This window comes from uncultured Sphingomonas sp., assembly GCF_913777625.1.
Classification (GTDB): Bacteria; Pseudomonadota; Alphaproteobacteria; order Sphingomonadales; family Sphingomonadaceae; genus Sphingomonas.
Genome location: NZ_CAJYTI010000020.1, coordinates 396,313 through 491,586, shown reverse-complemented (window position 1 = coordinate 491,586; position 95,274 = coordinate 396,313). Strand labels below are relative to the sequence as shown.

The 95,274-nt window shown below is 67.4% G+C and carries 88 protein-coding genes, 1 tRNA gene and 1 riboswitch (1 of these 90 only partly in view); of the genes, 53 read left to right on the top strand and 36 right to left on the bottom strand.

From position 1 onward, the window contains the following. Positions 1 to 209 precede the first annotated feature (209 nt). Positions 210 to 1,922: a 30S ribosomal protein S1 gene (gene rpsA, locus QZ814_RS12270; RefSeq protein ID WP_294332574.1), complete on the bottom strand. Its 1,713-nt coding sequence runs from the start codon at positions 1,920 to 1,922 to the stop codon at positions 210 to 212. A 391-nt stretch (positions 1,923 to 2,313) separates the two neighbouring features. On the opposite strand from rpsA, the gene QZ814_RS12265 reads away from it, so the two are divergent. Continuing rightward, entirely contained in the window at positions 2,314 to 2,625 is a 312-nt protein-coding gene (locus tag QZ814_RS12265) for a hypothetical protein (protein WP_294332572.1), read from the top strand. 202 nt (positions 2,626 to 2,827) lie between these two features. Here the strand turns inward: QZ814_RS12265 and QZ814_RS12260 are convergent, their stop codons facing one another. The 4 genes from QZ814_RS12260 to aroA form a co-directional block, all read right to left on the bottom strand. Then, complete coding sequence (locus QZ814_RS12260) at positions 2,828 to 3,454, bottom strand: FMN-binding negative transcriptional regulator (RefSeq protein ID WP_294332571.1); 627 nt, start codon at positions 3,452 to 3,454, stop codon at positions 2,828 to 2,830. 73 nt (positions 3,455 to 3,527) lie between these two features. Further along, entirely contained in the window at positions 3,528 to 4,142 is a 615-nt protein-coding gene (cmk, locus tag QZ814_RS12255; protein WP_294332568.1) for a (d)CMP kinase, read from the bottom strand. Positions 4,143 to 4,202: 60 nt separating this feature from the next. After that, on the bottom strand, positions 4,203 to 5,192 hold the full coding sequence (locus tag QZ814_RS12250; protein ID WP_294332564.1) for a proline iminopeptidase-family hydrolase: 990 nt from the start codon (positions 5,190 to 5,192) through the stop codon (positions 4,203 to 4,205). Then, positions 5,189 to 6,517, bottom strand: a complete 1,329-nt coding sequence (gene aroA, locus QZ814_RS12245; RefSeq protein ID WP_294332561.1) for a 3-phosphoshikimate 1-carboxyvinyltransferase — start codon at positions 6,515 to 6,517, stop codon at positions 5,189 to 5,191. The genes QZ814_RS12250 and aroA overlap by 4 nt, the downstream gene beginning before the upstream one ends. 104 nt (positions 6,518 to 6,621) lie before the next feature. Between aroA and QZ814_RS12240 the strand changes: the two genes are divergently transcribed. Next, the gene (locus tag QZ814_RS12240; RefSeq protein WP_121074901.1) at positions 6,622 to 6,948 is read left to right on the top strand and encodes a TIGR02300 family protein; all 327 of its coding nucleotides are present in this window, start codon (positions 6,622 to 6,624) and stop codon (positions 6,946 to 6,948) included. Between the two features lie 82 nt (positions 6,949 to 7,030). Continuing rightward, a tRNA-Ala gene (locus QZ814_RS12235) sits at positions 7,031 to 7,106 on the top strand. A gap of 404 nt (positions 7,107 to 7,510) precedes the next feature. Here the strand turns inward: QZ814_RS12235 and QZ814_RS12230 are convergent. Continuing rightward, positions 7,511 to 8,416 (bottom strand): LysR family transcriptional regulator, encoded by a 906-nt coding sequence (locus QZ814_RS12230; RefSeq protein WP_294332555.1) that lies wholly within the window; start codon positions 8,414 to 8,416, stop codon positions 7,511 to 7,513. Between the two features lie 116 nt (positions 8,417 to 8,532). Here QZ814_RS12230 and QZ814_RS12225 point away from each other — a divergent pair, with 116 nt between their 5' ends. Beyond that, positions 8,533 to 9,258, top strand: a complete 726-nt coding sequence (locus tag QZ814_RS12225; protein ID WP_294332553.1) for a DsbA family protein — start codon at positions 8,533 to 8,535, stop codon at positions 9,256 to 9,258. 1 nt (position 9,259) lies between these two features. Further along, complete coding sequence (locus QZ814_RS12220; RefSeq protein WP_294332551.1) at positions 9,260 to 9,649, top strand: nuclear transport factor 2 family protein; 390 nt, start codon at positions 9,260 to 9,262, stop codon at positions 9,647 to 9,649. 214 nt (positions 9,650 to 9,863) lie between these two features. On the opposite strand, the gene rlmJ is transcribed toward QZ814_RS12220, so the two are convergent. Together rlmJ and QZ814_RS12210 are read right to left on the bottom strand one after the other, a co-directional pair. Next, complete coding sequence (gene rlmJ, locus QZ814_RS12215; protein ID WP_294332549.1) at positions 9,864 to 10,694, bottom strand: 23S rRNA (adenine(2030)-N(6))-methyltransferase RlmJ; 831 nt, start codon at positions 10,692 to 10,694, stop codon at positions 9,864 to 9,866. A 230-nt stretch (positions 10,695 to 10,924) separates the two neighbouring features. Continuing rightward, positions 10,925 to 11,506 carry a pseudouridine synthase gene (locus QZ814_RS12210; protein ID WP_294332603.1) on the bottom strand — a complete coding sequence of 194 codons (582 nt, stop codon included), beginning with the start codon at positions 11,504 to 11,506 and terminating at the stop codon, positions 10,925 to 10,927. 408 nt (positions 11,507 to 11,914) lie between these two features. Between QZ814_RS12210 and QZ814_RS12205 the strand changes: the two genes are divergently transcribed. From QZ814_RS12205 to QZ814_RS12180, 6 genes are all read left to right on the top strand, one after another. Next, positions 11,915 to 12,745, top strand: coding sequence for an alpha/beta hydrolase (locus QZ814_RS12205; RefSeq protein ID WP_294332601.1), 831 nt, complete (start codon positions 11,915 to 11,917; stop codon positions 12,743 to 12,745). Between the two features lie 193 nt (positions 12,746 to 12,938). Continuing rightward, complete coding sequence (locus QZ814_RS12200; RefSeq protein WP_294332547.1) at positions 12,939 to 15,686, top strand: TonB-dependent receptor; 2,748 nt, start codon at positions 12,939 to 12,941, stop codon at positions 15,684 to 15,686. A 261-nt stretch (positions 15,687 to 15,947) separates the two neighbouring features. Next, a complete protein-coding gene (locus QZ814_RS12195; RefSeq protein WP_294332544.1) occupies positions 15,948 to 18,731 on the top strand; it encodes a TonB-dependent receptor in 2,784 nt (927 codons plus the stop codon). Between the two features lie 27 nt (positions 18,732 to 18,758). Continuing rightward, positions 18,759 to 19,325, top strand: a complete 567-nt coding sequence (locus QZ814_RS12190; RefSeq protein WP_294332542.1) for a sigma-70 family RNA polymerase sigma factor — start codon at positions 18,759 to 18,761, stop codon at positions 19,323 to 19,325. Continuing rightward, entirely contained in the window at positions 19,322 to 20,335 is a 1,014-nt protein-coding gene (locus tag QZ814_RS12185; protein ID WP_294332540.1) for a FecR domain-containing protein, read from the top strand. Before QZ814_RS12190 ends, QZ814_RS12185 begins: the two co-directional genes overlap by 4 nt. Positions 20,336 to 20,406: 71 nt before the next feature. Next, positions 20,407 to 20,823, top strand: coding sequence for a flagellar biosynthesis protein FlgC (locus QZ814_RS12180; protein ID WP_294332537.1), 417 nt, complete (start codon positions 20,407 to 20,409; stop codon positions 20,821 to 20,823). Positions 20,824 to 20,859: 36 nt separating this feature from the next. On the opposite strand, the gene QZ814_RS12175 is transcribed toward QZ814_RS12180, so the two are convergent. After that, entirely contained in the window at positions 20,860 to 21,285 is a 426-nt protein-coding gene (locus QZ814_RS12175; RefSeq protein ID WP_294332535.1) for an organic hydroperoxide resistance protein, read from the bottom strand. Positions 21,286 to 21,425: 140 nt separating this feature from the next. On the opposite strand from QZ814_RS12175, the gene QZ814_RS12170 reads away from it, so the two are divergent. After that, the gene (locus QZ814_RS12170) at positions 21,426 to 21,857 is read left to right on the top strand and encodes a MarR family transcriptional regulator (RefSeq protein WP_294332533.1); all 432 of its coding nucleotides are present in this window, start codon (positions 21,426 to 21,428) and stop codon (positions 21,855 to 21,857) included. An 87-nt stretch (positions 21,858 to 21,944) separates the two neighbouring features. After that, on the top strand, positions 21,945 to 23,558 hold the full coding sequence (locus QZ814_RS12165; protein WP_294332531.1) for an NAD(P)/FAD-dependent oxidoreductase: 1,614 nt from the start codon (positions 21,945 to 21,947) through the stop codon (positions 23,556 to 23,558). On the opposite strand, the gene QZ814_RS12160 is transcribed toward QZ814_RS12165, so the two are convergent. After that, the gene (locus QZ814_RS12160) at positions 23,559 to 25,337 is read right to left on the bottom strand and encodes an ABC transporter transmembrane domain-containing protein (RefSeq protein WP_294332529.1); all 1,779 of its coding nucleotides are present in this window, start codon (positions 25,335 to 25,337) and stop codon (positions 23,559 to 23,561) included. It abuts the gene before it with no gap. Positions 25,338 to 25,490: 153 nt separating this feature from the next. Between QZ814_RS12160 and phaZ the strand changes: the two genes are divergently transcribed. Further along, positions 25,491 to 26,723, top strand: a complete 1,233-nt coding sequence (gene phaZ, locus QZ814_RS12155; RefSeq protein ID WP_294332527.1) for a polyhydroxyalkanoate depolymerase — start codon at positions 25,491 to 25,493, stop codon at positions 26,721 to 26,723. A 213-nt stretch (positions 26,724 to 26,936) separates the two neighbouring features. Here the strand turns inward: phaZ and QZ814_RS12150 are convergent, their stop codons facing one another. After that, positions 26,937 to 29,870, bottom strand: a complete 2,934-nt coding sequence (locus QZ814_RS12150) for an L-glutamate gamma-semialdehyde dehydrogenase (RefSeq protein ID WP_294332526.1) — start codon at positions 29,868 to 29,870, stop codon at positions 26,937 to 26,939. A 157-nt stretch (positions 29,871 to 30,027) separates the two neighbouring features. Between QZ814_RS12150 and QZ814_RS12145 the strand changes: the two genes are divergently transcribed. The 6 genes from QZ814_RS12145 to QZ814_RS12120 all read left to right on the top strand — a co-directional run bounded on the left by QZ814_RS12145 (position 30,028) and on the right by QZ814_RS12120 (position 34,263). Further along, entirely contained in the window at positions 30,028 to 30,459 is a 432-nt protein-coding gene (locus tag QZ814_RS12145) for a MaoC family dehydratase (protein WP_294332600.1), read from the top strand. 98 nt (positions 30,460 to 30,557) lie between these two features. Continuing rightward, the gene (locus QZ814_RS12140; protein ID WP_294332523.1) at positions 30,558 to 31,733 is read left to right on the top strand and encodes an acetyl-CoA C-acyltransferase; all 1,176 of its coding nucleotides are present in this window, start codon (positions 30,558 to 30,560) and stop codon (positions 31,731 to 31,733) included. A 41-nt stretch (positions 31,734 to 31,774) separates the two neighbouring features. After that, a complete protein-coding gene (locus tag QZ814_RS12135) occupies positions 31,775 to 32,266 on the top strand; it encodes a DUF805 domain-containing protein (protein WP_294332520.1) in 492 nt (163 codons plus the stop codon). Between the two features lie 123 nt (positions 32,267 to 32,389). After that, positions 32,390 to 33,328 (top strand): glucokinase, encoded by a 939-nt coding sequence (locus QZ814_RS12130; RefSeq protein WP_294332517.1) that lies wholly within the window; start codon positions 32,390 to 32,392, stop codon positions 33,326 to 33,328. Between the two features lie 45 nt (positions 33,329 to 33,373). Beyond that, positions 33,374 to 33,853 carry a pyridoxamine 5'-phosphate oxidase family protein gene (locus QZ814_RS12125; RefSeq protein WP_294332514.1) on the top strand — a complete coding sequence of 160 codons (480 nt, stop codon included), beginning with the start codon at positions 33,374 to 33,376 and terminating at the stop codon, positions 33,851 to 33,853. A 41-nt stretch (positions 33,854 to 33,894) separates the two neighbouring features. Continuing rightward, entirely contained in the window at positions 33,895 to 34,263 is a 369-nt protein-coding gene (locus QZ814_RS12120) for a YkvA family protein (protein WP_294332511.1), read from the top strand. Between the two features lie 151 nt (positions 34,264 to 34,414). Here QZ814_RS12120 and QZ814_RS12115 read toward each other — a convergent pair whose 3' ends face one another. Continuing rightward, on the bottom strand, positions 34,415 to 35,581 hold the full coding sequence (locus QZ814_RS12115) for a mechanosensitive ion channel family protein (RefSeq protein WP_294332508.1): 1,167 nt from the start codon (positions 35,579 to 35,581) through the stop codon (positions 34,415 to 34,417). Positions 35,582 to 35,590: 9 nt separating this feature from the next. Continuing rightward, positions 35,591 to 36,607 (bottom strand): DNA topoisomerase IB, encoded by a 1,017-nt coding sequence (locus tag QZ814_RS12110; RefSeq protein ID WP_294332505.1) that lies wholly within the window; start codon positions 36,605 to 36,607, stop codon positions 35,591 to 35,593. A gap of 117 nt (positions 36,608 to 36,724) precedes the next feature. Between QZ814_RS12110 and QZ814_RS12105 the strand changes: the two genes are divergently transcribed. Continuing rightward, positions 36,725 to 37,276, top strand: coding sequence for a type 1 glutamine amidotransferase domain-containing protein (locus tag QZ814_RS12105; protein ID WP_294332502.1), 552 nt, complete (start codon positions 36,725 to 36,727; stop codon positions 37,274 to 37,276). Here QZ814_RS12105 and QZ814_RS12100 read toward each other — a convergent pair. Genes QZ814_RS12100 through QZ814_RS12090 form a run of 3 tightly spaced genes read right to left on the bottom strand, consistent with a single transcriptional unit; the run spans position 37,227 to position 39,800 of the window. Next, entirely contained in the window at positions 37,227 to 38,312 is a 1,086-nt protein-coding gene (locus QZ814_RS12100) for an acyltransferase (protein ID WP_294332501.1), read from the bottom strand. The genes QZ814_RS12105 and QZ814_RS12100 overlap by 50 nt on opposite strands. Continuing rightward, on the bottom strand, positions 38,309 to 39,658 hold the full coding sequence (locus QZ814_RS12095; protein ID WP_294332499.1) for a putative O-glycosylation ligase, exosortase A system-associated: 1,350 nt from the start codon (positions 39,656 to 39,658) through the stop codon (positions 38,309 to 38,311). The genes QZ814_RS12100 and QZ814_RS12095 overlap by 4 nt, the downstream gene beginning before the upstream one ends. Further along, entirely contained in the window at positions 39,651 to 39,800 is a 150-nt protein-coding gene (locus tag QZ814_RS12090; RefSeq protein WP_294332497.1) for a hypothetical protein, read from the bottom strand. Before QZ814_RS12090 ends, QZ814_RS12095 begins: the two co-directional genes overlap by 8 nt. A 271-nt stretch (positions 39,801 to 40,071) precedes the next feature. Here QZ814_RS12090 and QZ814_RS12085 point away from each other — a divergent pair, with 271 nt between their 5' ends. The 14 genes from QZ814_RS12085 (at position 40,072) to QZ814_RS12020 (ending at position 52,392) form a co-directional block, all read left to right on the top strand. Next, positions 40,072 to 40,476 (top strand): hypothetical protein, encoded by a 405-nt coding sequence (locus QZ814_RS12085; RefSeq protein ID WP_294332495.1) that lies wholly within the window; start codon positions 40,072 to 40,074, stop codon positions 40,474 to 40,476. Between the two features lie 600 nt (positions 40,477 to 41,076). Further along, a complete protein-coding gene (locus QZ814_RS12080; RefSeq protein ID WP_294332492.1) occupies positions 41,077 to 41,301 on the top strand; it encodes a helix-turn-helix domain-containing protein in 225 nt (74 codons plus the stop codon). Positions 41,302 to 41,337: 36 nt separating this feature from the next. Continuing rightward, positions 41,338 to 43,233 carry a head maturation protease, ClpP-related gene (locus QZ814_RS12075; protein ID WP_294332490.1) on the top strand — a complete coding sequence of 632 codons (1,896 nt, stop codon included), beginning with the start codon at positions 41,338 to 41,340 and terminating at the stop codon, positions 43,231 to 43,233. A 2-nt stretch (positions 43,234 to 43,235) separates the two neighbouring features. Continuing rightward, positions 43,236 to 43,568, top strand: a complete 333-nt coding sequence (locus QZ814_RS12070; protein ID WP_294332488.1) for a DUF2190 family protein — start codon at positions 43,236 to 43,238, stop codon at positions 43,566 to 43,568. A 396-nt stretch (positions 43,569 to 43,964) separates the two neighbouring features. Further along, positions 43,965 to 44,693 (top strand): hypothetical protein, encoded by a 729-nt coding sequence (locus QZ814_RS12065; protein WP_294332486.1) that lies wholly within the window; start codon positions 43,965 to 43,967, stop codon positions 44,691 to 44,693. Beyond that, positions 44,660 to 45,466: a Shedu immune nuclease family protein gene (locus tag QZ814_RS12060; RefSeq protein WP_365898615.1), complete on the top strand. Its 807-nt coding sequence runs from the start codon at positions 44,660 to 44,662 to the stop codon at positions 45,464 to 45,466. Before QZ814_RS12065 ends, QZ814_RS12060 begins: the two co-directional genes overlap by 34 nt. Before the next feature lie 40 nt (positions 45,467 to 45,506). Beyond that, complete coding sequence (locus QZ814_RS12055) at positions 45,507 to 45,962, top strand: hypothetical protein (RefSeq protein ID WP_294332484.1); 456 nt, start codon at positions 45,507 to 45,509, stop codon at positions 45,960 to 45,962. Then, on the top strand, positions 45,937 to 46,983 hold the full coding sequence (locus QZ814_RS12050) for a serine/threonine-protein kinase (protein WP_294332482.1): 1,047 nt from the start codon (positions 45,937 to 45,939) through the stop codon (positions 46,981 to 46,983). Before QZ814_RS12055 ends, QZ814_RS12050 begins: the two co-directional genes overlap by 26 nt. A gap of 807 nt (positions 46,984 to 47,790) precedes the next feature. Next, on the top strand, positions 47,791 to 48,462 hold the full coding sequence (locus tag QZ814_RS12045; protein WP_294332480.1) for a hypothetical protein: 672 nt from the start codon (positions 47,791 to 47,793) through the stop codon (positions 48,460 to 48,462). 90 nt (positions 48,463 to 48,552) lie between these two features. After that, complete coding sequence (locus QZ814_RS12040) at positions 48,553 to 49,086, top strand: hypothetical protein (RefSeq protein WP_294332477.1); 534 nt, start codon at positions 48,553 to 48,555, stop codon at positions 49,084 to 49,086. Beyond that, positions 49,086 to 49,328 (top strand): hypothetical protein, encoded by a 243-nt coding sequence (locus QZ814_RS12035; protein WP_294332474.1) that lies wholly within the window; start codon positions 49,086 to 49,088, stop codon positions 49,326 to 49,328. Before QZ814_RS12040 ends, QZ814_RS12035 begins: the two co-directional genes overlap by 1 nt. Further along, positions 49,315 to 50,331 (top strand): tyrosine-type recombinase/integrase, encoded by a 1,017-nt coding sequence (locus QZ814_RS12030; protein ID WP_294332473.1) that lies wholly within the window; start codon positions 49,315 to 49,317, stop codon positions 50,329 to 50,331. Before QZ814_RS12035 ends, QZ814_RS12030 begins: the two co-directional genes overlap by 14 nt. Before the next feature lie 95 nt (positions 50,332 to 50,426). Continuing rightward, on the top strand, positions 50,427 to 51,629 hold the full coding sequence (locus tag QZ814_RS12025) for a TIGR04063 family PEP-CTERM/XrtA system glycosyltransferase (RefSeq protein ID WP_294332471.1): 1,203 nt from the start codon (positions 50,427 to 50,429) through the stop codon (positions 51,627 to 51,629). Between the two features lie 34 nt (positions 51,630 to 51,663). Further along, positions 51,664 to 52,392 (top strand): hypothetical protein, encoded by a 729-nt coding sequence (locus QZ814_RS12020; RefSeq protein ID WP_294332469.1) that lies wholly within the window; start codon positions 51,664 to 51,666, stop codon positions 52,390 to 52,392. A 7-nt stretch (positions 52,393 to 52,399) separates the two neighbouring features. Here the strand turns inward: QZ814_RS12020 and QZ814_RS12015 are convergent, their stop codons facing one another. Together QZ814_RS12015 and QZ814_RS12010 are read right to left on the bottom strand one after the other, a co-directional pair. Continuing rightward, the gene (locus QZ814_RS12015) at positions 52,400 to 52,633 is read right to left on the bottom strand and encodes a hypothetical protein (RefSeq protein ID WP_294332467.1); all 234 of its coding nucleotides are present in this window, start codon (positions 52,631 to 52,633) and stop codon (positions 52,400 to 52,402) included. A gap of 35 nt (positions 52,634 to 52,668) precedes the next feature. Beyond that, entirely contained in the window at positions 52,669 to 52,899 is a 231-nt protein-coding gene (locus QZ814_RS12010) for a hypothetical protein (protein ID WP_294332464.1), read from the bottom strand. Between the two features lie 89 nt (positions 52,900 to 52,988). Here QZ814_RS12010 and QZ814_RS12005 point away from each other — a divergent pair, with 89 nt between their 5' ends. Both QZ814_RS12005 and QZ814_RS12000 read left to right on the top strand, forming a co-directional pair. Continuing rightward, the gene (locus QZ814_RS12005) at positions 52,989 to 53,606 is read left to right on the top strand and encodes a S24 family peptidase (RefSeq protein WP_294332462.1); all 618 of its coding nucleotides are present in this window, start codon (positions 52,989 to 52,991) and stop codon (positions 53,604 to 53,606) included. Further along, entirely contained in the window at positions 53,603 to 54,220 is a 618-nt protein-coding gene (locus QZ814_RS12000) for a 50S ribosomal protein L11 methyltransferase (protein ID WP_294332459.1), read from the top strand. Before QZ814_RS12005 ends, QZ814_RS12000 begins: the two co-directional genes overlap by 4 nt. Before the next feature lie 7 nt (positions 54,221 to 54,227). Here the strand turns inward: QZ814_RS12000 and QZ814_RS11995 are convergent, their stop codons facing one another. From QZ814_RS11995 to QZ814_RS11980, 4 genes are all read right to left on the bottom strand, one after another. Then, positions 54,228 to 56,255: a M13 family metallopeptidase gene (locus tag QZ814_RS11995; protein ID WP_294332457.1), complete on the bottom strand. Its 2,028-nt coding sequence runs from the start codon at positions 56,253 to 56,255 to the stop codon at positions 54,228 to 54,230. 147 nt (positions 56,256 to 56,402) lie between these two features. After that, on the bottom strand, positions 56,403 to 57,815 hold the full coding sequence (gene glnA, locus QZ814_RS11990; RefSeq protein ID WP_294332454.1) for a type I glutamate--ammonia ligase: 1,413 nt from the start codon (positions 57,813 to 57,815) through the stop codon (positions 56,403 to 56,405). Positions 57,816 to 57,908: 93 nt separating this feature from the next. After that, positions 57,909 to 58,247: a P-II family nitrogen regulator gene (locus QZ814_RS11985; protein WP_294332453.1), complete on the bottom strand. Its 339-nt coding sequence runs from the start codon at positions 58,245 to 58,247 to the stop codon at positions 57,909 to 57,911. A gap of 183 nt (positions 58,248 to 58,430) precedes the next feature. Further along, positions 58,431 to 59,738: a methyl-accepting chemotaxis protein gene (locus QZ814_RS11980; protein ID WP_294332450.1), complete on the bottom strand. Its 1,308-nt coding sequence runs from the start codon at positions 59,736 to 59,738 to the stop codon at positions 58,431 to 58,433. Between the two features lie 159 nt (positions 59,739 to 59,897). Here QZ814_RS11980 and QZ814_RS11975 point away from each other — a divergent pair, with 159 nt between their 5' ends. After that, positions 59,898 to 60,152 carry a hypothetical protein gene (locus QZ814_RS11975; protein ID WP_294332444.1) on the top strand — a complete coding sequence of 85 codons (255 nt, stop codon included), beginning with the start codon at positions 59,898 to 59,900 and terminating at the stop codon, positions 60,150 to 60,152. Positions 60,153 to 60,282: 130 nt separating this feature from the next. After that, a complete protein-coding gene (locus QZ814_RS11970) occupies positions 60,283 to 61,098 on the top strand; it encodes a ferredoxin--NADP reductase (protein WP_294332439.1) in 816 nt (271 codons plus the stop codon). Positions 61,099 to 61,140: 42 nt separating this feature from the next. Here QZ814_RS11970 and QZ814_RS11965 read toward each other — a convergent pair whose 3' ends face one another. Both QZ814_RS11965 and map read right to left on the bottom strand, forming a co-directional pair. Next, a complete protein-coding gene (locus QZ814_RS11965; RefSeq protein WP_294332437.1) occupies positions 61,141 to 62,193 on the bottom strand; it encodes a low specificity L-threonine aldolase in 1,053 nt (350 codons plus the stop codon). Positions 62,194 to 62,247: 54 nt separating this feature from the next. Next, a riboswitch (SAM-I-IV-variant riboswitch) is annotated at positions 62,248 to 62,358 on the bottom strand. 206 nt (positions 62,359 to 62,564) lie between these two features. After that, complete coding sequence (map, locus tag QZ814_RS11960) at positions 62,565 to 63,389, bottom strand: type I methionyl aminopeptidase (RefSeq protein WP_294332433.1); 825 nt, start codon at positions 63,387 to 63,389, stop codon at positions 62,565 to 62,567. A 53-nt stretch (positions 63,390 to 63,442) separates the two neighbouring features. Between map and QZ814_RS11955 the strand changes: the two genes are divergently transcribed. Next, positions 63,443 to 64,198, top strand: coding sequence for a molybdopterin-binding protein (locus QZ814_RS11955; RefSeq protein WP_294332432.1), 756 nt, complete (start codon positions 63,443 to 63,445; stop codon positions 64,196 to 64,198). Positions 64,199 to 64,365: 167 nt separating this feature from the next. Here QZ814_RS11955 and QZ814_RS11950 read toward each other — a convergent pair whose 3' ends face one another. The 5 genes from QZ814_RS11950 to QZ814_RS11930 form a co-directional block, all read right to left on the bottom strand. Next, positions 64,366 to 65,292: a bifunctional riboflavin kinase/FAD synthetase gene (locus QZ814_RS11950; RefSeq protein ID WP_294332431.1), complete on the bottom strand. Its 927-nt coding sequence runs from the start codon at positions 65,290 to 65,292 to the stop codon at positions 64,366 to 64,368. Between the two features lie 52 nt (positions 65,293 to 65,344). Further along, positions 65,345 to 65,830 (bottom strand): hypothetical protein, encoded by a 486-nt coding sequence (locus tag QZ814_RS11945; RefSeq protein ID WP_294332428.1) that lies wholly within the window; start codon positions 65,828 to 65,830, stop codon positions 65,345 to 65,347. A gap of 74 nt (positions 65,831 to 65,904) precedes the next feature. Next, complete coding sequence (locus QZ814_RS11940) at positions 65,905 to 67,110, bottom strand: dipeptidase (protein WP_294332425.1); 1,206 nt, start codon at positions 67,108 to 67,110, stop codon at positions 65,905 to 65,907. Further along, positions 67,107 to 67,583: a dihydrofolate reductase gene (locus tag QZ814_RS11935; protein ID WP_294332422.1), complete on the bottom strand. Its 477-nt coding sequence runs from the start codon at positions 67,581 to 67,583 to the stop codon at positions 67,107 to 67,109. The genes QZ814_RS11940 and QZ814_RS11935 overlap by 4 nt, the downstream gene beginning before the upstream one ends. Beyond that, complete coding sequence (locus QZ814_RS11930) at positions 67,580 to 68,374, bottom strand: thymidylate synthase (RefSeq protein WP_294332420.1); 795 nt, start codon at positions 68,372 to 68,374, stop codon at positions 67,580 to 67,582. Before QZ814_RS11930 ends, QZ814_RS11935 begins: the two co-directional genes overlap by 4 nt. Positions 68,375 to 68,490: 116 nt before the next feature. Here QZ814_RS11930 and QZ814_RS11925 point away from each other — a divergent pair, with 116 nt between their 5' ends. Continuing rightward, entirely contained in the window at positions 68,491 to 68,883 is a 393-nt protein-coding gene (locus tag QZ814_RS11925) for a JAB domain-containing protein (protein WP_294332415.1), read from the top strand. On the opposite strand, the gene QZ814_RS11920 is transcribed toward QZ814_RS11925, so the two are convergent. The 5 genes from QZ814_RS11920 to QZ814_RS11900 form a co-directional block, all read right to left on the bottom strand. Further along, entirely contained in the window at positions 68,880 to 70,280 is a 1,401-nt protein-coding gene (locus QZ814_RS11920; RefSeq protein WP_294332413.1) for a M20/M25/M40 family metallo-hydrolase, read from the bottom strand. The genes QZ814_RS11925 and QZ814_RS11920 overlap by 4 nt on opposite strands. A gap of 73 nt (positions 70,281 to 70,353) precedes the next feature. After that, positions 70,354 to 71,154: a phosphonoacetaldehyde hydrolase gene (gene phnX / locus QZ814_RS11915; RefSeq protein ID WP_294332410.1), complete on the bottom strand. Its 801-nt coding sequence runs from the start codon at positions 71,152 to 71,154 to the stop codon at positions 70,354 to 70,356. Continuing rightward, positions 71,151 to 72,272, bottom strand: a complete 1,122-nt coding sequence (locus tag QZ814_RS11910; RefSeq protein ID WP_294332408.1) for a TIGR03364 family FAD-dependent oxidoreductase — start codon at positions 72,270 to 72,272, stop codon at positions 71,151 to 71,153. The genes phnX and QZ814_RS11910 overlap by 4 nt, the downstream gene beginning before the upstream one ends. Next, positions 72,259 to 73,551, bottom strand: coding sequence for a DUF5690 family protein (locus tag QZ814_RS11905; RefSeq protein WP_294332405.1), 1,293 nt, complete (start codon positions 73,549 to 73,551; stop codon positions 72,259 to 72,261). The genes QZ814_RS11910 and QZ814_RS11905 overlap by 14 nt, the downstream gene beginning before the upstream one ends. A 64-nt stretch (positions 73,552 to 73,615) precedes the next feature. Beyond that, complete coding sequence (locus QZ814_RS11900) at positions 73,616 to 75,742, bottom strand: phosphocholine-specific phospholipase C (RefSeq protein WP_294332403.1); 2,127 nt, start codon at positions 75,740 to 75,742, stop codon at positions 73,616 to 73,618. Positions 75,743 to 75,844: 102 nt separating this feature from the next. On the opposite strand from QZ814_RS11900, the gene QZ814_RS11895 reads away from it, so the two are divergent. The 3 genes from QZ814_RS11895 to QZ814_RS11885 all read left to right on the top strand — a co-directional run bounded on the left by QZ814_RS11895 (position 75,845) and on the right by QZ814_RS11885 (position 80,378). Continuing rightward, entirely contained in the window at positions 75,845 to 76,423 is a 579-nt protein-coding gene (locus QZ814_RS11895) for an HD domain-containing protein (protein WP_294332400.1), read from the top strand. Positions 76,424 to 76,689: 266 nt separating this feature from the next. Then, positions 76,690 to 79,503 (top strand): TonB-dependent receptor, encoded by a 2,814-nt coding sequence (locus tag QZ814_RS11890; protein WP_294332398.1) that lies wholly within the window; start codon positions 76,690 to 76,692, stop codon positions 79,501 to 79,503. A 119-nt stretch (positions 79,504 to 79,622) separates the two neighbouring features. Continuing rightward, positions 79,623 to 80,378 carry a UTRA domain-containing protein gene (locus tag QZ814_RS11885; protein WP_294332395.1) on the top strand — a complete coding sequence of 252 codons (756 nt, stop codon included), beginning with the start codon at positions 79,623 to 79,625 and terminating at the stop codon, positions 80,376 to 80,378. Between the two features lie 8 nt (positions 80,379 to 80,386). On the opposite strand, the gene QZ814_RS11880 is transcribed toward QZ814_RS11885, so the two are convergent. After that, the gene (locus QZ814_RS11880) at positions 80,387 to 81,004 is read right to left on the bottom strand and encodes a ParB-like protein (RefSeq protein WP_294332392.1); all 618 of its coding nucleotides are present in this window, start codon (positions 81,002 to 81,004) and stop codon (positions 80,387 to 80,389) included. After that, entirely contained in the window at positions 81,001 to 82,638 is a 1,638-nt protein-coding gene (locus QZ814_RS11875; protein WP_294332389.1) for a SulP family inorganic anion transporter, read from the bottom strand. The genes QZ814_RS11880 and QZ814_RS11875 overlap by 4 nt, the downstream gene beginning before the upstream one ends. 152 nt (positions 82,639 to 82,790) lie before the next feature. Between QZ814_RS11875 and QZ814_RS11870 the strand changes: the two genes are divergently transcribed. From QZ814_RS11870 to cobA, 9 genes are all read left to right on the top strand, one after another. Next, positions 82,791 to 84,056 carry a divalent metal cation transporter gene (locus tag QZ814_RS11870; RefSeq protein ID WP_294332386.1) on the top strand — a complete coding sequence of 422 codons (1,266 nt, stop codon included), beginning with the start codon at positions 82,791 to 82,793 and terminating at the stop codon, positions 84,054 to 84,056. 101 nt (positions 84,057 to 84,157) lie between these two features. Beyond that, a complete protein-coding gene (locus tag QZ814_RS11865; RefSeq protein ID WP_294332384.1) occupies positions 84,158 to 84,742 on the top strand; it encodes an ANTAR domain-containing protein in 585 nt (194 codons plus the stop codon). Next, entirely contained in the window at positions 84,739 to 85,953 is a 1,215-nt protein-coding gene (locus QZ814_RS11860) for a CmpA/NrtA family ABC transporter substrate-binding protein (RefSeq protein WP_294332382.1), read from the top strand. Before QZ814_RS11865 ends, QZ814_RS11860 begins: the two co-directional genes overlap by 4 nt. Before the next feature lie 257 nt (positions 85,954 to 86,210). Continuing rightward, positions 86,211 to 87,458: a nitrate/nitrite transporter gene (locus tag QZ814_RS11855; protein ID WP_294332380.1), complete on the top strand. Its 1,248-nt coding sequence runs from the start codon at positions 86,211 to 86,213 to the stop codon at positions 87,456 to 87,458. Between the two features lie 66 nt (positions 87,459 to 87,524). Beyond that, entirely contained in the window at positions 87,525 to 88,730 is a 1,206-nt protein-coding gene (locus QZ814_RS11850; protein ID WP_294332378.1) for a hypothetical protein, read from the top strand. A 353-nt stretch (positions 88,731 to 89,083) separates the two neighbouring features. Continuing rightward, entirely contained in the window at positions 89,084 to 91,585 is a 2,502-nt protein-coding gene (gene nirB, locus QZ814_RS11845) for a nitrite reductase large subunit NirB (RefSeq protein ID WP_294332376.1), read from the top strand. 5 nt (positions 91,586 to 91,590) lie between these two features. Then, the gene (nirD, locus tag QZ814_RS11840) at positions 91,591 to 91,917 is read left to right on the top strand and encodes a nitrite reductase small subunit NirD (protein ID WP_294332374.1); all 327 of its coding nucleotides are present in this window, start codon (positions 91,591 to 91,593) and stop codon (positions 91,915 to 91,917) included. Positions 91,918 to 92,065: 148 nt separating this feature from the next. Then, positions 92,066 to 94,645 carry a nitrate reductase gene (locus tag QZ814_RS11835; protein ID WP_294332371.1) on the top strand — a complete coding sequence of 860 codons (2,580 nt, stop codon included), beginning with the start codon at positions 92,066 to 92,068 and terminating at the stop codon, positions 94,643 to 94,645. Further along, positions 94,638 to 95,274: the 5' portion of a uroporphyrinogen-III C-methyltransferase gene (gene cobA, locus QZ814_RS11830; protein ID WP_294332370.1), read on the top strand. Its footprint extends 167 nt past the window's final position; only the first 637 of its 804 coding nucleotides appear in the window; its start codon is at positions 94,638 to 94,640; the stop codon falls past the right edge of the window. The genes QZ814_RS11835 and cobA overlap by 8 nt, the downstream gene beginning before the upstream one ends.

Genomic DNA, 95,274 nt, shown 5'->3' with positions numbered 1-95,274 from the left:
CTGGGCCACTTGCTGAACCAGTTCGGATCGGATCATTATTTCCCCCGCCATTTCAGAACCATATCCCGGAACGGTGCGATCGGGACAATCGTTTGCACTAACCTATGTCTATCACCCGTAACAATCCGCCTTTCGAATGAACGAAAAAACGGGGCGCTCCGTGTCTGGAGCGCCCCGTTCCTGTTTCCGCCTTGTCGGCAGGCTAAGGCTTACTTCTGTTCGCCGCGCGCCTTCAGCGCCTCGCCCAGAATGTCGCCCAGCGACGCGCCCGAGTCGGACGAACCGTACTGCGCAACCGCCTGCTTCTCTTCGGCGATCTGCATCGCCTTGATCGAGAAGGTCGGCTTCTTCGAACGATCGAAGCCGGTGACCATCGCGTCGAACTTCTGGCCGACCTGGAAACGCTCCGGACGCTGCTCGTCGCGGTCGCGGCCGAGATCGGTGCGCTTGATGAAGCCGGTCGCGCCATCGTCGCCAACCTGCACTTCGAGGCCCGCGTCGCGGACTTCGAGGACGGTGACGGTTACGACCGAGTTCTTGCCGAGGCGATCCGCACCACCGGTCGAACCGGCGGCGGCGACGCCGCCACGCTCGAGCTGCTTCATGCCGAGCGAGATGCGCTCCTTGTCGGCTTCGACGGCCAGAACGATCGCGGTGACGGTCTCGCCCTTGCGGTGCAGGGCCAGCGCGTCTTCACCCGAGATGCCCCAGGCGATGTCGGACATGTGGACCATGCCGTCGACGTCGTTGTCCAGGCCGATGAACAGGCCGAACTCGGTGGCGTTCTTGACTTCGCCCTCGACGGTCGAACCGACCGGGTGCTCTTCGGCGAACTTCTCCCACGGGTTCTGCTGGGCCTGCTTGAGGCCGAGCGAGATGCGGCGCTTTTCCTGATCGACCTCGAGCACGACGACTTCGACTTCCTGCGAGGTCGAGACGATCTTGCCCGGATGGACGTTCTTCTTGGTCCAGCTCATTTCCGACACGTGGACCAGGCCCTCGATGCCGGCTTCCAGCTCGACGAACGCACCATATTCGGTGATGTTCGTGACGCGGCCCGACAGCTTGGCGCCGACCGGGTACTTCGCGCTCGCGCCATCCCACGGATCGCTCTCGAGCTGCTTCATGCCCAGCGAGATGCGCTGCGTGTCGCGGTTGATGCGGATGATCTGAACGCGGACGGTGTCGCCGATGTTCAGCACTTCCGACGGGTGGTTGACGCGCTTGTAGCTCAGGTCGGTGACGTGCAGCAGGCCGTCGATGCCGCCCAGGTCGACGAACGCACCGTAATCGGTGATGTTCTTGACGACGCCGTCGATCACCTGGCCCTCGGCGAGGCTCTGGATCAGGCCCGAGCGCTGCTCGGCGCGGGTTTCCTCGAGCACCGCGCGACGCGACACGACGATGTTGCCGCGCTTGCGATCCATCTTGAGGATCTGGAAGGGCTGGGCGATGTCCATCAGCGGGGTGACGTCGCGCACCGGGCGGATGTCGACCTGGCTGCCCGGCAGGAAGGCCACGGCGCCATTGAGGTCGACGGTGAAGCCGCCCTTGACGCGGCCGAAGATGACGCCTTCGACGCGGGTGTTCTGGGCGAATTCCGCTTCCAGCTTGTCCCAGGCGGCTTCGCGGCGGGCGCGGTCGCGGCTGAGCATCGCTTCGCCGTTCGCGTTCTCGACGCGGTCGACATAGACTTCGACTTCGTCGCCGACCTTGAGGTCCGCCTTCTGGCCGGGGGCTGCGAATTCGCGCAGCGGCACGCGGCCTTCGGACTTGAGACCCACGTCGATGACGGCGAGGTCGTTCTCGATGCCGGTGACGGTGCCGATCACGACGCGGCCTTCAAAGCCGTCCGCCTGACCGAAGGTTTCGTCGAGCAGTGCCGCGAAATCGTCGCGGGAAGGTGTTGCCGAAGTGGCCATAAAAGAGTGTTTCCTAACGTTCGTTTTTCCGGCCAACCGGTTGGATCCGGCGGTCTTGTGGGCCAGAAATGCCGCGGCGGCCGAATGCCGGTCGCGACATCCTTCGTACGGCGACAGGTGGAGGACGGGCAGGCCGCGCCGAAACGCGAAAAGGGCGCATGGAAGCAAGCTTCCAGCACCATCCCCCACGAGCACCCGCCCGCAGGACGCGCGCGCTGTACCGCGAGCGGGTCGGAAACGCAAGGTTTTCGCGCATCGTGCCAACGGCGAACGATCGGTTCCATTTCGGAGACAAAGAAGTTTGTCGGAGTGTTCTACCTATCGTAATCTTGTATCGCTGGAGGATAAGCTGCCCGAGAATCCTCGGTGGCTTCGAACAGGGAGCGGCACGATGCCCTTTTTACTCAAGGAGTATTTCAGCGGCGCCACGTTGGCTGCTTCCAGCCATTCCCCGACGGCGACTCCGGGCGGTGAACAATTCGACCAGATCGGATGGAGCCCGCAGGTCGCGTGCCTGCCGCTCGTCGACGGGGGGGTGTATCGACTGGATGATCCGCACCGGCCCGGCCATCGGCAGCGGATCCGAGTGGAACGAGTCGGCAAGGAGCACAACGTCCTCACCTACACCGTGGAAGGAGAGGTTTGCAGCAGTTGCTGCCTGCACGCCGACGCCCACGCGCATGCGGAGCCGGTGGCGGCGTGACGGATGGCATAAATTGCAGCGATCCCCGCTGCAGAAGATGCCGCCAAAGACAGCGGCTGGACCGCCGCGTGCGGCAGTCTTCGTGTCGCGGTCGGCGCTAGGGCGCTTTCACCTTGAGCAAACACCTTGGGCGAAGACGCTCCAGCTTTTGATTGCCGCATTTTCAGAGGCGTCGATCGTAAACGGTCGACTTGAAAATGCGCTAGGCGCGCGGTCCGGTGCCGACTTCGTCGGCGAGGGCTGCATTACCGTCCGCCCGCAGCGCCCGTTCCACTCCGGCGCGATTTTCCGGCGGCTGGTTCTGACTGACCTTCCACTTGCCCGTGAGCTGGTCCACCGCGATCTCCAGGCCGACGATGCCCCGCAGCTGGCCTTCGATGAAGTCTGCCGGCGCATCCGTCAGGCGCCACGGCGCCGGACGGCCCTGCTCGTGGGTGGCGGTCAAGCCCGATAGCTGATCGCGCAGCCAGTCCCGGTCTTCGAGGATGCGAGGCGTGCCCCGGGCTTCCACCGCAATATAGTTCCAGGTCGGCACCGCTTTTCCGTGCGCGTGCTTGGTCGGATACCAGTTCGGGCTGACATAGCCTTGCGGTCCGTGGAACAGAATCAGTGCCGGCGTTCCCTCCCGCAGCTGCGCGACCTGCTCGTTGGCTTTGGCAAGATGGGCCAGCAGCCGCGTGCCGCCCTGCGCCACGGCGAGCGTGAACGGAAGCAGGTTGGCCATCAGACCCGCCGATCCACAGGTGATCAGCGTGCCAAGCGGATAGGACCGGATAAGGGCGTGGAGAATGTCGGGACGATCTTCCCGGAAGGCAGGCGGTCGATACATGGTTCGCCGCATAAACCAGCCACGCCCGCGATCCTATCGCGTCGTGAGCGCCGGGATCGGGGCCGCCGATTGTTCAGCGGCGCTCGACGATCTCGATCGCGCGCTGCACGGCGGCGTCGATCGACAGGAAGCTGGTGTCCAGCGTCGCGGCGTCGCTGGCCTGGGTGAGGGGGGCTTCGCTGCGCTTCGAGTCGCGTTCGTCGCGGGCGCGGATGTCGGCCAGCACCTTGTCGAGGCTGACATTCTGCCCGGCCTTGCGCAGCTCGAGATGGCGGCGCTGGGCGCGGATCGTCGGCGTCGCCTTGACGAACAGCTTCACCTCGGCCTGGGGCGCGATCACCGTGCCGATGTCGCGGCCGTCGAGCACGGCGCCACCGGGCTGCTGGGCGAATTTCTTCTGGCGCTGGAGGAGGGCGGCGCGCACCAGCGGGTGCGCCGAGACGATCGAGGCGACCTGGCCCACCGCATCGCTGCGCAGCGCCGGATCGTCGAGCAGCGCGTCGTCAAAGCTGCTGGCAGCCACCGCATCGGCTTCCTTCGCGGGATCCAGCCCCTCGCGCAGCACGGACGCGGCGACGGCGCGGTAGAGCAGGCCGGTATCCAGATGGGGCAGGCCATAATGGCGGGCGAGCGCACGGGCGATCGTGCCCTTGCCCGAAGCCGCGGGTCCGTCGACAGCGATGATCATGCGGCTCCCTCGCCAGTGCAGGCCGTCCCGTCAAGGGACTTTGCCGCGAAATTGCCGCAATCAGGCCGCGTCGTGGCGCGCCATCCAGCGGCGCAGCAGCGCGAGATAGGCGTCGGGCTGGTCGATGGTGAGCGCATGCGCCGCGCCGCGTATCACGCGAAAGCTCGCCCCCGGCACCCGCCGCGCATAGTCGCCGATCGTCGCCGGTCGCGCCTCGTCCCATTCGCCGCAGGCGAACAGCGTGCGTGCGCCCGGCAGCCGCGCGAGCAGCGGTTCGCCGTCATAGCTGCGCAGGGTGCCGGTGGAGACGAATTCGCTCGATCCCCACATGCGCTGGTAGAGGTCGTGGCCGGCGCGGGCGGGATGGGCAGCGCGATAGTCGGCGATGACGGCAGGCGTGCGGCTGCGGACGACGTGTGCGGCGTAATAGGCGTCGGTCGCGAGATCGCATTGCGCGATCGCAGGCGACGCCGCGGTTTCGCAGGCCGACAGGGTCGCGCGCCACTGCGCCGGCATCTCCGCGCGCAGGATCGCGGCATCGGCGAGCCAGCGCTTGGTGGCGACCAGCGGCGATTGCAGGATCAGGCTGGCGGTGCCGGGGCGCTGCCGCGCGCCATATTCGAGCGCCATCGTGCCGCCCCAGCTGCCGCCGCCGACATGCCAGCGGGCGATGCCGAGCGCGTCGCGGATGCGATCGAACTCGTCGACGAATCGCTCGACGCGCCAGTTGCGTGGATCGAGCGGGGCGTCGGAGCGGCCGCTGTCGAGCTGGTCCCACAGGATCACCGCGCGCTCGTCGGCCAGCGCGGTGAGCGGCAGCAGCCCGGCATGGCCGCCGCCCGGGCCGCCATGGGCATAGATCAGCGGCGGGCGCGGGGCCTGCAGGTCGCCGTTGATCCGCACATAGACCTGACCGCCCTCCACCGGCACCATCAGCTCGCGGTCCGGATCGATCCGGATCGGCGCCGGTTCGGCGAGGGCGAGCGCGGGCGCCGCGACCAGTCCGGCCGCGAGGCCGGTCAGGACATCGCGGCGCCCGGCCCGGATCATGCGGCGGTAAGCGCGTCTAACGTGGGGAAGAAATTGGGGTAGCTGGTCGCCACCGGCGCCACGTCGTCGATCGCGATCGGCTGTGCGGCGGCGAGCGCCGCCACCGTCATGCTCATCGCGATGCGGTGGTCGAGCTTGGTCGCGACCGATCCACCGCCGGCGAGCGGCGTGCCGCCGGAGCCCTGGATGGCGAGGCCGTCCTCATACTCCTCGGTCACCACGCCGCAGGCCTCGAGCGCGGCGCGCATCGTCGAGATGCGGTCCGATTCCTTGACGCGCAGTTCGTGCGCGCCGCGGGCGACGGTGCGGCCCTCGGCGAGCGCGGCGGCGACGAACAGCACGGGATACTCGTCGATCATGCTCGGCGCGAGATCGGCGGGCACCTCGATCGCCTTGAGCGGCGCATGGCGGACGACGAGATCGGCGACCGGCTCGCCGCCGACGGTGCGGGCGTTGGTCTCGGCGATGTCGGCGCCCATCAGCCGCAGCGCGGTGATCAGGCCGGTGCGCGTCGGGTTCATGCAGACATTGGCGATGGTGATTTCCGATCCCGGCACGATCGACGCCGCGACCATCCAGAAACCGGCGGACGAAGGATCGCCCGGCACGACGAGGTGCTGGGGCTTCAGCTCGGCCTCGCCGGTAATGCTGATGACCTTGCCCTCGGGCGAGTCCTCGACGGTCAGCTCGGCGCCGAAGCCGCGCAGCATCCGCTCGCTATGGTCGCGGGTGGGGACGGGCTCGGTCACGCGGGTGATGCCGGGCGTGTTGAGGCCCGCGAGCAGGATCGCCGACTTCACCTGCGCCGATGCGACGGGCAGGGTATATGCGATCGGCACCGCCGGGCACATGCCGCGGAGCATGAGGGGCAGGCGGCCGCCGGGGCTGGCGGTGATCTCGGCGCCCATCTGGCTCAACGGCTCGATCACGCGGCCCATCGGGCGGCTGGAGAGCGAGGCGTCGCCGGTGAAGGTGGCGGTGATGCCGTGGCTCGCCACGAGGCCCATCAGCAGGCGGGTGGAGGTGCCGCTATTGCCCATGTCGAGCGCCTGGGCCGGCTGTTGCAGCCCGCCGACGCCGACGCCGTGGACGCGCCAAATGCCGTCTTCGCCCCGTTCCACCTGGGCGCCCATCGCCCGCATCGCCGCGGCAGTGGCGAGCACGTCCTCGCCCTCCAGCAGGCCTTCGATGCGGCTTTCGCCGACCGCGAGCGCGGAAAACATGATCGCGCGGTGGCTGATCGACTTGTCGCCGGGGACGGTTACGGTGCCGCGCAGCGGACCACGGGCGGCGAGGGTGAGAGGGCGGGGTTCAGCGTTCGACATGGCCGCGGCTTTGACAGGCGGCTTGCAGCATGGCAAGGCGCGCCCCACTTTCCGGGATCACATCCCGAAATCTCCGAACACAGCGAAAGGCGAAGAGGCAACACATGGTGAAGCCGGAATGGGGCACCAAGCGCAGCTGCCCGAAGTGCGGTACGCGCTTCTATGATCTGACCAAGGACGAGCCGGTCACCTGCATCAACTGCGGTTTCGCCTGGGAGCCCGAGCCCATCCTGAAGTCGAAGCAGCCGCTGCCGTTCGAGGCAGTGAAGGCCAATACCGACAAGCCGGAAGCGGAAGATTCCGATCTGGTGGGCGATGACGATCTGGACATCGGTGCGGACGACGAGGAGCCCTCGCCGGACGACGACGTCGATCTGGGCGGCGACGATGACCTGGGCGTCGAGACCGTCAGCGACGACGACGAGCAGTAAGTTCGAAAAAATTTGGCAAGCGCGAAAAAGGCGCTTGCCAACCCGGCGAGGCCCTTATAGAGGGGCCGCCTTCCCGGGGAATGGGGCCGTAGCTCAGCTGGGAGAGCGTCGCAATGGCATTGCGAAGGTCAGGGGTTCGATCCCCCTCGGCTCCACCATTTCCCCTCCCAAGCGACTAACGTCGCTTCGGTTTTTCTCGGACGGTTCCCGTCCTCGCAGATCCTCTCACCACAGTAATCCTGACGCCGACGAAGGTCATGACCCGGCTTGCCGAGGCGCTCGCGTCGCACGTCTCCGGTCGGAGCCTTGGGGCAGGGGGCCGATTCGCCGCATGCGCCGCAGCCCGGCCTTCCCATCGGCCGCAGCTTCCGCCCCCGCACATCTCTGCGATTCAGAATTGCGGTGCGGGATGGCCGACCTCGGTAGCAGCGAAGGCGAGTCTGCTTTCGACGACGTGAACGCCTGTGCGGGGTAGGCCCCGGGCCAGCTGAGGTGCGCTGTTCAGGCCGCGCGCATGGCACGGTGCTGCAGCCGTTCGTGTGCCTGGACCTGTCCTCGACTGCTATCCTCGATCGTCGAGCGCGTCGGACCGGACGGCGGCGAGCAGCATGTCGACAAAGGCCGTCACCTTGCGCGGCCGAAATCGCGTGGCCGGCGCGACGGTATAGATGCCGCCCGACGGAAGCTCCCACTGCGGCAGGACAGGGTGCAGGCGGCCCGCGGCCAGATCCTTCGCGACGAGATAGTCGGGCAGCACTGAAAGCCCGCCGTCGCCCAGCACCGCGGCCAGCACCCCCGGCGTCGTGTCGATCGCGATGCTGGCGCGCAGGCGCACCGTCTGCTGCTCGCTGTCGCCGCGCGCGAAGGTCCAGGCGAGCGGGTCGCGCAGCGCCCGGTTGGCGATGAAGGGCAGGGCGGCGAGATCGTCCGGCCGATGCACCGCCGCGATCCGGTCCGAAAGACCCCGGCCGGCCACCAGCAACTGACGAAATGTCCCGATCCGGCGGGCCAGCAGGCTGGAATCGGGCAGCCAGCCGACGCGGATCGCCAGGTCGATCCGGCCATCGGCGAGATCCTGGGTCGCGTCGCCCAGCGTCAGTTCCACCTGGCAGGATGGATAGCGCGCGGTGAAGGCGGTCACCACCGGCACGACCGCGGTGGTGCCGTAATCGTTGGGCGCCGTGATCCGCAGCACCCCGCTGGGCTCGGCACCCGCCAGCGTCAGCTCGTCGACCGCTTCTTCGGCTTCGCGCAGGATCAGCACGCAGCGGGCGTGCAGCATCCGGCCGGCATCGGTGGGCTGTACCCGCCGTGTCGTTCGTACCAGCAGACTGGTCTGGAGGTCCTGCTCGAGCAGGGCGACCTGCTGGCTGACCACCGCCTTGGTGATGCCCAGGCGCTCGGCAGCGCGGGTGAACGAGCCCGTGTCCACCACGGCGGCGAAATAGGAGAGGCGGTTCAAGTTCATGATGCGCACCGATGGGGGAGGCCTGATTGTAAGCCAACGGCATATGGTATGTATAGTTTGTTGGTCTTCTGCGGCCAATTCGCGCGTGGCATATCCAGGGGCCGAGGAGACCCGTCATGGCCGATGTTGCGCACGCTACCTACCTGTTCGATCCGCTGTGCGGCTGGTGCTATGGCGCGGCGCCGGTTCTCGAACGACTTGCCGCCGATGCCGCGCTTGCCATCACCTATCTGCCGACCGGGCTGTTCGCAGGCTCGGGGGCGCGGGCGATGGACACCGCGTTCGCCGCCTATGCGTGGCGCAACGACGAACGGATCGCCGAGATGACCGGCCAGCCGTTCAGCGCCGCCTATCGCGATCGGGTGCTGGGCGTGCCCGGATGGTTCGACTCCGGCCCTGCGACCCTGGCGCTCACCGCCGTCGCGCAGACGGCCGCCGATCGCGAGGCGGAGGCCTTGCGGGCCATCCAGGCAGCGCGTTTCGTGGAGGGGCACGATGTTACCGATCTCGCGGTGCTGATCGAAACGCTGCGCGGGCTCGACCTTGCCGAGGCGGCCGACCGGCTGGCGCGGCCCGACGACGCCCTGCGCACCGCCTGCGCGGCGCGTGTCCAGCAGGGCCAGGCGGCAATGCGCCGGTTCGGCGCCAATGGCGTACCCGCGATGCTCGCCGGCAGCGGCGAGGTGTGCCGGCTGCTACCGGCCGACGCGCTGTTCGGCGATGCGGGCGCACTCGCCGCCGCGCTCAAGGCCGCGATGGGCGCGCGCTTTCCCGGGCTGGGCATGGGTGTCGCCCTCGATATTGGTTCCAAGGGCGCCACCGGCGAAATGCAGCGGGGTTGAGATGCGCACGAATCTGGAGGTGATCCGCGCGACCTATGAAGGCGCGTCGGAAGACAAGGGCCGGGCGCTGATGGCGGCCTTGGCTCCCGACGCCCGCTGGACCGAAGCGGCGGGCTTTCCCTATGCCGGCACCTATGTGGGGCCGGACGCCATTGCCGCCGGCGTGTTCCAGCGGCTGGGCAGCGAATGGATCGGCTATCGCGCGGAGGTGCATAGCTACCTCGCGGACGGCGACCGGGTGGCCGCGTTCGGCGTGTATTCCGGCACGTATAAAGCCACGGGCAAGGCGATGCGGGCCACCTTCGCGCACCTCTATCGGCTGAAGGACGGCAAGATCGTCAGCATGGAGCAGGTGGTCGACAGCGCGGTGGTGCGGGCCGCGATGGCGTAGCGGTTCATGTCTGCGGACGGACGACGCCGGTCCGTCAACCGCACCATGAGCATCCGGCCCGGGGCGGGCAGCCGCTTTCCGATGGGGAAGACCTACCTCTCACCTTCCGCAAAAACCGGCCCGCGTGGCGTCCGCGCTGCGTCGCGGGACAGCGCCGCGGCGTCCCAAGCCCGCGGGTGCAGCCGAGCCGCCGATCCCTCGACCAGGCGCCGTTTCACGCATTCAACCAGTCCGCGCTGATCTCGCCCCGGTGCCCTTCCGGCGCGAGCGCGGCGCGGAGTGCTTCCAGCAGCGGCGGCAGCGCCTGGGTGAAGGCATAGGGCGGGTTGACGATGAAAAGGCCCGCGCCATTGTAGAGTCCGGGTTGATCGGCATCGTACAGCCAATGCTCCACCGACAGGAACTTCGGGATGCCGAGGTTGCGCAGCTTGTTCTTCCACTGCTGGTGCGTCCCGCGGTCCTTGAGCGGGTACCAGATCACCGTCACGCCATGCGCCCATTTGCGGTGTGCGGCGGCGAGCGTCGCGGTGATGCGGGCGCGTTCGTCGGTCTGCTCGTACGGGGGATCGACGACGACCACACCGCGCGGCGTGCGCGTCGGCAGCATCGCCAGCCAAAGCTCATAGGCATCGCGCTCGTGCACGGCGGCAGGCGTGCCGCGCATCGCGCCGCGCAGGACATGGGCGTCCTCGGGATGCTTCTCGTTGAGGATCAGCATGTCCTGCGGGCGCAGCAACTGCGCGAGGAACTGCGGGGAGCCGGGGTAGAGGTGCGGCGCTGCCCCTGCATTCACCGCCTGCACCGCAGCCCGGTACGCGTCCAGCAGGGGATTCGTGTCGGCAAAGGCCCGCAGCACGCCGTGCGCAGCCTCGCCGGTGCGCTGGGCCTGCTCCCCGCCAAGATCGTAGAGCCCGCAGCCGGCATGGGTGTCGATCAGGGTCAGCGCGCCCGGCTTTTGCTGCAGGGCCCGGACGAGCGCGATCAGCAGGCTGTGCTTGACGACATCGGCGCTGTTGCCGGCATGGAACGAGTGGCGATAATTCATGGACGTCGAAAACCCTGCCGATTGGCTGTTGTACCCGCTACCGGGCGAGGAAGCCGATCGCGAGACGATGGCGGCAACCGATCCGGCACGCCCCTGTGCCGGGCGGAGGGCGTCGACGCCGCTCTGCGCGACCCCTCAAATCAGCTTTCGCGGTCGACGGCAACCGGGCAGCGCGGGCAGCGTTGCTCCGCCCTCCCGCCGGCTGTCCCCCGGGCGCCCGCCGAACGGCGTCATCGGCCCGGCGCGCCGCTGCCCGTCTTGCCGGGGCTGGCGCCCTCCGCGAACTGGCCCGGCGCGATCCCGGCGACCGACCAGTCGCCGATCGACCAGCGGACCAGCCGCAGCGTGGGCAGTCCGACCGCCGCCGTCATCCGGCGCACCTGCCGGTTGCGCCCTTCGCGGATGGTGATCTTCAGCCAGCTGTCGGGGATCGACTTGCGCTGGCGGATCGGCGGATCGCGCAGCCACAGGTCCGGCGCGTCGATCCGCGCAACTTCGGCCGGCAGCGTCATGCCGTCGTTGAGCATGACGCCGTGCCGCAGGGGTTCCAGGTCGGCGTCCCGCGGATCGCCTTCGACCTGGACGAGATAGGTCTTGGGCATCTTGAAGCGCGGATCGGCAATGCGCGCCTGCAGCCGCCCGTCATCGCACAGCAGCAGCAGGCCCTCGCTGTCCCGATCGAGCCTGCCGGCGGGATAGACGCCCTTGACCGCGATGAAATCCGACAAGGTCGACCGCAGCGTCGGCGATCCGCGATCGGTGAATTGCGAAAGGACCCCGAAGGGTTTGTTGAACAGCAGCAGCCGGGGCATGCCGCACCCATAGCGCTGGGCGGCGGCGATGTCTTCCGGCGCTTGTCGCCCTTCGTGGCAGGCGACCCCGCCGAGCAGGCGGATCGTCATCGCCGGCATCGCGTGCGGGTGCGTGCTTCCCCGATATGCCCGAAAGGCCCCCGCCGGCGACGGCCCACCCTATACGCCCGTTCAATTTCGCCCGCGTAACGCTGCTGCCATTGCTTGCCGGCAGGGGCGGTCCCGTTCGGACCGGCACCGATTCACGCATCGATACAAGGGAACGCGGCGATGAACGGATTTGGAGACAGGTTTGGCGTCACGCGCCGCGAACTGCTCGAGGGCGCGCTGGCGGTGGGTGCGGTCGCAGCACTCGCGCCGGCAGCGCAGGCAATGGCGCAGGGCCACCCACAACATGGAGACACGACCATGGCGACGATCACCGTCAAGGACGGCACGACGATCTTCTACAAGGACTGGGGCCCCAAGACCGCCCGGCCGATCGTCTTCCACCATGGCTGGCCGCTCTCGTCGGACGACTGGGATGCGCAGATGCTGTATTTCCTGGCGAACGGCTTCCGCGTCATCGCGCATGATCGCCGCGGCCATGGCCGCTCGACGCAGACCGATACCGGCAACGACATGGCGACCTATGCCGCCGACGTGATCGAACTCGCCGATGCGCTGGACCTGAAGAATGCCGTGCATATCGGCCATTCGACCGGCGGCGGCGAAGTGGCCGCCTATGTCGCGCGGGCGAAGCCCGGCCGCGTCGCCAAGGCGGTGCTGGTCGGCGCGATCCCGCCGCTGATGCTGAAGACCGCCAGCAACCCCGGCGGCCTGCCGATCGAGGTGTTCGACGGCTTCCGCGCCGCGCTCGCCGCCAACCGCGCGCAATTCTATCTCGATGTGCCGAGCGGCCCGTTCTACGGCTTCAACCGGCCGGGGGCCAAGGTCTCGCAGGGTGTGATCCAGAACTGGTGGCGCCAGGGCATGATGGGCGGCGCCAAGGCGCAATATGATTGCATCAAGGTCTTCTCGGAAACCGACCAGACCGACGATCTGAAGAAGATCCAGGTGCCGGTGCTGTTCCTGCACGGCGACGACGACCAGATCGTGCCCATCGCCGATTCCGCCCAGCTCGCGGTGAAGCTGGTCAAGAAGGGCGAACTCAAAGTCTATAAAGGCTTGCCCCACGGCATGCTCACCACCCATGCGGACGTGTTGAACCCCGATCTGCTTGCCTTCATCCGCAAGTAAACGAGGCGGGGCCGACTTCCGGGACCGAAGGTCGGCCCTTTCTCCAGAGGCCATGTAATAAAAAAGTAATAATCGTCATGAAAATTTAACAAATTTCTTCTGTCCCCATTGGCGCTCCGGCGCCCTCTACCCGGTCGAACCGCGCTTATTGCGCGGTGCAACACGACCGCATCCACGGGGGATATCGAAGATCATGGTGAACAAGCGCACCCTTTGGCTGGTGACGACGGCGCTCGGCTGCGTCGCGCAGCCCGCTTTGGCGCAGGACCAGCAGAGCGCCGCCGACGCGCCGCAGGACATCGTCGTCACCGGCTATCGCGCCAGCCTCGAGCAGGCACGCGACCTCAAGCGCAAGTCGGCGATCATCCAGGATTCGATCGCGGCCGACGACATCGCCGCCTTCCCGGACCTCAATCTCGCCGAGGCGATCCAGCGCCTGCCGGGCGTCGCGATCAACCGCGAAGCCGGCGAAGGGCGCCGCATCAGCCTGCGCGGGCTCGGCCCGGACTTCACCCGCGTCCAGCTCAACGGCATGGAAGTGCTCGGCAACGTGGACTCGCCGCAGGACAGCCGCGGCCAGAATTCGCGTGACCGCGCCTTCGACTTCAACCTGTTCGCCGCCGAGCTGTTCAACCGCGTCGACGTCGAGAAGTCCTACCAGGCGATCCAGACCGAGGGCGGCCTGGCGGGTACCGTCGGCCTGCATACCGGCCGGCCGTTCGACTATGCCGGCACCAAGGCGGTCGTCTCCGCTCAGCTCGGCACCAACACGCTGACCAAGGACGCGCAGCCGCGCTTCACCGGGCTGCTGTCGAAGAACTGGGGCAATTTCGGCGTGCTGATCTCGGGCGCCTATAGCCACCGCAACACCCGCGAAGAGGGCTTCGACACCTATCGCTGGCGCCGCAACAAGGCCAATGGCAGCGACGTCTCGGCGCTGACCGCCGACCAGCAGGCCAAGATCGCATCGGGCGACCTGCGCTTCGCGCGCGGCAACCGCCTGTCGGTGTGGGACAGCACCCAGGACCGGCTGGGCCTGACCGCCGCGATCCAGTGGAAGCCGAGCGACAAGATCAACCTCGCGCTCGATGGCCTGTACGGCGAGTTCAAGGCCGACCGCTTCGAGACGCACCTCGCCTCGCGCGGCGGCGGCGGCTCGACGTGGCTGGGCGGCGCGCAGACCTTTGCGGGCGTCACCTACAAGAATTCCAAGATCAACCAGATCCACTGGAACGACCAGAACGAGGTCGATTATCTCGACGTCGACGGCGCCAACACCGCGACCGAAACCCGCACCCAGAAGACCAAGAACATCTTCAAGCAGCTGGTGCTGAGCGGCGACGCGGCGCTGAGCGACAACCTCAAATTCTTCTTCACCGGCGGGGTCGAGCGCTCGAGCTACGACATGCCGGTCAGCGACAAATTCTACCTCGAAGCCTATGGCGGCGTGATCTCGGACTATCGCGGCGGCACCTATTCGCTGGTCAACACCTATAAGTGGGACACCGGCAACCCCGCGCTGTGGCACGCCCACAACCTGCTGATCTCGTCCAACTATCAGGACTCGGCGTTCGACACCGCCAAGGGCCGATTCGAATTCTCGGTGAGCCCCGACGACAAGCTGTCGTTCGGCGGCGAATGGCGCCGGTTTGAGAACAGCGGCTACAGCCGCGGCGGCCAGGTCAATGTCTACCAGACCGAGTTCCAGACGGGGAAGGTCAGCGCCAACATCGCCAACTATGCCCAGGTCTATACCGGCTATAGCGGCCAGAACTGGGTGGTGGTCGATTACAACAAGGCGCTGAGCCAGCTCGGCATCGATCGCAACGCCTATCTGGGGCCGAAGCTGAGCGTCTACGGCGTCGAGGAGCGCACCGGCGCGGCGTTCGCGCAATATGACTGGGACCACCATCTCGGCAGCCTGCCGTTCCGCGGCAATATCGGCGTGCGCTACTATCGCACCGATCTGACCTCGTCGGGCTTCTCCACCGGGACGGACAGCAAGGGCAACACGATCGGCAGCGGCAGTGCCAGCATCGGCAAGAGCTATGACGGCGTGCTGCCGGCGATGAACCTCACGCTGGAGCTGCAGAAGGGCCTGCAGGTCCGCTTCTCGGCCGCCAAGAACATCAACCGTCCGACGCTGAGCGCGCTGGCCGCCAATGCCTCGGTATCGCTCAACGACGACGGCACCTACAGCGTCTCGGTCGGCAACCCGGACCTCAAGCCCTACAAGTCGACCGACCTCAACCTGTCGATCGAGCATTATTTCGGCCGGGTCGGCTATGTCGCGCTGGGCGGCTTCTACAAGCATCTCGACGGCTTCATCGCCACCAAGACGCTGTCGAACGTGCCCTACAGCATCACCGGCCAGCCGACCACGCTGGCGCCGAACCTGACGCCGAACACGATCATCACCAGCTATTCGATCCCGGTGAACCTCGACGGCACCGATCTGGTCGGCATGGAGCTGGCCGGCCAGGCCGACTTCACCTTCCTGCCGGCGCCGTTCGATCACTTCGGCGCGAGCGGCAACTTCACCTACCTCGATTCGAAGTACGACTATCGCAAGATCTACGGCGCGGACGCGATCCGCACCACGCTGGAAGGGCTGAGCCACGTCAACGCCAATGCGACGCTCTATTACCAGGACGCCAGGTTCGACGCGCGCGTCTCGGTCAATTATCGCAGCGGCTATGTTTACAGCGCCTCGCCGGTCTCGACGAGCCTCGGCAAGGATCAGGATCTGACCGGCTATGCGCCGACCACCTATGTGGATGCCTCGGCGCATTACAACCTGACCAGCAAGGTCCAGCTGACCCTCGACGCGATCAACCTGACCAACCAGCGCGAGAAGCAATATTCGGACAGCACCCAGCGCCTCTATGTCGTCACCCGCGCGGGGACGACGGTGATGGGCGGCGTCCGCATCTCGTTCTGAGCCTTGCCCCGGGGCGGGACGGTCCTACCGTTCCGCCCCGGCCCCGGTTGGCCTTCGGGGTCAACAATCTGTCATCATCGACTGATAGCCGCGCCTGCGGAGGCAAAGGGTCTGCGCGGGCGTCGGCAATCGTACCGGTGGGTTTCTGGGGCGGCGCTGATCCTGGGATCGCTTTCGCCCATCGCCGCGCCGTGCCAGACGCAGGCGGCCTCGCCGCAAGCGCGCATCCGCTTCGATATCCCGCCCGGCCCCCTGGCCGAGGTGCTCCGCGCCCTGTCGCGCCAGGCCGGCATCGAGATCCTCACCACCCAGCCGGCCTCGACCCGCGTCGCGCGCCCGATCCGCGGACGCATGACCCGGGCGGCAGCGATTGCCCGCGCGCTTGCCGGTCTGCCGCTCGTCGCGCGGGCGGCAGGCGGAGGGTATGTCGTCGTGCCGGGCCCCGCTGCACCGGAACCTGACCTCGAAGCTCCGCCGCCCGAGCCGCCGCTGATCGTCGTCACCGGCTATCGCGAGGCGGTGCGCCAGTCGGTCGCGCTCAAGCGCCGCGCCACCGGCGTACGCGAGGCGACGCGAGCGCAGGACATTGCCGACTTCCCCGATCGCAACGTCGCCGATGCCCTTCAGCGGCTGCCCGGTGTGGCGATCAGCCGCGACAATGGCGAGGGGCGCCAGGTCTCGCTGCGCGGGCTGGGGCCGCTGTTCACCCGCACCACGCTGAACGGGGTCGATGCGCTCGCCACCACGGCCTCGGGCTTCGACAATCGCGGATCGGTGAGCCGCGAGCGGCGCTTCGACTATTCGGTGTTCGAAGCCAGCCTGCTCTCGCAGGTAGTGGTGGAAAAGAGCTGGGCGGCTGATGCCGATGCCGGCGGGATCGGCGGCACCGTCGCGCTGCAGACGGTGCGCCCGTTCGACCGGCCGGAGAACGAGACGCTGGTCTCGCTGCGCGCCCGCGCCGGCGGCAACGGCATGGCGACGACGCCGCAGGGCACCGTGGAGCTGGCCCGTCGGAGCGACCATTGGGGGGTGCTGGTCGCCGCCTCGTTCAGCAGCAACCATGTCGCCGAGTTCGGCTATCGCAACTGGGACTGGGCGCCGGTCACCTTCGGCGCCGCCAATCTGGGGCCGAACCTCACGGCTGACCAGCGGGCACGGCTGACCGGTACGTCTGGGCGCCCGGTCTACGGCCCGCGCGCCGCGACCTATTCGAGTTGGATCAACCGGCTCGACCGGCTCAATCTCGTCGCCGCCGTCCAGCATGCAGGCGACGACGGCACCGAACTGAGCGTCGATTGGGTGCATGCCGCGCTCGCCGACCACCGCGACGAACGCTCGCTGGCCGCGGCGGGCGACAACGGGCTGACCGGCAATGTCACCGGCACCCAGCGGCTGCTTGCCGCGACGATCGTCGGCGATACCCTGGCGGCGGCACGCTATTCGGGCGTCGACCTGCGCACCGAAGCCAAGCGATCGGAGGACCGCACCCGGTTCGACCAGGCGACCTTGTCGCTGCGCAAGCCGATCGACGCCGCGACGATCGTCCAGCTCACCCTGGGCTACAACCGATCGGTGTTTCGCGGGCCGGTGTTCGATAAGGCGTTCCTGCAGGCGAAGAACCGCGATTTCGCAACGACCTCCACCGGCGCCGATCCGCAGAACCGCTATGGCTTCGATCCGGCCGATCCGGCGGTGTGGAGCCTGATGCGGGCCGATGCGCGGGAAGATGCGATCGACAACGCCAACGCCCAGGCGCGACTGACGCTCGACCGCACGCTGGCGCCGGGGCTCACGCTGCGCGCGGGCGGCAGCTGGCACCGCTTCACCAACAGCGGCTATCAGCGCCGCACCCGGGTGGACTATCCCGATGGCGGACCGGCGGTAACTGCGGTCTTCGACGGGCCGACGATCGCCCCCTACGTCGTCGCCGATGTCGACGCGACCTATGCCGCCACCGGTCAGCGCCGCGACCTGACCGCCGCCGACAACGTCCCCGGCACCGATTACCGGCTGCGCGAGGAAAGCAGGGCGGGGTTCGCGCTGCTCGATTGGGACGGCCGTCTCGGCGCGCTGCCGCTGCGGGTCCGCGGCGGGCTGCGCTATCAGGCGATCACCACGCGCTCGACCGGTGCCGCCACCAGCGACATGTTCGCCGCCCCGGTGACGCACAGTACCGACAGCCGCGCCTGGCTGCCCTCGCTGGAAGTCCGGCTGACCCTGCGGCCCGCGCTGCTGCTGCGCGCTACCGCCAGCGAGAACGTCAACCGACCGGACCTCGCCGATCTGCGCGCGGCGGCGGTGGTGTCGGTCTCGCCCTTCGGCGGCACGATCACCACCGGCAACCCCGACCTGAAGCCGTTCCGCGCGCAATCCTTCGACCTCGCGCTGGAGCGCTACGGCGCGGACGGCGGGCTGATCGCGCTCGGGCTGTTCTACAAGCACATGAATTCGTTCATCACCTCGGCGACGACGGTGCAGCCCTATGTCGCCACCGGCTATCCGCTCGCCTTCCTGTTTCCCGGCCAGAGCGCGAACACGCTGTTCAACGTCGTCCAGCCGTTCAACGGCGGCGGCGCCTCCATTCTGGGCGCGGAGCTGGCGGTGCAGCAGGAGCTGCGCTTCCTCCCCGCGCCGTTCGACCGGACGGGCGTGCAGCTCAACGGCACCTATGCCGATGGCCGCTCGGACGTGGTCTATGCCGGCGTGCCGGTGCGGCTGACGCTGATCGACCTGTCGCGCTGGCAGGGCAATGCCACGCTCTACTATACCGGGCGGGGCTGGGATGCGCGCGTCGCGCTTGCCTATCGCGATCGCTACCGCACCGGGATCGGCAACAGCGGCAATATCGGCGAGTGGGTCGCGCCTGCCGCCACGCTCGACGCCGCCGCGCATGTCGCACTCGGGCGGCGCGCCAAGCTGGTGCTGGAGGCGCAGAACCTTACCAACGCGCCCATTCTCCAGTATACCGACCGCGACGCACGCCGGCTGCTGGCGATCACCCATAGCGGGCGCGTGCTGAGTGCGGGGATTCGGTATGTTTTTTGACGGCGGTGCAGGGCAGGGGCGGGGCGCATGTCCCCGTTTCCGCGCGCCGCGACTCTACCCATCCGTAACGGCCGGGCCGGGACGATGCGCCTGATGGACGCGGCCGACATTCTGGCTGAACATCGGACGCGCCTGACCGCCTATGTCCGCAAGCGGCTCCGCGACCCGGAGCAGGCGGACGATATCGTGCAGGAGACGTTCGTGCGGGTGGTGGAACAGGAGCGCAAGCAGCGGATCGAGCAGCCGCTCGCCTATGCCTTTCGCGTGGCGGATTCGATCCTGTTCGCCGGCGCGCGCAAGGGCGGCGGGCATACCGAGCCGCTCGATACCGAGATCGCCTGCACCCTGCCGCTGCCCGAGGAGGTGCTGGACTATCGCCGCCGGCTCGCCCGGTTCGAGACGGTACTGGCCGGCCTGCCCGCGCTGCGCCGCGACGTATTCGTGAAGCGCCATCTCGACGGCAAGTCGCGCGCCGAGATCGCCGAGGAAATGGGATTGAGCCTGGAAGCGGTGAAGAAGCATCTGGTGCGCGCGATGATCGACCTGGCCGAGTGCGGCGATCTCGACGGCGTGGCGCATGGGGCGTCGGCATGAGCGACGTGCAGACGCTGGAAATCGCGGCGGACTGGGCGGATCGGATCGACGAGCTCGATGCGATCGAGCGGCGCGTGCTGATCGCCTGGCTCAACGAATCCGAGGCCAATCTTCGCGCCTTCACCCGGATGCACGAGCTGCTGCGCGATCCGGCGCTGCTCGCGGTGCTGGAGGCGGCCAAGCCCCTGTCGGTCCTGCCGCCGCTGCCCGACGCGGTGCCGCAGCGCCGCCGCAGCGATCGCCATCCGCGCCCGGCACTCCAGCGCGCGCGGGGCATGCGGATCGCGGCAGCCGCGGCAGGGCTCGCGGCCGTGGTGGCGGTGCCGCTGCTGTGGCGCGAGGCGCTGCCGCCCGCGCCGAAGGTGGCAGCGGTTGCCGGCGTCCTCCACACCAGTCCGGTGGGGATGCGCGCGCAGGTGCGCCTGGGCGACGGATCGCAGGTGACGCTGGATGCGGCCTCGGCCGTGCGCGTCGCCTTTGCCGCGCATGCCCGGCCAGTGACGCTCGAGCGCGGCGCGGCGCGGTTCGACGTGGCGCACGATGCCAGCCGACCCTTTTCGGTCCAGTCGGGGCAGGTGCGCTTCACCGCGCTCGGTACCAATTTCAGTGTCGACCAGCTGCCGGGGGCCGTCGAACTCCACGTCTATCGCGGCCGGGTGCGGGTGGACGAGCCGGGGCGATCCCCGATCGTCGTGACCGGCGGCGAGTGGGTGAGCGTCGGCGCGCAGCCGTTGCGCGTCCAGCGCTTCGATCCCAAGACGTCGGGCGCTTTCGACAGCGTATGGCTGAGCGCGGACGGCATGCGGCTCGATGCCGCGCTCGGGCGGATCGGACGGCACAGCGCGGTGCCGATCCGGCTCGCCGATCCGGCACTGGGGGCGACCCGGTTGAGCGGCCGCTTCCGGCTCGACACACCCGAGCAGAGCACGGTGCTGATCGGCGCGCTGGTCGGGATGACGCCGCAGCGCCGGGGCGATGCGATCGTGCTTGCGCGGGCGAAAGGTCGTTGACGCGCGGTTAACCGCGTTCGGCAAGGCTTTGGTAAGATGCGAATGCGATTCTAGCGCCTTGGAGTAGCGCCATGATCGCCACCAACATCGCCCTTTCCGGAGTCCAGGCCAGCGTCGCGCGGCTGAACGTCAGCGCGCAGAACGTCGCCAACGTCAACACGACGGGCGAGACGGCCAAGGCCGTGACCGCGGCGACCGCGATCGGCAAGACGGTCAACCATGCCTATCAGCCGATCGCCATCTACCAGGCGGCGGCAGCGGCGGGGGGCGTCAACGCCAAGCCGGTGCCGCAGGTACCGGGTACCGGGCCGCGCTATGATCCGGAATCGCAGGACGCGGACAGCGACGGCAATGTCGAGGCGCCGGACGTCGACTTCGCCAGCGAGGATGTCGAGCAACGCAAGGCGCTGTTCTCGTTCCGCGCCAACCTCTCGGTGATCCGCACGCAGGACCAGATGATGGGGTCGCTGCTCGACACCAGGGTATAAGGACCCCGCGGGCGCGCCGCGGGATCCTTGTAGGCCTCAGGCCAGCGTCAGGCCGACATTCACGTTGCCGCGCGTCGCGTTCGAATACGGACACACCTGATGCGCCGCGTCGACCAGCTGCTGCGCCACGTCGCGCTCCAGGCCGGGCAGGCTGACCAGCAGGTCCGCGGTGATGCCGAAGCCGCCTTCCGAACGCGGGCCGATGCCCACCGTCGCGGTGACCGACACATCGGCCGGCACCTTGATCTTCATGCCGGCGCCCACCGCCTTCAGCGCGCCGATGAAGCAGGCCGAATAGCCCGCCGCGAACAGCTGCTCCGGATTGGTGCCGTCGCCGCCGGCGCCGCCCAGTTCCTTCGGAGTCGACAGCTTGACCTCGAGCACGCCGTCCTCGCTGCGCGCGCTGCCGTCGCGGCCGCCGGTTGCAGTGGCCTTGGTGGTGTACTTCACATCGACCGACATCGGGTGTCTCCTTGATAACTGCGATAAATGTTATCGCGATAACGATCAGATAGGCGAAGCCGTGCCCCTTGTCCAGAGGATTCGTTATCGCGATATGTGTTTTATCCCGCCGCCGTCCGGTGGGAGAGGAGTTCCTGCCCATGCCTGCCCCGCTTCCGCTCGACGGCCAGCTCTGCTTCTCGCTCTACAGTGCGAGCATGGCGATCACGCGCGTCTACAAGCCGATCCTCGATCGGCTGGGGATCACCTATCCGCAATATCTGGTGCTGCACGCGCTGTGGGAACAGGATGGCCGCACGGTCGGCGCGATCGGCGAGCGGCTGGCGCTCGAATCGAGCACGATCACGCCGCTGGTGAAGCGGCTGGAGGCGGCCGGGCTGGTGACGCGCCGCCGCAATCCGGAGGACGAGCGGCAGGTCCAGGTGTTCCTCACCGAGCAGGGCCGGGCGATCCGCGAGGAATGCGGCTGCCTGGGCGAGGCGGTATTGGAGAAGACCGACCTGTCGCTGGAGCGGCTGGCGGGCCTGAACCGCGAGGCCCAGGCGCTGCGCGACTCGCTGGCGCGGGGGTGATCTCCGCAGCAATCCCGGTTTGCCGCACGGGCCCTTGCGGCTAAGGGGGACATTCAATCCCCGAAATCTGCTGGAACCCCCGTTTCGATGCTGCGCCTGTCCGGACTTTCCCTACCCCTCGATCATCCCGTCGATGCGCTCGCGCCCGCGATCGCCGCGCGGCTGGGGGTGGCGCCAGCGGACGTGCGCGGCTTCACCGTGTTCAAGCGCGGCAACGATGCCCGGCGGCGGAGCGCGATCCTGCTGGTCTACACGGTCGATGTCGACCTGGCGGACGAGGCCGAGGTGCTGGCACGCTTCGCCGGTGACAAGGATGTGCGGCCCACCCCCGACATGACCTATCGCCCGCCGGTGCATGCGCCCGAGAGCTGGCAGGGCCTGCGCCCGGTGGTGATCGGCGCGGGGCCGTGCGGGCTGTTCGCCGGGCTGCTCCTCGCGCAGATGGGGTTCCGCCCGATCATCCTCGATCGCGGCAAGATCGTGCGCGAGCGGACCAAGGACACCTGGGGCCTGTGGCGCCGCTCCGAGCTCAACCCGGACTCCAACGTCCAGTTCGGCGAGGGCGGGGCGGGCACTTTCTCCGACGGCAAGCTCTATTGCCGGGTCAAGGATCCGCGCTTCCTCGGCCGCAAGGTGCTGGAAGAGTTCGTGAAGGCCGGCGCGCCCGACGACATCCTGTGGCAGGCGCACCCGCATATCGGCACCTTCCGCCTCGTCACCATGGTGGAGAGCATGCGCCGCACCATCGAGGAACTGGGCGGCGAATATCGCTGGCAGACCCGTGTCGACGCCATCGAGCTGGACGCCCAGCGCAGGATGCGCGGCCTGCACCTGCACGACGGCAGCTTCCTGGAGGCCGATCACGTCGTGCTGGCGGTGGGACACAGTGCGCGGCCGACCTTCGAGATGCTCCACCAGATGGGCGTGCATCTCGAGGCCAAGCCCTTCTCGATCGGCGTGCGGATCGAGCATCCGCAGAGCTGGATCGACCAGGCGCGCTTCGGCAACTGCGCCAAGCATCCCGATCTGGGGGCGGCCGCCTATGCGCTGTCGCACCACTGCGCCAATGGCCGCACCGTCTACAGCTTCTGCATGTGCCCGGGCGGGCGCGTGGTGGCGGCGACCTCGGAGGAGGGCCGCGTCGTCACCAACGGCATGAGCCAATATTCGCGCGCCGAGTTCAACGCCAATTCGGGACTGGTCGTGGCGATCGACCCGGCGCGCGACTATCCGGGCGGGCCGCTCGCCGGCATCGAGCTGCAGCGCAAATGGGAGGACGCGGCGTTCATTGCCGGCGGCTCCAACTACAACGCGCCGGGCCAGCTGGTCGGCGACCTGCTCGCCGGTCGCCCCTCGACCGCGCTGGGGCAGGTGGTGCCGAGCTACAAGCCGGGCGTCACGCCGACCGATCTTTCCGCCTGCCTGCCCGGCTTCGTGATCGAGGCGTTCCGCGAGGCGCTCCCGGTGTTCGGGCGCCAGATCGCGCGCTACGACCATCCCGAAGCGGTGATGACGGGCGTCGAGACGCGCACCTCGTCGCCCTTGCGGATCACCCGCGGGGCGGATTTCCAGAGCCTCAACACCCCGCAGCTGTTCCCGGCAGGCGAGGGCGCGGGCTATGCCGGCGGCATTCTCTCGGCCGCGATCGACGGCATCAAAGTCGCCGAGGCGGTGGCGGCGAGCATGCTCGCCGCCCGCTGATCAGGCCGCTTCGCTGAACTGCAGCGCCGCCAGTCGGGCGTAGAGCCCGCCCTGCGCAACGAGCTCGGCATGGCTTCCGGTCTCGACGATGCGGCCGCCGTCCATCACGATGATCCGCCCCGCCGCGCGCACGGTGGCGAGGCGGTGGGCGATCACCAGCGTGGTACGGCCTTCCATCAGCCGCTCCAGCGCATCCTGCACCAGCTTCTCGCTTTCGGCGTCGAGCGCGCTGGTCGCCTCGTCGAGCAGCAGGATCGGCGCGTCGCGGAGCAGCGCCCGGGCGATGGCGAGCCGCTGGCGCTGGCCGCCGGACAGGCGCGCGCCGCCTTCGCCGAGGAAGGTTTCAAGGCCGTCCGGAAGCTCGCGCAGGAACTCGGCAGCGTTGGCGGCCTCGGCGGCGGCCCAGATCGCGTCGTCGCTGGCCTCCCAGTTGCCGTAGCGGAGATTGTCGCGGGCGCTGGCGGCGAAGATCACCGTTTCCTGCGGCACCATCGCCATGCGGGCGCGGACCTCCGACGGATCGGCCTTGGGGATGGCGACGCCGTCGATGCGAATCTCGCCCGCCTCGGGATCATAGAAGCGCTGGAGCAGCTGGAACAAGGTCGACTTGCCCGCGCCCGAGGGGCCGACCACCGCCACCGTCTCGCCCGGTGCCACGAACAGCGAGAAGTCCTGCAGCGCGGAAACCTCGGGGCGGGTGGGGTAGCGGAAGGTCACCGCATCGAACGCGATCGCGCCCTCGGCGGGGCTGGGCAGGGCGATCGGGTTGGCGGGCGCGGCGATGTCCGGTTCCTGCTGGAGCAGCTCGGCCAGCCGGCTGGCGGCGCCCGAGGCGCGGAGCAGGTCGCCATAGACTTCGGTCAGCGCGCCGAACGAGCCGGTGACGAGGCCGGCGGTGATCACGAAGGCGGTGATCGCGCCGCCGGTGATCTGCCCGGCGGCGACGCCCGACACCGCGTCCCACATGATCAGCGTGATCGCGGTGAACAGCAGCCCGATGACCAATGCGGTCATCACCGCGCGGAGCGCGAACCGCTTCTGCGCGGCGGCAAAGCTGCGCACCACCGCGTCCTGGAAGCGCTTGCTCTCGCGCGGCTCCTGCCCGAAGGCCTGGACGATCCGCATCGCGCCCAGCGTCTCGGAGGCGATCGCGCCGATGTCCGCCACCCGGTCCTGGCTGTTGCGCGAATATTGGCGGACGCGCCCGCCCAGCCAGACGATCGGCAACACGGTCAGCGGCATGCCGACGATCAGATAGGCGGCGATCTTGGGCGCCAGCACGAACAGATAGATCACGCCGCCGATGCCGGTCAGCAGGTTCCGGAGCGCGATCGAGACGGTCGAGCCCACCACCTGCTCGACCAGCGCAGTATCCGAGGTGAGTCGCGAGGCGATCTCCGACGGCCGGTTTTCCTCGAACCATTTCGGCGGCAGGCGCAGCAGGTTGCGGTGCACCGCGACCCGAAGGTCCGCCACGGTCCGCTCGGCCACCCAGGAGATGAAGAAGAAGCGGATCGCCGTCGCCAGCGAAAGCACCAGAATCACCGCCAGGAGTCCCTGGAAATAGATGCCGATTTCGCTCGTGTCGGCACCGGCGGCGAAGCCGTTATCGACGATCTGCTTGAAAGTGTACGGGATCCATAGGGTCGCCAGCGACGACGTCACCAGCGAAACCATCGCGATGACGATCTGCAGCGGATAGCGGCGGGTGAACTGCCAGATGACGAGCAGGCTGCTGAGCTTGCGGCGCTGCGCCGGCGGCGGGGTCGTGTCGGCCATGGCCAGCGACTAGCGCGGTTCGCGGGGCAGGGGAACCACCTCCGGTTATCGCTGTTCCGCATAGCTACGACGTTGCGGTGCACAAGGGCGCCGTCTATATGGGTGGTAAGACAACCCCCGCTGCAGGGATCGGGGCACGGGGAAGGATTTTCGATGCTGTACGACGCTTACGAGATTCAACGTTCCATGCTGGCCGGGGCAAGTGCCCTGGCCAATTTCAGCGCGGGCCTGCTCAACAATCCTACCAACCCCTTTGCCTATTTCGGCGGCGGGCCGGTGATGGCTTCCGCGCTGGAAGTCTTCGCGCACGCCTCCGCGCCGCGCGGCAAGCCGGCCTTCGCGCTCGACTTCACCGAGATCGACGGCCGTCAGGTCGCGGTGCGGGAGGAGATCGTGCTCCGCAAGCCGTTCGGCCAGCTCAAGCGCTTCGTGCGCCAGGGCGTCGAAGGCGGGCCGAAGCTGCTGATCGTCGCCCCCATGTCGGGCCACTATGCCACGCTGCTGCGCGGCACAGTGCAGCGGATGCTGCCGGTGGCGGACGTCTACATCACCGACTGGCGCGACGCGAAGCTGGTGCCGACCAGCGAGGGCAAGTTCGACCTCGACGACTATGTCGATTACGTGATCGACTTTCTCGCCCATATCGGCGCCGAGGGCGATCCGCGGCCGCACATGCTGGCGGTGTGCCAGCCCTCGGTGCCCTGCTACGCCGCCGCGGCGCTGATGAGCGCGGACAAGCATCCCAATCGCCCGCGCACGCTCACCATGATGGGCGGCCCGATCGACACGCGCGAGGCGCCGACCGCGGTCAACACGCTGGCGACCGAGCGGCCGTTCAGCTGGTTCGAGCAGAACGTGATTGCCACCGTGCCGATGAGCTACCCCGGCGCGCGCCGAAAGGTATATCCGGGCTTCCTCCAGCTCGCCGGCTTCATGACGATGAATCTCGGCAACCACCTCATCTCGCACTGGGAGATGTTCAAGCATCTCGTCCAGGGCGACGACGAGAGCGCCGATTCGACGATGAAGTTCTACGAGGAATATCGCTCGGTCTGCGACATGACCGCCGAATTCTATCTCCAGACGATCGATGTGGTGTTCCAGACGCATGCGCTGCCCAAGGGCGAGATGCTGCACCGCGGCCGCAAGGTGGATCCGGGCGCGATCACCGATATCGGCATTCTTGCGATCGAGGGCGAGCGCGACGATATCTCTGGCATCGGCCAGACCAAGGCGGCGCTGACCATCGCGACCAACCTGCCTGAGTCGTTCAAGCAGTATCACCTGGCCGAAGGCGTCGGCCATTACGGCATCTTCAACGGCTCGAAGTGGCGCAACCGGATTGCGCCGGTCGTCGAGCAGTGGATGGCCGCGCATAGCGGGTGAGCCTGATTTCCCTCTCCCCACCGGGGAGAGGGTCTACCTACCCAGAAATACATCGTCATTCCCGCGAAGGCGGGAATCCATTGGTGCTGAAGGCGCGGTTCTTTCCCCGAACGTTCTGGCTAATGGAGTCCCGCCTTCGCGGGACTGACGGTTGGTGTGTGAAGAGGCCGGCCCCATCCTCCCTCGCAGGGAGGGAGGATAGACTCGGCGCCCTCAAATCCCCCCTTCGTCCAGGCTGAGCAGCGTCGCGTTGCCGCCGGCGCTGGTGGTGTCCACCGACACCGCCCGCTCCGCGCAGAAGCGGTGCAGATAGTGCGGCCCGCCCGCCTTGGGGCCGGTGCCCGACAGGCCCTCGCCGCCGAACGGCTGCGAGCCCACCACCGCACCGATCATCGAGCGGTTGATGTACAGATTGCCCACCCGCGCTTCCGCCTCGACCAGCTCGGCCGAGCGGGCGATGCGGCTGTGCAGGCCCATGGTGAGCCCGAAGCCTTTGGCGTTCACCCGCGCCACCGTCTCGGCGAGCTGGCCCGCCTTCCAGGTGGCGACATGGAGGATCGGCCCGAACCATTCGCGGGTCAGGTCTTCGGGCCGGTCGATGCGGATCATCGTCGGCGGCACGAAGAGGCCGGTGGCGGGGACCGGCACGGTCTTCAGCCACTGGGCCTTGGCGCTGTCGCGATAGGCCATCAGCTTGTCATAGGCCGCCTGGTCGATCACCGGGCCGATATCGGTGCGCGGATCGGCCGGGTCGCCGAGGATCAGCAGCTCCATCGCGCCGCGCAGCATCTCGATCACGCCGTCGGCGATCTCCTCCTGCAGCAGCAGCAGGCGCAGCGCCGAGCAGCGCTGGCCGGCCGAGCGGAAGGCCGAGGTGAGCACGTCGGCCACCACCTGCTCGGGCAGCGCGGTCGAATCGACGATCATCGCGTTGATGCCGCCCGTCTCCGCGATCAGCGGCACCAGCGGGCGATCCTCGCCTTCCAGCAGCGCGGCGGCGATCTTCTTGGCGGTGGGGGTGGAGCCGGTGAAGGCGACGCCGGCGATGCGATGGTCGGCGGTGAGGGCTGCGCCCACCTCCGGCCCGCCGGTCACCAGCACCAGCGCATCTTCCGGCACGCCGGCCTGATGGGCGAGGCGCACCGCGGCGCGGGCGATCTCGGGCGTCTGCGGCGCGGGCTTGGCGACCACGGCATTGCCCGCGACCAAAGCCGCGGCGGTCTGGCCGAGGAAGATCGCCAGCGGGAAGTTCCACGGCGCGATCGTCGCCCACACGCCGCGGCCTTCCATGCGCAGCTCGTTGCGCTCGCCCGTCGGCCCGGGAAGGGTGATGGGGGCGAGGCCGGTGCGGGCCTGGAGCGCATAGTAGCGGCAGAAATCGGCCGACTCGCGAACCTCGCCGAGCGCGTCGGGGATGGTCTTGAAGGCTTCCTTGACGGCGAGCGCCATCAGCTCGATGCGGTTTTCCTCGAGCAGGTCGGCAAGGCGCTCGAGGATCGCGGCGCGGGTGGCAAGCGGCGTCGCGGCCCAGCCGGGGAAGGCGGCAGTCGCGCGGTCGATGGCCGCGCGCACATCGGTGGTCGCGCTGGTGGTGGCCGCAGGCAGAGGCTTCGCGGCAATTGCCGCCGCCGTTTCGGCGAGGATCGTCCGCTCGGCAAGGTCGATGCCGCCGGAGTTCTTCCACGCGCCGAACAGTTCGACGGGCAGCGGGATGCTCGGATGCCGCGTACCACCCACCGCCGCGATCTTCTCCACCGGATCGGCGAGCAACTCGGCTTCGCTCAATTGCTCGTCGGCGAGCTGGTGGACGAAGCTGGAGTTCGCGCCATTTTCCAGCAGGCGACGGACGAGATAGGCCAGCAGGTCGCGGTGGCCGCCGACCGGCGCGTAGATGCGGCAGTGATAGCCCTGCTCGTTGACCAGCCGCTCGTACAGCCCTTCGCCCATGCCGTGGAGGCGCTGGAACTCGAAGTCGCGGCTGTTGCCGGCCCAGTCGAGAATGGTCGCGACGGTCAGCGCGTTGTGGCTGGCGAACGCCGGCACGATGTTCTTCGCCGCGAGCATGTCGCGCGCGCAGGCGAGGTAGGAGACATCGGTCGCCGCCTTGCGGGTGAACAGGGGGTAATCGGACAGGCCCTCGACCTGGGTGCGCTTGATCTCGCTGTCCCAATAGGCGCCCTTGACCAGCCGCACGTGCATCGGTCGGCCGAGATCGTCGGCCCAGCCGATCACCGCGCGGGCGCGCTTGCCATAGGCCTGCACCGCCATGCCGAAGCCGTTCCAGCCCTTGAGCTCTGGTCGACGCGCAACCGAGCCGATGATGTCGAGGCTCATCTCCAGCCGCTCGCTCTCTTCCGCGTCGACGGTGAGCGGGATACCCTGCGCCGCCGACTCCGAGGCGAGCTGCGCCAGCATGTCGGTCAGCTCGGGCACGCAGCGATCGTACTGTGCGACTTCGTAGCGCGGGTGGAGCGCGGAGAGCTTCACCGAGATCGAATGCCCCGCCTTGGGATCGCTGCCGACCGCGCGGATCGCCTCGAAATAGGCCTGGAAATAGCGTTCGGCATCCGCCTTGGTCCGCGCGGCCTCGCCCAGCATGTCGAAGCTGGCGGTGAAGCCCTTGTTCTCGGGCTTCTTCATCCGCTTCGAGGCTTCGTCGATGGTGCGGCCCATCACGAACACCTCGCCCATCCGCTTCATCGCCGCGCCCACCGCCTGGCGGACGAAGGGTTCGCCGGCGCGCGAGATCAGCCGGCGGAGCGCGCCCGTCTTCTCGTCACCGACCAGCGCGCGGCCGAGCATCAGCCCCCACGTCGCCGAATTGACCAGCACCGAGTTCGACTTGCCCGAATGCGCCTTCCAGTCGGCGTCGCCGATCTTGTCGGCGATCAGCAGGTCGGCGGTCTCGGGATCGGGCACGCGCAGGAAGGCCTCGGCGAGGCTCAGGAGCGCGACGCCTTCGGAGGAATTCAGCCGGTATTCCTGAAGGAACTGGTTCACCCAGCCGCGGTTCTGCGCGGCGCGCAGGTCCGCCAGCAGCGCCAGCGCATGGTCCATCACCCGTTCACGCGAATCAGCGGTGAGTCGCGCACGCTCCAGAAGCGGTTTTAGAACATCGGGTTCGGCCGCGCGGTGCAGTTTGGCCATCATTTCGCGGTGGTGTGACGGTACGGCAGTCGGCATTTTCCAGTTTCCGGTCGGCTAAAGCTTGCAGGGAGGCCGGTGCCCCCCTTAGATATGGCGAGCCTATGAAAGATAATTACGCGAGAGGATAGTCTTGGCAGCGACCGTCACCCCGCAGGAGATGGCCGAACGGGTCGGCACCGCGCATGTCTCGGACTGGGTGGAGGTCACCCAGGCGATGATCGACCAGTTCGCCGAAGCGACCGGCGACCACCAGTTCATCCATGTCGATCCGGTACGCGCGGCGGAAACGCCGTTCGGCGGCACCATCGCGCATGGCTTCCTCTCGCTCTCGCTGATGCCGATGCTCGCCGCGCGCACCGATGCGCCGGCGATCGAAGGCGCGCGGATGGGCGTGAACTATGGGGGGAACAAGGTCCGGTTCCTGACGCCGGTGCGCTCCGGCAAGCGGGTGCGCGGGCGGTTCACGCTGAAGAAGTTCGTCGAGCGGCAGCCCGGCGTCTGGGAACAGGTGCAGGACTATCAGCTCGAGATCGAAGGCGAGGAGAAGCCGGCGGTGATCGCCGAGTGGATCGCGCTGGTGTACGTCTAAACTCGATCGTCATGCCAGCGCACGCTGGCATCTCGTCGAGAGGAATACTGAAAGAGACCCCAGCGTTCGCTGGGGTGACGCCTTGGAGGATAGAAGAAATGCGCTCCGCAGTCATCGTTTCCACCGCCCGCACGGGCATCGGCCGGGCCTATCGCGGGGCGTTCAACGCCACCCCGGCGCCGACGCTGGGCGCGCACGCGATCCGCGCCGCGGTCGAGCGCGCGGGCATCGAGCCCGGCCAGGTCGACGACGTCGTGTTCGGTGCCGCGCTCCAGCAGGGCAGCCAGGCGCCCAACATCGCCCGCTTGGCACTTCTCCGCGCCGGGCTGCCGGTCGAAGTGGCCGGCATGTCGATCGACCGCCAGTGCGCCTCGGGCCTGATGGCGATCGCCACCGCCGCCAAGCAGATCGTCGTCGACAATATGGACATCACGCTGGGCGGCGGCGTCGAATCGATCAGCCTCGTCCAGACCCCGCAGATGCGCGTCGAGCCCGATCGCGAGCTGATCGCGATGCATAACGAAACCTACATGCCGATGCTGCAGACCGCCGAAATCGTCGCCGCGCGCTACGGCATCGGCCGCGATGCGTGCGATGCCTATGCCTTCCAGTCGCAGCAGCGCACCGCCGCGGCGCAGGCCGCGGGCAAGTTCGACGACGAGATCGTGCCCGTTACCGCGACGATGAACCTCGTCAACAAGGAGACCAAGGAAGTCTCCCAGAAGGAAATCACCCTCGCCAAGGACGAGGGCAATCGCCCCGAAACGACGCTGGAAGGCCTGCAGGCGCTCCAGCCGGTGGTACCGAACGGCACGGTGACGGCGGGCAATGCCAGCCAGCTTTCGGACGGCTCGTCGGCGGCGGTGCTGATGGAGGAGAAGCTCGCGGAGAAGCGCGGCCTCACCCCGCTCGGCCGCTATGTCGGCATGGCGGTGGCGGGCACCAAGCCCGACGAGATGGGCATCGGCCCGGTCTATGCCATCCCGAAGCTGCTCGAACGCTTCAACCTCAAGATGGACGATATCGGCCTGTGGGAGCTCAACGAGGCATTCGCGGTGCAGGTGCTCTACTGCCGCGACAAGCTGGGCATCCCCAACGAGTTGCTCAACGTCAACGGCGGCGCGATCTCGATCGGCCATCCCTATGGCATGTCGGGGGCCCGCATGACCGGCCATGCGCTGATCGAGGGCAAGCGCCGCGGCGCGAAGTATGTGGTCGTCACGATGTGCATCGGCGGCGGCATGGGCGCGGCCGGGCTTTTCGAAGTCCTCTAAGGGGTTGACCGGAGGGTGCGGCGCGCTGCACCCTCCGCCCCATGACGGAAGTTGTGTATCGTGACGGCGTTTCCCTGCGGACCGGCCTTCGGGCGATCGGCCGGAGTTTCCTGTTCCGCGGCCGCTCGACGCGGAGCGAACTCACCAGCGCGCTGATCCTGATCGCGCTGGCCGAGGCCGCGCTGTTCCTGCTCATCCACTTCTTCCACCCGCCGACGGCGCCGAGCGTGCACACCTTCCAGCTTCGCGCCGCGTTCGAGGAAGCGCTGGCGCTGCTGTTGCTGGTGCCGCTGCTCGGGCTGATCGTGCGGCGGCTGCACGATACCGGGCTGCCGGCGATCCCGGGGCTGTTGCTCGCCGCGATCGTCGTGGCATCGGACCTGAACCGAACCCAGGCGGCGATGGGCCTCTATCCAGGCGTGCCCGTGCTGCCGATGGCGGGGCCGGTGGCGCTCGCCCTGCTCGTCATCGCGCTCTACTGGTCCCCCGAAAATGGAACCAATCGGTTCGGTGCCGATCCGCGAACTGCTTGAAACTCCTCATGCAACCGTTCCCAGCCTCAAATATTTATTGTTCTCGTAACCATTGTTAGCGATACCCCGGACGCACGCGGGAAATATTCGGCGGCGTTCGGAGAGGAAGCGATGGGAGAAAGTGTGGCACTGGTGGCTGATATTGGCCGCCAATCGGTTCGGTTCGGCCTTACCGGTGGTGCAGAAGGCGCCGAGCCGCGCGATATTCAGCGTTTTTACAACAGCGACCATCCGACCTTCACAAGTGCATTGGTATCGTATCTATCCAGCGTCGGCCTGCGGGACGCGCGGATGCCGAGCGTGCTCGCCGTCGCGGGGGCGGTGCGGGGCGACCTGATCAACCTCACCGGCAGCCGCTGGTATATCTCGCTGGCAGGGGTGGAGGCGGTGCTGCGCGAGAAGCCGTTGGCGCTGAACGAATGCGCCGCCAACGCGCTGGCGCTGACGCGCCTGCCGCCGACAGCGTTTACCGCGCTCAGCGGCCCCGTCCCACGGCCGATCGCGCCGGGCGGCAATTACGCGGTGATCGGCGTCGGCACGGGCCTCGGCGTCGCCGCGCTGATCAGCGTCGAGGGGCGCCATGTGCCGGTGCAGAGCGAGGCGGGCCATATCGGGTTCGCCGCCCAGACCGGCGACGAGGAGCGCTTCGTCACCTTCTGCAAGGCGCGGGGCGGACTGGTCGAGGTCGAGACCTTGCTGAGTGCCAACGGCCTGCTGCTCGCATACGAGGCGCTGTCGGGCGGCAGGAAGCTGCCGACGCCCGAGGACGTGACCCGCAATATCGGTCGCGATCCGGTGAGCACCGCGGTGGTACGGATGTTCGTCGAGCATCTCGGCGCGTTCGTCGGCGATCTGGCGCTCACCTTCGATGCGTGGGACGGGGTGTTCCTCACGGGCGCGATCGCCCGGGCGCTGGAGCCGCAACTGAAGGAACCGGGCTTTCGTCGCCGAATGGAGGCGCGGCCTTCCTTCCGTCGCCAGCTGGCCGAGACGCCGGTCGCGCTGGTCAACCGGGCGGATCTCGAACTGATCGGCGCGGCGGCAGCGATCCGGAACGCCTGAGCCGGCCTGCACGTTACCCGGCTGAACACACACCGGGAGACGATCATGGCCGATACGGTCGAACTGAAGAAGCATTTCTGGTCCAAGCTGGCGTCGAGCCCGTTCCTGATGGTGGGCCTGCAGGACGGCCAGCACAGCGAGCCGCTGACCGCGCAGCTCGACGAGGATCAGGTCGACACGATCTTCTTCTTCATCGGCAAGGACAATCGCATGGCCAAGGGTGGCCCGGCGATGCTGCAGTTCGTGTCCAAGGGGCATGATTTCTTCGCCTGCCTCGCGGGCACGGCGCGCATCGACAACGATTTCGCGATGATCGACAAGCTGTGGAACAGCCAGGTCGAGGCCTGGTTTCCGGGCGGCAAGTCCGATCCCAACCTCGCGCTGCTCCGCATCGACATCGACGACGCGGAGATGTGGGAAACCGACATGTCGGTGACCGGCAAGCTCAAGATGCTGTTCGGCGGCAAGATCAAGTCGGACGAGACCGGCAGCCACGCCAAGGTGGAAACCACCGCCGAGCGATGAGCCGAGATTGACCCGCTGGCGCGGCTGCGCGATTCAGGGCCATGGGTCCCTCGCTCGCACACCGCGTCCGCACCGAGGCGCATGCCGTATGGCTTGCCATCCGCGATCCGCGCACGCCCCTGGCGGCGCGGATCGTCGGCGTTCTGGTGGCCGCCTATGCGCTGTCGCCGATCGACCTGATCCCCGATTTCATCCCGGTGCTCGGGCTGGTGGACGACGCGATCCTGATCCCGCTCGGCGTCTGGCTGTTCGAGCGACTGATCCCGCCCGAGCAGTTCGCCGAACACCGCGCCGCGGCCGAGGAGGCGAGCCACCGGCCGGTAAGCTGGAGCGGGATCGCGATCGTGCTGGGGGTGTGGGCGCTGCTCGCCTGGGGCGTGTGGAGCTGGCTGGTGACGACGTACGATTGAGGATTTGACCGCCTGATCCTCCAGCTCCGTCATTCCCGCGAAGGCGGGAATCCATTTGCCAGGACGCTGGGGGCTGGAACCGACGATGCAGCGCCAATGGATTCCCGCTTTCGCGGGAATGACAGCTGATAGGGCAGGCGGTGTTGGAAGCTCACCGCTCCCCATCCTCCTTGTCCACCCGCAGCACCGGCTGCACGTCCGGATAGGGCATGATGATCCGCCCGTCCGGCGCGGCGGTGTAGGTCGTCTGGGTCGGGTAGGGAATGCTGATCCCCTCTTCGGCCAGCTTGCGGACGATGCCGACCAGGATGCGATCGCGCGTCGGATGGCCGATATCCCAGCTGCCGGTGTGGAGCTCGGCGATCAGCTCATAGTCGATCGAGCTCGCCCCGAACCCCGAAAAGCCGTTGCGCACCGCCGTCGCGCCATTGGCCTCGACGATTGACTTGAAGATCTCCGGCAGCCGCTCGAGCTTCTCCGGCGGCGTCTCGTACGCCACGCCGATGGTGAACGGCAGGCGGATCTTGGTGCGATCGGTGAGGTTGTGCAGTTCCTTGTCGAGCAGCTGGCGGTTCGAGATGATGTGCATCTCGCCCTCGAAGGCGCGGATCCGCGTCGACTTGAGGCCGATGCCTTCCACCGTGCCGCTGGTCGTGCCGAACTTGATGTTGTCGCCGACGCGGAACGGGCGGTCGAACAGGATCGACAGCGCCGCAATCAGGTCGCCGACGATGCCCTGCGCGGCGAGACCGATGGCGATGCCGCCGACGCCGAGACCGGCGACCAGGCCGGTCACGTTCACGCCGACATTGCTCAAGATCATCACCAGCGCGATCGCGAACAGCGCGATCGAGATCAGCAGGCGAATGATGCCGACGGCGCTCGCCAGGCTCTCGCTGGCATTGTCGCCGCGGGTGCGGTGCTCGATCAGCCCGAAGATGATCTCGCGGATCCAGATCGCCACCTGAAAGGCGACGGCGATCGTGAAGAGGAAGGTGACGGTCTTGTCGAGCAGCGATGGCGTCTGCGCATAGTTCACCACCAGCCGGACGGCCGTCATGACGATGAAGAAATTGCCGGTCCGCGCGACGGTGCGGCCGAGGATCGTGTACCAGTTGGCGCCGCCATTGCCGTCGCTGTTCCGGCACAGTCGCATGCCCCAGGAGCGCAGCGTGTGGAGGATCAGCACGATGCCGATGGCGATACCAGTGGCGACCAAGATACTCAGCCAATGCTCGCTGATCCACTCCGGCGTATCGCCGATAAAGGCCGCAAGCTGGCGTTGGAAATGGGTGGGGGCTTTGGTGGTGATCAGCATCGGGTCTCGTCAGGCTGCCTTGGCGGGCTGTTCGGCCGGATCGGTCTCCAGGAAGACGATCAGGCCGCGTTCGTACCGATCGAGGTACTGCGTGGTGCGGGGCAGGCGCAACCCGGCGCGGAACAGCGCCTGGGCGGCCTTGTCGCGCGCGAGCTCGATCAGGCGCGGATGGACATAGGATTTGCGGGCGATGGCGGGCGTGTTGCCCAGCGCCTCAGTAACGGGTTCCAGCAGCGTCTTGAGGCCGATCGGCTCGGGCGCCTGCGCGAGCGTGCGATAGGCGATCACGCTGGCGCCCCAGGTGCGGAAATGCTTGGCGCTGAACGGCGCGTCCATCGCCTCGCGGATATAGGCGTTGACGTCGCTGGAGGTGACCGGGTGCGCTTCGCCGGCGTCGTCGATCCAGCGGAACAGGTTCTGGCCCGGCAAGTCCTGGCAGCGCTTGACGAAGCGGCTGAGCGACTTGTCCGTCACCGTCATCACCCGCAGCTTGCCGGACTTGGCGCGGAACTGGAGCCTGAGCGTGCCGCCGGTCACCTTCACGTGGCGCTTGCGCAAGGTGGTGGCGCCGAAGCTCTTGTTCGCCTGTGCGTAGGTCTCGTTGCCGACGCGGATCGAGCCAAGGTCGAGCAGTCGCACCACGGCGGCCACCGCCTTTTCCTTGCACAGCCCGCGCAGGCGCAGGTCTGCTTCCACCTCGCGGCGCAGCCGGGGCAGGCGCTCGCCGAACATGCCGCAGCGATCGTATTTCGCCGCCTCCTGCGCCTCGCGGAAGCCGGTGTGATAGCGATATTGCTTGCGGCCCTTCACGTCATAGCCGGTCGCCTGGATATGGCCGTTCGGGTCCGGGCAGAACCAGGCATTCTCGTACGCCGGCGGCAGGCCGACGGCATTGAGCCGATCGATTTCCTCGCGGTCGGTGATGCGGGTTCCTGCCGCGTCGAAATAGCCCCAGCCGTGGCGCATCTTGCGGCGGGTGATGCCGGGTCCCTGATCCTCGACATAGACAATGTCGGCGCTGTCCATTCCAACTCCTCGGCCAGAGCCAAGGCAAATGCGCCGTGACGACAAACTGTTCCGGAACCCCTGCCACGGCCGGCGGGTTGGCGCGATATCTTCAGAAAATACCGGAAGGATGCCCCCATGGCCAATCTGCAGAATGCCCGCGTGCTGATGCTCGCCACCGACGGCTTCGAGGAATCGGAGCTGTTCGAGCCCCGCCAGGCACTGCTCGATGCCGGCGCGCAGGTGACGCTCGCCTCGATCAAGACCGATGCCATCACCGGCGAGACCGCCGGCGAGAAGGGCAAGAGCATCACGCCCGACACGACGCTCGATCAGGTCGAGCCCGGCCAGTTCGACGCGCTGGTGCTGCCGGGCGGCGTCGGCAATCCGGACAAGATGCGGATGCAGCAAAAGGCGATCGAGATCGTCCGCGGCTTCATGGATTCGGACAAGCTGGTGGCGGCGATCTGCCACGCGCCCTGGCTGCTCGCCGAGGCGGACGTGGTCGCCGGGCGCCGGCTGACCAGCTGGCCGTCGATCCGCACCGACCTTGCCAATGCCGGTGCGGACGTGGTCGATCAGGAGGTGGTGACCGATCGCAACCTGATCACCAGCCGCAAGCCGGACGACATCCCCGCCTTCAACCGCGCGGTGCTCGCGGCGCTGGAAGAGGTCTCCGCGACCGCCTGAGCGGCAGGCGGTTGATCCACGCCTGTGCGGGGCGTTCCACGAAGCGGTGGAGCGCCTCGGACGCGGCGAGGACAAGCGCGATATAGAGCAGGGCGAGCGGCCAGCCGATCGTCTCGCCGTGCACAAAGGCAAGCTTGAACGCGAACCACAGCAGGAAGTGGCTGAGATAGGTCGCGTAGCTGATCTCCCCCAGTCGGTGGACCAGCGCGCCGTTGCGCGGCGTACGGATGCGGCGGGCCGCGAGCGCAAGCGCCAGCAGCAGCGCAGCGAGCATTGCCGGAACCATTGCGGTCTCGGCAACCCCGAGCATCCAGCCGGATCCCATCGCAATCGCGACACCGATTGCGGGCAGCGAGCGCCGTTCCCGCCAGCGTTCCCAGAGCGCATGGACCAGGGTCCCCGTCGCAAACTCCAACAGGCAGCGCAGAACGCCCAGATGGGCGATGTCCTGCCCAAGATCGGCGGCCGCACGGGCCGCGAAGGCGCCGTGCAGCAGCCCGAGCAGCGTGGCGATGGCCGCGAGCAGGATCGGCGTCCGCTGGCGGCGCCAGTCCACCGCCAACGCCCAGAACGGGAACAGCAGATAGGCCGCCAGCTCGCACGAGATCGACCAGGCCGGATCGTTCCAGCAGAGCGGGTTGGCGAAGCCCCAGGCCTGCACCAGCAGCAGGTGCGCGGGCAGCTCGGCGAGCGGGAAGTCCTGCGTGGTGCGGCCGCTCGCCCGCAGGATTCCGACGAGCAGCAGCGCGAAGCCGAGCATCGCGGCGTGCAGCGGCCAGATCCGCGCGATCCGGCGGCGGAGAAACGCCGGGATGGCGGCCAGGCCGCCGGCGCGCAACCGTTCGCCATGGCTCAGCGCCAGCACGAAGCCCGAGAGCAGGAAGAAGAAATCGACCGCCAGATAGCCCTTGGCCAATATGGCTTCGGCGACGCGGGGCAGTCCCTCCAGCGCGCCCCGCAGATGGAACAGCACCACCCACCACGCCGCGATCCCGCGCGCGGCGGTGAGCGCGCGCAGCTCGGTGCGTCCGGTCATGCGGCTGCCGGCCGCGCCTTGCGCAGCGGCCGCCAGTCCGCCGCCGCACGCTTGCGGGCGCAATAGGTGTCGAGCCCGATCTGCGCGCCGATCAGCATGTAGACGAAGGGCTGGAAGGCGATCGCGACGAACGCCGCGCCGAGCAGATAGACGATATGCCCGTTCTGCAGCGCGGCGGCGAGCGGGGCGATCCACGCGTCCTCGGGGCCGGCACGGGCATAGCGGCGGCGCAGCACCTCCATCCGTACCAGACCCGACAGGTTGATCAGGAGCCATAGCGCGAGGCCCGGATAGCCCTGTTCGCCCAGCATCTCGAAATAGGCGCTGTGATAGGCGCGCGCCTTGTCGATCTCGAGCGAGCGGTCGACGACCGCGACGCCGCCCTTGTCCTCCACCGAGACCTTCTCGTAGCGGATCTGGTTCTGGCGATACGCCTCGAACCCGCCGCCCAGCGGATGGCTGCGGGCATAGTCCATCGTCCATTGCCACACGGCGAGGCGCGTGGAGGCGGAGGCGTCGCCCTTGTAGGTCTTGATCGTCCCCATCCGCTCGGTGAAGGCGGAGGGGAGGAAGGGCAGGGCGACCAGCGCCATCGCGGCCACGCTGCCCAGGTAGAGCAGCTTCTTCTGGCTGTCGCGGAGCATGAGGAGCGCAACCAGCCCGATGCAGAGCAGCCCGGTGCGCGTCGAGGTGCCGATCGGGATCAGCAGGCAGGCGAAGCACAGCGCATAGGCGAAGGCCTTCATCCGCCAGTCCGGCGCGAAGAGCGTGCCGTGGCGGGTGAACCACAGGATCAGCGGCAGGATCGCGATCGCGACGGTCGAGATGGTGCTGCCCTCGTACAGCCCGGAGTTGTTCGCCACCATCAGGTTCAGTTCGCCATAGCCGCCGCCCGAGATGATCGTCTTGATCGCGCCGACGATGATGATCGAGCTGGCCGAGAGAATCATGAACAAGAGGAGCGCCTCGATCCTGAGACGCGTGCGCAGCGTGAGCGGCAGGAAGGCGGCGAAGGCGAGGGCCTTCCAAACCCAGTCCCATTTGTCCTTGGCCTCGACCGGAAAGTCTGCGTGGAGCGTGGTGAACCAGCAATAGCCGATCAGCGCCACGATCATCAGCTGGCGCGGCGCCACCCGCACGTCGCGTTTGTCGTCGAACAGCAGGAAGCCGCCCAGCGCCAGCGCCGCCGCCATCGCCGAGATCGGCAGGGAATTGAGCAGCAGATAGGTCAGCCGCTGCGGCGCGACGATGTCGATATAGGCATAGACCAGCACGAACAGGAACGGCTTGCGAAAGCCGGTGCCGAACAAGGTCGCGAGGAAAAGGACGAAGACCCAGTCACGCACCGCGCTTGCCCCAGCCGCTGCGCTTCTTCTTGCGTTCGGGCGGCGCGGCATCCTCGCGGTCGAGGTCCGGGCGGCGGAGCAGCAGGAAGGCCGCCAGCAGCATCAGCCCATGGGTGAGGGCGAGCGAGAGATTGTCGATCATCGGCCGGGCGCTTCCTTCCGCGCCCGCTCTAGCCGCAGTGCAGTTGACGTGCCGTAAACGAACAACGGCAGAAATCCGCCGTTTTCCGGAGATTTGCCGAGAAAACCTGAAGCTGCATGGTCAATGGCTTAGCGTTTCAGAGGAAAACCGATCCCTGCGCCGAGGAGAACCCCACCCTTCCGTCTGGAAGGGTGGCCGGCGGGCTGCACCAAGGGTGGCGGCTGGCATCCTTGGAGGCCTGATCAATCCAAACCTTCCGTGAGGTGATATCATGAGTGAGTTACCCCGCCGCCCGCTGGCTTCGGCAGATCCTGTCGAGGTGCAGTTCGGCTGTTTCTACGCGGCGCGATTACGCAGAGTGGTCGGTGCTCGACTGAAGGCCTGCGACGTCATGCATGCGTACCAGGAGAACTTGGCGCACGAGAAGCGGGCGCACAGCATCGGCTTCCGGCGGCTGAAGGCGCTTATGCAGTCGCTCGGGCATGAGCATTTCTATAGCAACGGCTCCTACTATCGCGATGTCGGCCTTATTGGCGAAGGTGAGTCGCAGCTGGTCTGCGCACCGTCTCTCTCCTTCCTGCAGAATGCAGGGACGTTGGATTTGCTGGCGCGCCTCGATGCGATCGCAGCCGATCTGATCGAGTTGCGAACGCGCATAGTCGAGGGCGCAGCGTGATCGGCGCGCGGCCGGGGTGGCCGATCAAAGTACGACCCTTCCGGTTCGGAATGGTGTCGGAATGGTTCCGGAAGCCAGAAACGGCAGATTTCCGCGCCATCGGAAGGGTCGGAACCATCCGCATGCCATTTCCCTCACCTGCGCACGCACGCGCACATGTGCGGGCGCGCGCGATGCGAAAAACACACAAACGCTTCCGACCCTTCCAGTTCATTCCAGTTCAAAAAATAAGCAATAAATATCAGGTGCTTATAAAGATGATGGCTTGGGTGTCATCGTTCCGCGTCGCTTCCGGCGTCGGAATGGAAGGAGTAGGCGGCGCTCGTATTGCGATCCGCAAAGGGGAGGCGGCAGGCCGCCCGGAAGTCGCTGACCGCGTAAGAGCGCGAGCCGCTGCTGACGCCCACCTATCGCGAGTGGGCTGGGCCGGTGAAGCGCACGCGGCGAAAGGGGTGGGGTGCCTTGGGTCCTTCCCCGGCCCGCTTGCTATACGGGGGCCGAAGGCGTGGTTCGTGCGAGTATCGCTTAATTCTTCGACACTTGTTGTTGTTCTTTCGGTTTGGGTCCGCCGCGCTGGACGCGCGATCAAAGGAATGCACCGTGGCTGATGTACTGTTCGAATATGACGAGAAGGCCGCTGCGCGCATCCTCGGCGTAGCGCCGCGCACACTTCGCTCCTGGCGCGTCGCCGGCAACGTGTCGCATCACCGGACCCCCGGCGGGCGCGTCCGCTACACCATGGAAGATCTGCTCGAACTGCAGCGTCGTTCCCGGGTGCATGTCACTTCCGGCCGCGTGACGACGCAAACGGCCGCACAAGGGTAATCGCAAATCGCAGCGGCCCTGCGCAGGTTCCCTGTCATGGAAATCTTGCTCTACGGCACTATCGGGGACCCAAAGGCGCGGCTGGACGCGAACGCGGTCTGCGCCCGCATCCGAGCCGCATCGGGGGATCTTACCCTTCGCGTCAATTCGCCTGGCGGCTTGGTCTTCGACGGGCTAGCCATCTACCAGGCGCTGAATTCGTACCCGGGCAAGGTTATCGCGTACGTGGACGGTCTGGCGGCTTCGATCGCCAGCATCATCGTCATGGCGGCGGATCAGATCATCATGGCGGAGTCCGCCATGATGATGATCCACGATCCCGAAGCCGACGTGGCCGGGAACGCCTCGGCTTTCCGGTCGAGTGCCGACACCCTCGATAAGGTTCGTGACCAGCTGGTTCGCATCTACGCGAGCCGGACGCAGCTGGAGCCGGGAGCGCTGGTTGCGATGATGGCGCGCGAGACCTGGATGGGGCCCGAGGAGGCGTTGGGATACGGCTTCGTCACCGCCATCGGCCCTCGCCTGAAAATCGCTGCCGTCGCCGATCTGGCTTCCTTCGGCTTCCGCAACATCCCCTCTCACCTGAAAGGCATTTCGATGGACAAAAATCTTCCGCCGCCCGCCGCATCTCCGGCCGGCGCGCCGCAAATCATGAACCGCGTTCCCATCGCGCCAATTGCGACGATCCGGCAGATCGTCGCACAGGCCAAGCTTCCCGCCGAATTCGCGCTCGACCTGGCGGAGCGGGGGCTCTCGATCGAGGACGTGCGGAATGCCGTGATTGATCAGCTCGCGGAACGCGCGCCCGTCATCACCAGCTATCTTCCGCAGGACCAGCGCTTCGGAAACCCGGGGTTCCACGCACAGGCGATGGCCGACGCCTTGTACTGCCGGATGTCCGGCCGTCGCCCCGAGGGCGCTGCTGCGGAGGTCATCGCCCTCAGCATGACGGACATGGCGCGGGAGATCCTTGAACACTCCGGCGTTCGTGGCGTCCGCCGGATGCGTGCCGAAGAGGTGCTGAAAACGGCCACGATGATGCCGCGCAACGTCGGCGAGCACACCATCAGCGACTTTCCCAGCCTCCTACAGACTGCCGGCCAGCGTTTCCTTCTGGACATGTTCGAGGCTGCAGCGACACCGCTGAAAACCATCGCGCGTCAGCGGTCCGCCAACGACTTTCGGGCAATGAACGCTCTGCAATTGAGCGGTTTCGGTATTCTGGAGCAGGTGCCGGAAAGCGGAACGATCAAGCGCGGCACATTCGGTGCCAGCGGTGAAGCCTACGCGATCGGGACCTTCGCGAAGATCTTCAGCATGTCCCGTCAGGCCATGATCAACGATGATCTGGGTGCTTTCACCGATCCTGTCCGCACGATGGCGAGGGCTGCAGCCGAAACGGAAGCCAAGCAGTTGGTCGCCTTGCTGAACGCCAATAATGGCCTCGGCTTTCCCATGTCTGACCTCAAACCGCTGTTCGATCCGGCACACAACAACATCGCGGCAACGGGTGCCGCGCCGAGCGTCGCGACGCTGGATGCGGGCCGACAGGCGATGCGGAAGCAGATGGATGCCGATGGTGTCACCCCGCTCAACGCCGTTCCCCGCTACATCCTGGCGGGCGCCGGGCAGGAAACCACGATCGAACAGCTCCTCACCACGCTTGCGGCGAACCAGGTGGCAAGCGTCAACCCGTTCAGCGGCAAACTGACGCCGTTGATCGATTCGCGCCTGCCGGCGCAGGCGTGGAGCCTCTGGGCAGAACCCTCGGCCCTCCCGGTACTCGAATACGCATATCTGTCTGGCGAAGAGGGGCCGCAGATGGACACCCAAATGGGATGGGACGTGCTGGGCATGGAAACGCGTGTCGTCCTCGATTTCGGCTGTGGCCTTGTCGATTATCGCGGCGCCTATCTGAACAAGGGGGCTTGAGCATGAAGAACTACATCTCCGCGCCAGATGGCGCGAGTTTCGTTGCTCCCTACGCGGTGGCATCTGGCGGAGGTGCGCTGATCGGCCCGGGCCTGTTCGGCGTTGCCAAGATCGCCATCGCATCCGGACAGAGCGGACCGTTCGAGCTGCGCGGCATCTTTCAGCTGCCCAAGGCAGCCAGTGCCATCGCGGCGGGCGTCAAGCTCTACTGGGACAATAGCGCCAAGGTTCTGACTACGACCGCGACCAGTAACACCCACGTCGGGGCCGCCGCCGCTGCTGCCGCGGCGGGCGACGCAACCGTGCTGGCGTATCTGCCCGGTATCGCGATCTGAGGAGAAGCGAAGGGCGGATATTCGCGGGGTAAGGGACCGCCCTGGGCTCGTTTCCTGGCCCATTGACATCCTGACCGCGACGGCAAACGGCAGGCCGCAAGCCGGGGAGGGTAGCTGTCGTCTCCCGGTAGCCGTCGTAGCTACGCCCCCCATGCGACTCGAGGTGCTGTGCATCTATTGTCGCGAAGGGAAAATCGAAGCACTTAATCGCTGTCAGCGGGTGCTATCACAGCTGCATGATCATGACGCCTCAGTATATTGCGAGCGGGCCAACCAGGTAGTTGTTGCCGGTATCCACTCCAAAATCGGCCTACGGCCGACCCTCCCAGCGTGCCGCCAGCGATAGGTCTCAGATGAGCACCTTGCACAATAAGTCAGGGTCGATACTTTTGGCCCATGTCCGCTGACCTCTTCGCACCCGAGCAACAAGACGACGATGAAATCTCGACGACGGGCCCGTCCCCTTTCGGCGAAGCGCGCTTCGTCGTGTCGTCTAAAGGTCAGCGGGCGATCGCTACAATTCGCGCCCCCGATGCATTGGTTCGAGGTGTCGCTACGCAATACCTTGATGGAGAACAGCCCGAGCCACGCGCCGCACTAGTCATGGATTTTGATGCTAAGACAATCAGCATATTTCCACAGTTAATCTATTTCTCCGATCGCCTCTACGGCCAAAAATATCGTAGCATTCGCGAGATTGAAATCCCTCTGCCAGAACAATCTAAAATGCCGACGGATCATTTCGGTGTTGTTAGTATAATGAGGGAAATTCCTAACGGCTTTATCAAGGACCCATCTTTTGGACTTGGTTTTGTCAAAGAGATGCGTCCCCTGATAAATTCTATTGAGAAGATAAATGGCGTTAGTTGTCTAATTATTTCCGAGCGAGAGAATACGCGAGTAGAGTCAAATAGATTCTATCTTAATATGGAAGAATATCTCTCGCTAAGAAACGGGATGAATAGAATCGCGCGTTTGCACCAAGCTGAAAGCTTGGTCGAGCGTGAGCTGATGGCGCACAATGCTTCAATACATAAAGCGAGGCCGGATTTATTTGAGTTCAAAGAGCGACCTTACAAGCCGGGTACAGTATTCAAGCTTCTAGGGGGTACAAAAACAGCTTAGTAACACTCCGTGGTCGAGACAGAATAGGTATAATCAATGCGATAACCGCGAATGCGGATGCTATAGCGGAGCGAGATCCTAAAGAGTTTGCTCAACTTCAGAAAGATATAGAAGTTGTTAGTCTGGATCGGCTTATAGAATCTTTCCGTAGGCATCTGCGACGTAATAGCGTCGAAGGCGCTTGGCAGCGACTCCTTGAGTTGAATCCTTTTCTTCTCTCGATGCTTTTTGGACAGCCGGTGGTAATCATCAGGCCCAGTGCATCTGTTGGTGGGCAAACCATTGCAGGCAATGGAACAAAGATAGCTGACTTTTTGGCCGCGAATTCGATCACTCACAATGCGGCCCTTGTCGAAATTAAACGGCCTAATACCCCGCTACTGGGGAGTGAGTATCGTGGTGGCGTCTATCCTGCATCGCGTGACCTACTGGGATCTGTAACGCAAGTGCTCGACCAGCGCTTGAAGTTGCTCACCAGCATCGCTCAGACCCGCTACACCAGTAAGATAAACGATCTAGATGTATCAGCCGTTGAATGCGTCGTAGTGGCTGGGCAGACGCCTGTGGGTGAAGAACTTGTCGCGTCATTCGAGTTATTTCGTAGTCAACTAAAAGACGTGCGAATTGTAACCTTCGATGAACTGTTAGAGAAGTTAAAGATACTACGTGAGTTGCTAACCGGCGAGCGATATGTATCCAATATTGAAGATGATGAGTCTGACTGGTGGGACGTGGTCGGCTCGGACTTGGAGGAAGATGACTCATGCGGTTGAATATGGAAGAACGGCTCTTCTCGACAGGAGTTGATGGGAAGTGATCACTATCGGTATTCGAGCTGAACCGAAGGGGCTCACGTTCGCCATATTCGATAGCAATGATCGCAGGGTTTTGAACGTCGAAGAAATTCGGATTCCAGCGGCATTCACAGTGCCTGAGGGATTGAAATACGTCCGCAGCAACCTTCTGGACGTGCTGCGTGAGTACAAGGTGGCAAAGGCGGGTGTGCGAGTAACGGAGCCTAATGCTCATAGTATGAGTATTGCGCGGATCCAGATAGAAGGTGTTGTTCAGGAGGCCTTCGCGAGTAGTGCTGTCTCTGCGTACTATGTTGGCCAAATATCCTCCATTGCGGCGCGGCTCGGCTTAAAGCGGACCGACTTCAAGCCTCTCACGGCGGGCTTGAAGGAGCCAGAAGTAGAAAATTGGTCCCAGCACTCGCTGGTTGAGCGAGAGGCGATACTTTGTGCAATGGGGGCTGTTGATGCTTAATCCATATGAACTTGGTCAGGTGGCCTTCAGGAAGATCAACGAGATCGGACAGGATGGAAGGAACTCTAAGACTTTTACGGCTCATGATTTGCAGCTGAACGCCGATATAGTGATTAAACAAGTTTCAAAATCGAGCCTGACTTCTCCACAGGAGTATTTTAGTGAGTCTCGCGCACTTTATGCGAGTGCTCATCCAAACGTGGTTCAGCTGCATTATGCCTGCCAGGATGCGTCAAATGTGTTTATTGCGATGCCATTCTACTCTAACGGATCAATCAAGCCGCTGATTTCCAATGGGGCGCACCTGACGGTTCGACGAATCGTTGTGCTTGCCTGTCAGACATTGAGTGGTCTTCACAATATCCATTCTAAAGGATTGATTCATTTCGATGTGAAGCCGGACAATATTTTGCTATCGGATCGTGGAGACGCGATGTTGTCAGACTTTGGTTTGGCAAAGCAGATGCTGGGTGGGGTGGCCCACCCGGGGAAGTTCTATACTTCGATGGTTCCCCCCGAAGTGCTGGCTGGACATTCTAAATTTGATCTGACCTACGACATTTATCAGATTGGCTTAACTTTGTATCGCATGTGTGTAGGCAATGAGGAATTTAATAGGCAGTTTCAGACCTACACCAATCAGACCGACTTCATTAGGGACGTGAGAGCAGGAACGTTCCCAGACCGAAAACGATTTCCGCCGCATGTGCCTGCGCGCTTGCGCACCGTAATCAAGAAATGCCTCAAAGTTGATCCTGCGGAACGCTATCAAAGCGCGATCGAGGTTGCGAATGCGCTGGCCACAGTCGACGGGCCCGAAATGGATTGGCAGTTGACAGAAGTCTCCGGAACACGCACTTGGGCGAAGAACGAAGGCGGAACGGAAATCAAGCTCCAAGTCAATGCGGCTGGGCATGCCACATGTGTCAAGGTTTCGCCCTCGGGAACAGAAAGACGTATCAAGGCGATGTGTCGTAGCGTGACCGATGGTGAAATTCGCACCTTCTTAGGTGAAACGTAATGGCTAAGATCAAGAATGACCGGTGCCAATATATTGGTCGAGCTGACCTTGTTTCAAAAAATGTATCAAATAACGTGGAATCTTTCCGAAAGCCGGATCCTGCAGCGGCTGGCCGAATCGTCAAGAAAATGGCGGTAATGAGGCGAGGTTTCATCGAATTTTGATGATGGAAAAATGCCTTTAATGTTCTCTGGAAGCTCGTTTATTGATTAGGCGAAGCTGTTAAATTTTTTACGTTCCTCCTCAGCGGCTCAAGAGATTGTACGGCATGGCCGTTACAAGAGTGACGTCAAAGGCCTCATCCGTGCTATCCACAACGGTCCCCCCTTCGGAGGGCGCGGGCGCTGCTGTCGCTTCCAGAGCACCGTTGTAACAAGGGTGGTCTCGTGGCCGCGCGGTGGATGCTACGGAGAACAGGGGCGCATCTAGCCTTTGATTCGTGCAAGCCGTGGGTGCGCGTAGCCCGCCCCGTTACGCCTCTCTTTGGCCGCGCTGTATCGTCCAAGATTGAGCGGGCGGAGTGGTCCCCCACCCTCGCGCGCTATTTCAGATGCTCTGCGAGAATGATCCGAATAGCCTCTGGGCGGGTAGGCGGCGGCGTCTGTTGGGTGATCCAGACGTCGAGAGCTTGCAGCTGCTCCGGCTGAAGGCGGACGCCGATCAGCTGGCCCGCCTGAGCCGGGCGTTTGCGTTTCGTGTTATCACCAGTTGCAGTCGGCATGATCTCGTGATAACACGAATGCGAGCCGAGGGGAAGTTGGCGCTTCCACCCCGGCCCTAACCACAACGTCTGTTGAGGAGACGATTATGGCTGATGCCGCCCGTATCACGGGCGCGCCCTCGCGCGCATCTGGATTTTCCGAAGACTTCTCCGCTACTCGACGCGCGGCCCTAGGCGCGATGATCGCCGGCGCTGCCCTGGCGCTCCCGGCATTGGCAGAAGGGCGACCAGCCGCCGCCGTCACTGACTGGGACCATCTTCACGCCCGGATGCAGGCCGCGAAAGCACGCGCCGAAGAGTTTAGGGTCACGGCATTTGAACCGATCCAGAAAAAGCTGGATCGGGTAGCGCCGCTACCGCCGATGTACTTCGAGGTCGGAGCACGTAGCGGGGAGGTCGCCCGGTATCCGCTCTATCCGTGGTCGCTCGATGCCTACCACGATCATGTCGTAGTTCCGGTTAGAGAGAGTGCGGCTGCCCTGGGGGAACGCTGGCGCGCATGGGAGGTCGCGAAGGAGACTCTTGGGTACGATCCCCTCCTGCAAAGGTTCAACGAGCTGGAGGATGCTTGGGGCGAGTTGGAAGACCGGCTGATCTTGATGCCGGCCCCCCATCACGCGGCGTTGCTGTGGAAGATCGCGCGTCTACTCGGACCTGATGGGCGACAGGAGAATGGCTGCACCGCCGCATGGTGTCAGGAATTCGCTGACGTGGTGATGGAGGACGCGCAACGGCTGTTGCGCTCGCAGCCGTGCTGAAATTCGACGGATGTACGTTGATTTGTTCAAGGGTTTGATTTAGACGGGTGTCCGTTGAAATCGGAGCGAACAATGTCTGACCTGGCCTCTATGTCGAACCTTCGCGCTGGCGCCGTCTACGGTGCTGCTCGCGTTCCCCCCACCACCGCTCGTACCTGGGCACTGGAGCTCGGCGAAAGCCGGCCCGGCGGTCACCCACGGTACGACATCACGGATGTCGTGATGCTGATCATGATGCAGCGACTGACGGTCGATCGATCCATGGCGGCCGCGCCGGCGGCGATTATCGTCAATGCGTTGCGGCCCTATCTTCCTGACATGATCGCGAAGATCGATCGCGAGTGGGCGGAGCACAAGGAACTACGTCCCGGTGGGCCCTATGCCGTCATCCATGGGCAACCGAGCCAACAAGATCCAATCCACTGGATGGCGATGGTCTTTGCTGACGAGGTGATCAAACTTCAGGATGATCAGTTCGGCATGGTTCCGCTCATTCTCCGGCTTCGTCCGATCATCGCTCTGTCGATTCATCGCCTCGAGCGAGTTCTCAGTGGCGAAGTGGAAGAGTGGAACGACGCTGCCGGCGACACCCTCGCGTCCCTCAGCCGCCGCGCGCTCGACTGATGGCCCGCTCCACCGCTCCCGACTGGCCGGCGATGATGCTCCGCGCGACTGCCGCGCGGTATTGCGACATGTCGGCTGCCGAGTTCGAAGGTGAGGTGGTGGCGGGTCGCCTGCCGCTTCCCGTTCGGCTGGGCAATGCGGAGCGGTGGAATCGCCGCGCGCTCGATGAAGCGCTGGAAAGGCTCTCCGGCTCGGCGCTTCCTGACTGGAGGAGCGAGAGCAAACTGTATGCGCAAAGGTAGCAGCCTCCTCTACGTCAAGATCGTCACCGCCAAGGGCAAGCGATACGCGTACTTCGACACTGGCGTGCTCAACCCTTCCGGTCGGAAGATTTACAAGCGACTGCCGCCGCTGGGGGACCCCGCGTTCGGCGCCACCTATGCGGCCTTACTGGCGGGGCGCACCAGGCGCGAGAATGTCGCGACCGAGCTGACGGTCCCGAAGCTGGTGGATCTGTTCCAGCGAAGCCCTGAGTTCCGCCAGCTCGCCCACTCCACACAGAACACCTACGGCATCTATCTCCGCCGCATCGCCGACGAGCTGAACACGGCGCCGGCGCAGGAGGTCGAGCGCCGAGACTTGCTGATGCTGCGGGACAAGATGGGCGATCGCCCCGGCGCAGCGAACGGAATGATCCGGACCGCCCGCGCGCTGTTCGGCTGGGGCAGGGGGCGGGAGCATGTCACGAACGATCCGTGCAGCGGCGTGGAGCTGTTTGCCTCGACCGATCATGCGCCGTGGCCGGAGGATCTGCTATCCGCTGCCCTGGCGAGCGCGGATGCTGCCGTCCGCCTTCCGGTGGCGCTGCTCTACTACACTGCTCAGCGGATCGGGGATGTCTGCGCCCTTCGGTGGAGCGACATCCGTGATGGCTTGGTCATCGTTCGCCAGCAGAAGACCGGCAAGGAGCTGGAGATACGCGTGCATCGCGATCTGGCGGCCGAGCTGGAACGCACTGCCAGGCGATCGATCACCATCCTTGCCGATCCGCGTGGCCGGCCGTTGAGCGTCAACGCATTGCGAGCTCGCCTGCAGCGCTTCGCCGAGGCGCAGGGGCACAAGGTTGTTCCCCACGGGCTGCGGAAGAACGCCGTCAACGCGCTCCTGGAAGCGGGCTGCAGCGTTGCGGAAACCTCGGCCGTCACCGGCCAATCTCTCCAGATGGTCGAGCACTACGCGAAGCGGCGTTCCACCCGCCGGCTGGCGGATGCCGCCATCCTCAAACTGGAGGGGGGAAAAAGGTGAACGGGAAAACTATTGGAAAACTCGCCCCGCGCGCCGCAGGAAATCGTGGGTTTCAGTTGACGTGCCGTTAAGCGCGCCGTGGCATGCAGGCGGCCATGCGAGTCCTCCATCTCCTGGATCATGGCCTGCCGCTCCACAGCGGCTATGCGTTCCGCACCCGCGCCATCCTCAAAGCAGAGATGGCGCGCGGCTGGGAGGTGGCGGCGGTCACCGGCCCGCGGCACGGCCCTGCCCCTGCGAGCGAGGAGGAGATCGACGGCCTGCGCTTTTTCCGCACCCGGCCCACTACGCCTGCGCTGCCGGGGCTCAGCGAATGGCGCGAGATCGATGCCTTTGCCCGGCGCGTTCATCAGGTGGTGAAACGATTCCAGCCGGACGTGCTCCACGCCCATTCCCCGGTGCTCTGCGCGCTCGCCGGGCTACGGGTGCGGCGCTGGACCGGGGTGCCCTTGCTCTACGAGATCCGCGCCTTCTGGGAGGATGCCGCGGTCGGCAACGGCACCGGGCGCGAGGGTAGCCTGCGCTACCGCGTCACCAAGGCGCTGGAGACGCATGCGGTGCGCAAGGCCGATGCCGTGGCGGTGATCTGCGAGGGCCTGCGCGACGACCTGATCGGGCGCGGTATCGATCCTGCCAAGATCGCGGTCTCGCCCAACGGCGTCGACATGGCGATGTTTGGCGAGCCGCTGCCCTATGACACTGCGCTCGCGGCGGAGCTGACGCTGGGGGATGCCGAGACCATCGGCTTCATCGGCAGCTTCTACGATTATGAAGGGCTCGACGTGCTGATCGCGGCGATGCCCGCGCTGCTCGCGGCGCGGCCGGCGATGCAATTGCTGCTGGTCGGCGGTGGTCCGGCCGAGGCATCGTTGCGCGCGCAGGCTGCGGCTTCGCCGGTTGCCGACCGCATCCGTTTTCTGGGGCGCGTACCGCATGACGCCGTCGAGCGCTATTACAGCCTGATCGACGTGCTGGTCTATCCGCGCAAGAAGATGCGGCTGACCGATCTCGTCACCCCGCTCAAGCCGCTGGAGGCGATGGCGCAGCGGCGGCTGGTCGCGGCGTCGGACGTCGGCGGGCACCGCGAGCTTGTTACCGATGGTGTCACCGGCACGCTGTTTCCCGCCGACGATCCGCGCGCCCTTGCAAAAGCGCTTGAAAATATTTTTGTTGCGCGCAATCAATGGGATCTGCGCCGAAAGACAGCCCGTGCGTATATCGAGGCGAAGCGCAACTGGTCTGTAAATATTGCCGTGTATGCCGGCCTGTATGAAAACCTTGCCATAAGTATGGCATGAGAACCACGTGGTCGCACACGTATCGGGTGAACGCATGAGGCTGCCGCTCGTACCCCTTGCCGCTCTCCTCGTTGGCGGCGTCTTTGCACTCTCGGCGGCTGCCGCACCGACAGCGCTGCTCGATACCGTATTTGCGGAAAACGGCATTTGCGGCTGGCTGTCGCTGCCCTGGTCCGAAGCGGCCCGGCCGATGGTAATGGTCGCTACCGGCGCCATCGGTAGCGGTGCCGGCGCGCTGGCGGCGTTGCTGGCGCCCGCGCGTCGCCCCGCCGACGTCGTGCCCCTGGTGGAGGCGGAGGACGTGACGCGCATGCCGATCATCCGCCGTGCCGATGCGCATCCGGATGCTCGCCCAAGGCCGCCGCTTCGTGTCGACCAGGAAGTCGACCTGCCGGCACCGCCACTCGGAATGCCGCTGTCGATCGCCGCTGCGGCGATGACCGAGCGCGACATCCCGGTCGATCTCGACCAGCCGCTCGCGGCCTTTGATCCGGAGGCGATCCCGACGGTGCCGCTGCCGCCGCCCGTGCCGCCGCGTCGCGAGCGGATGGCCGATGCCGGCGCCCGTGCCGGGCTCGCGCGCGACCCGGCCGAGCGGCTGGTCCGCCCCGAGACCGACGCCACGGTCCATGCCTTGCTCGACCGGCTGGAGCGCGGGGTCGTCCGGCGCAACCAGGGTGTCCAGGGGCGGGGCAAGGCACGACCCGAACGCAGCCCGGAGGATGCCCTCGCCACCTTGCGGAACCTTGCCCGCCAGGCCTGACCGGCGTTCAGCATTCCTCGACGGTCAACACCGCGAGCGAGACCTGCAGCGCTGCGCCGCGCCGTTCCTCCGCCTCGACCGCCAGGTCCGCGACGAGATGGCCGGATAGCGGCAGGTCGAGGTCGGGCAGCGCCGCCAGCCAAGCCCGAAGCGCCGGCGTTTCCTGCGCCGCGAGCACCAGGCGATGCCGGGCACCGGTGAAGGTCACGCTTGCCCAGGGCGTGGAATCCGCTTCGACCACGGCCACCGCGCAGCCCTGCGCCGCCGCCGATCCGATCAGCGCCCGCTCGAGCCGCCCGCCGACGCCGCGCCGCCGCGCCGCCCGGGCGTCCAGTCCGGCGGGGCGGCGAGGAACGCGCGCAGCCGGGCCGTCAGCGCCGGGCCCGGCATGCGCCCCCGCCGCAGATCGCCCACGAGCCGCGGGTCGCCCGCTGCAAGCCGGCCGAAGCGCGTCTCGGCCATCCGCGTCCGCGCCAGAAACAATTCGATTTCGCCCTGCAAGGACATCCATGTCCTCCTCCTGTCGACTCGGATGATCACGATATGTTCTCATCTGCCCCTTGCGTAGGAAAAATCCTGTGTGTAGGAAAGAGGGCATGGAAGCCGATGTGCACAGGGCGAATTTTGCGAGGCTGGTCGCGCAGCGCGGCGTGACGCTGGCGACGCTTTCGCGCGTGCTCGGACGCAATCCGGCCTATCTCCAGCAATATCTGATGCGCGGTTCGCCCCGTATCCTGGCGGAGCGCGACCGGGCACGGCTGGCGGAATATCTGGGCGTCGACGAGGTGCTGCTGGGCGGCCGGTCGTCGTCCGAGCTGGTCGCGGTACCGCGAATCGATCTGGGCGCGTCGGCCGGGCCGGGTGGCTGGGCAGAGGACGATGCGCTTCGGGCGCCCTTTGCCTTTCCGCCTGCCCTGTTGCGGCAGCTGGGCGTTCGCGCCGAGGCGGCATCGATGGTGCGTGTGGCGGGCGACTCGATGGCGCCGACGCTCAACGACGGCGACGAGATCCTGGTCGATCGGGACCGGTGCCGGATCGATCCGCGCGGCATCTTCGTGCTGCGGGTGGAGGAGGCGCTGTTCGTCAAGCGGCTGCGGCCGGCGGTGGGCGGGGTGGAACTGGTCAGCGACAACCCGGCCTATGCGGTCCGCTTCGTCCGTTCGGGCAGTTTTCGTCTGCTCGGGCAGGTGGCGTGGCTGGGGCGCGCCTTGTGACCGACGCCGAGGTTGCCGCGTTCGTGACGGCGCATCTCCCGGTGACAGCCGTGCCCGGCGTGCCCGAGCTGCGGATGCACAAGGCCGGTCCGGCGAGCGGCATCGGGCGGCTGGGGGCGGCGCCGCCCTATTGGGCCTATTGGTGGGCCGGTGGCCTCGCGCTGGCGCGGCACCTGCTCGACTATCCCGATCAAGTGGCGGGGCGCAGCGTGGTGGATCTGGGGGCAGGTTCCGGCCTGGTCGGCATCGCCGCAGCGCGGGCAGGGGCGGCGCAAGTGGTCGCCGCGGAGATGGATCCGCATGCACGCGCGGCGATCGCCTGCAACGCGCAACTGAACGACGTCACGCTGGCCGGCATCGCGGGCGACCCGCTTGCGGGCGATGTGCCCTCGGCCGATCTGCTGCTGGTCGGCGACGTCTTCTATGCACCCGACGTCGCGGTGCGGGTGACGGCCTTTCTCGATCGCTGCGTGGCAGCCGGCATCGCGGTGCTGGTCGGCGATCCCTGGCGGGCGCCGCTGCCGCTCGACCGGCTGACGCTGCTCGCCGACTATAGCGTCTGCGAAACCGGCACGCCGAAGCGTGCCGGGGTGTTCGCCTACCGAGGCGGTTGAGCGCCTCTTACCAGACGTGCACGCGCGCGTCGGGCGCGAGGTACAGCTTGTCGCCCGGCTTGACGTTGAACGCCGCATACCAGGCGTCCATGTTCCGGACGATGCCGTTGACGCGGTACTGTTCCGGGCTGTGCGGATCGGAGAGCAATTGCGCCCGCAGCGCGCCTTCGCGCGCCTTGCCCTGCCAGCTGGCGGCATAAGCGAGGAAGAAGCGCTGGTCGCCGGTCATCCCGTCCAGCACCTTGGGCTCGCCGTGGCGGGCGACATAGCGGCGATAGGCGGCAAAGGCGACTTCCAGCCCGCCCAGATCCGCCAGGTTCTCGCCCAGCGTCAGCTGGCCCTTGATGTGCGTGCCGGGGATCGGCTCATAGGCGTCGAACTGCTTGACCAGTGCCTGCGCGTGCGCGGTGTAGCGGGCGGCCGACTGCGGCGTCCACCAGTCGCGCAGCTTGCCGGCGGCATCGAACTGGCGGCCCTCGTCGTCGAAGCCATGGCCCATTTCGTGGCCGATCGTCGCGCCCGTCTCGCCATAGTTCACCGCCGGATCGGCGGCCGGATCGAAGAAGGGCGGGGAGAGCTGGGCGGCCGGGAAGGTGACCTGGTTCATCACCGGATCGTAATAGGCGTTCACCGTCTGCGGGGTCATTTCCCAGAGGGTCCGGTCCACCGGCTTGCCGAGGCGGGAGAGCTGCAGCTTCCATCCGAAGTCGCCGGCGGCAAGGTCGTTGGCCAGCGGGTCGGTCGCGCTGACCGGCATCGCCGCATAGTCGATATACTTGTCCGGATGGCCGATGCGCGGCTCGAACGCGGCGAGCTTGGCCAGCGCTTCCTTGCGGGTCGGTTCGTCCATCCAGGCCGCGCCCTTGATCTTGTCCGCATAGGCGGCGCGCAGATCCTCGACCAGCTCCTTCGACAGCGCCTCGGACGCCGGGCCCCAATGGCGTTCGGCGTAGATCTTGCCGAGCGCCTCGCCCAGTGCGCCGTTCACCTGGCGGACGGCGCGCTTCCAGCGCTCGGACTGCTGCTGCACGTCGTGGAGCGTGCGGCTGTAGAAATCGAACTGCGCCGCGTCGAACGCCTTGGGCAGGGTATCGGCATGGTCGCTGACGAAGCGGAAGCGCAGCCAGTCCTTCCAGGTGGCCAGCGGCACATCGCCCAGCCGCTTGGCCGCAGCGGTGACCGCGGTGGTCTCGCGCACCACCACGATCGGCATCTTGGCGAGGCCCTGATGGGCGAGCACGGCGTTCCAGTCGAACTCGGGCGCCAGCTTGGCGAGCTGCGCGCGGGTCATCGGGTTGTAGGTCTTCTGCGGATCGCGGCGCGCCTCGGGCGTCCAGTGGTCCTTGGCGAGGCTGGTTTCCAGCGCCAGGATCGCATCCGCCTTGGCCTCGGCATCGGGGATGCCCGCCAGCTGCTGGATCTTCACGATATAGGCGCGGTACGCCTTGCGGATCGTCTCGTACTTTTCACCGGGCAGGAGGTAATAGTCGCGGCTGGGAAGCCCCAGGCCCGACTGGCCGGCCATCACCGTGTAGCGGGTCGGGTCCTTCTCGTCGGCGGAGATGCCGATGCCGATCGGGCTGGCATAGCCGGGATCGGCCATCAGCAGCTCGAGGCTGCGGCGATCCTGCACGCCGTCGATGCGGGCGAGATAGGGCTTGAGCGGCGCGGTGCCGCGCGCCTCGATCCCTGCCTGGTCGAGATAGGCATGGTAATAGGTCGCGACCTGGCGCAGCACCGGGTCGCTCGGCGACGCGCCGGCATCCTCGATCAGCTTGCGGATCTCGACTTCGGTCTCGTCCGGCAAGTCGTAATTATAGCCGATCCGCGCCTTGTCGGCGGGAAAGGGCGCGTCGCGCAGCCAGCTGCCCAGCGCATAGCCGAAGAAATCGTCGCCCGGCTTCACGCTGCGGTCGATCGTGGTGAGATCGACGCCCCAGGGGCCGTATTTCGGCGGGCTGGCGGTCTGCGCGAGGGCGGGGGAGGCAAGCAGCGACGTACCGAGCAGCAGGGCTGCGAGACGCTTAAAACGCATGGAGGCGGGGTCCTTACTGGGTGATGTAGCGGGCTAGCACGCTGCAGGCCGGCGCGACAATGCTCCGCGCGCTTTGGCCGGTGCCCCCAAAGGAAAAGGGCGCCCGGATCGCTCCGGACGCCCTTTCCTGAAACCGATCCGGGCGGATCAGCTCGAATAGTACATGTCGTACTCGACCGGGCTCGGGGTCATTTCCCAACGCGCCACGTCGCCACGCTTGATCTCGATATAGGCCTCGATCTGGTCCTTCGAGAACACGTCGCCCTTCAGCAGGAAGTCGAAATCGGCTTCCAGGCTGTCCAGCGCCTCGCGGAGCGAACCGCACACGGTCGGCACTTCGGCCAGCTCGGCCGGGGGCAGATCGTACAGGTTCTTGTCCATCGGGTCGCCCGGGTGGATCTTGTTCTGGATGCCGTCCAGGCCGGCCATCAGCAGCGCCGCATAGGCGAGATACGGGTTGGCCAGCGCGTCCGGGAAGCGGAACTCGACGCGCTTCGCCTTGCTGCCCGCGCCGTACGGGATGCGGCACGAGGCCGAGCGGTTGCGGCTCGAATAGGCGAGCAGCACCGGCGCCTCATAGCCCGGGACCAGGCGCTTGTAGCTGTTGGTCGACGGGTTGGTGAAGGCATTGAGCGCCTTGGCGTGCTTGATCACGCCGCCGATGAAGTAGAGGCAGGTGTCGCTCAGGCCCGCATAGCCGTTGCCGGCGAAGAGGGGCTGGCCCTTTTCCCAGATCGACATGTGGGTGTGCATGCCCGAGCCGTTATCTTCCTTGATCGGCTTCGGCATGAAGGTCGCGGTCTTGCCATAGGCCTGGGCGACCTGGTGCACGACATACTTGTAGATCTGCATGCGATCGGCGGTGGTCACCAGCGTGCCGAAGGTCAGGCCCAGCTCGTGCTGCGCCGCAGCGACTTCGTGGTGGTGCTTGTCGCAGGGCAGGCCCATTTCCAGCATGGTCGAGACCATCTCGCCGCGGATGTCGACGGCCGAGTCGACCGGCGCGACCGGGAAATAGCCGCCCTTGGCGCGCGGACGGTGGCCGAGGTTGCCGGCTTCGTACTCGCGGCCCGAATTGCCCGGCAGCTCGATGTCGTCGATCTTGTAGTAGCTGGTCGAGTAGCTGTTCTCGAACCGCACGTCGTCGAACATGAAGAACTCGGCTTCGGGGCCGACATAGATGGTGTCGCCGATGCCGGTGGTCTTCAGATACGCCTCGGCGCGCTTCGCGGTCGAACGCGGGTCGCGGGCATAGAGTTCGCCGGTCGACGGCTCGACGATGTCGCACACCAGGATCAGCATCGGGGTGGCCGAGAACGGATCGACCCACACCGCGTCCAGATCCGGCTTCAGGATCATGTCGGACTCGTTGATCGCCTTCCAGCCTTCGATCGACGAACCGTCGAACATCAGGCCGTCGGTCAGCTCGTCCTCACCGAGGACCGACGCGACCATGGTCAGGTGCTGCCACTTGCCCTTGGGGTCGGTGAAGCGCAGGTCGATCCACTCGATCTCCTGGTCCTTCACCATCTTCAGGATGTCACTGGCCGAATTCGCCATCGTAGGTGCCCTTTCGCTCTCTTTCGTCTGCCCGACGAATCGGGCAATAAAATTTCTTTCGCGGGTGCGTCATCGCGCCCGCGTCCGCCTTCGTCAAACGGCGTTTTCGTTCCGCTCTCCGGTGCGGATACGCAGCGCCGTTTCGACCGGAATCACGAAGATCTTGCCGTCGCCGATGCGGCCGGTCTGGGCGGCGGCGGCGATCGCCTCCACCACGCGCTCGGCCAGCGTGTCTTCCACGACGACCTCGAGCTTCACCTTGGGCAGGAAGTCGACGATATATTCGGCGCCGCGGTAGAGCTCGGTATGGCCCTTCTGGCGCCCGAAGCCCTTGGCTTCGGTGACGGTAATCCCGGAAACGCCCACCTCGTGCAGCGCTTCCTTCACTTCATCGAGCTTGAACGGCTTGATGATGGCTTCGATCTTTTTCACGTGTTCCCCCAGGCAGCGGGTGTCGAGCCGCGATCGGTGTGTGTGACGGTTGTTTAGCAACCTGCATGCCAGAACGGGAAGAGCCAGCGTGGGCGCACGCGCCGAACGGTTTTCGTCGTGCGGGATTGCCTGAACTTTGGGCAGGCGCTGCCCAATCCTGTGGCATATTGCCCCCGTGGCCGGTCAGGCGGCGCGGATGTCCGCCAGGAAGCGGTCGACCCCGTCCGACAGCGCCTCGGCGCCGCCGAGCAGGCCGGTGGCGAGGTCGGCGATCGCGGCGGCGTTGCGCGCGGCGGCCTCTGCCGTATCGCCCACCTGCTCGATGTCGCTGCGCACGCCGCGGGTGCCGGATACGCTTTCGCTGACGTTGATGGCGATGCTGCGGGTGGCGTCGTGCTGCGCAGCCACGGCGCGTTCGATGTTTGAGGAGAGGCCGGCAATGCCGTGGATCGCTTCCTCCACCCGGGAATGGTTGGCGGTTACCCGGTCGACCAGTTCGCGCACGTCTCCCACCTGTGCGCCGACGCTCTTGGCGGCCCGCCCTACCTGCCCCGCCAGCGCCTTCACTTCCTGCGCGACGACGGTGAAGCCCCGGCCGGCCTCGCCGGCGCGCGCGGCCTCGATCGAGGCGTTGAGCGCGAGCAGGTTCACCTGGCCCGCAATCTCGCCGATCACGCCGGTGACGGTGCCGACGGTCTGAGCGAAGGCGTCCAGCTCGGCGGTGCGGCTCCGGCTGTCCTCCACCAGCAGCACCGCCTCGGCGGCGCAGCTGCGGGCGGTGGCGGTATCGCGGCGGATTGCCTCCAGCGTCGCGGCGAGCGCGCTGGATTCGGCGGCGATCGCGGCGAGATTGTCATGGCTCTGGGCCACGGCGGCGGCCAGCGCCGTCGCCGCCGCGCTGTTGGTGGCGGCGCGGTCGGCGGTGGCATCGGCGCCGCTCCGCAGCGTTGCGGCGAGGCGGCGGAGCTCGACCGTCAGTGCGCTCACTTCGGCCTCGATCCGTTCGCTGGCGGCTTCGATCCGGCGCGCGCGGGCGGTCTGGCGTTCGGCGGCGCGGACCTGGTCCTCGGCGGCAAGCTGGATCAGCCGGCGGTTGCTGATCACCGCGAACAACTGCCCGTCGCGGGTGAGGATCATGCCTTCCTGCCCGTCCGCCGCCGCATAGGCGTCGACCAGCGTGCGCGTCTCCTGCGCATAATCGGCCATGGGGCAAGGGCGGACCAGCGTACCCAGTCGCTGGCCGTACGCGGGATTGCGCAGCAGTGCGTGGCCATAGGGATTGAGCAGCAGCCGGCGCACGTCCTTCTCGAACACCGCGCCGATCGGGCGCTGCACCCCGTCGAGCACCGGCAGCAGCCGCAGGCCGGGATCGTCCTGGAAACAGCGCACCGCTTCGCCGAGCGGCGTCTCCAACGTCAGCGAGCGCGGGTTGCGCTCGGCATTGGTGAGCCACTCGAGGAGGAAGCGGAGATGAGCGGGCGTGGTCAGCATCGGCGCCCTCGGTAGGGCAGGAGGGTAAACGAGCGCTTAGTATTTGATGACAGCTTCGCGACACCTGCCCATCCAATCTGCGCAACCTTGATATCGACTGTCCGTTGATGCGGTCGGGTGCGGGCATGGCCGTCCGCGTCCCAGTAAGGGATACCGCCGATGCGTCCCCTGCCGATGGATGCGCCTGCCCAGTTGCGGCAACGGATCATGGACCCGGGCGCGGACGGCGGCGCGCGCAGTCGGACGATCGCGCAGGGGCCGTTGGTCTTGCTGGTCCACGCGCTGTGCGCCGTCGCGCGTCCGGATCGGCAGCGTTGCTGGATCGAGGCGGGGCAGGACGTGCTGAGTGCCGACGACGCGCTGGCGCTGCTGCGCCACTGGGAGGCCGGCGTCCCCATCGAGGACAGGGTTTAGGCGGCCCTAGCGCTACTTTCTGGACGCAGCGGGCTTCTGATGGCAGAGGGCCGCCTTCATGTTTGCAGGACCCTTGCGCCCCGTGCGGCCGGCGGGGGTCCAGAGCGTTACGAACGAGGACCCGCTTTTCATGACCGTCGACACGCGCGCGCCCGCGCTGCTCCCCGAGCATCCCGCCTTCGCCACCGCCAAGGTGCTGTGGGTGCGCCACTGGAACGAGCATCTGTTCAGCTTCGCGATCGAGCGCCCGGCCAGCTTCCGCTTCCGCTCGGGCGAGTTCGTGATGATCGGCCTGCAGGGCGAGAACGACAAGCCGCTGATGCGCGCCTATTCGGTCGCCAGCCCGTCCTGGGCGGAGGAGCTCGAGTTCCTGTCGATCAAGGTGCAGGACGGCCCGCTGACCTCGAAGCTGCAGAGGATCGTGGCCGGTGACGACATCTATCTGGGCAAGAAGCCGACCGGCACGCTGGTCGCCGACGCGCTGCTGCCCGGCAAGCGGCTGTTCCTGCTTTCCACCGGCACCGGTCTCGCGCCGTTCCTCAGCGTCGCGCGCGATCCGGACATCTATGAGCGGTTCGAGCAGGTCGTCACCGTGCACAGCGTGCGCCGGGTGAGCGACCTTGCCTATCATGACGAACTGGCGGGCAAGCTGGCCGAGGATCCGCTGATCGGCGAGCAGGCGGCGGCGCAGTTCCATTATGTGCCGACCGTCACCCGCGAGCCGTTCCACACCAGCGAGCGGATCGGCGCGCTGATCGAGAACGGCAAGCTGTTCGAGGGCGTCCCCGGCGAGGCGGCGCTCAACCCGGAGACGGATCGGATCATGCTGTGCGGGTCGATGGACATGATCCGCGACTTCGCCGCGCTGCTCGAGGGCAAGGGCTTCAAGGAAGGCTCGAACAACGCCCCCGGCGACTTCGTGATCGAGCGCGCCTTCGTCGGCTGAGCCCGGCTTCCCCCCGGAGCGGTGCTCCGGGGGATCGCCCGTTCAGGCAGCGAGCGCCGTCGCCCCGCTCACCGCGCGGATATCCGCTGCCAGCTGGTCCACCCGTGCCGGATCGGCATCCCAGGCGAACATGAACCGCGCGCCGCCGCCGATGAAGGTGTAGAAGCGCCAGCCGCGGGCACGCAGGCCCTCCAGCACCGGCTCGGGCGCGCGGACGAACACGCCGTTCGCCTCCACAGGAAACATCAGCTCCACGCCGGGCAGGCCATCGATCTGCGACGCCAGCCGCTGGGCGCAGCCATTGGCGTGGCGGGCATTGCGAAGCCAGGCGCCGTTCTCCAGCATGCCGACCCAGGGTGCCGCCAGGAAGCGCATCTTCGAGGCGAGCTGCCCGGCCTGCTTGCACCGGTAATCAAAGTCCTGCGCCAGCGCGCGATCGAAGAAGAGCACGGCCTCGCCCACCGCCATGCCGTTCTTGGTGCCGCCGAAGCAGAGCACGTCGACGCCCGCGCGCCAGGTGACGTCGGCGGGATCGCAGCCGAGCGTCGCCACGGCATGGGCGAAGCGGGCGCCGTCCATGTGGAGCTTGAGGCCGAGTTCGCGGCACACGGCAGAGAGCGCCTGCACCTCGGCGATGGTGTAGACCTGGCCCGTCTCGGTCGGCTGGGTGATCGTCACCACGCGCGGCTTGGGGAAGTGGATGTCGGAGCGGCTGGTCGCCACCGCGCGGACCGCGTCCGGCGTCAGCTTGCCGTCGGCGCTCTGCGCGACGAGCAGCTTCGATCCGTTCGAGAAGAATTCCGGGGCACCGCATTCATCGGTCTCGACATGGGCTGCCGCCGAGCAGATCACGCTGTGATAGGATTGGCAGAGCGCCGCCAGCGCCAGCGAGTTCGCCGCGGTGCCGTTGAACGCGAAGAACACCTCGCAATCGATCTCGAACAGCGTGCGAAAGGCATCCGCGGCGGTGTGGGTCCAGGGATCGTCGCCATAGGCAGGCGCGTGGCCCCGATTGGCGGCTTCCATCGCTGCCCAGGCTTCGGGGCAGATTCCGGCATAATTGTCGCTGGCGAATTGCTGGGCTTCGGTCGTCACGCGCTACGGGCCTTCTTGCTGTGGAGCAGGAGGCGGGCGACGACCGGAAATGTGGCGTGGACACCGTGTTGCCGGGTTCGGCCACATCCCTCCACTCATCGCGGAGGCACCACCTTGCACGGGGCAGGTTGGTGCCGGGCGTCGGCCCGACTCTTGATGCTGGCGGCCGGATAGCGGAAGTTGCTGGAGGGCGCAAGATTGTTGCGGGTGCAGGTTCAGGTGGAGGGGGCGCCCGCGTCGAGCCAACACCGTCATCTCCGCGAAGGCGGGGATCCATTGGCGCTGGTGCCGCGGTTCCTTCCCCCAGCGCACAGGCGAATGGATTCCCGCTTTCGCGGGAATGACCGTGGTTTAGGTTCTGCCCGAGCCTCTCAATACGGCGGCTGGTGCAGGCCCTTGGGGCTGAGCGTGAAGATCTCGCAGCCCGTTTCGGTGATGCCGATCGAATGCTCGAACTGCGCGGAAAGCGAGCGGTCGCGGGTCACCGCCGTCCAGCCGTCGTCGAGCAGCTTCACGTCGGGCCGGCCGATATTGATCATCGGCTCGATGGTGAAGAACATGCCCGGCTTCAGCTCCGGACCCGTGCCGGGGCGACCGACATGCACCACTTCGGGCGCGTCATGGAACACCTGGCCCAGCCCGTGCCCGCAGAAATCGCGAACCACGCCGTAGCGATGCTTCTCGGCATGGCGCTGGATGGCATGGCTGATGTCGCCCAGATGGTTGCCCGGCTTGGCCTGCTCGATGCCGAGCATCAGGCATTCATAGGTCACGTCGACCAGCCGGCGCGCCTTGATCGGCACGTCCCCGACCAGATACATGCGGCTGGTATCGCCGTGCCAGCCGCCGAGCAGCGGGGTCACGTCGATATTGACGATGTCGCCGTCCTTGAGCGGACGGTCGCCCGGGATGCCGTGGCAGACGACATGGTTGATCGAGATGCAGCAGCTATGGGTATAGCCGCGATAGCCGAGCGTCGCGGGCACGCCGCCGGCGGCGACGGTCATCGTGCGGACGATGTCGTCCAGCTCCTGCGTCGTCACGCCCGGCACGACATGCGGCACCAGCGCGTCGAGAATTTCGGCGGCAAGGCGACCGGCCTTGCGCATGCCCTCGAAACCCTCGGGCCCGTGCAGCTTGATGGCATGGCTGCGCGACTGCGGCATGTCCGCGGTGACGTTCACATATTCGGTCATCCTGCCCATATAGGCGTTTGCGCCGGGCTTTGCGAGGGCGTAGCGCTAGGCCCATGCAAGAGCGGATCTGGACAGCTGCCCTGGTGGTGATCGGCGACGAAATCCTGTCGGGCCGAACCCAGGACAAGAATATCGCGCAGCTCGCCACCTGGGCGAACGCGCAGGGCATCCGGCTCGCCGAGGTGCGGGTGGTGCCGGACAAGCAGGACGCAATCGTCGAGGCGGTGAACACGCTGCGGGCGCGCAACGACTATCTGTTCACCACCGGCGGCATCGGCCCGACGCATGACGACATCACCGTCGATGCGATCGCCGCCGCGCTGGACGTGCCGGTGGTCGTCCACCCGGAGGCGCGGGCGGCGCTGGAGGGCTATTATGCCAGCAAGGGCGGGCTGACCGAGGCGCGGCTGCGCATGGCGCGGGTGCCGGAAGGTGCGGACCTGATCGTCAACCGCATGTCGGGCGCGCCGGGGATCCGCTGGGACAATATCTTCATCCTGGCCGGCGTGCCGCACATCGCCGCGGGCATGCTCGATGCGCTGACCGGCACGCTGGAAGGCGGGCTGCCGGTGGTATCGCGCACGCTCGGCTGCTGGGTCGCCGAAAGCGAGATCGCCGATCTGCTGGGCGACACCGAACGCGCGCATGCGGGGGTCGCGATCGGCAGCTATCCGTTCTTCCGCGAGGGGCGGGTCGGCGCCAATTTCGTCGTGCGGGCGACCGATGCGGCGCTGGTCGATCGCTGCGTGGCGGTGCTGGCGGAAGGGCTGGCGGCGCGGGGGTTCGAGGCGGTGGACGGCGGGATCTGAGAGAAAACCTAATCGGCGCTCCGGAATCCCTCTACCCCCAACCCCTCCTCCCAGGAGGAGGGGCTTGAAGAGAGTAGAACCGCTTTCGAACGTCTAAGCCCCTCCCCTTCAGGGGAGGGGTTTGGGGTGGGGCGTGACCGAGTAGCTGTGTCCAGCGCTCCGGGACACTAAACCCGCGCCAAAATCTCCCGCGCTCGCGCCGAATCCTGGTCCATCTGGACGATCAGCGCGTCCAGGCTGTCGAACTTCGCCTCGGGGCGCAGATAGTCGATCAGTTCGACCTCGAGCCGCTGGCCGTACAGGTCGCCGCTGAAATCGAAGAAGAAGCTCTCCAGCAGCTCGACCGGCGGATCGAAGCTGGGGCGGATGCCGCAATTGGCGACGCCGTCCAGCACGCGGCCGTCCGGCAGGCGCCCCCGCACCGCATAGATGCCATAGGCCGGGCGCAGATAGGTGCCGAGCCGCATGTTGGCGGTCGGATAGCCGAGCTGGCGGCCGAGCTTGGCGCCGCCCTCGACGTCGGCGGCGATGGCGAAGGGGCGGGTGAGCAGCGTCGCCGCCGTGCGCGGATCGCCTGCCTTGAGCGCCTCGCGGATGCGGCTGGACGAAACCGTGCTGCCGTCGAGCGCCACCGGCGCCACCGTCTCGGCGGTGAAGCCGAGGTCCGCACCGAGCGCGGCCAGCGTCGCGATGCTGCCCTCGCGACCCTTGCCGAAGGTGAAATCCTCGCCGGTCACCACCCCGGCGGCGCCGACCGTTTCGACCAGCTGCTCGGCGAACTGGCGCGCGGTCAGGCGGGCAAGCGTCGCATCGAAGTGGAAGACCAGCATCGCGGCGGCACCCGCATCGCCGAACAGCCGCTCGCGCTGGTCGAGCGTGGTCAGGCGGAAGGGCGGGGCGTCGGGCTGGAAGAAGCGGCGAGGGTGCGGATCGAAGGTGGCGACGATCGCCGGCCGGCCCTCGGCGCGGGCGCGCTCCACCGCGCGGCCGACCACCGCCTGGTGCCCGAGGTGAAAGCCATCGAAATTCCCCAGCGCGACGATCGCGCCCCGGAGAGGCTGCGGAACCGCCGAGCCGCCGTCCAGCCGCTGCATGCGGCTGGCTATAGGGATTGGCCGGGGCGATGCCAATGGGTTGGGTTGACGATCAGTGCCGCGTTGTAACCACCGCGCTGGGCGCGCGATTGGCCGCCGCCTCCGCCTTTTGCGCGTCGATTTCGGAGGCGACCTTGATACCCAGAAGCAGCGTCAGGAAACATGCCAGCCAAAGCGTGGTCGGACCTGCCGGCCCGGAGAACTCGGCGCCGAAAATCTTGAAGGAAATCTCGCCTGCTTCCTTCCTCGACGACGACAAATGCTCGAACAAGGTGACGATTCCGAAGGCTGCACCGGCCGCAATCGGGAGCCCGAAGACATTGGTCGGGCCGGCCTCGTGCACCAGGCTGATCAGACCATCCCATTTCAAACCATTCCATGCCCGCGCTACAAGATATGCAGCCAAGACGAACAGGTAGGCGATGACGGACAAGAATATGAGCGCCAGGAACGCAACTCTGAAGGTGCTCGCATCCTTTGATTCCTGGGATTCATTCACAGGAGTATCGGGCGTTGCTGTCAAAGGATCGTTGATCATGGCTAACCTCTTGTGAGGTACGCGTTGAACTACGAACAGGCAGCTAGCATTCTCTGTGGCACGCGTCGAGGTGGCTATCGCGGGACCACGCGGATAGCGTCGGATGCGGAACTGTTCGCGGCCAACCCCGCTCGCAGCACGCGCAGCACATTGCCGCCCATCACCTTGGCGATGTCCGCCTCGGAAAAGCCCCGATCGACCAGCGCTTGCGTCACCACCACCAGTTGCGCGGCATCGAAGCCGGTCGTCACCGCGCCGTCGAAGTCCGATCCCAGCCCGACATGGTCGATGCCGACCAGATCGCGGACATGCGCGATCGCCGCCGCCACCGCGCTCGGGCTGGTGGAACAGACCGCCGCTTCCCAATAGCCGATGCCGACCACTCCGCCGGTGCGGGCGATGCCGCGGATCTCGTCGTCGGTGAGGTTGCGGTTGACCTTGCACGTCGCCTGCACGCCGCCATGGCTGGAGACGACCGGGCGGCGCGCCATGGCGAGGATATCCGCGACGGCGCGGTGGCTGGCATGGGCGACGTCCACCACCATGCCCAGCGCCTCCATCCGCCGAAGGACTTGCCGACCGAGCGGGGTGAGCCCGCCCTTGGCGAGGCCGTGCATCGATCCCGCCGCCTCGCTGTCGAAGAAATGCGCGAAGCCGGCCATGCGGAAGCCGGCGGCATAGAGGCGGTCGAGATTGGCGGGATTGCCCTCGAGGTCCTGCAGCCCCTCGATCGAGAGCATGCCGCCGACGACCTTGGCACCCGCTTCGCGATCCGTTCGCAGGCGGTCGAGATCGTCTGGCGTACGGATCACGCGCAGCCGTCCTTCCGATGCGGCCGCCGCGCGCGACAGCTTTTCGGCATGCCAGAGCGAGCGCTGGAGCAACGAGTTCCAGGTGCGCGGCGGCTGGAGCTGGGCGATGGCGAGCAGCGTGATGTTGTCGCTGTCGGCGCCGTTCGCATCGTAATTCTGGTGGCGGGGCGTCTTGGTGACCGAGGAAAAGACCTGCAGCGCGACATTGCCTGCCTCCAGCCGCGGCAGGTCGACCTGGCCGCGATCGGCGCGATCGAGCAGGCTGCGCCGCCACAGCAAGGTATCGGCATGCATGTCGGCGATTGCCAGCCGGGCGTGCAGCGCGCGGGTGGCGGGGCTGACCCTGGGCAGGGGCGTGGCGACGACGCGGTTCATCCCCGCTTCGACCACCACCGGCGCGATCCCGAAAAAGCCGATCGCGGCGATGACGAGCACCGCGACCAGGCCGATCAGGATCCTGCGCTTCATCCGCGCCGCTCCAGCGTGACGAAGGCATAGGCCGGGCGGTCGCCATCGGCCGCGTGTTCCTCGCGCGCCGTTTCCTGCCATCGGGCAGCATCGAACGCCGGCACCTGCGCGTCCCCTTCGGCATCGAGATGCACTTCGGTCAGCTCGATCCGATCGGCACAGTCGAGGAACAGCGCGAAGATTTCCGCGCCGCCGATGATCGCCGCATCCGCGCCGGCAAGCGCCAGCGCGTGATCGACGCTGTGCGCCACCTCCGCGCCCTCGGCCGACCAGGCGGGATCACGGGTCAGGACGATATGGCGGCGGCCCGGGAGCGGCGAAGGGAAGGATTCGAAGGTCTTGCGGCCCATGATCATCGGCCTGCCCATGGTCTGCGCCTTGAACCGCTTGAGATCGGCCGGCAGCCGCCAGGGCAGCTGGCCGTCGCGGCCGATAACGCCGTTATCGGCCCGCGCGAGGTGGAAGCTGATCATACCGAGACGGGCGCCTTGATGTGCGGCTGCGCGACATAGTCGTGGATCGCGAAATCCTCATACTCATAGGCGTCGATCGACGGCGCCTTGCGGAGGATTTCCAGCCGCGGCAGCGGTCCCGGCGTGCGCGAAAGCTGTTCCCGCGCCTGCTCCAGATGGTTGAGATAGAGGTGGCAGTTGCCGCCGGTCCAGATGAAGTCGCCCACTTCCAGGCCGGCCTGTTCGGCGAGCAGATGGGTGAGCAGCGCATAGCTGGCGATGTTGAACGGCACGCCGAGGAAGATGTCGGCCGAGCGCTGGTAGAGCTGGAGGCTCAGCCGGCCATTGGCGACATGGCACTGGAACAGGCAGTGGCACGGCGCCAGCGCCATCGCGCCGAGCTCGCCCGGGTTCCAGGCGGAGACGATCATCCGGCGCGACGCGGGGTTGGTCTTCAGCGTCTCGATCAGCTCGGCGATCTGGTCGATATGGCGGCCGTCCGCCGTCTCCCAGTCGCGCCACTGCTTGCCATAGACCGGGCCGAGATCGCCGTTTTCGTCGGCCCATTCGTCCCAGATGCTGACCTTGCGCTCCTGCAGCCAGCGGACATTGGTATCGCCGCGCAGGAACCAGAGCAGCTCGATCAGGATCGAGCGGAGGTGCAGCTTCTTGGTGGTGAGCAGCGGGAAGCCTGCCCGCAGATCGAACCGCATCTGCGCGCCGAACACGCTGCGCGTGCCGGTGCCGGTGCGGTCCATCACCTCCACGCCGTCGTTGAGCGCGCGGGCCATGAGATCGAGATATTGACGCATGGCCGGAAGCCTAGCGGGGAGGGCGGGCGGAGTCACCCGGCTTCGCTCCGATTTGAACCTCCGGATCGGATCGTGTTGCGCTTCGGACGGGTGGGCGGAGGTGGCAGGCTGATCCCATGCAGACCCTCCACGCCATGCCTTGCATCCGCGACTTTGCCGCCGCCCGCGCACTGTTCGGCCAATTGGCGGAGGCGCGGACGGAAACGGCCGGGTTCGCCTATCTGGCGGGCGACGGGCGGTTGCTCGGGATGCGGCACGTCTCCGGCGATTACGCCGATGCGCTGGACCTGCCGCTGCGCCAGATCGTCGCCGATGCGCTCGCCTTCGATGCGGCGGGCGTGGTGATGGCGCACAACCATCCGAGCGGCGATCCGCGCCCGAGCCGCGGCGACCGCACCGCCACCCGCCGCCTGCTCCACGCGCTGGAGCCGGTGGAGGTGCGGCTGGTCGATCACCTGATCCTCGCGCGCGGCGGCGCAGTCAGCTTTCGCGCGCTCGGCTGGCTCTAGCGGGCGAGGGCGGTGAGCAGGCTGCGATAATAGGTGATCGAGGGCGCGATCTCGCTCACCGGCGTGCGTTCGTTGAGGCCGTGCGAGAAATCGTCGCTGTCCTTCATGAACTTGGGGCTCACCGCGTAGCTCGGCACCCCCTTGGCGCGGAACCACATCGAATCGCTGGCGCCCGAGGTCATCGCCGGCACCACCGGCACGCCGGGGAAGCGGGCATGGACGGCGTCGGTCACCGCCTTCATCACGTCCGGCCGCAGCGGCGAGGCGGGGCTGGCGATGCTGCCGCTGTCGAGCGTGCGGATCTGCAGGCCGGGATCGCCGACGACGCGCTCCAGCGTCTTGCGCACCTCTTCCACCGGCGTGCCCGGGAAGATGCGGCAGTTGACGTTGGCCGTGGCGCGCTGGGGCAGCGCGTTGGTGGCGTGGCCGGCGCTCGCCATCGTCGCGACGCAGGTCGTGCCGGTCTGGCCGACCAGCCCCGGCTCGGCGCGCAGCGCGGCGAGCGCTTCCGGATCGGCCTGGTTGGCGAGGAAGCGGCGGATCATCGCCGCCCGCGCGGGCTCGGCCTGCGCGGCGGCGGCGGTCCAGCTGGCGCGGGTGATCTCGTTCACCTGGCCGGGGAACTGGTACGCCTCGATCTTCTCCAGCGCATGGGCGAGCGCGTAGATCGCATTGTCCTTGCGCGGCGCAGAGGAATGGCCGCCCGGGTTGGTGAAGGTCAGCGCGTAATCGGCATAGGTCTTCTCGGCGCCGTCGACGCCGAAAGTCAGCGGCTTGCCCGCCTCGTCCAGCCGGCCGCCGCCGCCGTCGATGTTGAGCAGCAGCTCGGCATCGGCGAAGCGATCGGCCTGGGCGGCGCCGGTGCGCATCATCGTCTCCTCGTCGCCGGAGAGCAGCAGCACGATGTCGCGGCCGGGCTTGAAGCCGGTGCGCTTGAGGTCGATCAGCGTGGCGACGATGGTCGACACGTCATATTTCATGTCGGTGGCGCCGCGGCCATAGACATAGCCATTCTCGACCACCGCGGTGAACGGATCGCGCGTCCAGTCCGCGGGCTTGGCCTCCACCACGTCCATGTGGCCGGAGATCAGCAGCGGCTTGGCGCCGCCCTTGGCCTTGCCGGTGCCGCGATAGCGCGCGACGAGATAGGCGGTGTCGCCCATCGGCACGATCTCGACATCGCTGTCGGCAAAGCCGCCGGCGACCAGCGCCTGCTTCAGATAGGCGGCATAGGCGGGCGTCTGGTTGCCCGGCCCGGCGACGGTGCGGAAGGCGATGCCGCGCTTGAGCAGCTCCATCGCCTGCGCCTCGGCCTGGGGATGGCCCTGGGCATGGGCGGCGGGGGCGAGCGATGCCGCCGCGAGCAGCGCCGCGGCGCGAAGAAAACAAGAACGCATGAACATCCCCCAGGACAAAAGACGCCGCATGCTAGCTGCCCGGTGGCCGCCGTCAATCGCGGCGTCGCGCCGGTCAGGCGGCGCCGGGGACGGTCAGTTCCAGCCGGCGGAGCGCCTCCGGCAGGTCGGCGACGGTGTCGATCACCAGATGCGCGCCCGCCGCCCGCAGCGCCCCGCCCGAGGCGGCGATCCGGGCGGCGCGCTCCTCCTCCGGCAGCGCGGCCAGCGCAGCGGCGGATAGGCCGACGCCGTTGCCGCTCGCCGCGACGCCGATCGTCCACACGCCGGCCGCGCGGCCCTCCGCGATGCCGACGGGGGCGTCGTCGACCTTGACGCAGGCCTCGGCCGGCCAGGCGCCGAACTCGACCAGATTCTTCCACAGCATCAGCGGCGAGGGGCGGCCCATCGCGGTCTCGCCCGCGCAGACCAGCAGGTCCGGCCGATAGCCCTGTTCGGCGGCGCGCGGCACGATGTCCGCCATCATCGCGCGGGTATAGCCGGTGCACGAGCCTACCGGCACGCCCGCCGCCTGCAGCCAGATCGCGACCTCGGCCGCACCGGGGATCAGATCGGCGCAGTCGCGCGCGGCCTCGCGCATCATCGGCTCGATCGCGGCGAAGATGCGGTCGCCATCGGCCTCGGCGGGGGCGGCGCCGTGCTGCGCGGCCCATGCCGCGGCGACGCGGGGCTGGGCGAGCAGCGCGCGGATATGGTCGCGCTTGGCCATTCCCATGTCGGCGCGGGCTTCGCCCTCCTCGATCGTCATGCCTTCGGCCGCGAAGGCACGGCACAGCGCCACCACCGGCGCGCGGCTGCCGAAATCGATCATCGTCCCGGCCCAGTCGAACACCACGGCCTTGAGCGGCTGCGTCACGAATCGTCCCCCATCATTTCGTCGAGTGTCTCTTCGGCCAGCGCGAACGCCGTCGAGGCGCCGGTGCCGCTGGTCACCACCACCAGCCGCGCCTCGGGCGCGGGGGTGCGGACGATGCTGTGGCCGCTCGCCGAAGCATAGGTGCCGGTCCAGCGCGCGATCACCGCCGGCGGGTTGCCGAGCAGCTCGGCATAGGCGGCAAGGATGCGGGCATCGACCGCGTCCGAGGCGAAGGGATCGGGCGTCGGCGCGTAGTGATGGCTGTCGCCGACGACGAGGCTGCCATCGGCGCTCTGCACCGCGATCAGGTGGATGCCGTCGGCCAGCGCGGCGGCGGCCTCGGGCTCGGCCTCCAGCCGGGTGCGGAGCGCAGCGGCTTGGGGCAGCGCGGCATAGCCGAGATAGCGGACCATGCTGAGATCGCCCATCACCGGCGAGGGGAGCCGCCAGCCCGGCGCCGCGAGCCGGAGCATCTGCAGCTTGCACCGGGTGATGCCGGCTTCGGCATAGAGTGCGGGAAACAGCGTCGACCAGTCGTCGCCCGGGCAGACGATCACCTGGTCGGCATGCACGGTGCCCCGGCTCGTCTCGATCCGGCCGGACTCGACCGCGTGGACCGCCGTGCCGAAGGCGAAGGTCACGCCGTGCTCGGCCGCCAGCCAGGCGGCGAGGCGGGGGATCGCCTCGCGCGATTCGACGCGCAGGTCGTGCGGGCTCCACAGCGCGGCGCGCGGCGGCACCAGCATCGGCCAGTCGGCGGCGATCTCGGCGGCGGCGAGGCGGCGGCAGTCGCGGCCCATCTCGGTTTCGGCAAAGGCATCGAGCACCGCTTCCGCCTCGGCCCGGTGGGCGGCGAGCAGCAGGCCGCGCTGGAGGATCGAGATGCCGGCGGCGGGCGCGACCTCGGCCCAGATCCGCGCGCTGCGCATCGCCAGCTGCCAGACGCGCCCCGCCCCCTGCCCCGTAACCGTGACGAAGCCGAAATTGCGAATCGACGCGCCGTTGGCGGCGGCGTCGCGATCGAGCACCAGCACCCGCCGGCCGCGGCGGGCGGCGGCCAGCGCATGGGCAAGGCCGACGATACCGGCGCCGACGATGACGAGATCATGCCGGGACATGGGACGCTCCACGGGGGCGCGCGCGCAGGAAATGCAGCGCCGAGACGAGGGTGAACAGCGTGACCGCGAGCGCGGTCGCATAGCTGCAGGTGACGAAGAAGGGCAGCCACTGCATCGCCGGCGCGCCGAGGCTGCGCACCAGCAGCAGCGCGACGCTGCCGACATAGCCCGAGGCATCGGCGATGTAGATCAGGAAACCGGCATTGGCGGCGGTGCCGATCGTCGCGATCATCCGGTCGAACAGCATCGCGTTGAACGGGGTATAGGCGAAATAGAGCCCGGCGCCGGTGATGATCATCCAGGGCAGGGGCGCGAGCAGCCCGGCCTGGAAGGCGAGGGTCGAGAGGCCGAGCAGCGCCGCGCCGAGCAGGATGATGCCGTGCATCGCCAAAAGCGCGCGGAGATTGTCGCGCACCAGCGCGAGCAGGGCCAGCGCGCCCAGCGTCACCACCGCGACGGGCAGTTCGCTGGCGGAGAAGACCGACGCCTCGCCGCCATAGCCGAGCGCCGTCCAGATCTCGGCGGCGAAATTGTCACGGATGTCGCGCAGCGCGGTGAGCAGCACATAGCCGGTGATCAGCAGCGCCAGCGTGCCGCCATGCGACCGTAGGAAGGCGGCACGATCGGCGGCGCGCATCGGCACGCGGACGACGCGTTCGGCCTCGTCGCGCGCATCGGGCGGCGGCAGGCGCTCGAGCTGCCACAGGGCGATCAGCAGCAGCGGCACGAAGGCGAGGCCGGTAGTGGCCGGCATCCACCGCTCAGCGACCCCCGCCTGCATCAGCAGCACCGCCGCCGACTTCACCACGCCCGAGGACAGGATGAAGCTGGCGCAGAGCATCGAGCCGAGCAGTTCGGACACCCGCCGGCCCTCGACATAGCTGAACACCAGTCCCCAGATCAGCCCCAGCGGCAGGCCGTTGAGGAACAGGCAGGCGACGTTCCACGGCGCGGGGATCAGCGCGAAGGCAAGCAGCGCCAGCCAGGACAGGCCGATCAGCATCAGGATCATCCGCGCGCGGCCATGGCGCCCGGCCTCGGCGATGATCCGTACGCCGACCAGCTTCGACAGCGCATAGCCGAGCACCTGGGCGATCAGCAGCGCCGACTTGTAGTCGATGGCGAAATGCCAGCCGGCGACATCGGCATAGGTCGCCGCGGCGAACGGCTTGCGGAAAGCGTACATCGCGAAATAGGCGCCGAACGCCGCCAGCCCGCCGAGGAACAGCGTAAGGCTCGAGCGCGCTGCTCCGGTCCGATCGATTTCGTTCGCCTGCATGCCGATTCCCCGTGTCATGAGCGCTTCTGTGGCGGCCGCGCGCGACGCCTTTGTGACAGCGCAGTCATGCCGTCAGCTCCATCGCGCCGATGCCGGGATCGGTGCGGCCGGGGCGGCCGGTTTCGATCTTGCCGGCGAAGCGACGGAGGAACGCGGGATCGCCTGTTATGGCGACATGCAGATCATACCAATGATCCGAGACGGCGAGCGGCCAGGCGTCGCGCACGGTCGCGCCCGGCGCGATCGCCAGCGCGCGGTGCCGTTCGCCGGCAACGGGGTAGCGCGGGTCCATCGCGATCGTCGCCGTGATCGGCGCGGTGCCGCGATTGCGCAGCACCAGTTCGGCGGTGCCGCGCGCGGGCAGCTGGACGAGCGCGACGTCCAGCATCGGCGTCTGCCCGCCCGCCAGCCGCCGCCAGAAGCCGTTCGGGCCGCGAAGGGTGAGGTCGTGAGGCGTATCGGCGCGCCAGTCCCTGGCGGCGTGACGATCACCCGCGCCGATGGTGAAATGCCAGGGTTCGGCAAGGTCGTGATTGTCGTGGACCGTAAAGGTCGCGCCGATCTTGCCTTGATTGACGAAGTCCAGCCGCAATTGCCCTTCCGCCGTGATGCTCGCGAGCACGTCCACCGCATAGGGCAGCGGCCGGTGCGGGCGCTGGCCGGGCATCTGCGCGGTCGGCGCCTGCGTAGCGGGGATCGCATTCGCCACGCCGGCGTGCGAGCGGGCGACGCGCGCGCGGAAATCGTCGGTGGCGGGGAGGGTGCTTGATGGAGGCGGCGCGTCCGGGCGGGCGAAATTGAAGGCGCTGGTCAGGTCGCCGCACACTGATCGGCGCCAGGCGCTGATGTTCGGCTCGGCCACGCCGAAGCAGCGTTCCATGAACTGCAGCACCGAGGTGTGGTCGAACAACTGCGAGCAGACCTGCCCGCCCCGGCTCCATGGCGAGACGATGATGGCGGGCGTGCGGATGCCGAGGCCGATCGGATGCGCCTCGTCGCCGGCCTGGGCCTTGCCGGCATAATCCTTGGCCTCGCCGTCGACCGGCACGGTCGAATGGCCGCGATAGCGCCCCACCGGCGGCACGGGCGGCGGCATGTGATCGAAGAAGCCGCCCGCCTCGTCATAGACGAGCAGGAACACGGTGCTGGCGAACACCGCCGGATGATCGACCAGCGCCTCGATCAGCTTGGCGGTGACGTGCTCGCCCTTGGCCGGCTCGGCGGTCGGGTGTTCGGAGAGGTCGGCGGCGGTGACGATCCACGAGACCTGCGGCAGCGTGCCGGCGGCGACATCGCGGCGGAACGCCTCGACCAGCTGCTCGCCGTCCGAGCGGGTGCGGTCTGGGCCGTCCTTATGCTCGCTCACCCAGGAACGGCCACGCTGGTAGAGCGGGGAATCCTTGGCGCAAGGGCGGAAGGGCGGGAACACCGAGAGCAGATTGTCGCCGAAATTGTCGTATTCCTGATAGACCTTCCAGCGAACGCCGGCCGCCTGCAGCCGCTCGGCATAGGTGGTCCAGCGATAGGCGTCGGCGCGGAGCGGCTGGTCCTGCGCCATGTCGGCGCTGGGTGTCTCGTCCTCGCCGTAATTGTGCATCTGCGGATCGCCGCCCACCGCGCCGCCGCCGTTGCACCCGCTGAACAGGTGCAGGCGGTTGGGGTAGGTCTGCGTCATCGTCGAACAGTGATAGGCGTCGCATACGGTGAAGGCGTCGGCGAGCGCGTAATAGAAAGGCAGGTCGCCCGGGCCGTAATGGAGCAGGCGGTTGTGCAGCTCGCCGGTATGGCCCCAGCGGTCATAGCGGCCCCGGTTGAAGATATGCATGTTCTCGACATGCGACTGGTCGGCACCGTCGACCTTGAACGATCGGCTGGTGTGCGAATCGCCGTGATAGGGGAGGACATGGCCGTCGGGATGCTCGGTCGAGGGCTGCGCCCAGACGCTGCGCCCGCCGGGCAGCCGCAGCGGGCGCGGATCGCCGAAGCCGCGCACGCCGTTCAGCATGCCGAGATAATGATCGAACGACCGGTTCTCCTGCATGTGGACGACGATGTGGCGCACGTCGCGGAGCGTGCCGGTACGGCCGGCGGCGGGAATCGCCAGCGCGCGATCGATCAGCCCCGGCCAGAGCGATGCCAGGCCGCCGGCACTTCCCGCCTTCAGCAGATCGCGGCGATGGATCGAATTCATGGTTCCCTTCCTCCCCGAACCAAGCTAGTGGAACTGGTATAGTCCAATATCGCTACAGTTTGACGACAGGCGGGGGAGGTGCCCGCCCGAGAAGGAGCCTTCATGGTGCGGTCGAACCCGGTGGTTGCGCAGGTTTTCGAGGCGTTCGCCCGGCACGGCGAGGCGCATTATGGCGAGAATGTCTCGCAGCTTCAGCATGCGCTGCAATGCGCGCAGCTTGCCGCAGAGCAGGGATGTGCGGACACGATGATCGCGGCGGCGCTGCTCCACGATATCGGCCGGATGCTCGATCCCGACGGCAATGCTGCCGAGCTGGAGGGCAGCGATGCGCTGCACGAGGAAACCGGTGCAGCGGCGCTTTCGCGTGCCTTTCCGGCGCAAGTCACCGAGCCGGTGCGGCTCCATGTCGCCGCGAAGCGCTATCTGTGCGCGGTGAATCCGGACTATGTCGCCGGCCTCAGTGCCGCCTCGCTGCTGAGCCTGAAGGTGCAGGGCGGCCCGATGGGTCCGGCGGAGGTGGCGGCGTTCGAACGCGAGCCGTTCTTCGAGGACGCGCTGCTGCTCCGCCGCTTCGACGACTGGGGCAAGCGCATTGGCTGCCCGGTGGCACCGCTGGAGTCCTACCGCCCGCTGCTCGAAGCGCTCGCGGCGCCTGCGCCTTCCGAGTCTGCGCCGGCCTGAGGCGCGCAAACGGAAAAACGTTGCGCCTGATCAATCTCTTGGCGCTCAAAGGCGGAATTTCCGTCACGCTGTAACCGCTGCGTCATTCGAATCTGGTTTATACCAGATGCCGCCCGGGAGACGTCGCCAGCCCGGTCTGCGCCCGTAGCGTGTGCATTGCCAACTCCCTTGCCGTCCGGCCCCCGCCGGGCGTGGGGGAGGCGTGCGCCTGCTCGGCCCGAACGGCGATGCAGTGAGGAATCGTCGGCAACGACGAGGGGGAAAGCATGCAACAGACCATTCGCACGCAGCGCATCCGCCGGCTGGTGCTCGCCGGCACGATGCTGGCGGCGCTCACGCCCGCTACCGCCTGGGCCCAGCAACAGCAGCAGGACGGCGAGTCCGAGATCGTCGTCAACGGCCAGCTGCTCAGCACCCAGGCCGCGATCGCCGCCAAGCGCACCGCCACTTCGGTGGTGGAAGTGATCAGCGCCGACGATCTCGGCAAGATCCCCGACGCGACCGTTGCCGACGCGCTCGCCCGCGTTCCCGGCCTCAGCGTGATCGTCAACCAGGAGACCGGCGAGGGCCAGTATGTCACCATCCGCGGGCTTTCCGGCACCTATAATGCGGTGTCGATCAACGGCGTCCGCGTCGCCCAGACCGATAGTGGCAGCCGCGACGTCTCGCTCAACCTGCTGCCGCCCAACGGCCTCGCCGAGATCCGCGTGACCAAGACGCTGACGCCCGATCAGGACGGCGACGCGATCGGCGGCTCGATCAACTTCCGCACGCCCACCGCGTTCGATTTCAAGACCGGACAGGTGCTGCGCGCCTGGCTGAGCGGCGGCTTCAACAGCTATGCCCGCACTTCCGGCGAGAATGCCGCGCTCTACCAGGGGCAGCTCGATTTCGGCCGGCGCTTCGCCGACGATCGCTTCGGCATCTTCGTCTCCGGCAATTACGGCGTCACCCATGGCAACAGCCAGGAAACCGAGAATGACGGCGAGTGGGAGCCCTATGTCTGGCGCAAGAATTCCACCGAGACGATCTCGCAGACCAACATGCACCTGCCGGGCATCGACCTCGACTATCGCCGGTTCCAGCAGACCCGCTGGGGCGGCAACGCCTCGCTCGACTGGCACGGCGACACCACCCAGCTCTATCTGCGCGGCCAATATGCCCATGCCGAGAAGACCGGCACTAACGACTATACCGACTATCGCAACCGCAAGAGCGCGCGGCTGACCCAGGTGAACCCCGAGGACACCAGCCTGCGCCAGCCCGAAGACATGATCATCGGCAGGGATCCGAAGCTCGGCAACATCTACGGCTATACGCCCGCGCAGATCGTCGACGTCGACGGCGACGGCCGCATCACCGACGCGGACCGCAATTCGAAGCAATATTGGTCGCTGAACGGCCGGTCGGGTGTGTGGAACCCCAAGGTGTTCCAGTTCGCGCGCAGCTTCGAGACGCAGGACAATACCCAGTATCTGGCGACCGTGCAGGTGGGCGGCACCAGCACGCTCCACAAGCTGAAGCTGACCTATGACCTAAGCTACAGCACCGGCAGCCAGGAATCGCCGGACCATTACAGTGTCAGCTATAATTGCGACGTGTGCAGCTATCCGCTGAACGCGACCGGCATCGACTGGGTCTCGCGCGATCCGCGCTTCCCGCATGCCAGCCTGCCGGCCTTCGCCGCCAATGTGGAGCGCGATCCCTCGCTGCTGCCGCTCGACGGCGCCAGCCTCGACCGCTGGAAGCAGACCGACAATCGCTGGGCGGCCAAGCTCGATGCGCGCTACGATGTCGGCGGGGTGCTCGATCATGTCCAGGTCGGCGCCAAGTGGCTGCGCTCCAGCCGCAGCTATGATTCGACGCCGGTGTGGAGCGGGGACTTCAGCGGGACGGCGCTCGACGGCAAGTCGCTCGCGGCCTCGGGGCTGATCCAGAAGACGGTCAACAGCATCCTCGGCGGCGAATATTATTACGGCCCGGTGCTCGGCCGCGACGCGGTGGTCGCCGCGATCAACGCCGCGATCAAGGCGCAGCCCGGCAATGTTTCCAGCGGCACCGATCTGCTGCGTGACGACCGCAGCGGGCGCGAGACGATCACCTCGGGCTACGCGCTTGCCGACTTCAAGACCGGCGCGATCGACATCGTCGCCGGCGGCCGCGTCGAGCATCGCGAGACCTACAACCGCTTCTGGTCCGACGACGGGGCGAACAGCGGCTTCGCCAGCACCTCGCGCGGCTATACCGTGTTCCTGCCGAGCGTGACCGCCAACTGGCGCCCCGATGACAAGCACGTGTACCGTGCCGCCTTGTGGACCGGCTATTCGCCGCCCGAATATGGCTATCTGTCGAGCGGCCAGTCGATCGGCCGCGATCCGGTGACCAAGCAGATCCTCTCGATCAGCCGCGGCAATCCGGATCTGAAGCCGGCGAAATCGACCAACGCCGACATTTCGCTCGAATGGTATCCGGATGCCTCCAGCCAGTTGTCGCTGGCGGGCTATTACAAGCACATCCGCAACTTCATCTTCACCAACGGCAACCAGATCAACGCCGACACGCGCAACGGCACGATCGAGATCACCCAGCCGCAGAACGGCAAGACCGCCGAGGTGTACGGCGTCGAACTCGGCGTGATCAAGCAGCTCCAGGGGCTGGCGGCACCGTTCGACGGCTTCGGTGTCGAGGGCAACCTGACCGTCCAGCACAGCGCGGCGGACAGCGGCCAGGCCTATCGCAACGGCGCCAAGATGCGGTTCGTCAACACGCCGCACCTGCTCTACAACGCGGCGATCACCTACCAGAAATACGGGCTGGAGATGAAGCTCTCGTACAATTATCGCGGCAAATATATCGAGGATCTGCGCGACAACGCCGTCGACAAGTGGGTGCAGCACAATCGCAGCGTCGATTTCCACTCGCGCTACAACATCACGCGCCGGGTGGCGGTCGATTTCGACGTCGCCAACCTGCTGAACGACTGGCGCTATTACACGACCAAGGGCGACAATCCGAGCTACCAGAAGGATTATATGGAGCCGGGCCGCACCTTCATTCTGCGGACCAACGTCAACTTCTGATCGGGCGGGCGGGGGCGGCGTGCAGGCGCCGCTCCCGCCGCCCACGCCGTGCTTGACGCGGGTGCGCGGGCGCTGCCAATCGGGGGGCTCGGCTGCTCGCGCGAGGACCTACCCACCCCATGCCCTCCGGAATTTCGTTGCTGGGTGCCGCGCGCGGCGCGGAGGATCGCCCGCAATATCTGGCGCTGCGCGACCAGATCGCGAACGCCATCGATCTCGGCAAGCTGCCCGCCGGCGCGCGGCTGCCGTCCGAGCGCCAGATGCAGACCGATACCGGCACCGCCCGCGGCACGATCCGCGAGGCGCTGTCGCAGCTCGAGGCCGAAGGGCTGATCTACCGCCGCGATCGCAGCGGCTGGTATGTATCGCCGCCGCCGGTGACCTATGACCCCACCCGCTGGGCCGGCTTCATGACCTATGTCGTCGAGCAGCAGCGGGTGCCCGCCACCGAGACGCTGGCGATCGAGAGCGTCGCCGCGCCCTCGGCGGTGGCGGACATCTTCCGCCGCGCGCCGGGCACGCCGCTCCATCTGCTGACCCGCCGCCGCTCGATCGACGGGCGCGCGGTGCTGATCGAGCGGATCATGGTCGACCCCGCGCTGGCGCCGGGGCTGGGCGAGCACGACCTCAACGGCTCGCTCACCCAGATCCTCACCACCCAGTACGGCCTCAAGGCCGAGCGCAACCGCGTCGACATGCGCCCCTGCGCGCTGACCGCCGACATCGCGTCGATGCTGGGGGTGAAGACGGGGACGCCGGGGCTGCTCGTCGTCCGCACCAGCTTCGCGGCCAACGGCGCGGTGGTGGAATATGACCGCGAATATTGGCGCCACGACGCGATCCGCATCCATGTCGACCTGCAGGTGCGCGGCTAGGAGACGGTTCAGGCGTGGGCGCCGGCCCAACCCGGCAAATGCCTGGCCTTGTGCTTGCGGGCGAGGTGGACGGCCCTGGCGACGGCGTCCTCCCAATCCTTCTCGAGCCGCCTGGCATCGATCCGCTGTCGGAAGAAGTCCGCCCACAGGAACTCGGCGAAGGGCGCCGGGCTCTTCGCATAGCCGCCCGCGTCCAGCACGGCGCCGGCGAGCGAGCGATAGGGATCGTCGCGCAGATCCTCGATATGGCGCGGCAGCTTGGCATAGTCGCGGCGCACGCCCTCGGCATCGAACGGGTGCAGCCAGCTGTGATTGTCGAGGAACGTCAGGAACTCGCGCGCGCCGAGATGCGACAGATCGGCAAGCACGCTGGTGAGGACATGCTCCTGGCCCTCCTCGTGCAGGGCAAGGGCGAGATGGTGATGGTCGACCAGCCAGGGCCGCCCCTTGGGACCCACGACCACCGGGATCATGTGGCGCCCTAGAAAGTCCGGCCCTTCCTCCAGGCAGCGCGCCCGCCATTGCCGGCGCTTCTCGGCGACTTCGCGTCGCCCGACGGTCATCTGCGTCGGGCGCAGCGCCTTGATCGGGGTGGGAGTGAGCAGCGGGCGATAGTCGTGTCTCATGCGACGGGTTCCTCCAGGGGAATGGGCCCGGCGGCCGCATCGGCGACGCTGTAGAAGCTGCGTGCCGCCAGCGCCTGGGCATCGGCGGCGCGGAACAGATCGCGCAGATGGTCGCGGACCCGGGCGAGCCGCACCTGCGCGCCGCGCGCGGCCATCGTCCGGTCGAACTCGATCAGCGCGTCGAGCGCGGTGCTGTCGAGGTCGAAACTGTCCTCCAGGCTGACGACCACCATCCGGGTGTCGGCGGGCGTTCGTTCGGCCATGGTGCTCAGCACCCGCTCGGCATTGGCGAAGAACAGCGGCTCGCCCGCCCGCCAGATCGCCATGCCGGCGGGCACGCGCGCCTCCGGGTGCCGTTCGAGCGAGACGAAGTCGTGGCTGTCGCCCAGCTGGCCCAGCCGCGCGATGGCCGGGGTCGAGGCGCGGTGGAGGAACGAGGCGATCGAGAGCAGGATCGCGAGCAGCATGCCGTTGACCACGCCCAGTGCCAGGACGCCGAGCACCGCGCCGGTGCCGATCAGCATGTCGCGCCGCAGCCGGAACAGCCGCACCAGCGGGGCCGGATCGAGCGCATGGCTGAGGGCGGCGACGACGACAGCGGCGAGCACCGGCTCGGGCAGATGCGCGATCAGCGGCCGGGCGACCGCGACCAGGATCGCGAGGGTCACGCCCGCGATCGCCGCGGCCCAGCGCGTGGCCGCCCCCGCCGCCTCGTTGGCCGAGCCGGCCGAAAAGCCCGCGCCGACCGGCATGCCCTGCACCAGCCCGGCGGCGAGATTGGCGACGCCCAGCCCGGCCAGCTCGCGATCGGGCCGCACCGTGTCGCCGTGGCGCAGCGCCAGCGAGCGGATCGTGCCCCAGCTCTCCGCGAACAGGATCAGCACCAGCGGCGCGGTAAGCTGCGCGATCCGCATCAACTGGCCGCCGTCGAGGTCCGGCAGGCGCGGCATCGCCAGCGCGATGTCGATGTGCCCGACCATGGCGACCCCGTGCGCCGGCAGGTCGAATGCCAGCGAGGCGAGGATCCCGGCGAACAGCACGATCAGCGCGCCGGGCAGTGTGGGCCATCTCCGAAGGACGAACAGTCCGATCAGCGCCCCGCCGCCCGCCACCAGGCTTGCCGGGTTGGTGCTCGGCAGCGCGCGGGTCAGGCCGAGCGCAAGCGTTGCCACATCGCCGCCCAGCCCGTGCAGCCCCAGCATCGTCGGCACCTGCCGCAGCACGATGGTGATCGCCAGCCCGAAGGCGAAGCCGCGCAGCACCGGCCGCGAGACGAAGGCGGCGAGCGCGCCCAGCCGCAGCAGCGCCGCGATCAGGAAGGCGGCGCCGACCATCAGGATCACGATCGTGGCGAGCGCGTCGCGATCCGCGCCGAGCGGCGCGAGGGTTGCCAGCGCCGCCGCCAGGATCGCCGCCGAGGACGAGGTGGCCGAGACGATCGCGAACCGGCTGCGCCCAAGCGCCAGATAGGCAAGGCAGCCGACCACGCCGGCAAGCAGCCCCCGCGCCGGCGAAAGTCCGGCGATCCCGGCATAGGCGACCGCCTCCGGCAGCATCAGCGCGGCGACAGCGAGGCCCGCAGCAATGTCCCCCCTGTTGAAGCGCGCGCCGTTTTGCCCTGCAATCCCTGCCATCGTACCACCCTATCAGCCTGGACGATGCGTGGCGACGCCCGGCGCGGTGTCTGCCATGGTTCGCCGATCTCGTTGAACAGGCTTTGCTATTCAAGGCCGGCTCCGGCACACCGCACTCCGCGTCGGGCCCCCCGGAGTCGATAGGAACAGCGATGAAGTTCAGGCGGCGGTTCCGTAGAGTAGCGTTGTTGGGCCAGCTGGGTCCGGGGCTGGTCACCGGCGCGGCCGATGACGATCCCAGCGGCATCGCCACCTATTCGCAGGCGGGCGCGCAGTTCGGCTTCGGGCTGCTCTGGACGATGCTGCTCACCTATCCGCTGATGAGCGCGGTGCAGCTGATCAGCGCGCAGATCGGCCGGGTGACCGGCAAGGGGCTTGCGAGCAACATGGGCGCGCTACTGCCGCACTGGCTGGTCACCGGGCTCGTCGCGCTGCTGTTTCTCGCCAACACGGTCAACATCGGCGCCGATCTCGCCGCGATGGGCGCGGCGGGGGAGATGGTCAGCGGCATCGACTCGCACATCCTGACGGTCGTCCTGGCGCTGCTGTCGCTGACGCTGCAGCTGTTCGTGCCCTATCGCCGCTATGCCACGCTGCTCAAATGGCTGACGCTGGCGCTGCTCGCCTATGTCGCGGTGCTGCTGTTCGTGAAGCTCGACTGGGGGCAGGTGGTTCGCGGGCTTGTCGTGCCGCGGATCGAGGGCACGGGGGCCATCGTGACCATCGTCGCCTTGTTCGGCACCACGATCAGCCCCTATCTGTTCTTCTGGCAGAGCGCGCAGGAGGTCGAGGACCTCGATGGCGACCAGCACGCCGAGCCGCTCAAGGACGCGCCGTGGCAGGCCCGGCGCCAGTTCCGGCGGATGAATGTCGATACCTGGGCGGGCATGGCGTTTTCGAACGTCGTCGCGCTGGCGATCATGATCGCGACGGCCGCGACGCTGCATGCGACCGGGCACGATCAGATCGACACCGCCGCCGATGCCGCCCGCGCGCTGCAGCCGGTGGCGGGGCGGTTCGCGTTCCTGCTGTTCGCGATCGGGATCGTCGGCACCGGGTTCCTGGCCGTGCCGGTGCTCGCCGGATCGGCCGCCTTCGCGGTGGCGGAGAGCCGGGGCTGGGACTGCGGGCTCGAATACAAGCCGCGCGAGGCGGTGGGCTTCTATGCCGTGATCGGCGCGGCGACGGTGCTCGGCATCGCGATCGACTGGTCGCCGCTCGATCCGATCAAGGCGCTGTTCTGGAGCGCGGTGGTCAACGGCGTGATCGCGGTGCCGATCATGGCCGCGATGATGCTCGTCGCCTCGCGCCACCGGACCATGGGCAAGTTCACCGCGTCCCCCTGGCTCATGCGCGGCGGCTGGGCCGCGACCCTGGTGATGGGCGTCGCCTCAGTCGCGATGCTGATGACGATGTGATCCCATGGCCAGCATTCGCAACGGCTCGCCTCCCGCTGGCGCCCGTTTGACGCGCTCGCGCTTTGCTGCCACTTGCTGTTGCAACTGCGAAAGGCATCGGGGTGCGGATCGTCATTGTCGATGACAGCGGGGCGCGTGCATCGGTCCTCGAAGAGGGGCTGCGCGAGGCCGGCTATGACGACATCCACTTCGTGCCGCCGCGCGGCGCGTTCGTCGCCCGGATCGAGCGGATGGCGCCCGACGTCGTGCTGATGGACCTGGGCAGCCCGAGCCGGGACACGCTGGAAGAGATGTTGTTCGTCAGCCGCGCGCTTGCCAAGCCGATCGCGATGTTCGTCGACCAGTCCGACGAGGCGATGATCGGCGCGGCGATCGATGCGGGCGTCTCCGCCTATGTCGTCGATGGGTTGCGCAAGGATCGGGTGAAGCCGATCCTCGACCTGGCGGTGCGGCGGTTCAACGCCTTTTCCCGGATGCAGAGCGAACTGGACGAGGCGCGCACCGCGCTCGCCAACCGCAAGACGATCGACAAGGCCAAGGCGATACTGATGGCACAGCGCGGACTGAACGAAGCCGATGCCTATGCGCTGCTGCGCTCGACGGCGATGAACCAGGGGCGGCGGCTGGTCGACGTGGCCGAGGCGCTAATCACCGCGAGCAGCCTGCTCGGCGGCGGTGCGGCATGACGCCGCTGCGCGCCGCCTTCCTGCCGCTTACCGACAGCGCGGTGCTCGTCGCCGCCCGCGAGAAGGGCTTCGCCGAGGCCCAGGGAATCGATCTGGAGCTGGTGCGCACCACCAGCTGGGCGACGCTGCGCGACCGGCTGGTCTATGGCCAGGTGCAGGCCGCACAGATGCTGGCGCCGCTGGCGGTGGCGGTCACGCTGGGGCTGAGCCAGCAGCCGGCGGCACTCTCGGCACCGTTCAAGCTCAACAGCAACGGCAACATGCTGGTGATGTCGGGCGAGTTCGCCGCGGCCCTGGAGCCGGACCTCGCCGCGCGCCTGGCCGATCCGCTGGGCACGGGGCACGACTTCGCCACCGCCATCGGGCTGTTTCGCCGCAAGCCGATCCTCGGCATCGTCCATCGCTTTTCCGGCCACGCGCTGATGCTGCGCTACTGGCTGGGCAGCGTCGGCATCGACCCGGACCGCGACGTGGTGCTGCGCGTCCTGCCGCCCTCGCTCACCGTCGAGGCGATGCGGCTAGGCGAGATCGACGGCTTCATCGCCGGCGATCCGTGGCCGGCGGCAGCGATCGCGCACGGGCTGGCCGAGGCGGTGGCGATCGGCGCGCGGATATGGCAGCGCGGCGTCGAGAAGGTGCTGGCGCTGCGCACCGACTGGATGGAGGCCAACGCCGAGACCGTCGACCGGCTGCTGGTCGCGCTGGCGGGGGCGGCGCGCTGGTGCGACGATCCCGCGAACCGGGGCGCGCTGGCCGAGCTGCTGTCACGCCCCGACTATGTCGGCGAACCGTCCGAGTTGATCGAGGCGGGGCTGGCGGGGCAGGTGGTCCCCCGGGCCGGGCTGCCGGCGATCGACCAGTCCGATTTCCTGCTGTTCCACCGCGAGGCGACGGCGTTCCCGTGGCGCAGCCAGGCCTTGTGGATCTACTCGCAGCTCGTCCGCTGGCACCAGGCCGACCCCAGTCCGGCGGCCGAAGCGGCTGCGGCCGCGGTGTTTCGTCCGGATGTGTATCGCCGTGCGCTGGGTGCGAGCGGCGAGCCGATGCCGGGCGCCAGCATGAAGCTGGAAGGGGCAGTCGATGCGCCGACCGGCGTGGGGGCGCATCGCGGCGCGTTGACGCTCGGGCCCGATCGTTTCTTCGATGGCCGCGTGTTCGATCCGGAACGGCTGGACGCGTATCTGGCGGGGTTTAGCGGCACGCGAGGCTAGCCTCCCTTGGCCCCACCCCAACCTTTGCCTGAAGGGAGGGGCTGGGATGCGAACAACTTCGCACTTGCAGCACGCGCCAATCCGCGCGATCATCCCCGAGTCGCGCAAGGAAGCGCGCCCATCGGGAGGCCGCCCCAACGCCGGGGCATCCTTCCCCTCTGAACGCAGCAAAGCCGCTGACCGGATGTCGCACCCTGCGAACGTCCGGCGAGCGGCTTTTTTCTTGTCCTTTTCAGATCGGCATTGGGGAAATCAGCATGGCAACGGCATTTCTGGAGGAACGGGTGGCAATTCAGGCTGCCAAGGCGGACGGGAGCAGCTTCTGGCGCAGCGGCCATTGGCCGACGCTGGTGGCGGCCTTCCTCTATTTCGACCTCGCCTTCATGGTGTGGGTGCTGCTCGGCCCGCTCGCGCCCGAGATCGCCAAGACCCTGCACCTCACCGCCGCGCAGAAGGGGCTGATGGTGGCGACGCCGACGCTCGCCGGCGCGGTCCTGCGCGTGGTCAACGGGCTGCTGGTCGATCGCATCGGGCCGAAGCGCTCGGGTGCGATCAGCCAGATGATCGTGATCGGCGGTTTGCTCTCGGCCTGGCTGCTGGGGGTCAACAGCTTCGGCGGCACGCTGGCGCTGGGCGTGATCCTCGGCTTTGCCGGCGCAAGCTTCGCGATCGCGCTGCCGCTCGCCAGCCGCTGGTATCCGGCCGAGCACCAGGGCAAGGCGATGGGCCTGGCCGGCATGGGCAATTCGGGTACCGTGCTCGCCGCGCTGTTCGCCCCCGCACTCGCCAAGCTGTTCGGCTGGAACGCGGTGCTGGGCCTGGCGTGCATTCCGCTCGGCATCGTCTTCCTGATCTACCTTGCCATGGCCAAGGACGCGCCCAACCCGCCCGCGCCCAAGACGCTGGTCGAATATCTTCACCCGCTCAAGTCCGCCGATGCCTGGTGGCTGATGGGCTTCTACGCCGTCACCTTCGGCGGATTCGTCGGGCTGGCGGCGTCGCTGCCGATCTATTTCACGGATCAGTTCAAGCTGAGCACCATCGTCGCCGGCTATTGCACCGCCGGCTGCGTGTTCGCCGGATCGCTGGTGCGACCGCTGGGGGGCGCGCTCGCCGACCGGATCGGCGGGGTAAAGGCACTGACCGGCGTCCTCCTCGTCGCCGCCGCCGCGCTGGCGGGCGTGAGCGTCGCACCGACGCTGCCCGCGGCGCTCGGCTGTTTCGTCCTCGCGATGCTGGCGCTGGGCACCGGCAACGGATCGGTCTTCCAGCTGGTGCCGCAGCGTTTCCAGGCGGAGATCGGGGTGATGACCGGGCTGGTCGGCATGGCCGGCGGGATCGGGGGCTTCTACCTCGCCTCGTCGCTAGGCCTCGCCAAGCAGCTGGCGGGCAGCTTCGCCCCGGGCTTTCTGATCTTCGCCGGGCTTGCGCTGGTGGCACTGGTCGGGCTCCGCCTGGTAAAAAGCCGCTGGCGGGCGACCTGGACGAGCGGCGCGCGGATATAATTTGTAACTGGGATGGCGGCGCTGCCGGGGCTAGCGCCGCCGCGTTGGCATGAAAGGGGGGACTGCATGCGTTTCTGGATCAGCACGGCTGTCATGCTGGCCGCCGCCGGGCCGGCCTGCGCCCAGGACATTGCGATCAAGCCGCTGCTCGAGGCGCGGACGCGCTACGAGCATGTCGACCAGGCCGGCATTGCCGATACCGCCGATGCAGTGACGATCCGCGCCCGTGCCGGCGTCGAGCTCAGCCACGGCCCCTGGGTCGCGCTGGGCGAGGCGCAAGGCAATCTCGCCGTGATCGGCGACTATTATGACGGCCTGCACGGGGTGGCGACACGGCCGACCATCGGCGACCCGGAGAATGTCGCCATCTACCGCGCGCAGCTGCAATATCGCACCAAGCCTCTTACCGTCACGGCGGGTCGCCAGCGCATCATGCTCGATGACGAGCGCTTCGTCGGCAACGCCGGATTTCGCAACAACGCCCAGACCTATGACGCCGTACGGACCGAGATCGTGCCGGCCAAGGGCGTCAAGCTCGACCTCACCTATGCCTGGGACGTGCGCACCATCTGGGGCACCGAGGGGCGGGGCGCGCGGCAGCGGGGCGTGGGCGGCAACAATGTTTTCGCCAATCTGGGCGTGGCGACGCCGGTCGGCACGCTGACGGGTTTTGCCTATCTGGTCGACCAGGACGAGGCCGAGGTGCAGGGCTTCCGCCTCTCCAACCAGAGCTATGGCGCGCGCCTCGCCGGCAGCCGGGCGATCGCGCCGCAGGTCAAGCTCGGCTATCAGCTGAGCTGGGCGCGCCAGTCCGACTATCACCACAATCCCACCCGCTATCAGGCCGATTATTGGCTCGCCGATGCGACGCTGACGATCCGCAGCTGGCAGCTCAATGCGGGGTATGAGGTGCTCGGCGCGGATACCGGCGCGGCGCTGACCAGCTTCCAGACGCCGCTCGGCAGCGTGTTCAAGTTCCAGGGCTGGGCCGACAAGCTGACCGTCACCCCGCCCAATGGCGTCCGCGATTTCTACGCGGGCGGTGGCTATGGCTGGAAGAAGCTGGGCAAGATCGACGCGCTGGGGCTGCAGGCGGTGTGGCACCGCTACCAGAGCGACCGCCTGGACCAGCATTATGGCAACGAGTGGAACCTGCTGCTCACCGCGCAGGTGAAGAAGACGCAGCTCTCGGCCCGCTACGCCCGCTACGAGGCGGACCGGTTCGCCACCGATACCAGCAAGTTCTGGTTGCAGGCGGACTGGAAGTACTGAGGTCTGGGAGCGAATGAAGCCTGCGCTCCCCTCCCGCTTGCGGGAGGGGGCGGGGTAGGGGAGGGCTTGGGCCCTGTGAAGGCGGCAGCGAAAGAGCCTCCACGTCGGTCCCTTCCCTAGCCCCTCCCGCGAGCAGGAGGGGAACCAAGTTGCGGCAATGCTCGGAATCGCTTGAGCCGCCTCCCGAATCGGTTTATGTTGCACTGCGAAGGACAAGGCTGTCCTTCCCCACATCGCCACGCCAGCCCGCCGATGGGCGAACGTGGTCCCGTTGATGGCAAAGCCGCCATCCAGCGCTCGGTTCACAAGACCGGGCGCCGGATGGCGGCTTTTTTGGTTTTGGAGCGAAGCGGATGGAGTTTCTCGAAGCCACGGCGGTCCTTGCCGACGACAGCGTCGCCCCGGCGCCTGCATCGGCCGAACCGCGCCAGCATCTCGTCGTCATCGGCAACGGCATGGCTGGCTGCCGCGCGGTGGAGGAACTGCTCGCCCGCGACGGTACGCGCTTCCGCGTCACCATCTTCGGCGCCGAGCCGCATGTGAACTACAACCGGATCATGCTGTCGCCGGTGCTGGCGGGCGAGAAGTCGTTCCAGGAGATCGTGATCAACGACCACGCCTGGTACGCGCAGCACGGCATCGAGCTGGTCGCCGGCGATCCGGTGGTGGCGATCGACCGCGCCGCGCGCACCGTCACGGCGAAATCGGGGCGCGTTACCGGCTATGACAAGCTGCTGATCGCCACCGGTTCGGATCCGTTCATCATTCCGGTGCCGGGGCACGAGCTGCCCGGCGTCATCAGCTTCCGCGACATGGCCGATGTCGACGCGATGCTGGCGGCGGCGGAAGGCGGCGGCGAGGCGGTGGTGATCGGCGGCGGGCTGCTCGGGCTGGAGGCGGCGCACGGCCTCACGCTGCGCGGCATGAAGGTCACCGTGCTCCATTTGATGCCGACGCTGATGGAGCGCCAGCTCGACGAGGCGGCGGGGTGGCTGCTCAAGTCGGCGCTGGAGGCGCGCGGGCAGACCATCCTCACCGGCGCGGACACCGCCGCGATCCTCGGCGACGGCAAGGTCGAAGGCGTGCAGCTCAAGGACGGGCGCGTCATCCCGGCCAAGCTGGTGGTGATGGCGGTCGGCATCCGCCCCTCGGTGAAGCTCGCCCGCGAGGCGGGGCTGGCGGTGGGGCGCGGCATCCAGGTCGACGACCATATGGTCACCAGCGACGCGAACGTGCTCGCGGTCGGCGAATGCGTCGAGCATGACGGGCAGTGCTACGGTCTGGTCGCGCCCTTGTGGGACATGTGCCGCAGTCTGGCCGACGGGCTGGTCGCGCGCGCCAATCCCTATCGCGGCTCGGTCACGTCGACCAAGCTCAAGGTCGCCGGGCTCGACGTGTTCTCGGCGGGCGACTTCTCCGGCGGCGAGGGCTGCGAGGACATCGTCCTGCGCGACGCCGCCCGCGGCATCTACAAGCGGGTGGTGCTGAAGGACGACCGCGTGATCGGCGCGGTGCTGTTCGGCGATACCGGCGACGGCGGCTGGTATTTCGATCTGCTCAAGAAGGGCGAGGACGTCGCCCCGATCCGCGACGTGCTGATCTACGGCCAGGCCTTCGCCTCGGGAGGGGGGCAGCTGGACCCTAAGGCGGCCGTTGCGGCGCTCTCGGACGATGCCGAGATCTGCGGCTGCAACGGCGTTTCCAAGGGGCAGGTGGTTGCCACGATCAACGGCGGGGCGTGCAGCCTCGATGCGGTGCGCGCCGGCTGCAAGGCCTCGGCCAGCTGCGGATCGTGCACCGGCATCGTCGAGCAGTTGCTGGCGCTGGCGCTGGGCGAGGAGGGCGTGCAGAGCGGCCCCAAGACGATGTGCAAATGCACGACCTACGGCCATGACGAGGTACGCCGCGCGATCGTCGAGCAGGGCATGCGCGCCATCCCGCAAGTGATGCAGACGCTGCACTGGTCCACGCCCGACGGCTGTTCCTCGTGCCGCCCGGCGCTCAATTACTACCTGCTCTGCGCGCTGCCCGGCGAGTATCTCGACGACCAGCAGAGCCGGTTCGTCAACGAGCGGCTCCACGCCAACATCCAGAAGGACGGCACCTATTCGGTGGTGCCGCGCATGTGGGGCGGGGTGACCACCCCGAACGAGCTGCGCGCGATCGCCGATGTGGTGGAGAAGTACAACGCGCCGATGGTGAAGGTCACCGGCGGCCAGCGGCTCGACATCTTCGGCATCCGCAAGGAGGATCTGCCCGGCGTCTGGGCCGATCTCAACGCGGCGGGGATGGTCTCGGGCCATGCCTATGCCAAGGCGCTGCGCACGGTGAAGACCTGTGTCGGCTCCGAATGGTGCCGCTTCGGCACGCAGGATTCGACCGGGCTGGGGATCAAGCTGGAGCGCGGCTTCTGGGGCAGCTGGATGCCGCACAAGTTCAAGATGGCGGTCTCCGGCTGCCCGCGAAACTGCGCCGAGGCGACGATCAAGGACTTCGGCGTGGTGTGCGTCGACTCCGGCTATGAGCTCCATGTCGGCGGCAATGGCGGCATCCATGTCCGCGCGACCGATCTGCTGGTGAAGGTGAGTACCGAGGCGGAGGCGATGCATTACGCCGCCGCCTTCGTGCAGCTCTACCGCGAGGAGGCGCGCTATCTCGAGCGCACCGCGCCGTGGATCGAGCGGGTGGGGCTTGCGTATGTGAAGGCGCGGGTGGTGGAGGACGAGGCCGGGCGCGACGCGCTGGCGGCGCGCTTCTGGCATTCGCAATCCTTCAGCCAGGACGACCCCTGGGCCGAGCGCGTCGCGGGCGCCGATGCCGGTCTCCACCAGCCTCTTCTCGCCGCCGCGGAGTGAACACGATGACCGACTGGATCGATATCGGCACCCTCGCCGACCTGCCGCTGCGGGGCAGCCGCACGCTCACGCTCGCCGGCGAGCCGGTGGCGGTGTTCCGCACCCATGACGACCAAGTCTTCGCGCTGATCGACCGCTGCCCGCACAAGGGCGGGCCGCTGAGTGCGGGGATCGTGCATGGCCATGCGGTGGCCTGCCCGCTCCACAACATGCGGATCGCGCTGGCAACCGGCACGGCCTTGGGAGAGGATGCCGGCTGCACGCCGGTGGTGCCGGTGCGGGTGGAGGGCGAGCGGATCCTGCTCGCCGGCCCGGTGCGGGCGGCGGCGTGAGGGGGGACCTTCAGATCCTCCCCGGCACGGGGAGGGGGACCGCCCGCGAAGCGGGGGGTGGAGGGGGCTCTCCACCAGCGACGTCCCGTGTGGAGGCCCCCCTCCACCAGCCTTCGGCTGGTCCCCCTCCCCGTGCCGGGGAGGATCAATGACGATCCGCACCACCTGCGCCTATTGCGGGGTCGGCTGCGGCATCCGCGCTACCGTCACCGGCGAGCGCAGCGTCCGCATCGAGGGGGATCCCGAGCATCCCGCCAATCACGGCCGGCTCTGCTCCAAGGGCACCCATCTGGGCGAGACGATCGGGCTGGAGGGGCGCCTGCTCCACCCGATGATCGGGGACCGCCGCGCCAGCTGGGACACGGCGCTCGACCTCGTCGCCCGCCGCTTCCGCGCGACGATCGCCGAGCACGGACCCGACAGCGTCGCCTTCTACGTCTCGGGCCAGCTGCTCACCGAGGATTACTATGTCGCCAACAAGCTGATGAAGGGCTTCATCGGATCGGCGAACATCGACACCAATTCGCGGCTGTGCATGTCGAGCGCGGTGGCCGGGCACATGCGCGCGTTCGGCGAGGATGTGGTGTCGGGCAGCTATGCCGATCTCGACGCGGCCGACCTGATCCTACTGGTCGGCTCGAACACCGCCTGGTGCCATCCGGTGGTCTATCAGCGGATCATGGCGGCGCGAGCCGAGCGCGGCACGAAGCTGGTGGTGATCGACCCCCGGCGCACCGAAACGGCCGAGGAAGCGGACCTGCACCTGCCGCTGCGCCCCGGCAGCGACGTCGCGCTGTTCAACGGCCTGCTCGCGCATTGCCGCGCCGAGGGGCTGGCCGGTGCGGACAACCTCGACGTGCCGGAGGGTTTCTGGGAAGCGCTGGGAGAGGGGCACGACCTCTGGTCCACCGCGCAGCGCTGCGATGTCGCGCCTGCCGATCTCCAGCGCTTCTACCGGCTGTTCGCCGCGCACCCGCACACCGTCACGCTGTTCAGCCAGGGCATCAACCAGTCGATCCGCGGCACCGATCAGGTCAACGCGATCCTCAACCTGCACCTCGCCACCGGGCGGATCGGCACCCCCGGCGCGGCGCCCTTCTCGATCACCGGCCAGCCCAATGCGATGGGCGGCCGCGAGGTGGGCGGGCTCGCCTCGACGCTGGCGGCGCATCGCGGCTTCGGGGCGGAAGACGTGGCCGATGTGGGTCGTTTCTGGGCCGCCGAGCGGATGGCGACCAAGCCGGGCCTCAAGGCCGTCGACCTGTTCCGCGCGGTGGGCGAGGGGCGGATCAAGGCGCTGTGGATCATGGCGACCAACCCGGCCGTCTCGATGCCCGATGCCGGCCGCGTGCGCGAGGCGCTGGCCGGCTGTCCGTTCGTCGTCGTCTCCGACGTGGTCGCCGAGACCGACACCAGCATCCACGCCCATGTCCGCCTGCCGGCCGCCGCCTGGGGCGAGAAGGACGGCACCGTCACCAATTCCGAACGCACGATCAGCCGCCAGCGCGCCTTCCTGCCGCTGCCCGGCGAGGCCAGGCCGGACTGGTGGATCGTCAGCCAGGTGGCGCGCCGCATGGGGTTCCGCACCGCCTTCACCTTTGATCGTCCGGCCGAGATCTGGCGCGAACATGCGCGGCTGACCGCCTATCGCAACGGCGGCGCCCGGATGCTCGACCTCAAGGCGAAGGCGGCGATCGGCAACCAGGCCTATGACGCGATGGCGCCGTTTTCCTGGCATCCGCAGCCCTTCGCGGACGGCCGCTACCCGACCCCCAGCGGTCGCGCCCGGCTGGTCCCGGTGGCGCAGCGGCCGCTCGAGGCGCCGCTCCGCGACTGGCCGATGACGCTCAACACCGGCCGCTACCGCGACCAATGGCACACGATGACGCGTACCGGCCTGTCACCCAAGCTCGCCCGCCACCGCGAGGAGCCGCTGGTCGAGATCCACCCGGACGACGCCGCGGCGCTGGGCATTGCCGATGGCGCGCTGGCGCGGGTGACGACGCCGCGGGGCGAAAGCCTGTTCCGTGCCGCGCATCATCCCGGCCAGCGCCGCGGTGAGCTGTTCACGCCGATCCACTGGACGGACCGGCAGGCGCGCGGCGGCCGCACCGGGCTGCTCGCCCGCGACCTCGTCGATCCGCATTCGGGCCAGCCCGGCTTCAAGCTCGCGCCTGCCCGCGTCGTGCCGGTCGCGATCGATTGGCGGGGGTTCCTGATCCTGCGCGGGGAGGGCATGGCACCCGACTGCCTGTGGGCGACGCGGGTGACCGTGCCGGGCGGGGCGCTCTACGAACTGGCGGGCATCGGCGACGCTGCCGCACTCGACCGCGTGCTCCCGCCAGGCGAGCGGATCGAGGCGAGCGACCCCGCCCGCGGATCGCGTCGCGTGGCGGTGCTGCGCGATGGCCGGCTGGCGGCGGTGCTGTTCGTCGCCCGCGCGGGCGAACTGCCGAGCCGCGACTGGCTGATCGGCCAGTTGGATGCGCCCCAGGGGCCCCAGGTGCTGGCCGGCTGCCCCCCAGGCCGCACGACCGATCGCGGGCCGGTCGTCTGCGCCTGTTTCGACATCGGCCTGCACCGCATTACCGCTGCCATTCGCGACCAGCAGCTTGTCGACGTCGCGGGAATCGGGGCGGCGCTGGGGGCCGGCACCAATTGCGGTTCGTGCCGTCCGGCGCTCGCCCGTATTCTGAAGGACATGTCAAAGGAGGCCGCGCATGGCTGACGAATTTCCCGCCGGCAGCGTCTGGCTGGTCGGTGCCGGCCCGGGCGATCCCGATCTGCTCACCCGCAAGGCCGAGCGGCTGCTGCGCACCGCCACGATCGTGTTCTACGACGCGCTGGTCGGTGCGGGTGTGCTCGCGCTGATCCCTGCCGCCGTGCGCCGGGTGCCGGTGGGCAAGCGCGCCGGCCGGCATTCCAAGGACCAGGGGGCGATCAACGCTCTGCTCGTCGCTGCCGCACAGGCCGGCGAGCGGGTAGTGCGGCTGAAGGGGGGCGATCCCTCGATCTTCGGCCGTTCGATGGAGGAATGTTCGGCGCTCGCCGAGGCCGGCGTGCCGGTGCGGATCTGCCCCGGCATCACCGCTGCCAGCGCGGCAGCGGCGTCGGCCGGCGTCTCGCTGTCGCTGCGGGGACTGGCGCGGCGGGTGCAGTTCGCCACGGCCCACAAGCGGGGCGCCGCGCCGCTCGACTTGGACTGGGCGGCGCTGGCGGACGCGCACTGCACCACGGTCTTCTACATGGGGCGCAGCGCGGCAGCGGAGATCAGCCGCAATCTCGCCGCAGCGGGGCTTGCGGGCACCACCCCGGTCCTGCTCGCGTGCGACGTCAGCCTTGCCGGCGAGCGTCTGC

Bases quoted from the DNA above. Each gene is read 5' to 3' on its own strand.
- rpsA (WP_294332574.1), bottom strand. From the start codon at position 1,922: ATGGCCACTTCGGCAACACCTTCCCGCGACGATTTCGCGGCACTGCTC.
- QZ814_RS12265 (WP_294332572.1), top strand. From the start codon at position 2,314: ATGCCCTTTTTACTCAAGGAGTATTTCAGCGGCGCCACGTTGGCTGCT.
- QZ814_RS12260 (WP_294332571.1), bottom strand. From the start codon at position 3,454: ATGTATCGACCGCCTGCCTTCCGGGAAGATCGTCCCGACATTCTCCAC.
- cmk (WP_294332568.1), bottom strand. From the start codon at position 4,142: ATGATCATCGCTGTCGACGGACCCGCGGCTTCGGGCAAGGGCACGATC.
- QZ814_RS12250 (WP_294332564.1), bottom strand. From the start codon at position 5,192: ATGATCCGGGCCGGGCGCCGCGATGTCCTGACCGGCCTCGCGGCCGGA.
- aroA (WP_294332561.1), bottom strand. From the start codon at position 6,517: ATGTCGAACGCTGAACCCCGCCCTCTCACCCTCGCCGCCCGTGGTCCG.
- QZ814_RS12240 (WP_121074901.1), top strand. From the start codon at position 6,622: ATGGTGAAGCCGGAATGGGGCACCAAGCGCAGCTGCCCGAAGTGCGGT.
- QZ814_RS12230 (WP_294332555.1), bottom strand. From the start codon at position 8,416: ATGAACTTGAACCGCCTCTCCTATTTCGCCGCCGTGGTGGACACGGGC.
- QZ814_RS12225 (WP_294332553.1), top strand. From the start codon at position 8,533: ATGGCCGATGTTGCGCACGCTACCTACCTGTTCGATCCGCTGTGCGGC.
- QZ814_RS12220 (WP_294332551.1), top strand. From the start codon at position 9,260: ATGCGCACGAATCTGGAGGTGATCCGCGCGACCTATGAAGGCGCGTCG.
- rlmJ (WP_294332549.1), bottom strand. From the start codon at position 10,694: ATGAATTATCGCCACTCGTTCCATGCCGGCAACAGCGCCGATGTCGTC.
- QZ814_RS12210 (WP_294332603.1), bottom strand. From the start codon at position 11,506: ATGCCCCGGCTGCTGCTGTTCAACAAACCCTTCGGGGTCCTTTCGCAA.
- QZ814_RS12205 (WP_294332601.1), top strand. From the start codon at position 11,915: ATGGCGACGATCACCGTCAAGGACGGCACGACGATCTTCTACAAGGAC.
- QZ814_RS12200 (WP_294332547.1), top strand. From the start codon at position 12,939: ATGGTGAACAAGCGCACCCTTTGGCTGGTGACGACGGCGCTCGGCTGC.
- QZ814_RS12190 (WP_294332542.1), top strand. From the start codon at position 18,759: ATGTCCCCGTTTCCGCGCGCCGCGACTCTACCCATCCGTAACGGCCGG.
- QZ814_RS12185 (WP_294332540.1), top strand. From the start codon at position 19,322: ATGAGCGACGTGCAGACGCTGGAAATCGCGGCGGACTGGGCGGATCGG.
- QZ814_RS12180 (WP_294332537.1), top strand. From the start codon at position 20,407: ATGATCGCCACCAACATCGCCCTTTCCGGAGTCCAGGCCAGCGTCGCG.
- QZ814_RS12175 (WP_294332535.1), bottom strand. From the start codon at position 21,285: ATGTCGGTCGATGTGAAGTACACCACCAAGGCCACTGCAACCGGCGGC.
- QZ814_RS12170 (WP_294332533.1), top strand. From the start codon at position 21,426: ATGCCTGCCCCGCTTCCGCTCGACGGCCAGCTCTGCTTCTCGCTCTAC.
- QZ814_RS12165 (WP_294332531.1), top strand. From the start codon at position 21,945: ATGCTGCGCCTGTCCGGACTTTCCCTACCCCTCGATCATCCCGTCGAT.
- QZ814_RS12160 (WP_294332529.1), bottom strand. From the start codon at position 25,337: ATGGCCGACACGACCCCGCCGCCGGCGCAGCGCCGCAAGCTCAGCAGC.
- phaZ (WP_294332527.1), top strand. From the start codon at position 25,491: ATGCTGTACGACGCTTACGAGATTCAACGTTCCATGCTGGCCGGGGCA.
- QZ814_RS12150 (WP_294332526.1), bottom strand. From the start codon at position 29,870: ATGGCCAAACTGCACCGCGCGGCCGAACCCGATGTTCTAAAACCGCTT.
- QZ814_RS12145 (WP_294332600.1), top strand. From the start codon at position 30,028: ATGGCCGAACGGGTCGGCACCGCGCATGTCTCGGACTGGGTGGAGGTC.
- QZ814_RS12140 (WP_294332523.1), top strand. From the start codon at position 30,558: ATGCGCTCCGCAGTCATCGTTTCCACCGCCCGCACGGGCATCGGCCGG.
- QZ814_RS12135 (WP_294332520.1), top strand. From the start codon at position 31,775: ATGACGGAAGTTGTGTATCGTGACGGCGTTTCCCTGCGGACCGGCCTT.
- QZ814_RS12125 (WP_294332514.1), top strand. From the start codon at position 33,374: ATGGCCGATACGGTCGAACTGAAGAAGCATTTCTGGTCCAAGCTGGCG.
- QZ814_RS12120 (WP_294332511.1), top strand. From the start codon at position 33,895: ATGGGTCCCTCGCTCGCACACCGCGTCCGCACCGAGGCGCATGCCGTA.
- QZ814_RS12115 (WP_294332508.1), bottom strand. From the start codon at position 35,581: ATGCTGATCACCACCAAAGCCCCCACCCATTTCCAACGCCAGCTTGCG.
- QZ814_RS12110 (WP_294332505.1), bottom strand. From the start codon at position 36,607: ATGGACAGCGCCGACATTGTCTATGTCGAGGATCAGGGACCCGGCATC.
- QZ814_RS12105 (WP_294332502.1), top strand. From the start codon at position 36,725: ATGGCCAATCTGCAGAATGCCCGCGTGCTGATGCTCGCCACCGACGGC.
- QZ814_RS12100 (WP_294332501.1), bottom strand. From the start codon at position 38,312: ATGACCGGACGCACCGAGCTGCGCGCGCTCACCGCCGCGCGCGGGATC.
- QZ814_RS12090 (WP_294332497.1), bottom strand. From the start codon at position 39,800: ATGATCGACAATCTCTCGCTCGCCCTCACCCATGGGCTGATGCTGCTG.
- QZ814_RS12085 (WP_294332495.1), top strand. From the start codon at position 40,072: ATGAGTGAGTTACCCCGCCGCCCGCTGGCTTCGGCAGATCCTGTCGAG.
- QZ814_RS12075 (WP_294332490.1), top strand. From the start codon at position 41,338: ATGGAAATCTTGCTCTACGGCACTATCGGGGACCCAAAGGCGCGGCTG.
- QZ814_RS12070 (WP_294332488.1), top strand. From the start codon at position 43,236: ATGAAGAACTACATCTCCGCGCCAGATGGCGCGAGTTTCGTTGCTCCC.
- QZ814_RS12065 (WP_294332486.1), top strand. From the start codon at position 43,965: ATGTCCGCTGACCTCTTCGCACCCGAGCAACAAGACGACGATGAAATC.
- QZ814_RS12045 (WP_294332480.1), top strand. From the start codon at position 47,791: ATGGCTGATGCCGCCCGTATCACGGGCGCGCCCTCGCGCGCATCTGGA.
- QZ814_RS12040 (WP_294332477.1), top strand. From the start codon at position 48,553: ATGTCGAACCTTCGCGCTGGCGCCGTCTACGGTGCTGCTCGCGTTCCC.
- QZ814_RS12035 (WP_294332474.1), top strand. From the start codon at position 49,086: ATGGCCCGCTCCACCGCTCCCGACTGGCCGGCGATGATGCTCCGCGCG.
- QZ814_RS12030 (WP_294332473.1), top strand. From the start codon at position 49,315: ATGCGCAAAGGTAGCAGCCTCCTCTACGTCAAGATCGTCACCGCCAAG.
- QZ814_RS12025 (WP_294332471.1), top strand. From the start codon at position 50,427: ATGCGAGTCCTCCATCTCCTGGATCATGGCCTGCCGCTCCACAGCGGC.
- QZ814_RS12020 (WP_294332469.1), top strand. From the start codon at position 51,664: ATGAGGCTGCCGCTCGTACCCCTTGCCGCTCTCCTCGTTGGCGGCGTC.
- QZ814_RS12010 (WP_294332464.1), bottom strand. From the start codon at position 52,899: ATGTCCTTGCAGGGCGAAATCGAATTGTTTCTGGCGCGGACGCGGATG.
- QZ814_RS12005 (WP_294332462.1), top strand. From the start codon at position 52,989: ATGGAAGCCGATGTGCACAGGGCGAATTTTGCGAGGCTGGTCGCGCAG.
- QZ814_RS11995 (WP_294332457.1), bottom strand. From the start codon at position 56,255: ATGCGTTTTAAGCGTCTCGCAGCCCTGCTGCTCGGTACGTCGCTGCTT.
- glnA (WP_294332454.1), bottom strand. From the start codon at position 57,815: ATGGCGAATTCGGCCAGTGACATCCTGAAGATGGTGAAGGACCAGGAG.
- QZ814_RS11980 (WP_294332450.1), bottom strand. From the start codon at position 59,738: ATGCTGACCACGCCCGCTCATCTCCGCTTCCTCCTCGAGTGGCTCACC.
- QZ814_RS11975 (WP_294332444.1), top strand. From the start codon at position 59,898: ATGCGTCCCCTGCCGATGGATGCGCCTGCCCAGTTGCGGCAACGGATC.
- QZ814_RS11970 (WP_294332439.1), top strand. From the start codon at position 60,283: ATGACCGTCGACACGCGCGCGCCCGCGCTGCTCCCCGAGCATCCCGCC.
- map (WP_294332433.1), bottom strand. From the start codon at position 63,389: ATGACCGAATATGTGAACGTCACCGCGGACATGCCGCAGTCGCGCAGC.
- QZ814_RS11955 (WP_294332432.1), top strand. From the start codon at position 63,443: ATGCAAGAGCGGATCTGGACAGCTGCCCTGGTGGTGATCGGCGACGAA.
- QZ814_RS11950 (WP_294332431.1), bottom strand. From the start codon at position 65,292: ATGCAGCGGCTGGACGGCGGCTCGGCGGTTCCGCAGCCTCTCCGGGGC.
- QZ814_RS11945 (WP_294332428.1), bottom strand. From the start codon at position 65,830: ATGATCAACGATCCTTTGACAGCAACGCCCGATACTCCTGTGAATGAA.
- QZ814_RS11940 (WP_294332425.1), bottom strand. From the start codon at position 67,110: ATGAAGCGCAGGATCCTGATCGGCCTGGTCGCGGTGCTCGTCATCGCC.
- QZ814_RS11935 (WP_294332422.1), bottom strand. From the start codon at position 67,583: ATGATCAGCTTCCACCTCGCGCGGGCCGATAACGGCGTTATCGGCCGC.
- QZ814_RS11930 (WP_294332420.1), bottom strand. From the start codon at position 68,374: ATGCGTCAATATCTCGATCTCATGGCCCGCGCGCTCAACGACGGCGTG.
- QZ814_RS11925 (WP_294332415.1), top strand. From the start codon at position 68,491: ATGCAGACCCTCCACGCCATGCCTTGCATCCGCGACTTTGCCGCCGCC.
- QZ814_RS11920 (WP_294332413.1), bottom strand. From the start codon at position 70,280: ATGCGTTCTTGTTTTCTTCGCGCCGCGGCGCTGCTCGCGGCGGCATCG.
- QZ814_RS11910 (WP_294332408.1), bottom strand. From the start codon at position 72,272: ATGTCCCGGCATGATCTCGTCATCGTCGGCGCCGGTATCGTCGGCCTT.
- QZ814_RS11905 (WP_294332405.1), bottom strand. From the start codon at position 73,551: ATGCAGGCGAACGAAATCGATCGGACCGGAGCAGCGCGCTCGAGCCTT.
- QZ814_RS11900 (WP_294332403.1), bottom strand. From the start codon at position 75,742: ATGAATTCGATCCATCGCCGCGATCTGCTGAAGGCGGGAAGTGCCGGC.
- QZ814_RS11895 (WP_294332400.1), top strand. From the start codon at position 75,845: ATGGTGCGGTCGAACCCGGTGGTTGCGCAGGTTTTCGAGGCGTTCGCC.
- QZ814_RS11890 (WP_294332398.1), top strand. From the start codon at position 76,690: ATGCAACAGACCATTCGCACGCAGCGCATCCGCCGGCTGGTGCTCGCC.
- QZ814_RS11885 (WP_294332395.1), top strand. From the start codon at position 79,623: ATGCCCTCCGGAATTTCGTTGCTGGGTGCCGCGCGCGGCGCGGAGGAT.
- QZ814_RS11880 (WP_294332392.1), bottom strand. From the start codon at position 81,004: ATGAGACACGACTATCGCCCGCTGCTCACTCCCACCCCGATCAAGGCG.
- QZ814_RS11875 (WP_294332389.1), bottom strand. From the start codon at position 82,638: ATGGCAGGGATTGCAGGGCAAAACGGCGCGCGCTTCAACAGGGGGGAC.
- QZ814_RS11870 (WP_294332386.1), top strand. From the start codon at position 82,791: ATGAAGTTCAGGCGGCGGTTCCGTAGAGTAGCGTTGTTGGGCCAGCTG.
- QZ814_RS11860 (WP_294332382.1), top strand. From the start codon at position 84,739: ATGACGCCGCTGCGCGCCGCCTTCCTGCCGCTTACCGACAGCGCGGTG.
- QZ814_RS11855 (WP_294332380.1), top strand. From the start codon at position 86,211: ATGGCAACGGCATTTCTGGAGGAACGGGTGGCAATTCAGGCTGCCAAG.
- QZ814_RS11850 (WP_294332378.1), top strand. From the start codon at position 87,525: ATGCGTTTCTGGATCAGCACGGCTGTCATGCTGGCCGCCGCCGGGCCG.
- nirB (WP_294332376.1), top strand. From the start codon at position 89,084: ATGGAGTTTCTCGAAGCCACGGCGGTCCTTGCCGACGACAGCGTCGCC.
- nirD (WP_294332374.1), top strand. From the start codon at position 91,591: ATGACCGACTGGATCGATATCGGCACCCTCGCCGACCTGCCGCTGCGG.
- QZ814_RS11835 (WP_294332371.1), top strand. From the start codon at position 92,066: ATGACGATCCGCACCACCTGCGCCTATTGCGGGGTCGGCTGCGGCATC.